Raw genomic sequence first — 110,595 nt, 5'->3', positions numbered from 1 at the left:
GTCGGTCCGCATCATGCAGCAGGCCATCGAGAAGCTGCGGGCCCCGGAGGGGCAGGGCGACGTGCTGGCCCGGGGCAAGATGACCCCGCCCTCGCGCGGCGACATGAAGACCTCGATGGAGAGCCTGATCCACCACTTCAAGCTCTATACCGAGGGCTTCCGCGTGCCCGAGGGCGAGGTCTATGCCGCGGCCGAGAACCCGAAGGGGGAGTTCGGGGTCTACATGGTCTCCGACGGGACCAACAAGCCCTACCGCATCAAGCTGCGCGGGCCGGGATACCTGCACCTGCAGGCGATGGACCACATCACGCGCGGCCACCAGCTGGCCGACGTGGCGGCGATCATCGGAACGCTGGACGTGGTGTTCGGGGAGATCGACCGATAGGCGAGGGCGTCCTGGACGAGGAAGGGCGGCAGCGCCTTGGCGCCGCCGCCCGCCTCGTGCTCGGAGCATTCGATCGGGAGCATCCCGATCCCGTCATCCTCGATCCGCGGGCCGAGAAAGCATTCGCCCGAATCTCGCCAAAGCGACGTCAGGAGACTTCCGATCAAGCAGCGGGCATGACGGAACCGGACGCGACCGCGCGGATCGGACGTTTCCGGCAAAATCTGCCCCACGATCGCCGCGTCGAGCCAGAGGCCCGGCGTGTCCCGGCCGCATCGCGGACGACCTGACATGGCCGCCACCACCCTCGCCTGGGCGCTCTACGTCGTCACGCCGCTCGCGGTCCTTTTCTTCCTGACGGTGTTCCTCGTCTCGATGGGGCGCGGGTCGCATAGCGGCCGGTTCGTGCGGTTCTGCGACCGTGCGCAGCTGCCGGCCCTCGTGCTGGTCGTCACCTGCGTGATCCTCACCGTCCGATACTTCTAGCCGCGGCCGTCGCGCCCTTTCGCACGCGGCATCGTCGCGTTAAGACGCAGCCCAGACCATATGCGAGGACCCCGATGCTCCGCCGCCTCCACCCCGAACAGCCCGAAAGCTTCGCCTTCACCCCGGCCAACCAGAAATGGGCCGAGGCGCAGATCACCAAGTATCCGGAGGGGCGGCAGGCCAGCGCCGTCATCCCGCTGCTCTGGCGCGCGCAGGAGCAGGAGGGCTGGCTGACCCGTCCGGCGATGGAGCATGTCGCCCAGATGCTCGGCATGGCCTATATCCGCGTGCTGGAGGTCGCGACCTTCTACTTCATGTTCCAGCTCCAGCCGGTCGGCGCCGTCGCGCATATCCAGATCTGCGGCACAACCTCCTGCATGATCTGCGGGGCCGAGGACCTCGTCGCCGTCTGCAAGGACAAGATCGCAAAGCGCCCGCACGAGATTTCCGAGGACGGAAAGCTTTCGTGGGAGGAGGTCGAGTGCCTCGGCGCCTGCTCGAACGCGCCGATGGCCCAGATCGGCAAGGACTATTACGAAGACCTGACGCCCGAGCGCTTCGCGGAGATGCTGGACCAGTTCCGCGCGGGCGAGGTGCCGGTGCCGGGGCCGCAGAACGGGCGTTTCGCATCCGAGCCGCTGGGCGGGGTCACCTCGCTGAAGGACCATGCGGAAAACCGCGACCACGACCGCAACGCCTCCGTCGCGCTGGCCGCCGAGATCGGCGACACGATCAAGCGCATCGACGGAACCGAGGTGCCGCTCCGGACGCCGTGGCGGGCGGCGGAGCAGGCCGATCCCGATCCGGTCGCCGCTTCGCGCGACTCGCTGTTGCCGCCGACCAGCCGGCAGGACCGGCCGGGCGGCCGCGCCGCCGGCGCGGAGGAGCCGCCGCGCGACCGGGGCGATGCCAGCGACGGCATGGCCAATGTCCGCGGCTCCGACGCGACGCCGACGGGCAAGCCGGAGGAGGGCAGCGTCATCGACCGGCCCGGCGGCTATCCCGGCGGGGGCATGGAAGACAAGGGGACGGCCGTCACCGGCACCACCGATACCGACGGAGAGCCGGAGGGCACGCAGACCGCCATCGAGGCGACGGCCTCGGATGCGACGCCGGTCAAGCCTCCGTCGCTGAGCGCCCCGCGCGAGGGGGCGGGCGACGATCTGACGAGGATTCGAGGCATCGGGCCGAAGCTGGCCGAAATCTGCAACTCCCTGGGATTCTATCATTTCGACCAGATCGCCGACTGGTCGGAGGCCGAGGTCGCCTGGGTCGACCGGAACCTCGAAGGGTTCAGGGGCCGCGTGACGCGTGACGAATGGGTGAAACAAGCTAAGGTGTTGCGTGACGGGGGGGAACCCGAAGTCCCCGCCCGCCGCGACAGGGGAGAGGCGGAGTGACCGCCCGCTCCCCATGACCCATGGGGAGGCATTGAGATGCAACAACAACTTCGTCCGATCCCGGCGCGCGAGGCCGCAGCGAGCAGCTGGGGCGTCGCGGCCCTGGTCGGCGTCGCGACCTTCGCCCTTCTCCGGATCATCGGAGACTGGACCTTCCTGCAGGCGGCCTTCGCCGGCGGGGTGGTCCTGCTAGCCCTCGGCGGGGTCATCGCGGTCAGCGTCGGTCGCGTGCTGCCCGCCGACGCGCTGGACCACCGGCCCCCGACCCGCCGCATGGGCGGCGCGGAGCAGGGGCTCGCCGTCGATCTGGAGGCGATGCGCCCGCGCGACCTGAACGCGCCCTCGCCCCACAGGACAGACATCGAGCGCTCGATGATCTCGGACGCCCGGGGGCATCGCGGGCTGAGCGGCCGGTCCTTCCGCCAGCCGATCCGCGGCACGATCGAGACGGCGCCCGCGACGCTCGTCCCCGCGCCCGCGCCGATCAACGCCAGCGACCCGGGTGTCGCGCGGCCCGTGGGCGCCACCGCGAATGCGAGGCCGATGGCGCAGCCCGCGCCGCTCAACGGCCGAATCGTGGCGCCGGAGCCGCCGCTTCCCTTCGAAGGCGAAGCCCCCGGCCGGATCTCGCGGAACGAGGCCGCGCTCGCGGGGGGCGCCGCGGTGACGGTCCGTCCGACGGCCACTCACTCGGTCCAGAGCTACAACGAGCCCGGCCGCGGCGACGACACCGTCGAGGCGTCGAGCGGCACGCTGCCCGACAGTTCGCCCGCCTCCGACGACAGGTCCGCGAGGATGCCCAGCGCAGACGATCCGGCGCCGATCCCGGGGCCGCCCCCGGCCGAATCCCATCCCGCCGAGGTCGAGGGCGAGAAGCCCATGACGCTGGACGCGCCGCGCGGCGGGTCCGGCGACGACCTCAAGAAGATCCGGGGCATCGGCCCGAAGCTGGAGGACATGCTGAACGCCATCGGCTTCTGGCATTTCGACCAGATCGCAAGCTGGACCGACCGGGAGGCCGCCTGGGTCGATCAGCACCTCGAGGGCTTCAAGGGCCGGGTGACGCGGGACGACTGGGTCGCGCAGGCCCGGGCTCTGGCCGCTGAGGCGGGCTCCGCCCCGGCTGGGCGGGTCGGTGACGCCGACGCGGACTGACCGGACGCGCCGCCGGCTGCGCCTCGGCCGGTCGCGCTTGACGGCGCCCCGCGCGACCTGTTGAAGAGGGGCCGAAATGACCGGCCCCTCGGACCAAGACAGGCGCATCGCCCGAACCCAGCGCAACGTCGCGCTGACGATCCTCGGCACGTTCGCGATCTGGCTGCCGCTGCAATGGGCGGGGGCGGCCTATGGCCTGCCGCCCCGCTGGCTGGCCCTGGCCGATCTTGTCGCATTGGCCGCCCTGGCCTTCGCGCTGATTATGCTGCTGCGTGTCCGCAAGATGCGCCGCGAGAAGGAGTGAGCCAGATGCTGAAGGACCAGGACCGGATCTTCACCAACATCTACGGGATGCACGACCGGACCCTGAAGGGCGCGCAGGCGCGCGGCCATTGGGACGGCACGAAGGACCTGATCGGCCTCGGCCGCGAGAAGATCGTGGACATCATGAAGGCCAGCGGTCTGCGCGGCCGTGGTGGCGCGGGCTTCCCGACGGGGCTCAAGTGGTCCTTCATGCCCAAGGAATCGGATGGCCGGCCCGCCTATCTCGTCATCAACGCCGACGAATCCGAGCCCGGGACCTGCAAGGACCGGGAGATCATGCGCCACGACCCTCACACGCTGGTCGAGGGCGCGCTGATCGCCAGTTTCGCAATGGGCGCGCATGCCTGCTACATCTACATCCGCGGGGAATACATCCGCGAGAAGGAAGCGCTGCAGAACGCCATCGACGAAGCCTACGAGGCGGGCCTGATCGGCAAGGACGCCTGCAAGTCGGGCTGGGACTTCGACCTCTACCTGCATCACGGCGCGGGCGCCTATATCTGCGGCGAGGAGACCGCCCTGATCGAGAGCCTCGAGGGCAAGAAGGGCATGCCGCGCATGAAGCCGCCCTTCCCGGCGGGCGCGGGGCTCTATGGCTGCCCGACCACGGTGAACAACGTCGAGAGCATCGCGGTCGTCCCGACCATCCTGCGCCGCGGGGCAGAGTGGTTCGCGGGCTTCGGGCGGCCGAACAACGCAGGCACCAAGCTTTTCGCGATCTCGGGCCACGTCAACAAGCCCTGCGTCGTCGAGGAAGCCATGTCGATCACCTTCGAGGAGCTGATCGAGCGCCATTGCGGCGGCATCCGCGGCGGCTGGGACAACCTGAAGGCGGTGATCCCCGGCGGCTCGTCGGTGCCGATGATCCCCGGCAAGGAAATGCGCGAGGCGATCATGGATTTCGACTACCTGCGCGAGCAGAAGTCGGGCCTCGGCACGGCGGCGGTCATCGTGATGGACAACTCCACCGATGTCATCAAGGCGATCTGGCGGCTCTCGGCCTTCTACAAGCACGAGTCCTGCGGCCAGTGCACGCCCTGTCGGGAAGGGACCGGCTGGATGATGCGCGTCATGGATCGGCTGGTGAAGGGCGAGGCCGAGGTGGAGGAGATCGACATGCTGCTCGACGTCACCAAGCAGGTCGAGGGCCACACGATCTGCGCCCTGGGTGACGCGGCGGCCTGGCCGATCCAGGGCCTGATCCGGCATTTCCGGGGCGAGATCGAGGATCGCATAAAGCACAAGCGCTCGGTCCGTCCGGCCGTGGCCGCGCAGTGAGAGCCTTGCGGATCGCCGCGCCGCTCGTGGCGCTTCTGGCGATGAGCGGCGCCCTCGCCGCCCAGTCGCCGGGCGCGATCCCGCTGGACCCGTCACTTGCCGAAGGCGGGGCCCGACCGCGCGACCTGCTGCGGCTGCTGTTCGAGCCCTATGCCCACGCCATCGCCTCCCTCGGGATATGGTCGCTGCTGACGATCGCGCTGATTCCGCTTTCGATCGCGGGCAAGGCGCGGGCGCTCAGCGACAGCGGGCATCCGGTGCGCGACTATGCCGACCCGATGTATCGCCGCCATCGGGCGCTGCAGAACTCGATGGAGATCACCGGCCCGTTCCTCGCTGCGACGCTCGCCGCGATCCTCGCCGGGGCCGCGCCCTTCTGGGTGAATCTGCTGGTCTCCGTCTTCGTGCTGGCCCGCATCGCCACCGCAGTCGTCCATGTCGCGACCGAGAACCAGGGACTGCGCTCCGCGACCTGGGCGGTCGGCATGCTCTGCCTCGCGGTCTTGGCGGTGATGGCCGTGATCGCGGCCTTCACGCTGTGAGGCTCGCCGCGATCCTGTTGCTGACCGCGCTGCCCGCCGCCGCGCAGGAGCTTCGACCGATCCCCGGCTATTTCGTCGAGGCGGCGATGCAGACCTCGACGGCGAATGTCCTCGCCGTCCATTGCGGCCGGCTCTCGGTCGATCCCGTGGCTGCGGCGCAGCTGTCCGACCGGGTTCTGTCGCGCCTGAACGAGGAAGGGATCACGCCCCGCATCCTTGCCGAGGAGACGGAGGACCCGACCGCGGCCATCGCCGCGCTGCAGGACGCCTTCGTCGCCAAACACGGGCTGGCCGACGGCGCGCCCGAGGAGGCCGTCTGCGCCGCAGGGCTGGCCGAGATCGCCGAGGGGACGGGCATCGGGGCGCTGCTGGTGGAGGTCGAGGAATGAGGATCGCGGTGCTGGCGGCCCTTGTGGCGCTGACGGGGTGCGGCGGGATCGCCTCGGGCGACAGCGGGCTGTTTGCCGGCCGGTCGCTGCGCGGCTCGACCGAGGAGGTCGGGGGCATCCACTTCCGCTCGCGCGTGACTTCCGAGGCCGAGGACCGGCGCAGCTTCACCGTCTCGACCCGCAATGCGGCGCGCGCTCTGCCACAGGCGGTGGAGGCCGGGCGCGTCGAGGCGGTGCGCTATTGCCTGACGCGCTATGGCGGCTCCGATATCGCCTGGACCCAGGGGCCCGACCGCCCGCCGGAGCAGATCGTGCTGGCGGACGGCGCGCTGGTGCTGAGCGGGCGCTGCCTCGCCCGGTGAGGCGGCCGCTATTGAATGACGCGCGTCGCGGGCCGACCTAGGGGGTAACGCCTTCGGAGACCTGCCATGCCCGTCCGACTCGCCCTTGCCCTGCCGCTTCTCGCCACCCCCGCCTTCGCCGGGCTGGAGCAGGAGCCGCGCATCACCGAGGGGCTGATCACCGTCGGCATCGCCTACGAGATCAGCGAGGTCTGCCCCTCGATCGACGGCCGCAAGATTCGCGGGCTGCGCTATCTGCTGGCGCTAAAGGCGGCGGCGCGGGAGCTGGGCTACAGCGCGGCCGAGATCGACGCCTTCGTCGACGACGACGCCGCCAAGGACCGGCTGGAGGCCGTCGCCCGCCAGCGGCTGGCCGCGAAGGGCGCGACCGAGGGCGACGTCGCGGCCCATTGCCGCGTGGGCGAGGCGGAACTGGCCGCCGACAGCCAGATCGGGCGGCTCCTGTCGAAGTGACGGCAGCCCGGGGGGCGGGCAGGGCGCTCTGCCCCCGCTCGTTACGTCCGCTTCCCCGGCATGTTGGGGGACCATCAAAAGAGGGGGCGCGCGGCAACCTCGGCCAGGACGCGATCGCCGGTCTGCGGCGAACCCGCTTCTGGTCATGGACGTTGAGGAGGTTTAAACCCGTGCCCGAACGCCGAGACCGGAGCTTCCCATGAGCGACCTGAAGAAAATCGTGATCGACGGCAACGAGATCGAAGTGCCCGCCGCGATGACCCTCATCCAGGCCTGCGAGGAGGCCGGGATCGAGATTCCCCGCTTCTGCTATCACGAGCGGCTGTCGATCGCGGGCAATTGCCGGATGTGCCTCGTCGAGGTCGTGGGCGGGCCGCCGAAGCCCGCCGCCTCCTGCGCGATGCAGGTCAAGGACCTGCGCCCGGGGCCGGAAGGCCAGCCGCCGCAGGTCCGCACCAACTCGCCCATGGTCAAGAAGGCCCGCGAAGGGGTGATGGAGTTCCTGCTCATCAACCACCCGCTCGACTGCCCGATCTGCGACCAGGGTGGGGAATGCGACCTGCAGGACCAGGCGATGGCCTATGGCGTCGACTTCTCGCGCTACCGCGAGCCGAAGCGCGCCGCCGTCGACCTCGACCTCGGGCCGCTGGTCGAGACGCACATGACGCGCTGCATCTCCTGCACGCGCTGCGTGCGCTTCACGACCGAGGTGGCCGGCATCACCCAGATGGGCCAGACCGGGCGCGGCGAGGACAGCGAGATTACCTCCTATCTGGGCGAAACGCTGAAATCGAACCTGCAGGGCAACATCATCGACCTCTGCCCGGTCGGCGCGCTGGTCTCGAAGCCCTATGCCTTCACCGCGCGTCCGTGGGAGCTGGGCAAGACCGAGACGATCGACGTGATGGACGCGCTCGGGTCCTCGATCCGGGTCGACACCAAGGGGCGCGAGGTCATGCGCATCATGCCGCGCAACCACGACGGCACCAACGAGGAATGGATCAGCGACAAGACCCGCTTCGTCTGGGACGGGCTGCGGCGCCAGCGTCTGGACCGACCCTATATCCGCGAGAACGGCAAGCTGCGCCCCGCCACCTGGCCCGAGGCACTGTCGGCGGCTGCCTCCGCGATGAGGGACCGGAAGGTTGCCGGGTTGGTCGGCGACCTCGTATCGACCGAGGCGGCCTACGCGCTGAAGTCGCTGATGGACGCGATGGGCGGCGTGACCGAGTGCCGGACCGACGGCGCGAAGCTGCCCGCCGGCGACCGGGCCGGCTATGCCGGCACGGCGGCGGTCGAGGATATCGACACGGCGCGCTCCATCCTGCTGGTGGGCACCGACCCCTCGGTGGAGGCGCCCGTCCTGAACGCGCGCATCCGCAAGGCCTGGCTGCGCGGCGCGTCGGTCGGCCTGATCGGCAAGGCGGTCGATCTGACCTATGACTATACCCATGTGGGCACCGGGCCCGCCGCCTTTGCGGAGATCGAGAAGAGCGGCTTCGAGGCCGGCAAGGACGGCCCCGCGCTGGTGATCGTCGGCATGGGCGCGCTGTGCCGGGACGATGGGGCGGATGTCCTGAAGGTGGCGCGGGCCGCCGCCGAGACGTCGAATGCAGGCCTTCTGATCCTGCACACGGCGGCCGCCCGCGTCGGCGCGATGGATGTCGCCGCGACCTGCGAGGGCGGGATCGCCGAGGCGCTGTCGGCGGAGGTGATCTACAACCTCGGGGCCGACGAGATCGAGATTCCCGCAGGCCCCTTCGTGATCTACCAGGGCAGCCACGGGGATCGCGGCGCGCATCGCGCCGACCTGATCCTGCCGGGTGCCGCCTGGACCGAGGAGCAGGGGCTGTTCGTCAACACCGAGGGCCGGCCGCAGCTGGCGCTGCGCGCGGGCTTCGCGCCGGGCGAGGCCAAGGAAAACTGGGCGATCCTGCGCGCGCTCTCGGCCGAGGTCGGCTATCAGTTGCCCTTCGACAGCCTGGCGCAGCTGCGCCGCGCGATGGTCGAGGCCGCGCCGCAGCTGGGCGAGATCGACCAGGTGTCGGTCAACACGCCCGCGCCCCGCGGCGAGACCCCGGCGCTCGGATCCGGCGATTTCGATCTGGCGGTGCGGGAGTTCTACCTGACAAACCCGATCGCGCGGGCCTCGCAGCTGATGGGCGAGCTCGCTGCCCTGGCGAAGGGACGCGAGCCGCAGCCCATCGCCGCCGAGTGAGGAGAGCCCTGGCCTGGGCCGCGGCTCTGGCCTGCGCGGCCTGTCAGGCCGAGGAGCTGCCGGAGATCAGCGTCTTCCGCCCCGACTATCTCGGGGTGGAGACGCGGCTTCTGGATCCGCGGCTGGTGAACCTGATCGCGCGCATGGACGGGGCCCGCGACGGGCAGGACGTGACCGACTATGCGCGCTGCGCCGCCGCCCAGTACGCGCTGATCCGCGGCTTCGGTTTCGCGCGTCATGTCCGCACATCGTTGGCGGAACGGGGTGGCGTTTGGAGTGCAGATGCGGTTTACACCGTGTCGCCGGACCTCCCTCGGGGGGTGAGAACGATCGACGCGGAAGTGGTGGTCGAGGACTGCCGCAACCGGGGCATCCCCACGATCTGAGGGATGCCGAACCCATGAGGCAATGACATGCTGGTAACCTTCCTTGAGACCCCTGCCGGCATCGGTGTCCTGATCCTGGCGCAGGTGATGGCTGTCGTGGCCTTCGTCATGATCTCGCTGCTGTTCCTGGTATATGGCGACCGCAAGATCTGGGCCGCGGTGCAGATGCGCCGGGGGCCCAACGTCGTGGGCGTGTTCGGCCTGTTCCAGACCGTGGCCGACGCTCTGAAATACGTCGTCAAGGAGATCGTGATCCCGGCGGGCGCCGACCGCGCCGTGTTCCTGCTGGCGCCGCTGATCAGCTTCGTCCTGGCGATGATCGCCTGGGCGGTGATCCCCTTCGGCGAGACCTGGGTGCTGGCAGACATCAACGTCGCCATCCTGTATGTCTTCGCGGTGTCCTCGCTGGAGGTCTATGGCGTCATCATGGGCGGCTGGGCGTCGAACTCGAAATACCCGTTCCTGGGCAGCCTCAGGTCGGCGGCCCAGATGATCTCCTACGAGGTGTCGATCGGCCTCATCATCATCGGGGTGATCCTCTCGACCGGCTCGCTGAACTTCGGCGACATCGTCCGGGCGCAGGACACGGGCTGGGGCTTCTTCGGCTGGTACTGGCTGCCGCATTTCCCGATGGTGTTCCTGTTCTTCATCTCCTGCCTGGCCGAGACGAACCGCGCCCCCTTCGACCTGCCCGAGGCCGAGTCGGAACTGGTGGCGGGCTATCAGGTGGAATATTCCTCGACGCCCTTCCTGCTGTTCATGGCGGGCGAATACATCGCCATCTTCCTGATGTGCGCGCTCATCTCGCTGTTGTTCTTCGGCGGCTGGCTGTCGCCCATCCCGTTCCTGCCGGACGGGCCGCTCTGGATGGTGGCCAAAATGGCGTTCTTCTTCTTCCTCTTCGCGATGGTGAAGGCCATCGTGCCCCGCTACCGCTACGACCAGCTGATGCGGCTGGGCTGGAAGGTGTTCCTGCCCTTCTCGCTGGCCTGGGTCGTGATCGTCGCCTTCCTCGCCAGGTTCGAGGTGCTGGGCGGCTTCTGGGCCCGCTGGCCCGAGGTCGTGGCCGTGGTGAACTGATCCCGGCCCGCGCGACCAACATTTGGATGATCGGAGACGACCGATGACCACCACCGACACGCAGATCGACTGGAAACGGTCGGCCAAGTATTTCCTGCTCTTCGACATGTGGAGCGGCATGAAGCTGGGGCTGAAGTACTTCTTCGCCCCGAAGGCCACGCTCAACTACCCGCACGAGAAGGGGCCGCTCAGCCCCCGCTTCCGGGGCGAGCACGCGCTGCGCCGATACCCCAACGGCGAGGAGCGCTGCATCGCCTGCAAGCTCTGCGAGGCAATCTGCCCCGCGCAGGCCATCACCATCGACGCCGAGCCGCGCGAGGACGGGTCCCGCCGCACGACGCGCTACGACATCGACATGACGAAGTGCATCTATTGCGGCTTCTGCCAGGAAGCCTGCCCGGTCGACGCCATCGTGGAAGGCCCGAACTTCGAGTTCGCGACCGAGACCCGGGAGGAGCTGCTCTACGACAAGGACAAGCTGCTCGCGAACGGCGAGCGCTGGGAGGCGCTGATCGCCAAGAACCTCGAGCTGGACGCGCCGTACCGATGACCGACAACCCCTTCGCCGCCTGGACCAGGCAGATGCAGGACATGGCCAAGGCCATGAATCCCGCGCTGGAGAACTTCACCCCGCAGGGCTTCGAGAAGCTCTGGCCGACGATGCCCGGCGACCTGGTCGAGCAGTTCGCCGGCAAGGGGATGAACCCCGAAGGGCTGGACGCGAAGACCAAGATGCTGCTGACCCTCGGCGGGCTGACCATCCTCGGCGCGCAGGCCGAGGCGCAGATCCGCATGACCGTCCGGCAGGCGGTGGCGCAGGGCGCGACAAAGCAGGAGGTGGCCGAGACCATCGGCCTGATGGGCCTGTTCGGCGGCCTGCCCGCGATGAACAAGGCGATGTCCCTCGCCAACGAAGTCCTGGAGGACAAGGAATGAGCGTGCTGACCTTCGCCTTCTACCTGTTCGCGATCCTGACGATCACCGGCGGGCTGATGACGGTCCTCGCCCGCAACCCGGTCCATTCGGTGCTGTGGCTGATCCTCACCTTCCTGTCGACGGCGGGCCTGTTCGTGCTGATCGGGGCGGAGTTCGTCGCGATGCTGCTGGTCATCGTCTATGTCGGCGCGGTCGCGGTGCTGTTCCTCTTCGTCGTGATGATGCTCGACGTCGACTTCGCCGAGCTCAAAGCCGAGATGGCGCGCTACGTGCCTCTGGGCGGGCTGATCGGCGTCGTGCTGCTGATGCAGCTCGTCATCGCCTACGGTGTCTGGGACGTGGCCGAGGGCGTGGTGATCGCCGAGGGGCTGGAGACGATCCCGGTCCCGCCGCAGTTGAACACGGCGGCGCTGGGCCTCGTGCTCTACGACCAGTATTTCCTGATGTTCCAGCTTTCGGGCCTGATCCTTCTGGTCGCGATGATCGGCGCCATCGCCCTGACGCTGCGCCACCGCAAGGATGTGAAGCGCCAGAACGTGCTGCACCAGATGTGGCGCGATCCGGCCCGCGCGATGGAGGTGCACGACGTCAAGCCGGGGCAGGGGCTCTGACGTGCGGCTCGCCGCCCTTCTCTTGCTCGCCACCACGGCCCCCGGCCTCGCGCTCGACCTGTCGCAATGCCGCCGCATCACCAACCCCTCCTACGGGGGCGAGGCGCGGCACCAGGCGATGGCGGGGGACTGGGCGTCCTGGATCGAGTGGTGGAGCCAGGGGGGCGTCTATACCGACCTCAAGGTCGCCGATTGCGGCGACCAGCGGCTGATGACAGCGCGCATGCGCGAGGAAAACATCAAGGACCGCCGCTTCGACCGGCGGACGGCGTCGATGAGGGCCTTCGAGACCTATGCGGGCCGCGCGCCCGCCTTCTACGACCTGAACGACCTCGCCGCCGCGATGGACCGCGTGGCCGAGGACGTGCGGGTCGAGCCGATGCTTCGGGAGGTCTGCGCCTGCGCGGCGCTGCACCCGGATGCGCGCGGGGGGCTGGACGCCTTCGCGCTGGAGTGACAGAGGGCGGGGCGAGAGGCCCTGCGACCAAGACGGGGCGAAGGCCCGAGAGGACGACCGGATGATCGGACTGGAACACTACCTAACCGTGGCGGCGGCGCTGTTCGTCATCGGGATCTTCGGCATCTTCCTGAACCGGAAGAACGTCATCGTCATCCTGATGTCGATCGAGCTGATGCTGCTTGCCGTGAACATCAACTTCGTCGCCTTCTCCGGCTTCCTCGGCGACCTGACGGGACAGGTCTTCACCCTGTTCGTGCTGACCGTCGCCGCCGCCGAGGCCGCCATCGGCCTTGCCATCCTGGTCTGCTTCTTCCGCAACAAGGGCACGATCGACGTCGAAGACGTCAGCGTGATGAAGGGGTAACGACCGATGGAAACCATCCTCCTCCTCGCCCCGCTCGTCGGCTCGATCATTTGCGGCTTCGGCTGGAAGTTCATCGGCGAGCAGGCCGCCATGGTCACGGCCACGGGTCTGCTGATCCTGTCGGCGCTGCTGTCGTGGTGGGTGTTCCTCGCCCATGACGGCGTGACCGAGACGATTCCGCTGCTGACCTGGATCGAGTCGGGCAGCCTGTTCACCGAATGGGCGATCCGCATGGACCGGCTGACGGCGACCATGCTGATCGTCATCACCACGGTCTCGGCGCTCGTCCACGTCTACAGCTTCGGCTACATGGACCACGACCCGCAATGGCGCGAGGGCGAGGTCTACAAGCCGCGATTCTTCGCCTACCTGTCGTTCTTCACCTTCGCGATGCTGGCGCTGGTGACGGCGGACAACCTGCTGCAACTGTTCTTCGGCTGGGAGGGCGTCGGCGTCGCCTCCTACCTGCTGATCGGGTTCTACTGGCGCAAGCCGAGCGCGGGCGCCGCCGCGATGAAGGCCTTCATCGCCAACCGCGTCGGCGACTTCGGCTTCCTGCTGGGCATCTTCGCGATCTTCTACGTCACCGACACGATCCAGCTTCAGACGATCTTCGAGATGGCGCCCGAGATCGCCCTGACCGAGCTGCACTTCCTCTGGACCGACTGGAACGCGGCGGAGCTGATCGCCTTCCTTCTGTTCATCGGCGCGATGGGCAAGTCGGCGCAGCTCGGCCTGCATGTCTGGCTGCCCGACGCGATGGAGGGCCCGACTCCGGTCTCGGCCCTGATCCACGCGGCGACCATGGTGACGGCGGGCGTCTTCCTCGTCTGCCGCATGTCCCCGATCATGGAGTTCGCCCCGGCCGCCATGGGCTTCGTCGTCGTCATCGGCGCGGCCTCGGCCTTCGTCGCCGCGACGATCGGGCTGGTGCAGACCGACATCAAGCGCGTCATCGCCTATTCGACCATGTCGCAGCTGGGTTACATGTTCGTGGCAGCCGGGCTCGGCGCCTATTCCGTCGCGATGTTCCACCTGCTGACCCACGCCTTCTTCAAGGCGATGCTGTTCCTCGGCGCGGGCTCGGTGATCCATGCGATGCATCACGAGCAGGACATGCGGAACTATGGCGGGCTGAGGGACAAGATCCCCTATACCTTCTGGGCGATGATGATCGGCACGCTGGCGATCACCGGCGTCGGCATCCCGCTGCTTTACGTGGGCTTCCCCATCGGCTTCGCGGGCTTCGTGTCCAAGGACGCGATCATCGAGGTCGCCTATGTCGGATCGACCGGCGCGTTCTGGATCCTCGTCGCCGCGGCCACGCTGACCAGCTTCTATTCCTGGCGCCTGATGTTCCTGACCTTCTACGGCAAGCCGCGGGGCGACAGGCACACCCACGAGCATGCGCATGAAAGCCCGGCGGTCATGACCGTGCCGCTCGCCGTGCTGGCCGTCGGCTCCGTGCTGGCGGGGATGGTGTTCTACGGACCCTATTTCGGCAGCCAGGAGAAGGTCGACCATTTCTTCGGCATCACCCACGAGGCGCCGACGGATCACGCGCAGGTCGCCCTCGGCGCCGCCCATGCCGCCACCCTGGTGGAGGTGCCGCACGAGCGCAGCCAGGTGCCGGGCGAGGGCGCGATCTTCATCGGCCCCGAGAACCACATCATCCACGAAGCCCATCTGGTGCCCTACTGGGTGAAGCTGTCGCCCTTCATCGCGATGCTGCTGGGGTTCGGCACGGCCTGGCTGTTCTACATCCGCAACCCCTCGCTTCCCGGGCAGTGGGCGCGCAACGGCAGCACGGCCTACGCCTTCCTGCTCAACAAGTGGTATTTCGACGAGATCTACGACCAGGTCTTCGTCCGCCCGGCCAAGTGGCTCGGCCGCTTCCTGTGGAAGAAGGGCGACGGCACCGTGATCGACGGGTCGATCAACGGGCTGGCCATGGGGCTCGTGCCCTTCGCGACGAAATGGCTGAACCGCGCGCAGTCGGGATACATCTTCACCTATGCCTTCGCGATGGTGATCGGGATCGTGGTGCTGATCACCTGGACGACCATCGCGGCGGGGAACTGAGCCATGGCGAACCTTCTCTCCATCGTCACCTTCACCCCGCTGATCGCGGCGCTGATCCTTGCGCTGTTCCTGCGCGGCGAGGACGAGGCCGCGCAGCGCAACGCCAAGTGGCTGGCGCTGGGCGCGACCACCTTCACGTTCCTCGTGTCGCTGCTGGTGCTGTTCGGCTTCAACCCGCAGGACACCGGCTTCCAGTTCGTGGAAGAGCGGGAATGGCTGCTGGGCCTCAACTACAAGATGGGCGTGGACGGCATCTCGATCACCTTCGTGATGCTGACGACCTTCCTGATGCCGCTGGTCATCGCCTCGGCCTGGGACGTGACGCACAAGGTCAAGGACTACATGGTCGCGTTCCTCGTGCTGGAATCGCTGATGATCGGCGTGTTCTGCGCGCTGGACCTGATCCTGTTCTACATCTTCTTCGAGGCGGGCCTGATCCCGATGTTCCTGATCATCGGGATCTGGGGCGGCAAGGACCGGATCTACGCCTCGTTCAAGTTCTTCCTCTATACGCTGCTCGGCTCGGTGCTGATGCTTGTCGCGATGATCGCGATGTATCTCGACGCCGGTACGACCGACATCCCGACGCTGCTCGCGCATGACTTCAGCTATGCGCCGCTCGACGTGCTGGGCTTCACCGTCGTCGGGGGCGCGCAGACGCTCATGTGGCTGGCCTTCTTCGCGAGCTTCGCGGTGAAGATGCCGATGTGGCCGGTCCATACCTGGCTGCCCGACGCGCACGTGCAGGCGCCGACGGCCGGATCGGTCGTGCTGGCCGCGATCCTGCTGAAGATGGGCGGCTACGGTTTCCTGCGCTTCTCGCTGCCGATGTTTCCCGTGGGGTCGGAGCTGCTGGGCCCGCTGGTCCTGTGGCTGTCGGCCATCGCCATCGTCTACGCCTCGCTCGTCGCGCTGATGCAGGAGGACATGAAGAAGCTGATCGCCTATTCCTCGGTCGCCCATATGGGCTTCGTGACGATGGGCATCTTCGCGGCCAACCAGCAGGGGGTCGACGGCGCGATCTTCCAGATGATCAGCCACGGCTTCATCTCCGGCGCGCTGTTCCTGATCGTGGGCGTGATCTACGACCGGATGCATACCCGCGACATCGACGCCTATGGCGGCCTCGTGAACCGGATGCCGGCCTACGCCTTCGTCTTCATGCTGTTCACGATGGCCAATGTCGGCCTGCCCGGCACCTCCGGCTTCGTGGGCGAGTTCCTGACCCTGCTGGGCGTCTTCCAGGTCAACACCTGGGTCGCGCTGGTCGCCTGCACGGGCGTGATCCTGTCGGCTGGCTATGCGCTGTGGCTCTACCGCCGGGTCGTCTTCGGCGACCTCATCAAGGAGAGCCTGCGCTCGATCACCGACATGAGCGCGCGCGAGAAGGCGATCTTCGCACCGCTCGTGGCCTTCACGATCCTGCTGGGCGTCTATCCGTCGCTTCTGACCGACATCATCGGCCCCTCCGTCGCGGAGCTGGTCGCCGAGTACGACATCGCCACCGCCGATCTGATCCTCGACCACGCGGTCGCGGACGCGGACCATTGAGGGCCGAGACATGACCGCCATCGATCTCTCCATCATCCTGCCCGAGATGCTGCTCGCCATCTACGCGATGGGCGCGCTGCTGGGCGCGGTCTACACGACGAAGGACGCGCTGGCGAAGCCGCTGGTCTGGCTGACCGCCGCGGTCTTCGTGCTCACCGCCGCCTGGATCGGGCTTTCGGACGAGGCGGGCCTCGGCTTCTCGGGCATGATCGTGAAGGACGGCTTCTCGCGCTTCGCGCAGGTGACGATCCTGCTCTCGGCGGCGGTCGTCCTGGTGATGAGCGTCGACTACTTGGACCGCACCGGGCTGATGAAGTTCGAGTATCCGATCCTCATCACCCTGGCTGTCATCGGCATGATGGTGATGGTCTCGTCGGGCAACCTGCTGACCCTCTACATGGGGCTCGAGCTGCAGTCGCTGTCGCTCTATGTCGCCGCGTCGATGCGGCGCGATCACGTCAAATCGACCGAGGCGGGGCTCAAGTACTTCGTCCTCGGCGCGCTCAGCTCCGGCCTGCTGCTCTACGGCATCTCGCTGACCTACGGCTATACCGGCACGACCGAGTTCGCGGGCGTGATCGCCGCCGCGTCGGACGGGCAGCTTGCGCTCGGGCTGCTGTTCGGGCTCGTCTTCCTGATCTCGGGCCTGGCCTTCAAGGTCTCGGCCGCGCCGTTCCACATGTGGACGCCCGACGTCTATGAGGGGTCGCCCACGCCGGTCACGACCTTCATGGCGACGGCGCCCAAGGTCGCCGCGATGGCCATGTTCGCCCGCGTCACCCATGACGCCTTCGGCGGCGCGGTCGCCGACTGGCAGCAGATCGTGGCGCTTCTGTCGGTGCTCAGCATGTTCGTCGGCGCCATCGCCGCGATCGGCCAGCGCGACATCAAGCGGCTGATGGCCTATTCCTCGGTCGCGCACATGGGATACGCGCTGATGGGCCTCGCCGCCGGCACGGCGGGCGGGGTGCAGGCGATGCTGCTCTACATGGCGATCTACGTCGTGATGAGCATCGGGACCTTCGCCTTCATCCTGTCGATGACCCGCGACGGGATGGAGACGACGGACATCCGGTCGCTGAACCAGCTTTCAGACAGGCATCCGGGGAAGGCGCTGGCCCTTCTGATCCTGATGTTCAGCCTCGCGGGGATTCCGCCGATGCTGGGCTTCTTCGCCAAGCTCGCCGTGCTGCAGGCCGCGGTCGATGCGGGGCTGGTCTGGCTGGCGCTGCTGGGCATGATCGCCTCGGTCATCGGCGCCTACTACTACCTGCGGATCGTCTACTTCATGTATTTCGGCAAGACCGAGGCTCCGGTCGACGGCGACATGCCGATGGTGCCGTGGGTCGCGCTGGTTGCCTCGGCGGTGATCATGCTGGTGGGCATCGTCAACCTGTTCGGGCTGGAAGGCGCCGCCCTGGCCGCCGCCGTGACGCTGGTGAACTGAGTGGCGGGCTGGCCCGCGGGCATCGACCGGATCGTCCTCGAAAGCACCGACAGCACCTCCGCCGAGGCGGCCCGTCGGGCGCCCGGGGCGCCGACCTGGATCATGGCGCATCGCCAGACCGCCGCGCGCGGACGGCGCGGGCGGGCCTGGACCATGCCCGAAGGCAACTTCGCCGCCTCGCTGACCTGGCGCCCCGGCGGCACGCCCGCCGCGCAGGCGTTGCGCAGCTTCGTGGCCTCGCTTGCGCTGCATGACGCGCTGTCGGGCATGGGCGTGGCGGGGCTGGCGCTCAAATGGCCGAACGACGTCTTGCTGGAGGGCGGCAAGCTCGCCGGCATCCTGCTGGAGGGCGCGGGCGACCGGCTGATCCTCGGCATCGGCATCAACCTGATCGCCGCGCCCGGCGCGTCCGAGGTCGAGCCGGGCGCGACGCGCCCTGTCTCGCTGCTCGAGGCGACGGGCCTGCGGATCACGCCCGAGGCGATGCTCGACGCACTGGCTCCCGCCTTCGCCGCGCGCGAGGCGGAGTTCGCGACCTGGGGCTTCGCCCCGATCCGCACCGCCTGGATGCGCCGGGCCGCGCGGCTGGGCGAGACGGTCACCGCGCGGACCATGGCCGAGACGACCCGTGGCACCTTCGAGGACGTGGACGCGGAGGGGCGCCTCGTCCTGCGCACCGAAGGCGGCCTGCGCCGCATTCCGGCGGCCGACATCTTCTTCGAAGCCGTCCCCGAGACCCGAGAGGGCGCGTGATGCTTCTGACCATCGACTGCGGCAACACCAACACGGTCTTCGGGATCTGGGACGGCGCGCGCTTCGTCGCCTCCTGGCGCCGGGCGACCAACCATCAGAGCACCGCGGACGAGTACTACGCCTGGCTGCGGACCTCGATGAGCCTGCGCGGCCTCGATGTGGCGATCACCGAATGCATCGTCTCCTCGACCGTGCCGCGCGTCGTCTTCAACCTGCGCGTCCTCTGTGACCGCTACTTCGACACCCGGCCCCTGGTGGTGGGCAAGCCTGACTGCGCCCTGCCGGTCCCGCCCCGGGTCGATGCGGGGACGACGGTCGGCCCGGACCGGCTGGTCAACACCGCCGGAGCCCATGACCGCCATGGCGGCGACCTGATCGTGGTCGATTTCGGGACCGCCACGACCTTCGACGTGGTCGACACCGACGGCGCCTATGTCGGCGGGGTGATCGCGCCGGGCGTGAACCTCTCGCTCGAGGCGCTGCACATGGCCGCAGCCGCGCTGCCCCATGTCGACATCACCCAGCCGCAGCGCGTCGTGGGCACCAATACCGTCGCCTGCATGCAGTCGGGCATCTTCTGGGGCTATGTCGGCCTGATCAAGGAAATCGCCGCCCGCATCCGGGCGGAGCGCGACCGGCCGATGCGGGTGATCGCCACCGGCGGGCTCGCCCCGTTGTTCCAGCAGGCCGAAAGCCTATTTGACACCTTCGAAGACGATTTGACGATGCACGGCCTCACCGTGATCCATCGCTACAACAAGGACCATTGAGATGGCACGCGACAGGCTCATCTATCTGCCCCTGGGCGGGGCAGGCGAAATCGGCATGAACGCCTATGTCTACGGCTACGGCCCCGAGGGGCGGGAGCGGTTGATCCTCGTCGATCTGGGCATCGCCTTCCCGGACATGGACAGCACGCCCGGCGTCGATGTGATCATGCCCGACATCTCCTGGCTGACCGACAAGCTGGACCGGCTCGAGGCGGTGTTCGTCACCCATGCGCATGAGGACCATGTCGGCGGGGTGGGCCATCTGAGCCCGCAGCTGAAGACTCCGATCCACTGCCGCAAGTTCACCGCGAACCTCGCCCGCCGCAAGCTGGCCGAGAAGGGGCAGGACGTGTCCCTGGTCAAGACCGTCGGGACCTGGCCCGCGCAGGTCGATGCCGGACCGTTCAAGGTGGGCTTCCTGCCCGTCTCGCATTCGATCCCCGAGAGCGCGGCGCTGGTGATCGACACGCCGGCGGGGCGGATCATCCATTCGGGCGACTTCAAGATCGACCGTTCGCCGGTCGTCGGAGAGGCGTTCGACGACACGCTCTGGGCCGAGGTGGCGAAGGGCGGCGTGCGTGCACTGATCTGCGATTCGACCAATGTGTTCTCGAAGCATCCCGGGCGCTCCGAGGCGGAGGTGAAGCCGAACCTCGTGCCGCTGGTCCAACAGGCCAGGGGCATGTTCGTCGCGACGACCTTCGCATCCAACGTCGCGCGGCTGCAGTCGCTCGCCAAGGCCGGCGAGGCGGCGGGCCGCTCGATCTGCCTGATGGGCCGCGCGATGCGCCGCATGACCGAGGCCGCCGTCGAGGAGGGCATCCTGACCGACTTCCCGAAGACGATCTCGCCCGAGGACGCGGCGAACGTCCCGCGCGAGAACCTGATGCTGATCGTCACGGGCAGCCAGGGGGAACGGCGCGCCGCCTCGGCCCAGCTCAGCCGCGGCAAGTATTTCGGGATGGAGCTGAAGGAGGGCGACACCTTCCTCTTCTCGTCCAAGACGATCCCCGGCAACGAGCGGGATGTCGCCATCATCATGAACAACCTCTCCGAGCTCGGGGTGGACGTGGTGACGGACGAGGACGGGCTCTATCACGTCTCGGGCCACGCCAACCGCCCCGACCTGGAATACGTCCACAAGCTGGTCGACCCGCAGATCGTGATTCCGATGCACGGGGAGCATCGCCACCTGCGGGAGCACGCGAAGCTGGCCGACACGTTGGGACGCACGGGCGTGCTGGCCCCGAACGGAACGATGGTGAACCTCGCCGGAAACAAGCCCGAGGTGGTCGAGCATGTCGAGACCGGACGGACCTATCTGGATGGCTCGGCGCTGGTCGGGCAGTTCGACGGCGTCGTGCGTGACCGCATCCGGATGGCGCTGAACGGCCATGCGGTCGTGGCCGTGATGGTCGATGACGACGACGAGGTGCTGGAAGACACCTGGGTCGACCTGCGCGGCCTGCCCGACCTGCCGGACGGAGCGGCGCTCGCCGACCAGATGGAAGAGTATCTGGCCCGCCAGCTCGCCCGCATCGACACCCGCACGGCGGGCGATGACGAGAAGCTGGAGGACCTGATCGTCAAGGGCGTCCGCAAGGTCGCGCAGGACGAGGTCGGCAAGCGGCCCGAGGTGACGGTGCTGATCACCCGCCTCTCGGCCGAATGAGCGGATCGTTCCCTCAACGTTCCGTGCCCACCCGCCGCGAATAAGATTTGTCCAAGAGGCGTGCGGTCGGGGCATAATTGTGTCATGGCTGACCTGTCGGCGTGCCGCGTTTGGTTCGCCGACCGATGCATCCGGCCGTGTTCGGACGGATGCGGTGCGCTGAACGAGTTACCTTGTGCGGGGGAGGCGATGGGCCTCCCCCGTTTCATTCGGCGGCGACCGACCCGACTGCCTCGACCCTGACCGCCGAGAACTTGAACTCCGGGATCTTGCCGAACGGATCCAGCGCCGGGTTCGTCAGCAGGTTCGCCGCCGCCTCGACATAGGCGAAGGGCAGGAAGACCATGTCTGGCGCCACAGCCCGGTCGGCCCGCGCGAGCAGCGTGACGCTGCCCCGCCGCGTCGTCAGCCGGACCGTCCCGCCCGCGCGCACGCCCAGCGACCGCAGGGTCGCCGGGTGGAGCGAGCAGTTCGCCTCTGGCTCGACCGCATCCAGAACCGTCGCACGCCGGGTCATGGAGCCGGTGTGCCAATGCTCCAGCTGCCGCCCCGTGGTGAGGATCATCGGGTAATCCGCGTCCGGCACCTCGTCCGGCGGCACGACCTCGGCGGGGGTGAATCGCGCCCGGCCCTCGGCACGCGGAAAGCCCTCGGCGAAGACGATGGACTGGCCCGGATCGGTCGGCGACAGCGAGGGGTAGGTGACGGCGCTCTCGGTCTCCAGCCGCTCCCAGGTGATGTTGTCGAGGGACGGCATCACCTGCTTCATCTCGGCGAAGACCTCGCGCGGATGGGCGTAGCGCCAGTCGAGCCCGCAGCGCCGGGCGAGTTCAGTCACGATCCACCAGTCCTCGCGCGCCTCGCCAGGCGGCGGGACGGCGGGGCGGCCCATCTGGACCTGCCGGTTGGTGTTGGTGACGGTGCCCGCCTTCTCGGCGAAGGCCGAGGCAGGCAGGATCACGTCGGCATAGTTGGCCGTCTCCGTCAGGAAGATGTCCTGCACGACGAGATGGTCCAGCTTCGCCAGCGCCGCGCGCGCATGGTCGAGATCCGGGTCCGACATGGCCGGATTCTCGCCCAGGATGTACATCGCCTTGATGTCGCCGGTGTGGACCGCGCCCAGGATCTCGGTCACGGTCAGGCCCTTCTCGGGCAGGATCTCTCCGCCGAAGCCGCCTTCGTCGGCCCAGAGAGCCGCATATTGCTGGCGCACGTCCTCGGACAGCACCGAGGCATAATCAGGCAGGAACATCGGGATCAGCCCTGCGTCGGAGGCGCCCTGCACGTTGTTCTGTCCGCGCAAGGGGTGCAGGCCGGAGCCGGGCCGCCCGACCTGTCCGCACATCAGCGCAAGCGAGATGAGGCAGCGCGAATTGTCGGTCCCGTGGACATGCTGGCTGACCCCCATCCCCCAGAAGATCATCGCCGCCTTGGCGCCCGCGAAGGCGCGGGCGACGGTGCGGATCGTCCCGGCGTCGATGCCGGTCAGCTCTGCCGTGGTCTCGGGGGCGAAGCCGGCGAGGTGGGCCTTCTGCGCCTCCCAGTTCTCGGTCATGGCCTCGATATACTGGCGGTCCGTCAGCCCCTCCTCGGCGATGACGTGCATGATCGAGTTGAGCAGCGCCACGTCCGCACCCGGCCGGAACTGGAGCATGTGGGCCGCGTGCCGCTTCAGCGCCTGCCCGCGCGGGTCCATGACGATGAGCTGGCCGCCCCGCTTGGCGAACTGTTTGAAAAAGGTCGCGGCGACCGGGTGGTTCTCGACCGGGTTGGCGCCGATGACGATGGCGAGGTCGGCGTTCTCGATCTCGTTGAAGGTCGCGGTCACGGCGCCGCTGCCCACGTTCTCAAGCAGGGCCGCCACCGACGAAGCGTGGCAGAGCCGGGTGCAGTGGTCGACATTGTTGTGCCCGAAGCCCTGCCGGATGAACTTCTGGAACAGATACGCTTCCTCGTTGGAGCATTTGGCCGAGCCGAAGCCCGCCACCTCGCGCCCGCGGCCCTTCAGCCCGGCGGCCGCAGCGTCCAGCGCCTCGTCCCATGTCGCCTTGCGGAAATGGCTCGTGAGGTCCCCCGGGTCGACGTTCAGCCCCTTCGGCGGCGCGTCGTCCCGGCGGATCAGGGGCACCGTCAGGCGGTGCGGGTGATGGATGTAGTCGAAGCCGAAGCGGCCCTTGACGCAGAGCCGTCCCTCGTTCGCCGGCCCGTTGATCCCGTCGACCTTCACCACGCGGTCGCCGCGCGACTTCATCGAGACCTGACAGCCGACGCCGCAGAAGGGACAGATCGATGTCGTCTCGCGGTCCCAGGCGGTGCTGTCGCCGACCTGGTCCGCGTCGACCATCGTCGCCTCCATCAGCGCGCCGGTCGGGCAGGCCTGGACGCATTCGCCGCAGGCGACGCAGGTCGACTCGCCCATCGGGTCGTCGAAATCGAAGACCGGCCAGGCGTCGTGGCCGCGTCCGGCCATGCCGATGACGTCGTTGACCTGCACCTCGCGGCAGGCCCGCACGCAGAGCCCGCACTGGATGCAGGCGTCGAGGTTGACCCGCATCGCGACATGGCTGTCGTCGAGCAGCGGGATGCGGTCGGCGTCCATCGTCGGCAGGCGGCTCGCCATCACGCCGCTGGCCTCGGCCATGTCCCACAGGTGGGACGATCTGTCATGCGCGGCCGGCCGCTCCGGCTGGTCGGCGAGCAGCATCTCAATGACCATGTCGCGCGACGCCTTGGCCCGCCTGCTGTCGGTCCGCACGACCATTCCGTCCAACGGCTCCCGGATGCAGGAGGCGGCGAGCACCCGTTCGCCCTCGATCTCGACCATGCAGGCGCGGCAGTTCCCGTCGGGCCGGTAGCCGGGCGCGGGTTTGTGGCAAAGGTGAGGGATCACCAGGCCGTGACCGTTCGCGATTTCCCAGATGGTCTGGCCGGGCTCGGCCCGGACGGTCTCGCCGTCGAGCGTGAAGGTGATGGTGTCGGTCATGGCCGCTCCGCTGGTCTGCCCGCCGCAGGGTAGGGCGCCCACGCCGTCGCCGAAAGGCGCTTCGCGACGGCTGGGCGGCGCAAAGCGACGCGGGGGGAGGGCCGCACGGCCCGGGACGGAACCGCGGAAACGGGCAGAATTAACCCTACGGACGCCACGTTTTAACCAAATAGCATTGTCACTTCTCGGGCAACAAAGGCTGTCCGGCAAGACGGCGAAGACCGAGGATCGTGGCTATGGTTAGCGCTGATATGGGTGATGGGACCTCTGTGGACGACAGCAGCGACGAGCTCGCGCCCGGCACCGAACTGCTGCACGGGCAGTACAGGATCGTCAGCTTTCTGAACGCGGGGGGCTTCGGCATCACCTACCGGGCGGTCGACAGCCTGGACCGGCCGGTCGTCATCAAGGAGTGCTTTCCGGGCGCCTTCTGCCGCCGGTCGCGCGCCATCGTCCAGCCCCGCTCCCGCGCGCATGCCAACGAGTTCGACGGCATCGTCCGCCTGTTCGTCGAGGAGGCGCGCAGCCTCTCGAAGCTGCAGCACCCGAACATCGTGGGCGTCCACCAGGTCTTCGAGGAGAACGACACCGCCTACATGGCGCTCGACTTCGTCGAGGGGCGCGACCTGCTCGACATCCTCGAGGATCCGAACAGCGACCTGCCGCCGGACCAGATCGTGTCGATCCTCGACGACATGCTGGACGCGATCCGCTTCGTCCACGCGCAGGGCATGCTGCACCGCGACATCTCGCCGGACAACATCCTGATCGATGCGACGGGCAAGCCGGTGCTGATCGATTTCGGCGCCGCCCGCCAGCAGGCGCAGAAGCAGAGCCGCGTCCTCTCGGCGATGCGCGTCGTCAAGGACGGCTACTCGCCGCAGGAGTTCTACATCACCGGGTCCGAGCAGGGGCCGTTCAGCGACCTCTATGCGATGGGCGCCTCGTTCTACCACCTGATCTCGCGCGAAGTGCCGCCCGACAGCCAGCGCCGCCTGACCGCCATCGCCACCGGCGATCCGGACCCCTACGTGCCGCTGCTCGGCCGCTTCCCCGACTACGACCAGAGCGTCCTCGCCTCGATCGACAAGGCGCTGTCGATCCTGCCGCGCGACCGGATGCAGTCCGCCGGCGAATGGCTGGCCGCGATGAGCGGGCAGGCGGCCCCGCCGCAGCCCGCACCCGCGCGGAAGCCGGTCGCCGCCAACGCGCCCGAGGCGCCGAAGAAGGGGAAGGGATTGCTCTTTGCCGGGGTCGCCGTCGTCGCGGTGGCCGCCGGTCTTGGCTATGTGCTGACGCAGGGGGGCAACAACGTTCCGGCGCCGGGCCAGCCGGCCGCCGAGATCGCTGCCGCTCCGGTCGAGAGCGTGCCGATGGTCGCCGCGCCCCAGCGGATCGACGAGACCTCCTTCGCGGTCGCCTCCTCGGGCGGGAACGGTGCGCCGGCCCTCGCCACGACGGCGCCCGCCGCGCCGGCCGATCCCGTCGCCGCAGCCGAACCGTCGCTGTCGCGCCCCGAGATTTCCGAGACCGCGCCGGTCGTGGACGAGACGCCGCCGGCCGCGCTGGCCGCGGCGCCCGCAATCGACACTGCGCCGGCGGCCCCGGCCTTCGAGGAAAGCACGCCCGAGCCCGCACCCCAGGTGCTGGCCCCGGACCTGTCGCCCCGCCCGGTCATCCGGCCGCCGGAGGCCGCCTATGCGCTGCTGCCCGATCCGCAGCCGACGCCCGCAGCCGCCGCCGATCCCGACGGCGCCACGGTCCTCTCTGCCCCGCGCAGGTCTGCCCCGGCCGAGCAGATCCAGACCGCCGCCCTGCCGCAGGAGCCCGCCCCCGGCCCGAGGGGCTGGGACGGCCTGCAGCAGGTCTCGGCCGAGCTGCCCGGCGCAGAGATCCTGCCCGAGCCGGAGCCCGCGCGCGCCGTGGAAGGCAACTGGACGCTGGCGCTGCCCTTCGCGGACCTGCGCGTTGACGAGCAGGGCCGGTCCTGGGTGCTGAGCGTGGACGGCGCCCCCGTCGCGGACCGTGCCGCCTTCGACTCGCTGGTCGCGCGCGGCTACGACCTTGCCACGGTCGAGTCGGTCGACGTGACCATGGGCATCGGCCCCAGGGGCCAGGCCGAGAGCCTGGTCCAGACCACCACCCTGGCCCCGGTCTACGACATGACGATGGCCGGCGGGATGAAATTCCGGGCCCGCCGCGGGCCGGACGGCTGGATCACGCGGGTCGTCACCGTGCCCGAGGGCAGCGGCGGCGACCTTCAGGTCGGCGACGTGCTGATCGGCTCGATGGATACCGGCCTGCCCTTCTCGGGCCCGACCAGCGTCGCCGACAAGATCGAGCAAGCCGCCGGGAAGGGTGTCGAGAGCCTCAACTTCGCCGTCACACGCGACGGTTCCACCTGGGTCGCCTCGCTGGCGGTCCCCAGGCTCGACTGACCGCCGACGGGCCCGCACAGAAAGGACCAGACTGATGAAATTCCTTCGCAACCTCTTTGGCAAGAACCCGGACTCCCCGGCGCCGCAGACCGCGGCTCCGAAGTCCGCGGCCGCCTCCGGACCGGCCCGTCCGGCCCCGCAGAAGCCCGCCCAGCCCGCCGCCGCGGCGCGGGCGGCGGTGCCGCCGTCGATCAAGACCTCTCAGGACGACCCGCTGGCGACGACCCAGATCCTGCAGAACCTCGCCGAACGTCTGAAGGAGCCGGCCGCCACCGGCATCTGGGACATCGAGGAGCCCGCCCCCGCGCCAAAGGCCGCGGCCCCCTCCGCGCCGGTCATGCCCGGCGCCCCGACCAGCCCGGCCGGGCCGCTGTCGGAGATGGTCACCCGCTCTCCCGCCCGCAGCGCCCGCCGCAACAAGACCCGCCTGATCGGCTTCGACACCTCCGAAGGCAGCGTCGTCGACCTGTTCGGCGACGAGGAGGAGGACTCCGCGAAGGCGTTGGCCGAGATCCCCGCGGCCCCGACGGCCCCGGCCGTGACCTTCCCCGTGGGCTGGGTGCTGGTGACCCAGGGGCCGGGCCGCGGGCATGCCTTTCCGCTGAGCTCGGGCATGTCGTCGATCGGCCGCGGCGAGGACCAGACCGTGCGGCTCGACTTCGGCGATGCCGCGATCTCGCGTAGCGGCCATGCCGCCATCGTCTACGACGCCGACGCCCGCAGCTTCCTGCTGGGCCAGGGCGGCAAGTCCAACATCGTGCGCCTGAACGGCAAGCCGGTGATCTCGAACGAGACGCTCAGGGATGGCGACGACATCAAGATCGGCGAGACGGTCCTGAGGCTGAAGACGCTGTGCGGTCCCGACTTCGACTGGGCCGACACCGATAGCGAAGAGGACGACGATGATGTGGCGATCGCCTGAGCCGCGCTACGACGTCGCCTCCGCGATCGCCCAGGGCGGTCGGGACTATCAGGAGGACGCGATCACGACGGACTTCCCCTTCGGCATGGACAGCGGCGTCGCCGTCCTGGCCGACGGGATGGGCGGCCACGCCGCAGGGGACGTCGCCTCCAAGATCGTCGTCACCCAAGTCTATAGCGAGTTGAAGTTCCAGTCGGCGAATTTCGCCGCTTTCGAGAAGGACATCCCCGCCTTCATGCGCAGGGCGGCCAAGGGCGCCAATGGCTGCGTCCGCGACCACGTCCGGCTGAACCCCGGCACCCGCGGCATGGGGGCGACGCTGGTCAGCCTCGTGCTGGTCGAGAACCGCATGTACTGGATGTCGATCGGGGACAGCCCGCTCTACCTGCTGCGCGACGGCACGCTGCGCCAGCTCAACGAGGACCATTCGCTCGCGCCGCAGATCGACTACATGGTCGAGCAGGGGCTGATCTCCGCCGAGGCGGCCAGGAACCATCCCGACCGCAACTGCCTCACCTCGGTCATCCTGGGCGGCAAGGTCGCGCGGGCCGACTGCCCGACGGACCCGTTCGAGCTCAAGCTGGGCGACGTGGTCGTGGTCTCGTCGGACGGGCTGCAATATCTCGAAGAGCCGAAGATCCAGAAGATCCTGCACAAGTATCGGCGCCGCAAGGCCGCCGAGATCGCGGGCTACCTGCTCGAGGCGCTGGACGACCTGGCCGACCCGGATCAGGACAACATCAGCTTCTCGGTGATAAAGCTGAACCACATGAAGCCGGTCATCCGCAAGATCGTGGCCAAGCCCACCGGCCTGATCGAGACCCACAGCGCCCCCGCCACCCGCGTCGCGGCCCTGCCCGATGCCGGGGGCGCCGGCCTCGACGGCGACGATCCGGCCGAGGCCGATCCCGATGCGGCCGCCGCCGAGGCGGAGCGGCAGGCCGAGCTTGTCGCCCGGATCAGGGAGGCGGTCCGCGCCGAGATCCTGGCCGAGCTGAAGGCCGAGGCGGGGGCCGCGGCCGCGAAGACCGCCGCGGCGGAGCGGCCCGCGGCCGAAGACGGGGCCTCGCCCCTCGGCGCGGCGACCGAGCCGTTCATCGGCCCGCTGCGCGAGGCTCCGGTCCGGTCCGGTCCGACCTCGGACGCGGGCGGGGCCGGCCCCGAAACCGGCGAGGCGGCGGACCAGGACGAGATCGAACGGGAGCAGCCGCGCGCGGCCAGTGGAGGAAGAGCATGAACGCTGTCGTCACCGAAACGCTCAGCGGCCTGGACCGCGCGCTGGCCTCGGGCCTGCTGCCGGCCAAGACCGCGGATCTGGCCCGGTCGCTGCGCGCGCGTCTGGCGGCGCCGGTCCGCGTGACGGTGATGGGCTTGCCCGACACGGGCAAGTCGCGGGTCGTGGACCTGCTGGCGGGCGCGCCGATCGTGCCGGAAGGCATCCGCCTGCCGGCGATGCGGCTCCGGCGCGGCGAACAGGAGCTGACCCGCATCACCCGCCCCGACGGCTCGACAGAGACGCAGGAGGGACTCGACGCCATCTGGGCCGCCGGGCGCCGGGCCGTGATGGTCGAGATGGAGGCGCCGCTGCCCGCCCTCAACCGCATCACCCTGATGGAGATCGGCATCGGCCTCGGCCGGATCGAGCAGGCCCGCGCCTGCGCCTGGGCGGCCAGGCACAGCGAGCTGATCATCTGGTGCACCCGCGACTTCGGCGCGCCGGAACAGGCGGCCTGGTCGACGATGCCCGACGCGATCCGCGACCAGGCGATCCTGCTGCGCCCGAAGATCGACCTCTCGCCCAACCCGGCCGCCGCGCTCGACCGCGCGCACCGGCTGGCGCAGGACGATTTCGAGCGGGTGCTGGCCATCGACACGCCCCGGGCGCTGGCCGCGCGGGCGGGCGGCAAGGTCGACAAGGCCGAATTCAAGGCGTCCGGAGGGCAGCCCCTGATCTCGGCGGTGCTGAAGGTCATGGACCGGACGCGGCAGGGATATCTCGACCGCGCGGACCTGCTGCTCGCGCGCCATCCGGAGGCGGTCGAAGCCGGGCCCGCCATCGCCGGCGCGACGCCGGTGGCCCCCGCGCCGAAGCAGGTCCCGCCCGCCGCCGCGCCCGCCGCCTCGTCCGATCCGGTCGCCAGGCTGCTCTCTTCGGTCGTGGCGCAGGTCGAGGACAGGCCGAAGCAGGCGGCCGGGCTCTCGCCCAGCTCCCGCAGCGTGCTGGAGGACGCGATCTCGCGGCTGATCGCCGCCGGGACCGAACTGTCCAAGACCGAGGGCAGGAATCGCCGCAGCGCGGTGCTGGACCGCTCCGTGGAGGAAATCTCCTGGCTGGAGGCGGTGCTCGCCGAGGCGCAGGAGGAGGATCCGACGCTGGCCGATGCCTACGAGGACGCGCAGGCGGCGCTGGACCTCGTCCAGCTCATCCAGATCGAGAACGGCCCACAGGCCGCCGACGATGCGGCGGTGCTGATGCTGCAGCTCAGGCGCCGCCTCGATCGCGGGCTTGTCGTGGCAGCATGACGGTGGGGCAGGGCACGATGAACCCGCAATTCACCCATTAACCGTCATTCTTTCGACAATCGGCTCCCGTCAGATCGGGGGTGAGGGCCGTGGCAAGGCGGCCGAGGTATCAAGTGAGGATCATGCGATGGAGATGTCCCAAGTCGATCGAGCCGGGGCGATCCCGGCCCGCAGGCCGGAGGTGGCGGCTTCTGTGTTGTCGAAGGGTCAGGACGCCCTGCGCGGGCTTGCGGAGGATATCGCCGGGCTGCGCGAAATCCTTTGCGACGTGGAGGCCATCGGCGGCCCCGACATGGCCAGGAAGCTGCGCGTCCTGATGCACGAGCTCGACACGTTCGAGCCGGCGGTGACGATGATCGGGCAGATCAAGTCGGGCAAGACGACCCTGGTCAACGCCATGGCCGGACAGCCCGACCTGCTGCCTTCCGATGTCAACCCCTGGACCTCGGTGGTGACCTCGCTGCACCTGAACGTGCCCCGCGCCAGCGACGACCCGCGTGCGAGCTTCCGGCTGTTCGATGCCGACGAGTGGGACAACCTCGTGCGCAACGGCGGCCGCATCGGCGAGCTGTCGGCCCGCGCGGGCGCCGACAAGGAGGTCGAGAAGCTCCGCCGGCAGATCGCGCGGATGCACGAGAAGACCCGCGAGCGGCTGGGCAAGAAGTTCGAGATGATGCTGGGCCAGCAGCACGATTACGGCAGCTTCGACGACGGGCTGATCCAGCGCTACGTCTGCATGGGCGACGATTTCGACCCCGACCAGAAGCCCGACGGGCAGGGCCAGTTCGCCGACATCACCCGCTCGGCGGACCTGTGGCTCGACGCGCCGGGCCTGCCGATGCCGCTGTGCATCCGCGACACGCCGGGCGTGAACGACACCTTCATGATGCGCGAGCAGATCACGATCCGCGCGCTGCGCGATTCGAAGACCTGCGTCGTGGTCCTGTCGGCGCATCAGGCGCTGTCCTCCACGGACATGGGCCTCATCCGCCTGATCTCCAACATGAAGTCGCGCCAGGTCGTGGTATTCGTCAACCGCATCGACGAGCTGTCGAACCCCTCGGCCCAGGTGCCCGAGATCCGCTCCTCGCTGGTCGAGACGCTGTCGCGGGGCGGGATGCAGGTGCCCGACATCGTCTTCGGCTCGGCCTACTGGGCGACGGCGGTGCTGAAGAACGAGATCGACGGCATGATCACCGCCTCGGCCGAGGCGCTGCGCGGCTACGCGACCGAGGCGCTGGGCCCCGAGGCCGCGGGCATGACCGTGCCCGAGATGGTGTGGTCGCTGTCGGGCATGCCCTCGCTCTACGAGGCGATCGGCGTGCGCATCGCCGACGGGGTCGGGTTGCAGACGATCATCGCCAGCCGCCGCCGCGCCGCCAACTACGTCGCCGCGCTGCGCGCCTCCTCGGCGATGGTGTCGCTCAAGGGCGGGTCGGGGCCGGTGCAGAAGATGCCGGCCGCCGAGGTGGAGGGCATGCTGGCCGACATCCACGACGAGATGCTCGTCGATCTGAACGCCCGCCTGGACGAGGCCTTCCGGCGCTTCGCTGCGCGGGTCGATCAGGTCCATGTCCGCTTCGTCGACCGGGCGCTCGAGTCGCTGATCCATCACCTAGAGACCAAGGGCGAGAAGGAGATCTGGAACTACTCGCCCGACGGGCTCCGGATGCTGATGCGCTCCTCCTATCAGGTGCTGCGCAAGAACGTGATGTCGGCCTGCGAAAGCGTCTATTCCCGCGCCGGGGACGAGCTGACCGACGCCTATGCCCGGATCTTCGACGTCGAGGCCGAGAACTTCCGCGTCGAGTCGCCGGTCGTCCCCGAGACGCCGCAGCCGATGGCGCTGGCGCGCACCATCGCGCTGGACCTCAAGACATCTTGGTGGAAGAGCTGGTGGGGCAAGCGCCGCGGCTACCGCGCCTTCGCGGAGGGCTTCCGCGAGCTGATCGCCGCCGAGACCCAGCCCATCGTGGCCGAGCTGACCGCGCATCAGACCGAAGAGATCCGCGCCGTCGCCATGGGCCGGCTCAGGACCTTCCTCGAGGAGCAGCGCGACGTGCTGGCCGACATGTCGGCGAAGTCCCAGGTCTCCATCGAGGAGCTCAACGGCCTGTTCGGCGTGAGCCAGCAGAAGGAACGCGAGATGCTGTTCGAGATGCTGTTCGAGGAACTGGAGATCGACGACCCCATGCCGGACGAGGCCGGGCGGCCCGGCGCAGAAGGAGACGCGGCATGAGCGACCTTTCGCATACCCCCACCCCTGGCGGGGACGACACGTTCGAATTCGTGCCGTCGTCCGGTCCGCGCAAGCCGCGCCTGGCGATCATGGGCGAATTCTCGGCCGGCAAGTCCACGCTTTCCAACCTGCTTTTGGGGTCCAAGCCCCTGCCGGAGAAGGTCACCGCGACGCGCCTCTCGCCCGTCTGGCTGAGTCATGGGCAGGCGGCGCCGGTCGCGCATTTCGTGGATCAGGACCGTGCGCCAGAGAAGGTCACCGGCTTCGAAGGGCTGGACGTGAACGCGGTCCGCTACGTCTCGATGTCGATCCAGAGCACGATCCTCGAGCATTGCGACCTGATCGACTTCCCCGGCATCTCGGACCCCAACATGGACAGCGAGGTCTGGGAGAGGATGCTGCCCGAGGTTGATATCGTCCTCTGGTGCACGCACGCGACGCAGGCCTGGCGCCAGTCCGAGGATGCGGCCTGGGCGCTGGTCCCGGAGGACGTGCAGGCCCGCTCGATGCTGCTGGTCACGCGCTTCGACAAGCTGACCACCGACCGCGACCGCAGGCGGGTGATGGCGCGGCTCGACGCCGAGACGGAGGGCCTGTTCGCGGGCGTCTACCCGCTCTCGCTGCTCGATGCGCTGACCGCGGCCGAGGACGGCGACCCCGAGGGCTGGGAGGCGAGCGGCGCGCGCCGCTTCTCCGAGGACCTGCATGTCGCGCTGGCCGCGCTGGATCCGTCGGTGCCGACCCCGTCGGCCGCGCCCGACCCCGCCCCCGTGCCCGAACCGGAGCAGGCGGCGCCGTCGGCGCGCCGCGTCTCGCGCCGGATCGTCCCGCGCCGCATCCGCGTCGCGCTGGGCGGGCGGAGGGAGCGTCCTTCGGCCTGAGCCCCGCGCGCAGCCCTGTCTTCCCCTCTCAGGCGGCATCGGCTAGACCGTTGTGCGCCAAGGTGTGGACAGGGTAGGGATCTTCATGAGCGCGGATGCCCTCAAGGTTTTGACCGAGAGCCACGCGGCCTGCCGCGCGGCTCTCTTTGCCGATCTGGCCACCTCTATGGTCCTGCTGGTGGAAAGCCGCGCGACAATGCATCGCGAGGCGCAGCAGGAGCTGGCGCTGCGCGGCGGGGAGCTGCTGTCGGTGATGGACCGGAGCGCACCCGACACCGACCTCGCCGTCTCGGTCACCGTCGACGAGGTCGCCGTCTTCCTGCGCGTGCCCGACGCGCCGACGGACGTGCTCTGCTGTCTCTGCGCGCCCGAGGTCGACCTTGGCGCCTTCGCCGCAGACGCCCGGGCTTGCCTGAACGCCCTGGCCGGTGCGGCCGGATGAACGATTCGGAGGAGTTCGACGCCAGGGTCGCCAAGCTGCACCAGCCCGACCGGATGGTGGGCGATGCCCGCGTGCTCGCCCGCGCGGAGGAAGGGGCGGGCGGCGTCGCTCGCGCCGTGCTGACCGCGGTCGACGAGACGATCCTTCCCGCCGAGCTGACCTTCGCCTCCGAGGCGGGCGAGACGCTGACGCTGTCCGCCGCCGCCCGCCGGCTGCGCGCGGTCACCGCGGCCTCGGACGATCTCTCGCCTGAGGAGGTCGCCGGCCGAGAGCTGGAGCCGGAGGAGGAAGACGGGCTGCACGCGGCGCTCGACCTGCTCGTCCGCTTCGCGCGGGGCGCCTCGGGGACGGTCGTCGTCTCGGAGCGGCGCGGCGAGGAGAACGCCATGCGCGGCGTCTCGGCGCTGCGCCTCATCGGGATGCTGCCGCCCGATGCGGGGCCCGTGACGGCCGCCGTCCCGCCAGCGCCCGCCGGGGATGGCGGCGGCGGAGCCCGGGACTTCCTTGCCGCGTCGGAAGGCCGCCTTCGGGCCTCGATGACCCGCTCGCCATCCGGGGAGGTGACCTCCGGGGGCGCCGAGGAACTGGCGGCGACACTGGCTCAGCTGCTCGACGGCGCGGGATCCGACGACGAACCTGCGCTGCAGCTCTGGGCGCAGCAGTCCGGCACCCCTGCGGGGCCGGCCTTCGGACGGGCTCTCTGGGCCGACGGCACCGTCCTCGCGATGGCCTTCGACGCAGCAGACGTGGCGCCTTTGGTCGCCGCGTTCCAGGGCTCGATCAACGACTGATAGCGTTATCAAAGGCTTGGATCGAAACCGGTTCGGCCGAATGCGGCGCCGAAGCGGCAACACCCCCCCGACTGCACGACAATTGCCGCGAATTCTATCCTTTCGCGCCCTAGCTCCACCGCGTTCCGACGGCAGCGTCCGCTCCATAGCGTCGTCCCCCGGCGCCGGAGCCTGGTCCCTCAGAAGCGGACCTGAGTAACACGCAAAGGAAGTTAGAAATGAAGAGCATCCGCTCCCTCACGACCACCAGTGCTCTGCGCGGGCTCGCACTCGCGGGCGTCCTGGCCGTGCCCGGCATGGCGCAAGCAGAGAACGTCAACCTGATCTCCGCGGACGGCACCGTCGACATCGTCGGTGAGTTCGTCGGGTTCGAGGACAACGTCTACGTGATCCGCACCGCCTTGGGTGAACTGCGCCTGTCCGCCGAGCGGGTGCGCTGTGAGGGCGCGGCCTGCCCGAGCTTCGAGACCGCCGTTCAGGCGAACGTCGTGATGGCCGGGGACGAAACCGTCGGCATTGGCATGATGCCGCTGCTGCTGGAGGGCTTCGCCGGCGTGCTCGACGCCGACATGGCCGCGTTCAAGGAGGGCTCGAACCTGACGGCCGAGCTGGTGGGCGAGCAGGGCTTCGGGGACGCGCTCGGCTCCTACCTCGTGACCTCCGGCGTGTCCGACGACGCCTTCGACGCGCTGCTCTCGAAGACCGCGTCGATCGGCATGGCCGCGCGCCGGATCCAGCCCGTCGAGGCCCGCGCCCTGCGCGACGCCGGCGCCGGCAACATGATCGACCCCGAGCAGGAGCACATCGTCGCCGTCGACTCGATCGTCGTCATCGTGAACCCCGAGAACGGGATCGACAAGCTGACCATGGCGCAGGTCGGCCAGATCTATTCCGGCCAGATCACCAACTGGAGCCAGGTCGGCGGCCGCAACATGCCGATCACCGTCATCGGCCGCCAGGAAGAGACGGGCACCTCGGCCATCTTCTACCGCGCCGTTCTGGGCGAGACCGACCGCTGGCAGTTCGCCGACAACATCGTCGTCGCCCGCGACAACAACGAAGCCGCCGCCATGGTCAACGAGGATCCGGGCGCCATCGGCTTCGTCGGCTATGCCTTCCAGCGCGGCGCCAAGCCGATCAGCCTGGTCAACGCCTGCGGCCTGACCATGTCGCCCAACGCCTTCTCGGCCCGCACCGAGGAATACGAGCTGCAGCGCCGCCTGTATCTTTACAACCGTCAGGACGTCGATTCCGAGACGCAGGAGTTCCTCGACTTCGTGACCTCGTCGGATGCCGACGCGCTGATCCGCAAGGCCGGCTTCATCGACCTCGGCGTGGCCAGCCAGGAGCAGCCGCTCGACGGCGACCGCGCCCGCTCTCTGCTCGACCCCAATGTCGACGCCTACGAAGGCAACGTGATGCGCGAGATGCTCGGCACGATGATCGACTATGAGCGCCTGTCGACGACCTTCCGCTTCCGCACCGGCTCCTCGAAGCTGGACGAGCGCGGCACGATCGACATGGACCGCCTGATCACCCATCTCGAGCAGGCCCCCGAAGGCTCGCGGGTCATGCTGGTCGGCTTCACCGATGATGTCGGCGCCTTCGACAGCAACCGCGAACTGTCCGAATCGCGGGCGCAGCAGGTTCTGGCCGAGATCGAGCAGCGCGCGGGCGACCGTCTCGCGGGGATCGAGCTGACCTCTCGCGGCTTCGGCGAAGTGGCGCCGACGGCGTGCAACGCCGAGGACCGTGGCCGGGCCATCAACCGCCGCGTGGAGGTGTGGATGCAAGCCGCGCGCTGAGCCCGCGCGTTCCGGACGGCGCAGGTCCATCGCGACACGCGCGCCGCCAGCTTTCGAGATAATCCACCCCTTCCAAGACGAGAGGACACCAAAGTGATCCCCCGCTTCAACTACACGGCCAGGCTAACCGCCGCGTCCGCCCTGGCCCTCACCCTCGCCGCCGCCTCGCCGGTCCTGGCGCAGAGCTCTGCCATCGACATGTCCGGCTGGGCCAAGGTCGACAAGATCCCGAAGACCGAGGCGACGGTCGTCCAGGTCCCGGTCGAGATCAAGCAGAACGGCCCCGAGCGCATCGACTTCGCCGGCAAGCTGCGGATGCTGACCCAGCGGATCCCCGCCTCGGCCTGCAACGCCGCCGCCGGGATCGGCGGGAAGGTCGCCAAGGGCTATCTCTCGGCCTCCATCGGCGAGATCGACCGCATCATGAACGCGCTCGAATACGGTGACGTGTTCATCTCGATCAAGACCCCCGAGACCGACCGCCGCGTCCTGAGCCGCATCGGCGAGATGAACGAGGTCTGGAAGCCGGTCCGCCAGGAGGTGCTGCCGATCGCCGATCACCGCGTCCAGTCGGCGACCGTCGAGCAGATTGCGACGACGACCCAGTCGGCGCCCGAGATGCTGCGCCTGACCCAGGCGCTGGTCGGCGACCTGATCGGCGAATATGCCGACCCGTCCCGCCTGCTGGCGACCGACGCGGTCGGGCTCGACATCATGGGGCGTCAGCGGATGATGCCGCAGCTCATCTCCAAGTCGGCCTGCATGATCGCCGAGGGCCTCCATACCGAGACGGCCCAGGACGAGCTCGCCTCGGCGATGGACCTCTTCGAGCTGTCGCTCCAGGCGCTGACCTTCGGCATGCCCGAGGCCGGCGTCCGGCCCCCGGCGAACGACGCGATCCGCAACGGCCTGCAGGACGTGATGGCCCGCTGGAACGAGATCCGTCCGACCATCGACCTGCTGCGCCAGACCGGCTCGCTGTCGACTGCCGAGCGGGAGGTCGTCTACGACGAGATGAACACCCTCACCGCGATGCTGAACGAGGTCTCTCGCATCTACGCCGAGGCGAGCACCCAGACGCTCTGACCCCTGTCGGGGCGCCGGTTCCGGTGCCCTGGCCGAACCGATCGCGCGCCCGCCGGCCCCCCGGCGGGCGCGCCGCCGTTCCGCGCGGCCCGCGTCACTTCCGCGCGAAGAGCCCGTACCACAGCCGGTCGGGCAGGATCTGACCGCCCCGGAAGAGCCAGGAGAAGAGCGTCGGGAAGCTGCGCTTGAAACGTTCGGAGCACATCAGCTCGAACATGTGGCGCGCGGCCTCCTCCGCGGTCATCAGGAAGGGCATGTCGAAGTCGTTCTTGGCGGTCAGCCGGGTCTCGATGAAGCCGGGATTGGCGATCTGCACCTTGACGCCGGTATGGCGCAGGTCGGCATGCATGCCTTCGGCCAGCCACATCACTCCGGCCTTCGAGGCGCCGTAGCCCGTCGCCCCCGGTAGGCCCCGGAAGCCCGAGAGCGATCCGGTCAGCACGACATGCCCCCGGTCGCGCGCCACCATGTCGCCGATTACCGCGCCCACGACCCGGGCGCAGCCGGTGAAGTTGATGTCGCACATCGCCTCGACCTGTTCGGCGTTCCAGTCCTGCGCCCTCTGCGGCCAGTAGACGCCGGCGAGGTAGACGAGCCCGTCGATCTCGCCGGCCTGCCGCGCGGCCTCCGCCACGCTCTCGCTCGAGGCGACGTCGACCGGCACGACCGATACGGGCCCCGGCAGCTCGTCGGCCAGGGCCTGCAGCCGGTCGGCCGAGCGGGCGCTCAACACCAACTCGCAGCCCGCCGCCGAAAGCTGGCGCGCCAGCGCCGCGCCCAGCCCCTCCGAGGCGCCCACCAGCCAGTATCGCTTTCCGCGCCAGTCACGCATACGCTCTCTCCTCGTCGATCTCGCGGCCCGCCGTGGCCAGCAAGGCCAGCGCGAGCGCCTTCAGCCCCAGGGGCAGGCCCGCATAGAGCAGGGTCAGGGTGTCCAGGGCGCCGGCGCCGTTCGCTGCGCCCGGAACGAAGCCCGCGGCATCCAGCACCGGGAACAGCGCGATGGCGGCCACGGCCAGCGTCGCCTTGTTGACGAAGGACCAGAGCCCGAACCCGTCGGCGGCCCCGGGCGAGATCGCCTCCAGCCGCCGGGCGAAGATCGCGGGCAGCAGCGTCAGGTCGGCGCCGACCGCGGCCCCCGAGGCGACGCAGATCGCGGCGAAGGCGGCGACGTCGCCCGCGCCCAGAGTCAGCGCCCAGGCGAAGACTGCGATGGCCAGCACCATCGCCGCCATCAGCGCCCGCCGCGCCCCCCAGCGCCGCGCGGCCCGGCCCCAGAGGGGGGCCGCGGCGGCCGCGGACAGGAAGAAGAGCAGCAGAAGCGGCCCGGCAGCGGAGGGGGCCTCCAGCCGGTCCTCGACGAAGAACAGGAACAGGGTCGATGTCACCGCCACCGGCGTGGCGTTCGCCAGCGCGACCAGCAGCAGGCGGCGCGCGGGCCCGTCCGACAGCACCTCGCGCAGGCCCCCCGCCGGCGCCTCGCCCCGCGCGGTCCATTCCGGCCCCATCGCCCAGAGCGCCGCGCCCGTGCCGAGGACGAACAGCCCGGCATAGAGCGCGAAGGGCGCGCCCGTCCCGGCCAGGATCGCGGGCAGGGCGGCGGCAAGGCAGACCCCCGACAAGGCGCCGGTCTCGCGCCAGGCGGCGAGGCGGACATGCCCGTCGCCCATCGCGGTGGCCTTGGCGACGCCCTGCGCGTAGAAGCAGATCGTCAGGAAGCTGAAGCCCGAGAACAGCCCCGCCAGCGTCAGCGCGAACCACCAGACCGGCGGCAGCGGCGGAGGCACGGCGAAGAGCCCGACCATCGACACGGCCATCAGCGCCCCCGCGCCCCAGCACATCGCGGCCCGTCGCCTGCGGGTGACGGCCGAGAGGCGGCCAAGCAGCGGGTCCTGCACCACGTCGACGAGGCGCAGCAGGAACAGCGCGACCGATAGCTGCGCCAGTGTCACGCCATGGCTGTCGACGTAGAACTTGGGCGCGTGGATATAGATCGGCAGGCCCGCGGCGGCGAGCACGGCGGCGAACCCCGCATGCCGTGCGAGTCCGGTCGCAGGGTCAGCCACGGAGCGCCGTTTCCGTCGAAGGGAATTGCCGGGCTCTTGCAAGAGACTGGTCCCTCACCGGCTGACCTCGCTTCGCGGCGGCGCGGGGCGGGGGCGGTAGGTCGCGCCCTTCCACCAGAGCTTCAGCGCCTGCCAGTGGATCAGCCCCAGAACCCGCCGAGAGCCGAAGGGCCGCCGCAGCGCCGCACCGAGCAGCGCGCGGGAGGTCAGCGGCTTGCGCGGGCCCGTCAGCGTCGCGATGAGGCGGCCGCCCTCGTGCAGATACTCGATCCAGATCCCGATCCGGTCCTCGGCGATGTCGAAGCGGAAGCGGTAGTTCCCCTCGACCGGCTGGAACGGCGAGACGTGGAAGATCTTCGCGGCCTCCAGCGTCATGTCGCGGCGGATCGGCGCGAAGTCGGGCGCGTGGCAGAGATAGGAATGGCGGTCGCCGAAGGTGTTCGAGACCTCCGCGATCACGATCCGCAGCGCGTCCTCCCGGTCGTGGCAGAGCCAGAAGCTGACGGGGTTGAAGACATGGCCCAGCACGCGCGGCTGCGCCAGCAGCAGCACCCGTCCGTCGGCGCAGCCGATACCATGGTCGCGCAGCACCTCCCGGACCCAGGCCGCGCCGCGCCCCGCGCCCGGCGGTCCGCCGTGATCGGCGTCGCGCAGGCCCACGAGACCCCCTGCATTCCGCGCGAAGAGCCGGGGGAAGGGGACGTCCGCCTCGGGCTCGACCAGGACGTAGTCGATCCCGTAGCGGAAGGCGTTCCGGACGCCTTCCCCGTCGCGCCCGTGATAGGTCCGGGCCGGGATGTGCTGCGGCGCGGTCATGCGGCGGCGACGCCCAGCGCGTCGCGCCGCTCCATCGCGTCGACCACGTCGAAGGCGGACCGGATGCCGTCCTCGTGGAAGCCGCTATGCATCCAGGCCCCGCAGAACCATGTCCCGCGTGTGCCGTTCATCCGGCGCACGCCCTCGACCGCGTCCATCATCGCCAGGTCGTAGAGAGGGTGGCGATAGGTGATTTCGTCGAAGATCGCCTCCTCGGGGATCGGCATCTGCGGGTTCAGCGACACGAAGAGGGGGTCGTCCTGAGGAATCGGCTGCAGCCGGTTCATCCAGTAGGTCAGCCCCAGCTGATCGGGGCGGGCGCCCGCGGGCTCGTTGTAGTTCCAGGAGGCCCAGCACTTGCGCCGGCGCGGCATCAGCGCTGCGTGGTTGTGGGTCACGGCATGGTTCGACTGGTAGCGGATGCGGGACAGCAACGCGCGCTCGGCCGGGCTCGGGTCGGTCAGCAGCCGCAGGCTGTCGTCGGCATGGGTGGCCAGCACGATCTCGTCGAACTCCTCCCATGCGCCACCGCGGAGCGCCAGTTCCGGTCCGCCCGGCCCGCGCCGGATGCCGCGTACCCCCGCGCCCAGCCGGATGTCGACGCCGACCCGGCGCAGCCGCGCCTCGAGCCGGGAAACATAGGCGGTCGAGCCGCCCGCGACGGTGAACCAGTCGTGCTGCCCGGTATTGGCCAGCAGGTGGTGGTTGGCGAAGAACCGCACCATCGCCGCGGCCGGGAACTCCATCACGTTCTGCGAGGGCGTCGACCAGATCGCGCCCGAGATCGGGCCCAGATACCAGTCCCGGAAGCTGCGGCCGAGCCCGAGACTGTCGAGGAACTGGCGCAGCGACAGCGTGGTATCGTTCGCCTCGTTCGCGGCGCGGCCGTTCCACCGCAGGATGTCGCGGACCATGCGCAGGAAGGGCGGATTGGCGAGGTTGCGGCGCTGCGCGAACATCGTGTCGAGCGTCTGCGTGGAGTACTCGACCCGGCCGCCGGCCAGCGAGGCGGCGAAGGACATGTCGCTGTCGGCGATCGGCACGTCCAACTCCTCGAAGAGGGCGAGGAGCCGCGGGTAGTTCACCTTGTTGAAGACGATGAAGCCGGTATCGACCGGCTGATCGCCGCGCTTGCCGGCGAGGATCGTGCGGGCATGTCCGCCCAGCCGTGGCTCGGCCTCGATCAGGGTGACGGCGTGACTGCGGGAGAGGGAATGGGCCGCGGCCATGCCGCTGATCCCGCCTCCGACGACCGCGATGCGGCGGGGGACGGGCGAAGAAGGGTCTAGAGGCACCGGTGAGACTGTCCGTTCGATTGAGATTTGTTTATCTTACGACATCCGCCCTTCCTTGGATCACATCGCAGGACGGGGCCAGTCCCGCCGCGCGCTTCCGCGGCCGGTTCCGCCCGGTTTTTCGCCTTTCCCGGTGATCCGGTCCGCGGCGATGGACGTAAAAAGGCTGTGATTGGACAACACGGGCTTTTCGACTAGGCTTCGCGGGGTTGCCGGCCTGTCCCGGCATCTCGCTTGATCGGAGACGCCCGTGTCGGTCGACACAAAGGACGAGGGATATTGGGCGGAGCGACTTGTCGCGGTCGGCCGCGACCAGGACCGCGACGCCTTCGCGGAGCTGTTCCAGCGCTATGCCCCTCGGGTGAAGGCGTTTTTGATCCGGACCGGGCTGACCCCCGGGCTGGCGGAGGATTGCATGCAGGACGTGATGGTCACGCTCTGGCGGAAAGCGCATCTCTACGATCCGACGCGGGCGACCGTGTCGACCTGGCTGTTCACGATCGCCCGGAACCGCAAGATCGACATGATCCGCAAGGTCCGCCGCCCCGAGCCCGAGGACCTGCCCTGGGGCCCGGAGCCGGAGCCGGCGCAGGCCGAGGCACTCGCCTTGCGCGAGGACAGCCGCCGGCTGGCCGAGGCCGTGGCCCAGCTTCCGCCCAAGCAGCGCGACCTGATCGAGCGCGCCTTCTTCGGCGACCTGTCGCACAGCGAGATCGCCGCCGAGACCGGTCTGCCCCTGGGCACGATCAAATCCCGCATTAGGTTGGCGATAGACCGGCTAAGGCATGCGATGGAAACGGATATGCCACGGCCGGCAGGGGGATCGGGGCGATGACCGAGGGACAGTTCAACATGCGACGCAACGTCGAGCATCCCATCGGGGACGAATTCCTGATCGGCTATGCCGCGGGTCTTCTGCCCGAGGCCTACGACCTGATGGTCGCCACCGCCGTCTCGCTCGACGACGACGCCCGCGCGCGGCTCGAAGGGTTCGAGGCGATGGGCGGCGCGCTTTTGCAGGAGGTCGAGGTCGCGCCGCTGCGCGACGACAGCTTCGACGCGGTGATGGCGCGGATCAACGGCGCCGGCCGGGCCGATACGGTCCATGGCGACGTCAAGACGCCGCGCCCGAACGCCGTGCTGCCGCAACCGCTGCGCGAGGCGCTGGGCGGCGACGTCGACACGTTGCGCTGGCGCGGCGTGGGCATGGGCGTCAAGCAGATCGTCCTGGCCGATTCGGACGGGGAGGCGACGGCGCGTCTGCTATCGATCCCCGGCGGGCAGGCGATGCCCGATCACGGCCATGTCGGAACCGAGATCACGCTGGTCCTGAAGGGCGCCTTCCTCGACGGCGACCGGCGCTATGCCCGCGGCGACGTGGAGGTGGCCGACGACGCGGTCGAGCACATGCCCGTCGCCGATATCGGAGAGGACTGCATCTGCCTCGTCGTCACCGATGCGCCGCTGCGCTTCAACAAGCTGATCCCGCGGATCGCGCAGAGGTTCCTCAACATCTGACGCGCCTTTACCAAGGGGGGCGGCGTGACCAGTCTCCGACTGGCTGGTCTTCACGTCCTTCCGGGCGCTGTTCGTCGCGACGCCGGGGCCCAACGCAGTCGACTGCATCCTCACGGCCTGGTCGTTCGGCTTCGTCCGCGCGCTGGCTTGCGTCACGGGCATCCTGACGCTGGCCGCGCCGGGGGTGGCGGCGTGCTTCAAGCCCTCGGCATGGCGCTGGCGCTGGTCTGAGCCTACCGGAGCGACAGGTCGATGTTGAAGTCGGAGCGCACGCCGCTGTCCCCGTCACTGCCCATGTGATAGACGCGGACCGTGTAGGTTCCGGTCTCGGGCAGGGGCACGGTGACGGCGCTCCCCTCCTGCGCTCCGATATAGATCGCGACGTCGTCGCTGCCCGGGGGCAGGACGTTGAAATAGACCGTGCCGAAGCCCTCGGTCTTCGTCACCGTCAGTTCGACGGACATCTTCTGCCCGGCCTCGGCGCCGAGGCGGAAATCCTTGTAGTCGCGTCCCGTCACGTTGCCGCTCAGCATGGTTCCGGTCCTGCCCGAGGCGAAGCGGACCTCCGTGACGGACTGGGCGAGCGCGGCTCCCGCGAGCGGGAAGAGCGCGAGGGCGAGGATCAGGGCGCGCATGGGAACCTCCGGGCGATCGCCCGAAGCATAGCATTCCGCCCAGCGCCCCGTCTATTCCGTAGCGGCACCAGACCCAAAGAGGGGCACCGTCGAGATCGCCATCTTCGCCGACCCCTCGGTCAGCTCGGCGGCGTGGACCAGGTAGATCAGCGTCCGGTTCGCCTCATCGAAGATGCGCTTGACGCGCAGGGACTTCAGGATGATCGACCGGCTTTCGCTGAAGACGTTCTCTCCGCCCTCGCCGCGGTCGATGTCGCCGATGGTGATGGGCCCGGTCTGGCGGCAGGCGATCGAGGCGTTGGACGGGTCCTCGAACCAGTTGCCCTGGCTCAGCCGGTCGATCAGCGAGCGCTCGAAATAGGCGACATGGCAGGTCACGCCCTCGACCTTCGGGTCGGCGATGGCCTCGATGATGATGTCGTTGCCGACCCAGTCGACGCCGACCTCGCCGACCTGATCGGCGGCGGCGGGCATGGAGAAGAGGGCGGCGGCGAGGGCGATCGGACGGATCATCGGAGGGCTCCTGTCGCGAAGGGAGGTGGCGGGCCGGGCGGCCGCGGGGGACGGATTGACCCCGCCGTCTTGTCATGCGCAAGGCGGGCCATGTCCAGCCTGTCGTCCCCGCCCCCGGCCCGCGCCCTGATCGTGCAGGGCTTCGCCGCCTTCGCCCTCGCCGGGGCGCTGCAGGCGCTCTATGGCCCGTCGGTGCCTGCGCTGTCGCGCCTGCACGAGATCCTGCCGTCGCAGGCGGGGGGCATCGTCGGCGCCCATGCCGCGGGCGGGCTGGCGGGGCTGATGCTCAACATGGTCTGGGCCGGGATCACCGGGCGGCGCGCGCTGCTGCTGGTGGCGGCGGGCGCGGTGACCATGGCGGCGGCGCCGGTCTGGGCGCTGGCGCTGGTGGGCGCGGCGCTCATCGGCGCGGGCAACGCGCTGAACTCGGCGGTCTACAACCGCCGCTTCCTGGAGGAGCTCGACGCCCGCGGGCCGCGGATGCTGGGCCTGCTCAACGCGCTGTTCGGGGTGGGCGCGGTGGCGGGGCCGCTGGTCTTCGTGGCCCTGGGCGGGTCCATCGCCCTGGCCTACGGCCTGCTGGGCGCGATGACGCTGGGGCTCGCGCTGCTGGTGTCCCGGGGCGCCGCCCCTGCCGCCGTGCCACGCCCGCGCCTCGGCGCGGTGCTTCGGCGGCCGGGCCTGCTGGCGCTGGGAGGCATCGCCATCGGGGTGGAGCTGTCGCTGGCCGGCCTCGGCCCCGCCGCGCTAGTCGCGGGCGGGATGACCGAGACGCGCGCGGCGCTCTGGGCGGCGGCGTTCTTCTCGGTCTTCCTCGCCGCGCGGGTCGCGCTCTGGTGGCTGGCCGACCGGATCGCGCCGCTGCGCCTGCTGGCGGCGTCCTTCGCGATGGCGGGCCTCGCCTGCGGCGCGGCGGCTCTGGGCGCCGAGGGGCCGGCCTTCGCCGTCGCGGGCGGGGCGGTGGCGCTGTTCTTCCCGGCCTATTTCGTCGCCGCCACCCGCCGCCTCGGCGGGGGCGAGCGCATGACGGCGCTGATCGTCGCAGCCGCCTATCTCGGCGCGACGCTGGTGCCGGCGGCGATGTCGACGCTGCTGGCGCAAATCGGCATCGGCTGGCTCTTCGCGGTGACGGCGCCGCTGGCGCTGGTGGCGGCGGGGGCGACGCTGCTGACACGGGCGCAGGACTGACCCGGGCTGACTTGGCGTCAGCGGGCGCCGGCCTAGCTTTCGACGGGCACAACCCGAGGGGAGACAGGGCCATGACCCGCATGACCGCCAAGGACTTCGACCAGGAGCTGCTGGACCTCTACGACTTCTACGCCCACGGCAGGATCACCAAGCGCGAGTTCCTAGACCGCGCCTCGAAATGGGCGGTCGGCGGCGTCACTGCCATTGCGCTGCTGAACACGCTCAGCCCGAACTACGCGCTGGCGCAGCAGGTGGCCCAGGACGATCCCGACATTTCGGGCGAGGACATCACCTACGCCTCGCCGAACGGCCATGGCGAGGTGAACGGCTACCTCGTGCGCCCGGCGGCGACCGAGGCCCCGCCCGCCGCCGTGCTGGTCGTCCACGAGAACCGGGGCCTGAACCCCTATATCCGCGATGTCGCGCGCCGCGTCGCCAAGGCCGGCTTCATCGCATTGGCGCCGGACGGGCTGACCTCGGTCGGCGGCTATCCGGGCAACGACGACGAGGGGAGGGAGCTTCAGCGCCAGGTGGACGGCGAGAAGCTGATGAACGACTTCTTCGCGGGCTACGAATATCTCGCCGGGCTGGAGGGGACCAACGGCAAGGTGGGTGCGACGGGCTTCTGCTACGGCGGCGGCGTCGTGAACGCGCTGGCGGTCGCCTATCCGGAGCTGTCGGCGGGCGTGCCCTTCTACGGGCGCCAGGCGGCGGCGGCGGACGTGCCGAAGATCCGGGCGCCGCTCCTGTTCCAGTACGCCGCGCTCGACAGCCGCATCAACGCCGGCTGGCCCGAGATGCAGCGCGCGCTGGAGGAGAACGACAAGATCTACAAGGCCAACATCTGGCCAGACGTGAACCACGGCTTCCATAACGACACCACGCCCCGCTACGACCCCGAAGCCGCCGAGGCCGCGTGGGAGGACACGATCGCCTGGTTCCGCGTGTATCTGGCCTGACCACTGGCGCGCGCGCCCGACACCGGCTAGGGCGCGCGCCATGCCCGACGTCTCCACCCCCTACGCGCCGCCCGCGGGCCCGATCCCCGTCGTCCATGAGGACGACCACCTGATCGTCGTCGACAAGCCGCACGGCCTGCTCTCGGTCCCCGGGCGCGGCGACCATCTCGCCGACTGCCTGCTGTCCCGGCTTCAGGAGATCCGCCCCGAGGTGCTGCTCTGCCACCGGCTGGACCGGGACACCTCGGGCATCATGGTTTTCGCCCTGACGAAGGAGGCCCAGCGCAGGATGGGCCGCCTGTTCGAGACCAAGCGCGTCCGCAAACGCTACGTCGCCCGCGTCTGGGGCGAGGTGGCCGAGGCGAAGGGCACCGTCGACCTGCCGCTGATCGTCGACTGGCCCAACCGCCCGCTGCAGCATGTGAACTGGGAGCGGGGGAAGCCGTCGGTGACGGACTGGACGCGGGTCGCGGTCGAGGATGGCACGACGCGCATGCGCCTGATGCCGCGCACGGGCCGCAGCCACCAGCTGCGCGTCCACATGCGCGAGCTGGGCCATCCGATCCTCGGCGACCCGTTCTACGCGGAAGGCCTGGCGCGGGACTTCCCGCGCATGATGCTCCATGCCGAGGGGCTCAAGTTCGAGCACCCTGCCGACGGAAAGGTCATGCGGCTCGAGGCGCCCTGTCCGTTCTGAGCCGCTGGGCGCGGACGCCTGTCCGTCCCGCCCGCGCGGCTCCGGAACGCCCGTCCCGATCTCGTCTGCATCCCGTTCCCCCCGGCGCGCAAATCGCTACATTGCGCGCGAAGGCAAATCCCAGGAGGCATCCGATGGCCCTGCGCATCAACCAGACCGTTCCCGACTTCGAGGCCGAGACCAGCGAGGGTCCGATCAGGTTCCACGACTGGATCGGCGACAGCTGGGCGATCCTGTTCAGCCACCCGAAGGACTTCACCCCCGTCTGCACCACCGAGTTCGGTGCCGTCGCGCAGCTCGCCGACGAATGGGCCAAGCGCGGCACGAAGGTCATCGGCATCTCCGTCGACAACGCCGAGAGCCACCGCAAGTGGAAGAGCGACATCCAGACCTTCGGCGGGGCCGAGGCGACCTTCCCGATCATCGCCGACGAGGGGCTGGAGATCTCGAAAGCCTACGACATGCTGCCCGCCGACGCCTACCTGCCGGACGGGCGCACGCCCAACGACACGGCGACGGTGCGTGCGGTCTTCATCATCGGGCCGGACAAGCAGCTGAAGCTCGCCATGACCTATCCGATGAACGTCGGCCGCAACTTCGCGGAGATCCTGCGCGCGCTGGATGCGCTGCAGATGGCGTCGAAGCATGGCGTCGCGGCGCCCGCAAACTGGGAGCAGGGGCGCGACGTCGTCATCCCCGCGACCGTCTCCGACGCGGACGCGAAGGCGAAGTTCGGGGAGTTCAAGACCCACTTCCCCTACCTGCGGATGACGAAGGACCCGTCGGCCTGACCGCCGCCTCTCCCTATCTCGCGCCCGGCTTCTACGACGACGCGCTGGCGGCCGGGCGCCACCGCGCGATCGTCGGCGGCCGCTGGGACGAGACGGGGCGCGCGCAGATGGCGTTGCTGCGGGACGAGGGGCTTCTGCCGCATCACCTCCTGCTCGACATCGGCGCGGGGGCGCTGCGGCTCGGCTGCCGGGCCGTTCCGTTCCTCGCGCCCGGCAATTACTGGGCGACGGATGCCTCGCGGGCGCTGATGCTGCGGGGCAGGGCAGAGGAGCTGGCCGATCCGGCGGCGCTGGACGAGTCGCGTCTCGTCGAGGACGGCGCCTTCGGCTATCCCGGCGTGCCGGACGGCATCGACTACGCGATCGCCTTCGCGGTCTTCCCGCACCTGCCGCCCGACGCGCTGCCCGCCGCGCTCGCCCGCGCCCATGCCGCCTTCCCGCGCCTGCGCGCGTTCCTCTTCACCGTGTTCCTCGCGCCCGAGGGTGCGGACAGCTGGCGCCAGCCCGACGGCGTCGTCACCCATGCGGCGCGTGCCCCCCGGCACCTGCCCGAGGCGGAGGTGCTTCGGATTGTGCGTGAAGCCGGGTTCGAGGCGCGGCGGCGCGACGACCTCCTGCCGCGCGGGCAGATCTGCATGGTCGCCACACCGATCCGCTGAAACGGGACCCATGAACGAAACGAGCCGCCCGAAGGGCGGCCCGTTGCATCCTGCGCTGGTCGGGGACGTGCCCCGGGCGTCAGCCCTGGCGGGCCTTGAACCGACGCTGGGTCTTGTTGATGACGTAGACCCGGCCCTTGCGGCGCACGACGCGGCAGTCGCGGTGCCGGTTCTTCAGCGACCGGAGGGAATTGCGAACCTTCATGGCTGCTCTCCTTTTGCCTGCGGGGCGTGCGCCCCGTGGGTTGAACCTTGTCCCCTGGGGGACGGTGACTGTCTGGCCCGCCCGGCGGGCGGGGGTGGTGGGCGATACTGGGATCGAACCAGTGACCCCTTCGATGTCAACGAAGTGCTCTACCGCTGAGCTAATCGCCCCTTCGCTTGCGGCAGTTCCGGGAAGACCCCGGCACGGCCCCGCGCGTTGGTGGGCGGTGGATAGTGTCTTTCATTGGGGCACGCAAGGCCCTTTCACCTGCGAACGTCGCGCCCTATTTCTGCCTGACAGGGAGAGGTCCGAACCCATGCCCAAAGCTCCGTTCCGCCTGCACCGGCCCCGTGCCGTCACCGCGCCCGTGGTGGTGGCCTCGCCCCATTCGGGGCGTTCCTATGGCTGGGATTTCATGTCCCGGACGGTGCTCGACAGCGAATGGATCCGGTCGTCCGAGGACGCCTATGTCGACCTGCTGCTCGAGCGGGTCCCGGGGCTGGGCGTGCCGCTTCTGGCCGCCGAGGTGCCGCGTGCCATGCTCGACCTCAACCGCTCCCCGGAGGAGCTGGACCCCGCCGTCATCAGCGACGTGCCCCGCGGCGCCACCAACCCGCGGGTCAGCAGCGGGCTCGGCGTGATCCCGCGCGTCGTGGCGCAGGGCCGCGCCATCTATCACGGCAAGATCAGCCGCGCCGAGGCGCAGGAGCGGATCGAGACCCTCTGGCAACCCTATCACGCGCAGCTCGACGCGCTTCTCTCGGAGGCGCAGGCAGGTTTCGGCCGCGTCCTGCTGATCGACTGCCATTCCATGCCGCACGAGGCCATCGAGGGCGTCGGCGGCGCGAAGGGCACGCCCGAGATCGTGCTGGGCGACCGGTTTGGCGCCTCGGCCGATGCGGCGCTCGTGGACGAGGTCGAGGCGATCTTCACCGATCTCGGCTTCCGCGTCGCGCGCAACGCGCCCTTCGCCGGGGCCTACACGATGCAGGCCTATGGCAAGCCCGCCCGGGGCCGCCACGCGATCCAGGTGGAGATCGACCGCGCGCTCTACATGGACGAGGCGCGGGTCAGGCCGAACGCCCGGTTCGAGAGCATGCGCAACCTGATGACCGAGGCGATGTCCCGCATCTGCGCCGCCATGGGCCAGGCCCGCGAGGTTGCGGCGGAATAGGCGCGGGCGAATCGAGGTGGTATCGTCCGCCCATAACGTTGGGAGGACCTCATGCTCGACCTTGGAAACCGCGAATCGATCTATCAGCCGAAGCAGGAGGGGCTGAAGTTTCCCTCCATGCCGAGTTTCGACAATGTCGAGGCGGAGCGCAGGCACCTGAAGGAACGCCTCGTCGGCGCCTGCCGCGCCTTCGCGCTGCAGGGCTTCGACTACGGCTTCGCCGGGCACCTGACCGTCCGCGACCCGGAGCGGCCGGACCTCTACTGGACCAACCCGATGGCGGTGCATTTCCGGCAGGTCCGGATGTCGAACCTGATCCTGGTCGACCACAAGGGCCACGTGGTCGAAGGCGACTACGCCGTGAACCAGGCCGGATTCGTCCTGCACGGTGCGGTGCACGAGGATCACCCCGACATCGTTGCCATGTGCCACGCGCACACGGTCTACGGCACGGCCTATGCTGCGCTGGCCCGGCCGTTGCCGCCGGTCACGCAGGACGCCTGCGCCTTCTTCGAGGACCACGCCGTCATCTCGGAGGAGGGCGGCAAGGTCGCCGTCGAGGAGATGGCGGGCGGCAACGTCTCGGCCGCATTCAAGGGCGTGAAGGCCGCGATCCACCAGAACCACGGGCTGCTGACCGCCTCGCGCCACTCCATCGAATCCTGCGCCTTCTGGTTCATCGCGCTGGAGCGCTGCTGCCAGCAGCAGCTCGCTCTGGACGCGTCGGGCCACACACCGACGCTCGTGCCCGAGGACAAGGCTCGCTATTCGCGGGAGCATGTGGGGTCCGACTATATCGGCTGGCTGCACTTCCAGCCGATCTGGGATGACCTGGTGCGGACGCAGCCGGACATGTTCGACTGACCGTCTCGACGGTGCCCTCCGTCCGGATCGGAGGGAGGGCATCGTGCCGCCGGTCGATAGCCAAGGGCTCGACGACGTCTTCGCCGGAGAGAAAAGGGCCGGGATCGGTCGCGGTAGGGCCGAGGCCCCCGGCACGGTCGACGGAAGGCTGATCCGCGACGGCACCCCCATGCGCACAGCGAGCCCTGGGGCTACGCGGAGCAAATGCTGACGGCGGCGGACGCGAAGGCGATCCGGAGGCGGGACCGGGAAGCCGACGCTACCTGAGCGCCCGCCCCTTCACGATCGCCTCCACCCCGAACCGCGCGCGGATTGCGTCCGTCGCCCGCTCCGCCGCAGCCCGCCTGGCGGCGGCCGGGTCGAGCAGGTCGCCCGCCCGGTCCGCCTGCGCCTCGGGCACGAGGTCCGACAACCCGCAGCCGATCAGCCTAGTCTGGCCCAGCCGGTCGAGCCCGTCCATCAGCCCGCGCGCCTCGCGGTAGATGCGGTCGGCCATCTGCGTGGGGTCGGGCAGGGCGTGCCGCCGGGTCACGATCTGGAAGTCGGCGCGCTTGAGCTTCAGCGTCACCACGCGCCCCGCCACCCCCTTGGCCTTGGCGCGGGCCGAGACCTGCTCGGCCAGGCGCCAGAGGTGTCCATCCAGCACGTCGGGGTCCTGCGTGTTCTCGGAGAAGGTCGTCTCCTTCGAGATCGACTTCACGGGTCGGTTCGCCGAGACGCGCCGCCGGTCCTCGCCGCGGGCGAGGTGCCAGAGCCGGTCGCCCATCGACCCGAAGCGCGTGTTCAGGTCGCCCCGGTCCCAGCGGCGCAGGTCGCGGATGGTCCGGATGCCCGCCTTGCGCAGCGACTCCTGCCCGACGGCGCCGACGCCCCAGATGATCCCCACCGGCTTGTCGGCGAGGAAGCTGTCCGTCTCCCCCCGCCCGATCACCGCAAAGCCCTGCGGCTTGTCGAGGTCCGAGGCGATCTTGGCCAGGAACTTGTTGTGCGACAGCCCGATGGAGCCGGTGATCCCCAGCTCCGCCTTCATCCGCCGCACCAGCCGCGCCAGCATCACGGCAGGCGGGGCACCGTGCAGGCGGGCGGTGCCGGTCAGGTCGAGGAAGGCCTCGTCCAGCGACAGGGGCTCGATGGCGGGGGTCAGCTCCTCCATCATCGCGCGGACCTGCTTCGAGACCTCGGCATAGAGGTCCATCCGCCCCTTCAGCACCACCGCCTCGGGGCAGAGCTGCAGTGCCTTGAACATCGGCATGGCCGACCGCACGCCCTTGATTCGGGCGATGTAGCAGCAGGTCGTCACCACGCCCCGCCGTCCGCCGCCGACGATGACCGGCTTGTCGGCCAGCTCCGGCCGGTCGCGCTTCTCGACCGAGGCGTAGAAGGCGTCGCAATCCATGTGGGCGATGGTGAGCTCGGTCAGCTCCGGATGGGCCACGACCCGGGGGCCGCCGCAGGCGGGGCAGCGGGCGCCGGTCTCGAAGACCGTGAGGCAGGTGCGGCAGAGGGCGGGCATGGCCCGATGAGCATACGCCTCCGCGTCCCCGGGGGGAACGGGGCGGGAACCTGACCGGGGGTGCCGCGCGTTTGCCGGGTGTCACCCGCAAACCAGACATCCGGAGGGCCCCATGGCCGACCGCAACGACACCAAGCCCGACCGCCCCTTCGGCCCCGATACGGCCGAGACCCCCCATATCGACCTGCGGACCGGCGAGCGGGCGCGGCCCGTCCCCGAGACCCCGGAGGCCGAGACGGAGCCGATGCCCATGCGCGAGGTCGCGGCGGACGAGGTCGTCTCCGGCGAGCGACACAGCCCGACCCTTCCGAAGCCGGGCCGGGGGCAGGACCACAGGGCCGACCATTCCGTGACGCCGCCCTCGGGCTCGACCCACGCGGCGGTCGAAACGCCGGAGTCCGGGCGTTCGACCAAGGCGCTGATCGGCGTCGTGGTGGCGGTCATCGTGATTCTCGCCCTGTTCTTCCTGATCCCGGGGGCCGCGGATGCGATGCAGGCGGCGGCAGTGTCGTGAGCCAGCCGGAAACCCCTCGCCCCTCGACCGGCACCCAGACCAAGTCGGGTACGGCCAAGGGTCCTGTTCCGGGCCACGACGTCATGAAGGAAGAGGTGCGTCCGACGCGCGGCTTCCCGGCCGGCGTGGCCATCGCTGTGGTGGCCCTGATCCTCGTCGGGACGCTGATCTTCGCGCTGATCTACGCCCCGCAGGCGCCCGATCTGAGCCCGGACGACACCGTGGTCATCGTTCCCCCGGCCGACGGCTGAGCTTGCCCCTGCGTCAGGCCTGACCGATAACGTCCCCGGGGGCCGAAGCTGGGGACGGTGACGTGACTATCGAACAGGAGCTCCTGAGCTTCCTCGGGGCGAACGCGGTGCTGATCGCCCTCGCGATCTTTGTCGTGCTCTGCGTCATGCTGGGCGTGCGGATCGTGCCGCAATCCGAGAAATACGTGGTCGAGCGGTTCGGCCGGCTGAAGTCGGTCCTGGGCCCGGGCATCAACCTGATCGTGCCCTTCCTCGACCGGGTGGCGCACAAGGTCTCGATCCTCGAACGTCAGCTTCCGAACGCCAGCCAGGACGCGATCACCCGCGACAACGTGCTGGTGCAGGTCGAGACCAGCGTCTTCTACCGCATCCTTCAGCCCGAACGTACCGTCTACCGCATCCGCGACGTTGACGGCGCCATCGCCACCACGGTCGCGGGTATCGTGCGGGCCGAGATCGGGATGATGGAACTGGACGAGGTGCAGTCGAACCGCGCCGAGGTGATCCACAAGATCAAGACCCAGGTCGCGGATGCGGTCGACGACTGGGGAATCGAGGTGACGCGGGCCGAGATCCTCGACGTGAACCTCGACAAGCAGACCCGCGACGCGATGCTCCAGCAGCTCAACGCCGAGCGGGCGCGCCGCGCACAGGTCATGGAGGCCGAGGGCAAGAAGCGCGCCGTCGAGCTGGCCGCAGATGCCGAGCTCTATGCCGCCGAGCAGACCGCCAAGGCGCGCCGCATCGCCGCCGATGCCGAGGCCTACGCGACGCAGGTCGTGGCCCAGGCCATCGCCGAGAACGGGCTGGAGGCGGCGCAGTACCAGGTCGCGCTGAAGCAGGTCGAGGCGCTGACGATCCTCGGCCGGGGCGAGGGCAACCGCACGATCCTCCTTCCCGCCGCGGCGATGGACGCCTTCGGCAAGGCGTTCGACATGCTCAAGGGCCGCTCGTGACCACCTGGTGGGTCTGGGCGCTGGCTGCCCTGCTGCTGGCGGCGGTCGAGCTCTTCGCGCCGAGCTACCTGGCGCTCGGCTTCGCCATGGGGGCAGGGATCGTGGCGCTGGGGCTTCTGACCGGCGTGCTGGGCGTGGTGGTCGGGTTGACCGGCGGCTATGGCGCGGGGCTATTGCTGATTCTCTTCGCAGTGCTGTCGCTGGGCGCATGGATGGCGCTGCGCCGGGTGTTCGGCCCGCCGGACAGCACGACGCAAAGCTTCGAGGACGACGTGAACGATTGACGCAGGACGGACCCGTTCGGGGCCTTCGTTCGTTGAGAGGACAACTGTTCCTCAGGCACGGAGGTCATCATGGCCAGCGTCGAACATGACAAGAACAAGCGAAAAGCGCCGACCGGCTCCAACAGCCGCTTCGTCCTCATGGCCGTCGTCGTCGTGGCTCTGGTGGTCGGGGTGCTCTGGATCATCTACGAGATCACGGATCCCGATCCGATGGCACTCGGCCGCGGGGTCCTCAGCGATGCCAATCCCACGATCGTAACGGATCCCGCGAGCGGCGGAGATGGCGTGCAGGCGCCGCTCACCGTCGAGGCGCAGGGGGCCACACGGACCGAACTAACCACGACCCCACCAGACACGACGCCTGACTGATTCCCGCCGCCCCGGCGACGCGCCCCGCCGGGGCGTGTCCTTCCCCTCACGACAAGGAGTAACCGAATGGTTTCCGAACCACGCGACGCCCCCGTTCCGAACCGGTCGAAGCGCAACTATTACATCGGCCTCGTCGTCGCGATCGTGATCGGCGGGCTCATCGCCCTGTTCGTCCTGCCGAACCTCTACATGATGACCGACGAAGGTCCTGCGGTGGACGACGACTTCCAGATTACGGTGCCCGATGCGGGTGACGGGCTGGAGCGGGTGAATCCGACCGACTGACCCGCCGCGGCGGGCCTAGCCCTCGACCCGCTGCCGCTGCAACTTCAGCGGCTCGGTCCGCATCAGCCGCAGCACATGCGCCATGAACGGCTTGGCCGCATCCTCCGACCGCACCGCGCCATAAAGCCGCCGCGTCAGCCCGCCCTCGGTCAGGGGGCGGGTCACGTAGTCGGAATTGTACCGCACCTCGCGCACGACCCAGTCCGGCAGGACCGCCACCCCCCGGTTCGAGGCGACGAGCAGCAGGATCACCGCCGTCAGCTCCACCTGACGGATCGCGGCGGGCTCCACCCCTGCGGGGGTCAGCAGCTGCGAGAACACGTCCAGCCGGGACCGGTCGACCGGATAGGTGATGAGGGTCTGGCCGACGAAGTCCCGTGCCTCGATGAAGGGCCTGTCGGCCAGCGGATGCGCAGAGGAGGCGAGGAAGACCGGCTCGTAGTCGAAGAGCGGCGCGAACTCGACGCCGGGCAGCGCCTCGGGGTCGGAGGAGACAACGAGGTCGACCTCCTCCTTCTGCAGCGCGGGAAGGGCCTGGAACTGCAGGCCGGGCCGGATGTCGACATCGACCTCGGGCCAGGCGCGGCGGAACTGCTCCAATACCGGGAAGAGCCACTCGAAGCAGGCGTGGCACTCGATCGCGATGTGCAGCCGCCCCGTCCGCCCCGCCTTCAGCCCCGAGAAATCCGCCTCGACCGCCTCGACCTGCGGCAGCACCTGCTCGGCGAGCCGCAGAAGGCGCTGGCCCGCGGGCGAGAGCGTCATCGGCTTGGAACGCCGGATGAACAGCTCCACCCCGATCTGCGCCTCGAGATTCTTCACCTGATGGCTCAGCGCCGACTGCGTGATGTTCAGCCGGTCCGCGGCACGGGCCAGCCCGCCGCATTCGACGATGGCCTTGATCGTGCGCAGGTGCCGGAACTCGATGTTCAGCCGCATGCGGGCCTCATGTCGATGTTGAACAATATGAGGCTGTCTCACGGAAGCGGCCTGAGGCACAAGAGGGCAGTTCAACCAGGAGCGCGCCATGCCCACGCCGTCCGTCAGCTTCGAGTTCTTCCCGCCGAAGACGCTTCAGGCGTCCTTCCGGCTCTGGGACTGCGCGCGGACGCTGGCGCCGCTGGCCCCCGACTGGGTCTCGGTGACCTACGGCGCGGGCGGCACCACGCGCGATCTTACGCGTGAGGCGGTCGCCGCGCTGGGGCAGGAATTCGGCCTGCGCGTCGCCGGCCACCTGACCTGCGTCGAGGCCAGCCGGGAAGAGACGCTCGAGACGGCGCGCGGCTTCCGCAAGGCGGGGGTCGAGGACATCGTCGCGCTCCGGGGCGACCCGCCGAAGGGGTCGGACGGGTTCGTCGCGCATCCCGAGGGCTTCGCCTCCTCGGTGGAGCTGATCGAGGCGCTGGCTGCCGAGGGCTTCCGCGTCCGCGTCGGCTGCTATCCCGACACCCACCCCGAGGCGGCCTCGGCCGATGCCGACATCGCCTGGCTCAAGCGCAAGATCGACGCGGGCGCCTGCGAGGCGATCACCCAGTTCTTCTTCGACGCCGAGACCTTCCTGCGCTTCCGCGACCGCTGCGCCGCCGCGGGCATCGACGCGCCGATCGTGCCGGGCCTGCTGCCGATCGAGGACTGGACCAAGGCGTCGAAATTCGCCCGCGCCTGCGGTGCCGTCATTCCCGACGACCTCGCCGCCGCCTTCGAGACCGCGCTCCGCGACGACCGCGCCGATCTTCTGGCCGTGGCCCATGCGTCCGAGCTGGCTGACACGCTGGTCGGCGAGGGCGTCGAGCACCTGCATTTCTATACGCTCAACCGGCCGGAGCTGACGCGCGATGTCTGCCATGCGCTCGGCCTCACCTCCCGCGCTGCGCTGAGCCGGGTGGCCTGAGCCGCGACACGCGGCTATAGCCGTCCGGCGCGCGACGTCGGAGGGGCCATGTTCGCAGAGACGGAAGACGACCTCGCCACGCGCGAGCAGCTGCTGGCGATGTCCGGGCTGGAGTTCATCCAGGCCATGCGCGACGGCCGCCTGCCGCAGCCGCCCATCGCCCGCACGCTGAACTACCGCCTGACCGAGGCGGAACCGGGGCGGGTCGTGTTCCGGGGCACCCCGCTCTTCGACCATCTCAATCCGCTCGGCACAGTGCATGGCGGCTGGTACGGGACGCTTCTGGACAGCGCGATGGCCTGCGCCGTCCAGACCACGCTGGCCCGGGGCACGGCCTACACGACGCTGGAATACAGGGTGAACGTGATCCGGGCGATTCCGCCGGGGTCCGAGATCGTCTGCGAAGGCACCGTCCAGCATGCAGGCCGCTCCACCGGGGTGGCGAATGGCGAGATCCGGGGGGCCGAGGACGGCAGGCTCTACGCGACCGGCTCGACCACCTGCCTCGTGCTCACCCGGTAAGGCGCCGATGGACCGGATCAGGGACAGTTTCGCGCGTCAGGGGCTGATGGCCACGCTCGGCGCCCGGCTGGTCGAGGTCGCGCCGGGTCGGGTGCGGATCGAGGCCGAGGTGACGCCGGCCACCGCCCAGCAGCACGGGTTCGGCCATGCCGGCCTGACCTTCGCGCTGGCCGATTCGGCGGCGGGCTATGCCGCGCTGACCACGATGGAGGAGGGGCAGGAGGTCGTGACCTCCGAGTTCCGCATCTCGCTGCTGGCGCCCGCGCGCGGGCTGCTCGTGGCCGAGGGACGCGTCATCCGGCCGGGGCGGCGGCTGATCGCCATCGCTGCGGATGTGCATGGCGACGACGGGGCGCATGTGGCGACCGCGCTGGGCACCATGGTGCCTGTCCGCGCGGGATAGCCGAGACCGGCACCGATCACGCGTTCAGCGCGGGTCCCGCAGCCAGCCCTCCGCGAAGGCGATTCGGGCCACCCCTGCCAGCCGCGCGGTCCGCTCCAGCGCCGCCTCCAGCCGTGCGATCCGTCCGGCGCCGAAGCGCGCTCCCCGCTCTGGCCAGAGCGCGCGGACGGCGAGCCGATCCGCGTCGCGCTCGGCCTTCATGTCGATGCGGCCGACGAGGCGGTCGCCTTCCAGCAGCGGGAAGACGTAGTAGCCGTAGCGGCGCTGCGCCTCGGGCACGAAGATCTCGATCCGGTAGTGGAAGCCGAACAGCCGCTCGGCCCGCTTGCGGTCGCGAAGGGCCGGGTCGAAGGGCGAGAGGACGCGCATCCGGCGCGGCGCCTCGGGTGGGACCTCGTCCAGCGCGTCGGGGCGCATCCAGACGCGCCGGACCCGTCCGTCGGCGCAGGCGATCTCGGCCGGCACGATCTCGCCGCGCCGCGCGGCGCCGTCGCACCAGTGCCGTGCCTCGGCGGGCGTGACCAGTTCCCAGAAGGCAGCCAGCTCGCCCGGGGTGGCGAAGCCCAGCCGGTCGAGCGCCGCGCCGCAGGCCCAGTCGATCACCTCGTCGTCGGGCACGAAGGCGTTCAGATATTCCGGGGGCACGACGTTCTCGGTCAGGTCGTATACCTTGCGGAAATGCTGCCTCCGCACCACCGTCAGCCGCCCGCAGCGCCAGAGATATTCGAGCGCCGCCTTGGACGGGTGCCACTCCCACCACCCGCCCGAGCCACGCGCCTCGTCCGCGCCGACATCCGAGGACGAACAGGGCCCGTCCCGCGCGATCCGCTCCAGCACCTCGTCCAGCTTGCCCTCATGCGTATCGTGCCAGTGGCGCCAGCGCGTGTTGTCGGGATCGGCGTAGCGCGCGAACTTCAGCCTCCAGTAGGGGAAGAAGCGCATCGGCAGGATGCTGGCATCGTGGGTCCAGTGCTCGAACAGGCCCCGGTCGCGGTCGTGCAATGTGGCGAGCGCGGGCGCGCGATAGGCGGTGCGGCGGGCATGCAGGATCATGTGCTGCGCGCGGGCGACGGTGGCGATCGAATCGAGCTGGACGAAGCCCAGCCGGTCGATCACCCCCGCCAAGTCGGCGCCGCGCCCGGGACCGGAGGGCGGCTCGGCCAGCCCGTGGCGGGCGAGGAAAAGCGCGCGCGCCGCGCGGTTGTCGAGGCGGCGCGGCGCCGTCATCCCTCCCGGTCCAGCGCGACCGCGATCTGCGCCTCCGAAAGCCCATGGTCGCGGGCCGCGTCCTCGGCCGAGATGTAGCCGCGCCGCAGATCGCGGGCGACGAGCGCCGGGTCGCGCTCCTCCGCCGGGCCGTAGCCTGCGCCGCCGGGGAAGGCCATGACGACGCGCGCGCCCGGGGGCACCGACTGGCGGCCCTTGCCGCGCATCGGCGTCCCGTCGTCCAGCGCGATGGTCGTCGGCGCCCCGGGCCTGCCGCCGCGCCGCCCGCGTGCCGGATGGTCGACGCGGTCGAGCATCGCCTGGATGTCGAACGCATAGCCGTCGCGCGCGCCGACCTCCATGTGCTGGCCGAGGCCCCCGCGCGTCGCCCCGGCCCCGCCGGAGCCCTCGCGCAGCTCCTTCCGCCAGATGATGACGGGGCCGGCATGTTCGGTCGCCTCGATGGGCATGGTCATCACGCCTGAAGGGAAGGCCGTCGCGTTCAGCCCGTCGAGCCCGGGCCGCGCGCCCGAGCCCCCGGAATTGAAGGTCAGCACCTCGGAGCGGCGTCCCTGCGTTCCCGGCAGGGGGCGCAGCGAGACCTGGAAGTTGCACAGGCACCCCGCGCCCTCGGCGGGCACCACGCCGGGGACGATACGGTCGAAGGCGTCGAAGACGACGTCGGGGACGAAATGCCCGACGATGTGGCGCAGGGCGACCGGCGCGGGATGGGTCGCGTTGACGATGGTGCCTTCGGGCGCGGTCACTTCGAATGGCGCGAGCGAGGCCGCATTGTTCGGGATCTCGGGCGCGATGGCGACCTTCAGCGCGTAGCAGGCATAGGCCTTGGTATAGACCATCGGACAGTTGATGCCCTTCGGGTCGACGCCCGAGGTGCCCGCGAAATCGGTGAGGATCCGGTCCTCCTCGACCGTGATGCGGCAGCGGAGCGTGATCGGCTTGTCGAACCCGTCGACGGTCATCTCGCCCTCGGCCGAGGTGCGGGGCAGGGCGGCAATCCGCTCCAGCGTGGCGCGGCGGGAATTGTCGAGGATGAAGGCCGCGATGCCGGTCAGGTCGTCCAGCCCGAACTCCTCCATCATCTGGGTCAGGCGGCGGTGGCCGATCTCGTTGCAGGCGGCCAGCGCGTAGAGGTCGCCGACCAGCTGGTCGGGCTCCCGCACGTTGCCGCGCACGATGCGGATCAGCGTCTCGTCGACGCGGCCCCGGTCGGCGAAACGCATGATCGGCAGGTAGAGCCCTTCCTCGTAGACGGAATTGCCGTCGGCGCCGAAGCCGCGCCCGCCGATATCGACGACATGGGCGGTGCAGGCGAAGAAGCCGACGAGCTGGCCCTTGTGGAAGGACGGCGTGACCATCGTGATGTCGTGCAGATGGCCAGTGCCCATCCACGGATCGTTGGTCAGGTAGACGTCGCCCTCGGCCATCGGGCCGATCTCGCGGATGAAGTGCGCGACGGCGTCTGCCATCGCGTTGACATGGCCGGGTGTGCCGGTGACGGCCTGCGCCAGCATGCGTCCTTCGGCATCGTAGACCCCGGCGGACAGATCCCCCGCCTCGCGGACGGAGGTGCTGAAGGCAGTGCGGACGAGGGCCTGCGCCTGCTCCTCCACGACCGAGATGAGGCGGTTCCACATGACCTGATGGGCGACGTCGGATGGCATGGGTCAGTCCTTCGCGATGAGGTCGATGCAGCCATCCGCGCGGCAGATCGCGTCGCGGCTGGCGGGGACGACGATGGTGGTCTCGTCCTCGGTGACGAGGGCGGGGCCGCGCGCGCGGGTGCCCGGCGGCATGGAGGCGCGGGGGATCACGGCGGCGTCCATCCGGGCGGCACGGGCGGGGTCGAACAGGGTGCGGGTGCCGGTGGGGCGGGCCTCCCCGGTCATGCCGGTATCCTCGACGGGGGTGGCGGCGGGGCGTTCGGTCGTCGCGTTGACCGACCAGACGGTGATCTCGATCTCCATCCCCGCGACGGTGCGGCCGAAGAGCTTGGTGTAATCGGCCTCGAACAGTTCCTTGAAGGTCGCGGCATCGGGGTCGGCGGCCTGCTCCGGCGTCAGGGCCACCGGAATCTCCCAGCCCTGGCCGGAATAGCGCATGTAGACCTTGGCTTCCGCCGCGATCGGGGCCGTCGCGTCGCAGGTCCGCACGAAGCCGGTGGCCTGCGTCTCCAGCTCCGCCAGCAGGGTGCGGATCGCGTCCGCGTCGAAGGCGCCCAGCCGCATGTAGACCGAGCGCGTCGCCTCGAAGCTGAAGGGCGCGCGCAGGAAGCCGATGGCGCTGCCCACGCCCGCCCCGGGCGGGACGAGGCAGCGCGAGATGCCCAGCTTCTCGCAGAGCCGCCCGGCATGGAGCGGGGCCGCGCCGCCGAAGGCGATCATGGTGTAGTCCGACAGTTCCTCCCCGTTCTCGACGGCGTGGACGCGGGCGGCGTTGGCCATGGTCTCGTCCACCACCTCGGCCACGCCGAAGGCGGCCTCGGAGGCGTCCATGCCCAGCGTCTCGCCGACATGGGCGACGAGCGCCGTCTCGGAGGCATCGGAGTGGAGCGGGATCGACCCGCCCGCGAAATTGTCGGGGTCGAGCTTGCCGAGGATCAGGTCGGCGTCGGTGACGCCGGGCCGGGTGCCGCCGCGCCCGTAGCAGGCGGGCCCGGGCTCCGACCCGGCGCTCTCGGGGCCGACGCGGATCTGGCGCATCGCATCGACCGAGGCCAGCGAGCCGCCGCCCGCCCCGATCTCGACCATATCGATGACCGGGATCGAGATCGGCATGCCCGAGCCCTTCTTGAAGCGGTAGCTGCGCGCCACCTCGAAGACGCGGGCCGTCTTGGGCGCGCCGTCCTTGATGAGGCAGATCTTCGCTGTCGTCCCGCCCATGTCGAAGCTGAGCACCTTGGTCAGCCCGTGCCGCGCCGCGATGTCTGCGGCGAAGACCGCGCCGCCGGCGGGTCCGGATTCGACCAGCCGGACCGGGAAGGCGGCGGCGTCGGCCAGCGACATGATCCCGCCGCCGGAATGCATCAGGAAGATCGGGCAGGTCGCCCCGGCCTCGGCCATCCGCGCCTCCAGCCGGCCGAGATAGGAGGCCATGAGCGGCTTGACGTAGGCATTGGCGACGACGGTGTTGAAGCGCTCGTATTCGCGCATCTGCGGCGAGACCTCGGAGGAGATCGAGACCGAGGCGCCCGGCATCCGCTCGGCCAGCACGTCGCGGACGAGCCGTTCATGCGCGGGGTCGAGATAGGAATGGATCAGCCCCACCGCGACGCTCTCGGCACCCGTCTCCGCGACGCGATCCACCACCGCCTCGACGGCGGCGCGGTCGAGCGGGATCAGCGTCTCGCCGCGGGCGTTCACCCGCTCCGGCACGGTGAAGCGCATCTCGCGCGGCAGGAGCGGCTCGGGCAGCTTCAGGTTCAGGTCGTATTGCTCGAACCGGCTTTCGGTACGCATCTCGATCACGTCCCGGAAGCCCTCGGTCGTGATCAGCGCCGTCTTCGCGCCACGCCGCTCGATCAGGGCGTTGGTGGCGAGCGTCGTGCCGTGGATGACCTGCCCGATCCGGTCCGGCGCGATTCCAGCCTTGGCGCAGACCCGGGCCATCCCGTCGAGGATCGCGTCCTCGGGCGCGGCATAGGTCGTGAGCACCTTGGTCGAGACGAGCTCGCCGCCGAACTCCAGCACGACGTCGGTGAAGGTGCCCCCGATATCGACGCCCAGGCGGATCGACGGGTCTGACATGGCGGGCCTCCGGTTGCTGCGCCGTCACTGAGCCCGAGGGCGCGGGGGATCGCAAATCGATTTATTCGTGCGGGGCAATCAGGATTCCTTATCCTTCGCGATCCCGGCCGCCAGTTCCGCCGCGCGCGAGACGAAGCGGGGCGCGCGGGCGGGATCGTAGCGGGCCTCGAAGATCAGCGGCGCGGGGTGCCAGTCGCAGGGCAGGGCGACGAGCGTGCCGCGCGCGAGATCGTCGCGCACCAGCGCCTCGGGCAGAAGGGCGGCGCCCATCCCGTCCTGCGCCATGGCGGCGGCGGCCGTCAGCGCGCTGGAATGGGCCAGGCGCGCGGCAGGCAGGCCGCGCCGCTCGGCCTCTGCCGCGAGGCTGCGGACGGCCTCGGTGTCGCGCGCATGGGTCAGGACATGGCCCGTGAAGAGACGGTCCAGCGCGTCGCCCTGCGGCAGCCCCGCGGCCAGGGCGGGCGTGGCGACCCAGAGATAGGGGCAGGCGCCCAGCGGCACGGCGCCCGGGGCGTCCGGCCCGAAGGGACCGTTGGCCAGCACGAGGTCGAGGCGCCCTTCGGCGAGGCCACGCAGCACCTGCGAGGACAGGTCCACCTCCAGCTCGATCCGCAGCGACGGGTAGAGGCCGCGCAGGGCGCGCAGATAGGGGCGCAGCCAGGTGCAGGCGACCAGTTCGGTGACGCCGAGGCGCAGGCGCTCCTCGATGAGGTCGCGGCGATCGGCCTGCTCCAGCAGGGCCTCGGCGGCACGCAGGACGGCGCGGGCGCGCTCCAGCAGGGCGGCGCCCGCTTCGGTCAGGCGCACGGAGCCTGCGTCCCGGTGCAGAAGCCGCGTGTCGAGCAGCGCTTCCAGCGCCGCGATGCGGGCGGATATGTTGGGCTGCGTGGTGCCCAGCACCGAGGCGGCGGCGCGAAAGCTGCCCGTGTCGACGACCTGGGCGAAGGCCTCGAGCTGCTTGAGCGTGATGCGGTTCCTTATCACAAACCGGTCCCCTGATCGCCTCGACTGATCGACCCCTGACCCGCCTGCGCAGGCCCCGCAAGCCCCGCCGCCATTGCCCCACGGGGCCGCCGCCGCTAGACGGGCGCGATCCCGAAACCGCCCCGGAGCCCGCGCCCCATGTCCAACCAACAGCTCGAAGCCGCGATCGAAGCCGCCTGGGAGGCCCGCGACACGATCACGCCCCAGACCACCGGCGAGGCGCGCGAGGCCATCGAACATACCCTCGACGCGCTCGACACCGGCGCCCTGCGCGTCGCCGAGCGGTCCGAGACCGGCGACTGGCACGTCAACCAATGGGCGAAGAAGGCGGTGCTGCTGGGCTTCCGCCTCAAGGACATGGAGCTTCAGTCCGGCGGCCCGCAGGACGGGTCCTGGTGGGACAAGGTCGACAGCAAGTTCAACGGCTGGAACGCCGCCCGCTGGGAGCAGGCGCGCTTCCGCGCGGTGCCGAACTGCATCGTGCGCCGCTCGGCCTATATCGCGCCGGGCGTGGTGCTGATGCCGTCCTTCGTGAACCTGGGCGCCTATGTCGACACCGGGACCATGGTCGATACCTGGGCCACCGTCGGATCCTGTGCGCAGATCGGCAAGAACGTCCACCTGTCGGGCGGCGTCGGCATCGGCGGGGTGCTGGAGCCGATGCAGGCCGGCCCCACGATCATCGAGGACAACTGCTTCATCGGGGCGCGTTCCGAGGTGGTCGAGGGCTGCATCGTCCGCGAAGGCTCGGTGCTGGGCATGGGGGTCTTCATCGGCAAGTCGACGAAGATCGTGAACCGCATCACCGGCGAGATCACCTATGGCGAGGTGCCGCCCTATTCGGTGGTCGTGGCGGGCTCGATGCCCGGCAACGGCACGATGGGGAACGGGCTGGCGGCGCCAAACCTCTACTGCGCGGTGATCGTCAAGCAGGTGGACGAGAGGACGCGCTCGAAGACCTCGATCAACGAGCTTCTGCGCGACTGACGGGGGGCGGAGGGGCGGGGGCATCGAACCCCCGCCCCTCCGGGCCTTCGGCCGCGCATTGCGCCGGGGGGAGGCTCTGGCGGGCGGAGGTTGGAGGGGGCTCCGCCCCCGTCGGCCTGCGGCCGACTACCCCGAGGTATTTGGGGCGAGATGAGGGGGCGGGATCGGCCGGCCGGGTGGTCGTTCGGCGGCCTCCAAAGGCGGGCGCGGACGGGCCGGCCGAGAGGTCGCCTTCGGCCGGGATGCCGAGGGCGCGTTCCGTGCCGGGCCCGGACAATTCCGGGCCGAGGCGGCCGGGGAATGGTCGGGGGGCGAGCCGTCTGCGGTCTCCCGATGGTCGGGAGACCGGCGGGTCAGAGCCGCGACAGGATCAACCCGCCCGCGATCATCAGCAGGGCCAGCACGCGCGTCGGCGTGATCGGGTGGACCGGCGCGGCGAAGGCCCCGATCGCGTCCATCACCAGCGCCGCCGAGAGCTGCCCCAGCAGCAGCGCCGCAAAGGCCGTCAGGATGCCGATGGTCGGCACCGACCAGAGCATCGCCCAGACCACCGACGCCCCCAGCAGCCCGCCTGCCAGCAGGAGCGGCGGCTGCCGGACCGAGGCGGCCAGCGCGCCGCCCTGGCCGAAGGCGAAGGTCAGCGCCAGCAGCGCGGCGAAGCCCACGCCGAAGGACACGCAGGCCGCCGCGACCCCGCCGCCGATGGCGCGGCCGAGGGCCGCATTGAGCGGCGCCTGCACGCCGAACCCGATGCCGACGGCGAAGACGACGAGGACGGGGATCAGGATGGCGGATGAGACGGCAGGCATGGGCAGGTTCCTCCGGGTGGCGCGGAAGGGCTGGCCGATCCCGGCGGTCGCGTCAATCGCGTCGGTGTCAAGGGGAGGTTCCCTTCCCTTTCGCTGGCGGCGCGGGCATGTAAGCGTCGATCGCAACCATTGGCCGGAGTCCCCAATGTCCCATACCGTCCGCCTGTCCGAGCTCGGCCTCACGCTGCCCGACGCGCCGATGCCCGCCGCCAACTACGTGCCGACGGTGCGCTCGGGCGACCTGCTCTTCGTTTCGGGCCAGATCAGCGCCGATGCGGGCGGGATGAAGGTTGGCAAGCTCGGCGCCGACGCCACGCTGGAACAGGGGGTCGAGGCGGCCCGGCTCTGCGCGCTGAGCCTGCTGGCGCAGGTCAAGGCGGCCTGCGGCGGCGATCTCGACCGGCTGGAGCAGGTCGTGAAGCTGACCGGCTTCGTGAACTCGACCCCCGAGTTCGACCAGCAGCCCAAGATCATCAACGGCGCCTCCGATCTGCTGGCGGATGTGCTGGGCGACGCGGGCAAGCATTCCCGCTCGGCCGTCTCGGCGGCATCCCTGCCGTTCGGCGTGATGGTCGAGATCGAGGGCATCTTCCGCGTCCGATGATCCCGCTGCCCGTCTTTTTCCTCGCGGGCCATATCGCCCATCGGGGGCTGCACGACCGGGCCGCCGGGCGTCCCGAGAACTCGCTGGCGGCGTTCCGCGCCGCCGTCGGGATCGGCGTGGCGATCGAGCTCGACGTGCAGCCGTCGAAGGACGGCGAGGCGATGGCCTTCCACGACTACGACCTCGCGCGGCTGACGGGCCGCGAGGGGGCGGTCGACGACCTGAGCGCCGCGGCGCTGGGCGAGACGCCGCTTCTGGGCGGGGACGAGGGCGTGCCGACGCTCCGCGCGGCGCTGGCCGCCGTCGCGGGGCGGGTGCCGGTGCTGATCGAGGTCAAGGACCGCGACGGCGACATGGGCCCGCGCGTCGGCCCGCTGGAGGATGCAGTGATCGACGCGCTCGACGGCTACGAGGGCGACGTGGCGGTGATGTCCTTCAACCCGCATTCGGTCGCCCGCATGGCCGACCGCGCGCCGCACCTGCCGCGTGGGCTGACGACCTCGGCCTTCGAGGCCCGGCACTGGCCGGAGCTGTCGGACGCGACCCGCGCCCGGCTGGCCGCGATCCCGGACCTGGACCGCGTCGGCGGCGCCTTCATCAGCCATCAGGCCGATGCGCTGCAGATGCCGCGGGTGGCCGAGATCAAGGCCTCCGGGCTGCCGGTGCTGTGCTGGACGATCCGCTCCAGGGCGCAGGAAGCGATGGCGCGCCGCATCGCGGATGCGGTCACCTTCGAGGGCTACTTGCCCTGACCGGCCGGGGACCCACCTAACCGTCCATGACCGCCACAGCCCCCGACACCTCCGTCGAGATCCACGTCCTCGGCGGGCTCGATCAGATCGCGCCCGAGGACTGGGACGCCTGCGCCTGCCCCGAAGCGGCGGATGGCGGGCCGCCCCACGATCCCTTCACCACCTACCGCTTCCTGCGCGCGCTGGAGGACAGCCATTCCGTCGGCCCGCGCACCGGATGGCAGCCGCAATACCTGACCGCGCGGGCGGGGGGCGAGGTCATTGCCGTGGCGCCGCTCTATGCCAAGGGGCACAGCCAGGGCGAATACATCTTCGACCACAGCTGGGCCCATGCCTGGGAGAGGGCGGGCGGCGACTACTACCCGAAGCTGCAGCTCGCCGTGCCGTTCACCCCTGCCACGGGCCGCCGCTTCCTCGTGCGTCCGGGATGGGAGGCGGTCGGGATGCAGGCCCTGGTCCAGGCGGCGGTCCAGGTGACCGAGCAGAACGGTCTCTCGTCGCTGCACGTCACCTTCTGCACCGAGGCCGAGCGTCGGGCCGGCGCCGCCCTCGGCCTGATGGAACGGTCGAGCCAGCAGTTTCACTGGTTCAACCGCGGGTACGCCGATTTCGACGCCTTCCTCGCCGACCTCTCGTCGCGCAAGCGCAAGAACATCCGCAAGGAGCGGCGGGAGGCCCAGGGCTTCGGCGGCGAGATCCGCGCCTATACCGGCGACGCGTTGCGGCCCGACCACTGGGACGCGTTCTGGCGGTTCTACCAGGACACGGGCCGGCGCAAATGGGGCCAGCCCTACCTGACGCGGGCCTTCTTCGACCTGCTGCAGGAGAGGATGCGCGACGACGTCCTGCTTGTCCTGGCCGAGCGCGACGGGAAGCCGGTGGCGGGCGCGCTGAACTTCATCGGGCGCGACGTGCTCTATGGCCGTTACTGGGGCTGCACCGAGCATCACTCCAACCTGCATTTCGAGTTGTGCTACTACCAGGCCATCGACCACGCCATCGCGCGCGGGCTGTCCCGGGTCGAGGCGGGGGCGCAGGGCCAGCACAAGCTGGCGCGCGGCTATCTGCCGGTGACCTGTCATTCGCTGCACCATATCCCGAACGAGAGCTTCCGCGCCGCGGTGGCGCAGTTCCTCGAGGCCGAGGCCGCCGCCATCGAGGAGGATATCGAGGTGCTGACGGCCTATGGCCCCTTCAGGCGCGGCCAGCAGGAGGAACAGGAATGACCCCCGACGGATGGACGGAACACGACGGCGGGCTGGAGCGGGACTTCGCCTTCGCCGACTTCGCCGAAGCCTGGGGCTTCATGTCGCGCGTGGCGTTGCTGGCCGAGAAGGCGGATCACCACCCGGAGTGGTCGAACGTCTGGAACAAGGTGTCGATCCGGCTCACGACGCATGATGCGGGCGGGCTGACGGACAAGGACCGGGCGCTCGCCTCCGCCATCAACGGGCTGACCTGACCCTCACCGGCGGCGCCCGGCCCGGGCCTGGCCGACCTCCGCCGGCTGATCGGCCCCGTCCCGCGCGATCCAGGTGTCGCCCGGCTTCTCGAAGGCGGCGCGGCGGGTCGGCCGGAAGACGGTCTCGCCCTCGGCGGCTGTCCATTGCTCCACATCGACGGCGCGGCCCTCGACCGTCAGCAGGTTGAAGTCGTTCGGCTCGCCGCGCACCCGCGTCGACAGGCCGGTCCCGGCCTGCACGAACAGCACGCCCGACGCGTCGGCGAAGGGTCGCGCGTGCCAGGTGTGCAGATGCCCGGACAGGACGATGTCGGCGCCGCATTTGCCCAGCTTGCGCAAGGCATCCCCGGCGCCGCGCATCAGCCGCTTCTCGACATCGGGCCCGTGTTCAAGCGGGTGATGCAGCATCGCGACATGCATCCGCTGCCCGGCGTCGTCTTCGAAGGCATCGCAGACCCGGCGCACGGTATGCCGCCCGATCCGCCCGCGCTGCCAGGAGAAGCGGTTGACCGTGTTGACGCCGATGATGGCGACCTCGGGGTCGGTCCAGCTCGGCTCCAGCTCGCGGTCGATGTAGTGCCGGTAACGCTTCCAGGGCCGGAACATCCGCACGAACAGGTTGTCGAGCGGCGTGTCGTGATTGCCCGGCACGGCGATATGCGGCGGCTCAAGCAGGGAAAGGAAGGCGCGGGCGGCGCGGTACTGGCCCAGCCGCGCGCGCTGCGTGAAATCGCCGGAGATGGCGACGATGTCCGGCGCGATCTGGTTGATCGTGTCGATCAGCGGACGCAGCAGTTCCGGCCGGTCCCGCCCGAAATGCAGGTCGGAGACGTGGAGGATCCGGCGCATCAGGACGCGCGCTCCGGCGATGGCGGGGCGGCCACGCGCAGCGGCGTGTCGAGCATGCGGAACTCGAAGGGCGAGGTCAGCTTTTCCCGCTCGCCGTCGCGGGCGACCAGCCTGCGCTTCGCCTTGGTATGGATGTCGATCGCGGTGCCGCTGTGATACTCGAAATCGCGGCCGCGCTTCATCGTGCCCCAGGCCAGCCGCAGCGCCATGGTCAGCAGGCCCCAGCGACCCGAATCCGGCGCGAGGAACAGCGCGAAGCGCCCCGCCCGGACGTCCTCGGGCCCGTCGAGCCCCAGCAGCTCCAGCTGGTAGGCACTGCGCGCCACGAAGGCAAGCGGGCTGCGCCGCGCGACCTCCTTGCCGTCGACCGCAACGCGGAGCGATAGCGGGCGATGGAAGCGCATCAGCGTCGTCAGCACCGACCAGTGCGCCGCGAGTCGCGACCGGCCCCAGCGCTTGTAGGTCCCCTCCCGCTCGGCGAGGATCGCTGGATAGAGGCCGAGGCTCGCGTTGTTGAGAAAGATCCGGCCGTTCACATGGCCGATGGCGATCTCGCGCTCGGCGCCCGAGGCGATCAGGTCCAGCGCGGCGCCCGGCTCCTCCGGCAGATCGAGGCTGCGGGCGAAGAAGTTGAAGGTGCCGTTGGGGATCACGCCCAGCCGCTTCCCGGCGCGATGCGCGACTCCGGCGACCGCGCAGATCGTGCCGTCGCCGCCCGCCGCGACCAGCGTCCCGAACCCGTCCCGCGCGGCCCGTTCCGCGACCTCGGTCGGATCCTGCTTGCGCCGCGTCTCGCGCAGCACGACACGCCCGCCGAGCCGCTCAACCGCGGCCTCGATCTCGGCCCGGCGGGCGGCGCCGCCCTTGCCTGACCCGGGGTTCAGCACGATGCAGATGTCCGGCGTGCGGGAGACGGGCTCTCCGCTCATGGTCAGGGGGTGTCGGCTCATCTCGGGCTCCGGGCTGCGGCAGGAGGCCAACGCACGCCCCGCCCGTCCGGTTCGACTCACCGTCCGTCATTCTTCGCAGGCCCCGCGACGGAAGGCCGTCCCGGGGTGCGGCCCCGGCTACGCTCCGACAGCGCGCGAGACCATCCCGAACAGGTCGCGCGGATCGTCGGGATCGGCCAGCATGTCGAGCAGGGTGAAATGCCCCGTCCGCTGCATCTCGCCGTGGATATGGCGCAGCGCGCTGAAATCCTCGGTCGCGAAGCCGACCGAATCGAACAGCGTGATCTGGCTGGCCGAGGTCCGGCCCGGCGCCTCGCCGGCGAAGACGCGCCAGAGTTCGGTCACCGGATGATCCTCGGGCAGTTGCTGGATCTCCCCTTCGATCCGGGTCTGGGGCGGGTACTCGACGAAGATGTCGGAGCGCAGCAGGATGTCGCGATGCAGCTCGGTCTTGCCGGGACAGTCCCCGCCGATGGCATTGAGGTGCACGCCGGCGCCGACCATGTTGTCGGTGAGGATCGTCGCCTGCCGTTTGTCGGCGGTGCAGGTCGTGACGATTTGCGCGCCCTCGATCGCCTCCTCGGCGGAGCCGCAGGGCACGACCCGCAGCCCCGTGCCGCGCAGGTTCCGCTCCGCCTTGGCGGTCGCGGCGGGATCGACGTCCCAGAGTCGCACCTCCTCGATGCCGAGGCAGTGGTGGAAACCCAGCGCCTGGAACTCGCATTGCGCGCCGTTGCCGATCATCGCCATCACCCGCGCGCCTTTAGGGGCCAGATGGCGGGCGGCGGTGACCGACATGGCCGCCGTGCGCAGGGCCGTCAGCACCGTCATCTCGGACAGCATGACCGGATAGCCGGTATCGACCCGGGCCAGCACGCCAAAGGCCGTCACGGTCTGGAAGCCCCGCGCCATGTTGGCCGGATGGCCGTTGACGTACTTGAAGCCGTAGAACTCCCCGTCGGAGGTCGGCATCAGCTCGATCACGCCCTCTTCGGAATGGGAGGGCACGCGCGCGACCTTGTCGAAGCTGTCCCAGCGCAGGAAGTCGGCCTCGATCCGGTCGGCGATGGCGGCGATGGTCTCGGCCACGCCCGCCTCGTTCACGATGCGCATCATGTCGGCGACCGAGACGAACGGAACCATGGCGAGGCGGGAGGGGGCGGGGGCTTGGCAGGTCACAGGCGGCTCCGAGTCGGACGGTCGAGGACCGTCTTGCCGAAAAGGGACGAGACGAGGTCCACCATCAGCGTGGCGGTGCGGCCGCGGTCGTCAAGGAAGGGGTTCAGCTCGGCCAGGTCCAGCGAGGTGACGAGGCCGGAATCGTGCAGAAGCTCCATCGCCAGATGCGCCTCGCGGAAGGTGGCGCCGCCGGGGACGGTGGTGCCGACAGCGGGCGCGATGGCCGGGTCGAGGAAGTCGACGTCGAGGCTGACATGCAGCGCGCCATCCGCTGCGGCCACGCGGTCGAGGAAGGCGCGGAGCGGCGCGGCGATCCCGTGCTCGTCGACATGGCGCATGTCTGCGGTCTCGATCCCCGTCTCGTTCAGGGCGCTGCGCTCGTATCCGTCGACGGAGCGCAGGCCGATCATGCAGATGTTCGCGGGATCGACAGTGGCGGCGGGCGCCGGGAAATACGGCGTGAACTCGGACCGTCCGGTGAAGTAGCTGACCGGCGTGCCGTGGAGGTTGCCGCTGTCGGTGCTCTCCAGCGTGTGGATGTCGCTATGGGCGTCGAGCCAGAGCACGAAGAGCGGGCGCCCGGCGCGCGCGGCCATCGCCGGAACCGTGCCCGCCGCCATCAGGTGATCGCCGCCGAGGAAGATCGGCAGGCGGTCCCGCGCCACCTCGACCGACTGGAGGGCCGCGACCCAGCCCGCCGCCTCTGCCAGGTCGTGGATCGCCGGATTGGCGGCCGGGCCGGTTTCGCGGGGCGTGGCACTGAGGTTGCCGCGGTCGCGCACGTCATGGCCCAGCGCGATGAGCGCCCGGTCCAGCCCCGCGGTGCGCAGCGCGTCCGGCCCCATGACGCAGCCGCGCCGCCCGGCGCCGCATTGCATGGGCACGCCAATGAGGTCGATCTGATGGGTCATGTCGGGCTCCTGCATCTGTTGCCCGGAAGATCGGGGCTTCACCTGGCAGGCGCGAGCGGGATAAGCGGTCGAAACGGGCGGCGGATCGCCCGATTTGGTCAACAGGATTGCGCAGGATGGACGATCTGGACGGGCGTCTTCTGGCTGCCCTGGCGGCGGACGGGCGGGCCTCGGTCTCGGCGCTCGCGGCCGAACTCGGCGTGACGCGCGCGACGGTGCGGGCGCGCATGGCGCGGCTGACCGAGGCCGGGGAGATCCTGGGCTTCCGCGCCGTCCTGCGCGGCGACCTGGCCGACCGCCCCGTCCGCGGCGTCGTGTCGATCGAGGTCGAGGGCACCGGCGCGCCGCGCATCACCCGTTCCCTGCTGGCCCTGCCCGAGGTGATCGCGGTCCACTCCACCCACGGCCGCTGGGATCTCGTGGCCGAACTGGGTGCGGACACGCTGGAGGCGCTCGACGCCGCGCTGGGCCGCATTCGCCGCATCGACGGGGTGAGCCGGTCGGAGACCAGCCTCTATCTCTCGACGCGGCGGCGTTAGAGGCGTTTGCCGTCCGGTCCCTGCCGGGGCGGGGGAGGGGGCTCTGCCCCCGCTCGCTCCGCTCGCCCCCCCCGGCATATTTGCGGAGCATCGAAAGCGGGGGCCGGGTTCACCCGCAACTCCCGGTTGGCGGATCGGCCTTGGGTCGGGTGCCGAAGGGCCTGGCAGGCGGCTCGGGCCAGGCCGGGGGCAGGTCGTCGAAGAGGCCGCCCTCGGCTTGGCCCCAGTCGCGCATCCAGCGCAGCGGCGGGGCGATCTCGCCGCCGGGCCGCCAGTCGAAATAGCCGCGCGCGCCGGGGGCGGGGATCGGCTCGCAGGGCACGGGGTCGCGCAGCACGAGGCCCATGCGCCCGCCGAACCAGGGGCTGTCGGAGGCGCTGACGATGCCCGTGACCTCGACCGCGCCGAGGATGGCGCGGCGCGGCAGGGCGTCGGGCCGGGGCACGGCGACGCCGTCCCGCCCCATGCGCCAGACCGCCCAGTCGTATTCCGCCCTCGTCATGCCCGACGCCGCGTGCAGGGCAATGCGGCCGGGGGTCATGCCCCCGGCGGCGATCGAGAAGGCGGACCGGTTCTCGATGTCCTTCCCGGCGTGAAGGATTGCCCAGGCCCAGGGCTGGCGCACGGACAGGGCCCGGGACGGGAGCGGCATGGGCCTACTCGGCGGGCGAGGCCGCCGCGCCGGGCCGGGCGGGCGGCACGAAGGGCTCCGGCGCCTTGCCGGTCCAGGCGGTCCGGTCGATATCGAGATCCGCGAACCTGTCGGGGTCGAAGACGGGCCGCTCCACCCCGGCGGCCAGTTGCGCGCGGAAGTCGTCGAGGATGCGCTTGGCGGTCGGGAACAGCATCATCAGCGCCAGCAGGTTCACCACCGCCAGGATGCCCATCATCGGGTCCGAGAACGAGAACACCGCCATCGCGTTCGGCGCCACCGCGCCGAGGAACACGATGCCCATGATCGCCAACCGCAGCACCTGGACCGCGATCTTCCGGTCGGTCAGCACCGACAGCGCGTTTTCGCCCAGGTAGTAGTTGTAGATGATCGAGCTGAAGGCGAAGAGCAGGATGGCGATCGTCAGGACATAGCTCGTCCAGCCGCCGAGATGCGAGGCCAGCGACTGCTGCGTCAGCACCACGCCGTCGATCTCGTTGCCCGGCACGTAGACGTCGCCCAGCAGGATCACCAGCGCCGTCGCCGTGCAGATCAGGATCGTGTCGATGAAGACGGACAGCGACTGGGTTATGCCCTGGCTGATGGGGTGGCGCACGGCGGCCGTGGCCGCGACGTTCGGGGCCGAGCCGAGCCCCGCCTCGTTCGAGAACAGCCCGCGCCGCAAGCCCTGCGCCAGCGCCGCGCCCATGCCGCCGCCGACCGCCTCGCGCAGGCCGAAGGCGTTGGCGACGATGTCCCACAGCACGGCGGGGACCGAGAAGAGGTTGAGGACGATGATGATCGCCGCCAGCGCGAGGTAGCCCACCGCCATCACCGGCACGATCTTGTCGGCCACCTTGGCGATCCGGTGGATGCCGCCGAAGACGATGAGCCCGGTGCCGACGGTCAGCACGATGCCGGTGATCACCCGGTCGATGCCGAAGCTGTCGGCCGCGGCCCCGGCGACGGTGTTGCCCTGGAAGGCGTTGAAGCCGATCGCGAAGGACGCGATGAGGCAGATCGCGTAGAGCACGGCGAGCCAGCGGTATTCCTCGCCCAGGCCGTGGATGATGGAACGGGCGGGGCCGCCCCGGAACTCTCCGGTGTCGGGGTCGCGGCGCTTGTAGAGCTGCGCCAGGGACGACTCGATCAGGCTCGTCGCCATGCCGATCAGCGCGATGGCCCACATCCAGAAGACGGCGCCCGGGCCGCCGAGCGAGATCGCCACCGCCACGCCCGCGATGTTGCCCCCGCCGACGCGCCCGCCGACCGAGATCAGAAGCGCCTCGCGCGCCGAGATCGCGTTCGGATCGGCGCCCGGATCGTTGGGGCGGAGAACGCGGAACATGCGCCTGAAGAACCGGAACTGGACGAAGCCGGTCGTCACGGTAAAGAACACGCCGATCACGACGAGGAACGGGACGAGTGCCCAGCCCCAGGTCAAATCGTTGATCAGGTTGAAGATCGCGTCGAGAAAGCCCATGGCAGACCCTTCCCTTCCGGAGGTTGCGGGTCCTTCAGGCTAGGCAGCCGGCCGACACCTGGGCAAGGGGGCGGCCGCTCCTGTTTCCGGATGGCCGCCGATCTGCCCGATAATTGCGCGGCCCCGCGCGCGACCTCCGCAGTCGGCGCGGCGCGCGCGGGGCTGCCCTTCTACAGCTCCTTCAGGAGCGACTCGCCGGCCGAGACGTCGCAGACGCCCGGGCTCTCCTCGACATGGATCGCCTTGACCGTCCCGTCCTCGACCAGCATGGCATAGCGCCGGGAGCGGCCGATCAGCCCTGCGGGCGGCGCGTCGAAGGACAGTCCGATCGCCTTGGTGAAGGACCCGTCCGCATCGGCCAGCATGTGGATCCCGGCCTCGGTCGCGCCGGTCGTCTCGCCCCAGGCCTTCATCACGAAGGGGTCGTTGACCGAGACGCAGACGATGGTGTCGACGCCCTTGGCCGCGAACTTGTCCTTGGTGCGGATGAAGCTCGGCACGTGGGCCGCCGAGCAGGTCGGCGTGTAGGCGCCGGGCACGGCGAAGATCGCGATGGTCTTGCCGTCGGTCAGCTCGGACAGCGACACCGCCTCCGGCCCTTCGCCGCCCAGTCGGATCAGGTCGGCCTCCGGCAGCCGGTCGCCCGTGGTGATGGTCATGTCGCGTCCCTCGCGTTTGAACTCTCTCCCGGAGCGTTATAGCTGGCCGCAGGGGCAGGGCCAGGGAGCAGCGTCATGGATCACATCGCCGTCGTCGGTGCGGGCCAGGCCGGGGCCGTGGCGGTCGAGACCCTGCGCAAGGCGGGCCATGCCGGGCGCCTGACGCTGTGGGGCGACGAGCCGCATCTCCCTTACCAGCGCCCGCCGCTGTCGAAGGCCTACCTGCTGGGCGAGATGGAGCGCGAGCGGCTGCATCTGCGCCCGCGCGCCTTCTACGACGAACTGGGCGTGGAGCTGCATCTGGGCGCGCGGGTGACTGCGCTGGACCCTGGCGCGCGGACCCTGACCCATGCCGGCGGGACCGAAAGCTGGGATGCGATGATCCTCGCCACCGGCTCTGCCGCGAACCGACTGCCGGCGCGCTGCACCGCCGGATTGCCGGGCGTGCACACGATCCGGACGCTCGCCGATATCGACGCGCTCGCCCCCGAGATGGTGGCGGGCCGCCGGATGCTGGTCGTCGGCGGCGGCTATATCGGGCTGGAGGCGGCGGCGGTGGCCCGCAAGATCGGGCTGGAGGTCACGCTGGTCGAGCTGGGCGTCCGCCTGCTGTCCCGCGTCGCCTGCGAGGACACGGCGGACTGGTTCCGCAAGCTCCACCGCGATCACGGGGTCGACCTGCGCGAGGGGGTCGGGCTCGACACGCTGCTGGGCGAGGGCCGGATCGAGGGCGCGCGGCTCACCGACGGAAGCGAGATCGCGGTCGATCTCGTCCTCGCAGGGATCGGGGCGCATGCCGTCACCGATCTGGCCGAGGGGGCGGGGATCGCCTGTGCGAACGGGATCCTGGTGGACGAGCTGGGCCGCACCTCCGTTCCGGGCGTCTGGGCCGCAGGCGATTGCGCGTCCTTCCCCTTCGGCGGCGCCCATGTCAGGCTCGAAAGCGTCCCGCACGCCATCGACCATGCGGAGGCCGTGGCGCGCAACCTGCTGGGGGCGGGGCAGCCCTATGTCGCGAAGCCGTGGTTCTGGTCGGACCAGTATGAGGTGAAGCTCCAGATCGCGGGGCTGAACACGGGCTTCGACCGGGTCGTCGCCCGCGACGACGCGGGCCGGTCGCACTGGTACTACGCGGGCGACCGGCTGCTTGCGGTCGATGCGATGAACGACCCGCGCGCCTACATGGTCGGCAAGCGCCTGATCGAGGCCGGGCGCTCGCCCGATCCGGCGGCGGTGGCCGACGCAGGCGTCCCGATCAAGAGCCTGATGGCGTGAGGCGGCGATGAGGATCGTCGGGGGCCGCTGGCGTGGCCGCCGCCTGGCCACGGTCGGCAAGGGCGACGCGGCCGCGCGCCTGCGGCCGACCTCCGACCGGGTGCGCGAGGCGATCTTCAACCTGATCCAGAACGGCGGCCACGCGGCCGCGCTGGACGGCACGCGCGTGCTCGACGTCTTCGCGGGCACCGGTGCGCTGGGGCTCGAGGCGCTGAGCCGGGGCGCCGCCGAGGCGACCTTCCTCGAGCAGGGCCGGCCGGCGCTGAACCTCCTGCGCGAGAACATCGCCCTGCTGGAGGCGCCGGCCCGCATCGTCGCCCGAGACGCCCGCCGTCCCGGCCCCGGCACGCCGCACGACCTGGTCCTGCTCGACCCGCCCTACGGCCGCGCCTTGGGCGAGGCCGCGATGACCGCGCTTCTGGCGGCGGGCTGGGTCGCCCCCGGCGCTCTGATCGTCTGGGAGGAGTCGGCCCCGCCCGTCCTGCCGGAGGGACTCGTCTGTCTCGACACCCGCACCTATGGCGGGACGGTCGTTACACTGGCTGGAAGATCCTGACCTATCGCCCAAAAATTGCCCTACTCCTTCGGCAGATCGTCCTCACAGCGCCCCCGACTCGCGCGCCAGGAAAAAGGAGGTCGTCCCGTCGATGTCGCAGCTCGAGCCCGTGATCTGGCAAGTCTCCTCACCGGTACCGCGTGCCCCGGCAACCGATCGTGAACTGCGCCAGGCCTTCCGCACCGCGTCCGTCCAGGCCGAGGTGCAACGAGAGCGGGGCAGGCGCGAGCGGCTGTACACGCTCGGGATTGCCACGGCGGTGTGCTGCGGGCTGATGCTGAACGCCCCTACGATCGCCCTGGGCGTCGAGATCGGCCTCGCGACGGTGCGGGGGCTCGGCGGGTTCCTCTGACGCAGGGGGAGGGTGCCGCCCTCCCTTGCCTGGCGATTCGAGGTGTGGGACTTGCGGTCCCATGACCGATCTCTCCGATCTTGCGGCGCCGCCCGATCCCCGGGCCCTGCTCGCCTCCGTCTTCGGCTTCGACGCCTTCCGTCCCGGTCAGGCCGAGATCGTGGCGGCGGTCATGCAGGGCCGCGACGTGCTGGCGATCATGCCGACGGGCGGCGGCAAGTCGCTCTGCTTCCAGCTTCCCGCGCTCTGCCGCGAAGGTCTCACGGTGGTCATCTCGCCGCTGATCGCGCTGATGCGCGACCAGGTCCGCAGCCTGCAGGAGGCGGGGGTGGCGGCGGGCGCCCTGACCTCGGGCAATACCGAGGAAGAGACCGAGGAGGTCTGGCGGGCCATCGAGGACGGTCGGCTGAAGCTTCTCTACATCGCGCCGGAGCGGCTGGCCTCGACCGGCACCGAGCGGATGCTGAAGCGCGCGAACTGCACCCTCATCGCCGTAGACGAGGCGCATTGCGTCAGCCAGTGGGGTCACGACTTCCGCCCCGACTACCTGCGGATCGGCGCGCTCCGCCAGACGCTCGGCGTGCCGCTCGCCGCCTTCACCGCGACCGCCGATGCCGAGACCCGCGAGGAGATCGCGCGCCGCCTGTTCGACGGCACGCCCGAGATCTTCCTGCACGGCTTCGACCGGCCGAACCTGGCGCTCGCCTTCGAACCGAAGAACCAGCCCCGCCGCCAGATCCTGTCCTTCGCCGCCGCCCGGCGCGGCCAGTCGGGCATCGTCTACTGCGGCACGCGGTCCAAGACGGAGGGTCTGGCGAAGGCCCTCCGCGACGAGGGCCATGCCGCCTGCCACTATCACGCGGGGATGGAGGCCGAGGATCGCCGCGCCGTCGAGACCCGCTTCCAGCGCGAGGACGGGCTGATCGTCGTCGCCACCGTCGCGTTCGGCATGGGCATCGACAAGCCCGACATCCGCTGGGTCGCCCATGCCGACCTGCCCAAGTCGGTCGAAAGCTACTACCAGGAGATCGGCCGCGCCGGCCGCGACGGCGCCCCCGCCGACACGCTGACGCTGTTCGGCGCCGACGACATCCGCTTCCGCCGCCAGCAGATCGACGAGGGACTGGCCCCGCCCGAGATGAAGGCCGCGGATCACGGCCGGCTCAACGCGCTGCTGGGCCTGGCCGAGGCGCAGGTCTGCCGCCGCGTCTCGCTGCTGGCCTTCTTCGGCGAGCAGACCGCGCCCTGCGGCAATTGCGACCTCTGCGCCGCCCCGCCGGAGCTGTTCGACGGCACGACCGAGGTGCGCATGGCGCTGTCGGCCATGCTGCGCACCGACGAACGCTTCGGCACCGGCCACCTGATCGACGTGCTGACCGCGACGGAGACCGACAAGACCCGCCGCTTCGGGCATGAGAGCCTGCCGACCTGGGGCGTGGGTCGCGACACGCCGAAGCACCAGTGGCAGGCCGTGTTCCGGCAGATGATGGGGCTCGATCTCGTCCGCCCGGACCCGGAACGCCACGGCGCCCTGCGCTTCATGGAGGGCGCGCGCCCCGTCCTGCGCGGCGAGGCGCAGGTGACGCTGCGCCGCGACACCATCAGGCGGGCGGAGCGACGCCCCGCCGTCAGGCAGCTGGTCGGCGAGGAGGACGCGCCGCTGCTCTCCGCGCTGAAGGCCAAGCGCCGCGCCCTGGCCGAGGCGCAGGGGGTGCCTGCCTATGTCGTCTTCACCGACCGCACCCTGATCGAGATGGCCGAAACGCGGCCCGCCACGCTGGACGAGATGGCCCGCATCTCCGGCGTCGGCGCGACCAAGCTGGAACGCTACGGCGCGACCTTCCTCGCCGTCGTCACCGGCGAGATGCCGGACGAGGTCCATCCCGCCCGTCGCAAGCTGGCCGGGCGCGGCGAGGGGGCGATCTACGACCGCCTGCTCGCCGTTCAGGCCGATCTCGCGCGGGGGGAGGATGGCACCGACAAGCCGATGACCTGCTCCTCGTCGCAACTGGCCAAGGTCGCCCGCGCCCCGGCCGACCGCGCCGCGCTGGACCGCATCCTCGGCGCGCGCCATGCCGACCGCTTCGCCGACGCCTTCCTCGAGGTGCTTCGGGAGGCCTGAACGGCTTGCGCGCGCGGCCGCGGCGGCTAGTTTGCCCGCGATAGGAGACCGCACCCATGCTCACCGTCATCTCGCCCGCCAAGTCGCTCGACCCGACGCCGGTGGACCTGCCCGCCACGGAGCCTCGCTTCCCCGAGGACACGGCGAAGCTCGTCACCCGGGCAAAGCGGCTGACGCTCAGGGAACTGCGGGCGCTGATGTCGATCTCCGAGGATCTCGCGCGGCTCAACCGCGACCGTTACCGCGACTGGGAGACCGCCGCGGAAAAGCCCGCGCTCTTCCTCTTTGCCGGGGACACCTATGCAGGGCTCGACAGCCGCAGCCTGTCCGAGGACGCGCTGCGCCACGCTCAAGGGAGCTTGCGCATCCTGTCGGGGCTCTATGGCCTGCTGCGCCCGCTCGACGCCATCAGGCCCTACCGGCTGGAGATGGGCAGCCGGCTGAACACCCTCCGGGGCCGCGACCTCTACGCCTTCTGGGGCGACCGCATCGCGAAGGCGCTGAACGCGGACGCGGAGGCGGCAGGCACCAGCCTGCTGCTCAACTGCGCAAGCCAGGAATATTTCGGCGCCGTCGCGCCGAAGGCGCTGAAGCTCAGGGTCATCGCGCCGACCTTCCTGGAGGACAGGCCCGGCGGCCCGAAGATCGTCAGCTTCGCCGCCAAGCGGGCTCGCGGCGCCATGGCCCGCTTCGTGGCCGAGCACCGCCTGACCGACCCGGCGGACCTGCGCGCCTTCACCGCCGGCGGCTACGAATGGCAGGACAGCCCCGAGGACGCTCCGGTCTTCCTGCGCCGCGCCGAACAGCGAAGCGCGGCCTGAGCCTTTCGATGCTCCGCAAAAATGCCCGCCGGAGGCGGATGCCAGCCCCGCGCGATTCCGGCGGAGCAGCGTCGCGCCACCCGCCACGGGCAAGAATTCTTCAGGAACTTTCCGCCGGCCCGAACCATCCGCTCAGGATCCGGCCGTAGATCGCCTTGAGCTGGCCGATCTGTTCGACCCGGACCCGCTCGTCGACGGCGTGCATCCGGTGGCCGACGAGGCCGAACTCGACCACCGGGCAGTGATCCTTGACGAAGCGCGCGTCCGACGTGCCGCCGGAGGTGGACAGGACCGGCAGGCGGCCCGTCTCGGCCTCCACCGCGGCGGAGACGAGGTCCGAGAGCGGCCCCGGCGGGGTCAGGAAGCTTTCGCCCGAGATCTTCACCTCGACGCCGACCCCGATGCCTGCCGCATCGGAGACCCGCGCCGCCTCGCCACGCAGCCAGTCGGTCAGCGAGGCGCCGGAATGGCTGTCGTTGAAGCGGATGTTGACCGTCGCGCGCCCCTCGGCGGGGATCACGTTGGTCGCGCCGTTCCCGACATCCATCGTGACCACGGCCAGCGTCGAGGGGTCGAAATGCTCCGTCCCCTCGTCCAGCACGGCCTCCGACAGGTCCGCCATCAGCCGGGCCATGGCGGGCAGGGGGTTCTTGGCGCGGTGCGGATAGGCGGAATGGCCCTGCACGCCCCGGAAGGTGAACCAGGCCGACATCGAGCCGCGGCGGCCGATCTTCATCATCTCGCCCATGTGCTCCGGGCAGGTCGGCTCGCCGACGAGGCAGGCATCCATGCGCTCGCCTTCCGCCGCCATCCAGTCGAGCAGGGCGCGGGTGCCATCGACCGACGCCCCCTCCTCGTCGCCCGTGATGGCCAGGATCACGGCCCCGTCGGGCGGCGTTTCGGTCACGAAGTCGATGGCGGCGGCGGCGAAGGCCGCGACGCCCGACTTCATGTCGGTCGCCCCGCGCCCGTAGAGCCATCCCTCCGCGATCTCGCCGCCGAAGGGGTCCCGCGTCCAGTCGGACCGCGCGCCGATCGGCACGACGTCGGTATGGCCGTTGAAGCCGAGGCTGCGCCCCCCCTTCGCGCCCCAGCGGGCGTAGAGGTTCGGCACGCCGCCCCGGTCGACCCGGGTGCAGGCAAAGCCCGCCGCCGACAGCACCTCCGCCAGCAGGACGAGCGCGCCGCCCTCCTCGGGCGTGACCGAGGGACAGCGGACCAGCGCCTGCGTCAGCGCGATGGGATCGGTGCTCATGCCTCGTCCTCCCGCAGGATGGTGGTCTGCGCGACGATGACGGCGTTCTCGGAGAGGGCCCGGGCCATCAGCGCGGCCTCTTCCTCGTCGATGTCGTGGCCCTCGGCCTCGCGCTCTTCCCTCGTGCCGTAGCCGGTGACCTCCAGCACATTCATGTCGGCAGATTTCAGCACGGCGACGGTCTCCCGCACCGCCTCCTCCTCGTCGACCCCGGAGGCATAGCACATGAGCGCCGCGCCCGAGGCGCCCTCGGGCAGCCCGTCCCCGGCCTTGCGGCCGATCTCGACGAGAAGGGTGAAGACGTGGTGCGGGCGCTTGGGCTTCTGGGACATGCGCCCGGGTGTGTGTCGCGCGCGGGGCGCTGTCAACATCGACCGGCCCCAGGCGTGAGAAGGGCGCCGCCCGGTCAGGCGACGCCCCTCGTGCGGCGGGTCTGGGCGGGCGTCAGGCGGAGCGGCCGCGGATCGCCCGGACGAGGAAGATGAGGATGCAGGCGCCGATGATGCCGACGATCATCTGCGCGATCCAGGTTCCCGAGGCGCTGAAGCCGAGCAGCCCGAGCAGGAAGTTCGCGATGATCGCGCCGACGATCCCGAGGATGATGTTCAGGAACAGCCCCGTGTCGGCCTTCATGATCATGCTCGCGATCCAGCCGGCGAGACCGCCGACGATGATCGCGGCGAACCAGCCCAATCCTTCCATGATGTGTCTCCTCGATAGCGCGGTGGATGATGCGGTGGATGTGCTGGTGACAAACGCGCGATCCGGGGTGGGGGTTCCCCGGCCTCGACAGCGGGTGGGATCGGACCCATCTATCCGCCCATGCAGGGCAATCAGCGCACCACGCTCGGCCTGTCCAAGGCGCAGCGCGACAACATGGCCGCCTATGACGCGCTGCCCGCGCCGCTGCGCGCCTGGCTGGCGGAGGCCCGGCTGCCCTGGTCGCCCGCCTCGGCGCGGCGGGCCTGGCGGAGGGCGCTGCTGCGGAATTTCGGGCGGACGAAGGCGGCACTGGCCGAGATGGACCGGCTGGAGGACGCCCGGCTCGCCCAGGACGCGCTGACCGTGGAGCGGGCGCAGGACGGGCTGGCGCCGCCGCCGGAGCGGCGGTGAGCGCCGCGCGTCACTCCCGGAAGGCGCGGTTGAAGTAATCGGACAGCGGCTTGATCAGATAGGCCAGCGGCGTCCGGTCCTCGGTTCGGATGAAGGCCTCGACCGGCATGCCGGGCAGCAGGACCTCGCCTTGCAGCCGTTCGATCTCGCCGTCGTTCGGAAGCACCTCGGCCTGATAGTAGGGGATGCCGGTCGCTTCGTCGACGAAGGCGTCGGGCGAGACGCGGATGACCGAGCCGAACAGTTCCGGCGTGGTGTTCGCGTCGAAGCTGGACATGCGCAGCGTCACCGGCTGGCCCGGATAGACCGAATCGATGTGGATCGGGTCGACCCGGGTCTGGATCACCAGCGGCCGGTCCTGCGGCACGAGAAACAGCACCGGCTCGGCCGGGCGGATGACCGAGCGGGGGGCGAAGACGGTCAGGCCGTAGACCACGCCCGCGACGGGGGCCGTGATCTCCATCCGGCTGAGCCGTTCTTCGATCGAGCGGAGCTGCTCGGCCAGCTCGACCTCGCGGAACTGGAGATCGCGGAGCTGGCTGATCGCCTCCTCGCGCAGGCGGTTGCCGAGCTTGATCACCTCCAGGTCGATTTCGGTGGCGCGGCCCTCCAGCTCGGCGACGGCTGCCTCGAATTCTCCGACCTGGCCCAGCAGGCGCGCCTCCTCGCGGCGCAGGCCCAGCACGCGGGGGGCCTGGGCCAGTCCGCGGTCGAGCAGGCTCTGCTGGGCGTCGAGCTCCTCGCGGAGGAATTCGAGCTGCAGCGCCAGCGCCTCGGACTGGGCCTCGATGCCGTCGACCTGGTTGCCGATCTGCTCCTTCCGGCGCAGCAGCTGCTCCGCCTCGCGCTCGTAGGTCTCGCGCCGGGCCTCGAAGAGGCGCTGCTGGCCCTCGACCGCGGCAGCGGTGTCGGCGTCGGTCGCGGCGGCCTGCAGCAGCTCCTCGGGGAAGTCCAGCGTGTCGAGCCCGTCGCGTTCCGCCTCGAGCCGGGCGGAGCGGGCGATGAGCTCGTTGAGCTGGTCGCGCAGGATCTGCGCCTCGGAGTTCTGCAGCGTGCGGTCCAGCGTCAGCAGGGTCTGCCCCGCCTCGACCACGTCGCCCTCGCGCACCTCGATCGAGGCGACGACGCCCCCATCGGGATGCTGGACGACCTGGCGGTTGCTCTCGACGGCGATCTGGCCCGACGAGATGATCGCGCCCGAGATGTTCGCCATCACCGCCCAGGAGCCGAAGCCGCCGAGCAGGATGGCAAGCGCCAGAACGCCGATCACCAGCTGGCGCCGCGCGCTCCATGAGCGGGCGGCGACCTGGGCGGGACGCTCGGCCTTGGCGGCCTGGGCTGCGGGCAGCCTGGCGGTGGCCGCGCGGACGGGAAGCTGCTTGTTCACGACACGCCTCCGGCGGTGGGGGAGCGGGTGATCTCGGCGTGGTTCTTGACCATCTTCTGAAGCACCTCCTCGCGCGGGCCGAAGGCAGTGCGGACGCCTTGGTCGATCATCAGCAGAAGCTCGCATTCCTGGATCGCGGCTGGGCGGTGGGCGATGATGATGACGGACTTGCCCTCATCCTTCATGCCGCGGATCGCGCGGTTCAGCGCCATCGTCCCCTCGTTGTCGAGGTTGGAGTTCGGCTCGTCCAGGACCAGGATCACCGGGTCGCCATACATGGCGCGCGCCAGGCCGATGCGCTGGATCTGTCCGCCCGAGAGCCGTCCGCCCACGGCCGAGACCGGCGTGTCGTAGCCCGCCGGCTGGTCCAGGATCATCTCATGCGCGGCGGCCTTCTTGGCGGCGTCGACGATACGCGCGGGGTCGGCGTCGGGCTGCAGCCGGGCGATGTTCTCGGCGATGGTGCCGTCGAACAGGCTGACCGTTTGCGGCAGGTAGCCGATATAGCCACCCAGCACGTCGGGGTCGTACTGGTCCAGCGTTGCGTTATCGAGCCGCATCTTCCCGCCCGCCGGCTGCCAGACCCCGCAGATCGCCTTGGCGAGCGAGGTCTTGCCGGCCCCGGACGGGCCGATCACCCCCATCGCCTGGCCGGGCTTGAGCGTGAAGGAGATCGCGCGGAGGCTCGCCTGCTGCGCGCCGGGCGGCACGACGGTGACGTTCTCGGCCACAAGCAGCGCGCGGGGGCGGGGCAGCGGTGTGCGCGGCGTCTCGGGGGCGACGGTCTCAAGTAGCTCCAGCACGCCTTGGCGCCCGCGGCGGGCGGCGGCAACCATCTGCCATTGGCCGATCACCATCTCGATCGGCGCGAGCGCCCGGCCCATGAGGATCGAGCCCGCGATCATCGCGCCCGCCGTCATCTCGTTCTGCAGCACGAGATAGGCGCCGAGGCCCAGCATCGCCGATTGCAGGAAGAGGCGCAGCGTCTTGGTCGTGACGGTGAACATGCCCGAGCGGTCGGAATGGGACATCGACTGCCGGAGCGAATTGCCCCGCGCCGTCATCCATCGCTCGAAGGCCGCGCCGCGCATGCCGAGCGACTGAACGAGTTCGGCCTCGGAGGCGAGCTGCTGGGCCGTCAGTTCCGCCCGGGCGGTGGCCTGATTGGCCTCGGCCATCGGGCCGGAGGTCGTCATCTGGTTGAGGATCGCGATGAAGATCAGGACGGCCCCGCCCGCCACGGCCAGCCAGCCGAGCCAGGGGTGGAAGATGAAGATCGCCGCGATGAAGAGCGGCGTCCACGGGATGTCGAACAGCGCGAGGAAGACCGGAGAGGCCATCAGCCGCTGCACCGCCTCGACGTCGCGCAGCGGGTTGCGGGTGCCCGCGCCTCCCGGCATCAAGGCGGCGCGGCGCAGATGCGCCTGGAACACGCGGCCATCGAGCGCCGACTGGAACCGCGCGCCGACCCGGGCCATCACCCGGCCGCGGATGTGGTCGAAGATGCCCATCATCAGGAACAGGAAGGTCACCAGCACCGACAGCGCCAGCAGCGTCTCTTCCGACCTGGAGCCCAGCACGCGGTCGTAGACCTGAAGCATGTAGATCGGCCCGGTTAGCATCAGCGCGTTGACGACCATCGAGAACACGAAGACCATGACCAGAAGGCCGGTCGACCGGCGCCGGATCTCGGTCAGTTCCGGCTGGCCGAGATCCGGCCTGGCTGTCTGCGGTCGTCTCATTCCCGTCCCTCGCCTTTCGCGATTCGTATCCGGCCCCTTCGGAGCGGCGCCTGCCTTGATCCCGCGCGCGGGGACCTCGTTCGCCGTGCCCGGGCCGATGCCCCGCCCGCGGACGGGTCCAAAAGCCATAGCACGGGTCCAAGACCCGCCGAAACGGGGATCATGCCTTGGCGGACAGTCCTAGCACGGCTTCGTTACTCATTCCCTTCCGAAAACCGTCCCCAGCACGTCCATCAGGATGCGCTCCGCCAGGTCCGGCTCGCTCTGAGGCTGTGGCTGCGGGGCCGGACGGGGGGCCTGGGCCTGCGGCTGGGGGGCGGGGCGCGCCTCGCGGGCCACGTCGATCATCGGCAGCGGCGTGACCGGCGTGCCCTCGTGCACGCGGGTCATGGTCTCGTGCCAGATCTCGGCGGGAAGGCCGCCGCCGGTGACGCCCGTCAGCGGCGTGTTGTCGTCATAGCCCATCCAGACCCCCGCGACGTAGTCGCCGGTGAAGCCCACGAACCACGCGTCCCGCGCCGCCTGCGTCGTGCCGGTCTTGCCGGCGACCGGCCGGCCCTCCAGCCTGGCGCGGGTGCCGGTGCCGGCCTCGACCGCGCGGCTCATCATGTAGACGAGCTGGCGCGCGGCGTCTTCCTGGATGACCCGCTCGCCCAGGCCGCTGTCGTGGTCGAGAAGCGGCGTCTGCTCGCCCCGCAGCGTCAGCGAGGACAACCCGTAGGGCGTGACGCTGGTGCCGCCGTTGAGGATGCCGGCATAGGCGCCGGTCATCTCGAGCAGGGTGGCCTCGCTGACGCCCAGCGCCAGGGCGGGGCCGTCGGCCATCTCGCGGTCGAGGCCGAAATCGGCGGCGACCTTGCGGACGATGTCACGGCCGACGTTCTCGGACAGGCGGACGGCGGCGGTGTTGAGCGAGCGGGCCAGCGCCTCGGTCAGGGTGACCTCGCCGAAGAACTCCCGCGAGTAGTTCTCGGGCGAGTAGATGCCCGACCCGGGAACCTGGATCGAGAGCGGTCCGTCGAACACCGTCGAATCGTAGCGCCAGCCGAGGTCGAGCGCCGCGGCATAGACGAAGGGCTTGAAGGCCGACCCGGTCTGGCGCACCGCCTGGGTCGCCCGGTTGAACTGCCCCGCGCCGCGGGTGTTGCGGCCGCCGACCATGGCGCGCACGGCGCCGTCGGCGCTCATCACGACGATGGCGGCCTGCGCCTCGGAGCCGTCGCGCACCTGGGTCTCGAAGACGTGGGCCAGCGCCTCTTCGGCGGCGCGCTGGATATCCTTGTCCAGCGTCGTCCGCATGATGACGTCCTCGGTCGTGTCGCTGGTCAGGAAGTCGGGCCCGGTCTCCATCACCCAGTCGGCGAAATAGCCGCCGGTGTCCTGCCCGGCGGCGGGCGACAGGGTGGCGGGGTTGGCCAGCGCCTGCTGATACTCCGCACTGCTCAGGTAGCCCTGGTCGTGCATCAGCCCCAGCACGACAGCGCCGCGGTCCTGCGCCCGCTCCAGATTGGCCGTCGGCGCGTAGAAGCTGGGGGCGGGCAGCAGGCCCGAGAGCATGGCCGCCTGCTGGGGATCGAGCCGCGCGACCGAGGTCCCGAAATAGCGCTGCGAGGCGGCCGCGAAGCCGCGCGCGCCGGCGCCCAGATAGGCGCGGTTGAGGTAGATGGCGAGGATCTCGTCCTTGGTGAACTTGAGCTCCAGCGCCAGCGCGTAGGGGATCTCCTTGACCTTGCGCCAGACTGTGCCGCGGCGGCAATCGGCCTCGAACTCGGCCTCGGTCATGCCGGTCGCGGGCGTCCAGTCGGTCCCGAGGCACAGCAGCTTGGCGACCTGCTGCGTGATCGTCGAGCCGCCGGAGCCCGAGAACGGCCCCCGCCCGGCCTGGATGTTGGTGCGCATCGCGCCGGCGATGCCGCGCGGGTCGACGCCGGGATGCCAGTAGAAGCGCTTGTCCTCGCTGGCCACGACGGCGTTGACGAGGTGTTCGGACACGCCCTCGGTCGTGACCAGCCCGCCGAAATTGTCGCCCCGCCAGGCGAAGACCTCGCCGGACCGGTCGGTCAGCGTGACCGAGCCGCGGGCGCGGCCGTCGGCGAGCGACGCCATGTCGGGGATGCGGGCGTAGTTGTAGGCGACGGCGCCGGCGACGATCAGGGCGACGACGACCGCCCCGCGCCAGGCCACGGCCCAGAAGACGCGCAGAAGGACGGCGAAGGGCCAGAGCAGCCAGCCCAGCAGGCCGCGACGCCGGGGCGCGCGCGGCTTCTCCGCAGCCTTCGGCTTCGGCTTTCGCTTCGGCTCCGCCAGAGCGGAGCGCCGCCGCTCGGCGACGAGCCGGCCCTTGCCGGAACGGGTCGGTGTCTTTGCCATCTGCTCGTTCCCTGACATGGACCCCGGGGACGGGTCGCGCGCATGTCGACGCAAGATAGGCACGACCGAGTCGGATGTGGAGCGCATCCGGGGCGAAACCTTCGCAAATGCAGCATTTCGGCACTGCCTAAATTACGTGCAATGCCTCCGATTTGTGCAAGAAATATGCAAAACCGCCCATTCCCCACCTGTCGCGCGGGGTGGCGGACGTTGCGTGAGGCTCTCGGGCTTCGTGATGTGCCCCCGTCCGGGCCGCCGTCGAGGGGGCCGAGAGAGAAGGGGAACCGCGTGAAACTCATCATCGCAGCGATCAAGCCGTTCAAGCTCGAGGAGGTGCGCGAAGCGCTCACCGCCCTCGGCGTGCGCGGCATGATGGTCACGGAGATCAAGGGCTTCGGCAGCCAGTCGGGCCACACGGAAATCTACCGCGGCGCGGAATACGCCGTCAACTTCGTGCCGAAGGTGAAGCTCGAGATCGTCGTCTCGTCGGCCATGGCCGACCAGGTCGTCGAGACGATCGCCTCGACGGCCAAGACCGACAAGATCGGCGACGGCAAGATCTTCGTTCTCGACGTGCAGCAGGCGGTGCGGGTGCGCACGGGCGAGCTGAACGACGACGCGATCTGACTACGGGTCCAGGGGAAAAAGTATGAACCACACCAAGACATTCGCCCTCGGGCTCGCGCTTGCCGCGCTGCCGCTGACGGGCTTCGCGCAGGAGACGGCCGTCGTCGTCGAGGAGGTCGAGGCGGTCGCGCCGGGCTTCGACGAGATCGGTCCCTACATCATGACGACGCTGCTGTTCCTCGTCGGCGGCTTCCTCGTCTTCTGGATGGCGGCGGGCTTCGCCATGCTCGAGGCGGGGCTCGTGCGGTCGAAGAACGTGACGACGCAGCTGACCAAGAACATCGCGCTCTTCTCGATCGCGGCGATCATGTACTGGCTGGTCGGCTTCAACCTGATGTATCCGGGCGACGGCTGGTGGATGGCGGGCTATGTCGGCCCGTTCTTCTCGATCACCTCGCTGGAGCCGGTGGGCCTTGCCGCCGACGCCGCCGCGCTGGACTATGCCTCGGTCGCGTCGGACTTCTTCTTCCAGCTGATGTTCTGCGCGACCACCGCGTCGATCGTCTCGGGCACCCTGGCCGAGCGCATCAAGCTCTGGCCGTTCCTGATCTTCGTGGTCGTGCTGACGGGCTTCATCTACCCGATCGAGGCCTCGTGGCAGTGGGGCGGCGGCTGGCTGTCCGAAGCCGGGTTCTCGGACTTCGCCGGCTCGACCCTGGTCCACGCGGCGGGCGGCTTCGCGGCGCTGGCGGGTGCCATCGTGCTGGGCCCGCGCCTCGGCAAGTATGCGAAGGACGGCAAGGTCGTGCCGATGCCGGGCTCGAACCTCGCGCTCGCCACGCTGGGCACGTTCATCCTGTGGCTGGGCTGGTTCGGCTTCAACGGCGGCTCGCAGCTGGCTGCGGGCACCGTCGGCGACATCACCGATGTCGGCCGGATCTTCGCCAACACCAACATGGCGGCCGCTTCGGGTGCCGTCGCGGCGCTGATCCTGACGCAGATCATGTACGGCAAGGTCGACCTGACCATGGTGCTGAACGGCGCGCTGGCGGGCCTCGTCTCGATCACCGCCGGGCCGCTCGACCCGTCGCTGTTCGGGGCGCTGTGGATCGGCGCAGTTGGCGGCGTGATCGTGGTCTTCACGGTTCCGATGCTGGACAAGTTCAAGATCGACGACGTCGTCGGCGCCATCCCGGTCCACCTGATCGCCGGCTTCTGGGGGACGCTGGTGGTTCCGGTCTACACCGCCGACGCCTCCTTCGGGACGCAGATCCTCGGCTTCGTCGCGATCGGCGCCTTCGTCTTCATCACCTCGCTGATCGTCTGGTTCATCCTGAAGGCGACGATGGGGATCCGTGTCTCCGAAGAGGCCGAGATCAACGGGCTCGACGTGTCGGAACTTGGCATGGAGGCCTATCCGGAATTCTCCAAGGGCTGACCTCCCTCCCTCACTTCTTGGAGAGAACGACCCCCGGGCGCAGGCTGCGCCCGGGGGTTTCGCGTCTTCGGCGGAGGGGTGATCCGCGGGTGACCGACGGGTGATCCGCGTCGGACGTCGGAGCGGACGGTGCGTCGAAGGGGTTGCGCGCGCGGGTGCTCCGCGTTCGGGACCGGGGACGGGGTTTCCGCGCTGCGGCGTCGACGGTCAGGCCATGTCGCGCGCGACGACGCCGGTCAGGCAGCCCACGGCGCCCGCGGCCTTGCGAAGCTCGAAGCAGGGCGTCTCGCGCACGTCGACGCCATGACCCTCGTAGAAGGCGCGCATCGCGTCGTTGCCCGCCGGCATCAGCACCCGGCGCGGCCCCAGCGCCACGACGTTGAGCCCGCGATTGGCCTGCACCGTGTCCTCGTCCGGCAGGAAGGCGACGCGGTGGCCGCGTTCGCGCAGCAGCGCGACGGCGCGGTGCGGGGTGCGGCGTGGCCAGGCGATGGCGAGGTTGCGGTCGAGGACGCGCAGCATCCCCATCAGGTGCATCGTGCCGAAGGGCATGTCGACCGTGACGGCCTCGATCCCGATCTCGGCCAGGGTCGCGGTGATCTGGCGCGCAGCCTCGGCGTTGGTGCGCAGGCCGAGGCCGACGAGGCAGGTCCGCGCGTCGACCCAGATCAGGTCGGCGCCCTCGAAGGTGGCGGTGCCGGTCAGGGTCCGCAGGATCGGGACGCCCGCGGCGGCGAGCGCGGCGGCGACCGCCACCTCCTCGCCGGCGCGCACGGTCGAGGCGGGGCGGGCGAGGATCGCACCCTCGGGCGTCATCACGAAGGTGTCGGCGCAGAACATGCGGTTGGGCGTGGGATCGGGCGTGTCGGCGACCGACAGGACCTCCACCCCCTCGTCGCGGTAGGCCTGGGCCAGGGCGTCATGCTCGGCCTCGGCGCGGCCCACGTCCACGGCTTCGAGATATTGCGCGGCGTCGACATCCTCGGCGGCGAGTTCCGCGCCCGGGCGGCGCAGCAGCACCGCGCGCAGGCGGCGCCATTCGCTGTCGATCCCGCCCCGCCAGATCGTCCCCATCTCCTGCCGGTGGCTGTCGAGCCGCGCCGACCAGCCGTCGCCGCCATATGCCGCCGTCCCGAAGCCGTCGAGTTTCGCCATGGTCCTCTCCCGTTTTTTGCGCAAGGTCGCGCGCGGCATGCGCGAGCGCAAACGAAAAACGCCCGCGATCCGGGGGATGCGGGCGTTCCTGCGGGGTAAGGGGGACGTCAGACGGAGCGCTCGATCCAGTCCTTCAGCGCGGCCTTGGGCGCGGCGCCGATCTTCTGGTCGACGGCCTCGCCGCCCTTGAACATGAACAGGGCCGGGATGCCCCGCACGCCCATCATGCCGGGCGATTGCGGGTTCTCGTCCACGTTGACCTTCACGATCTTGACCTTGCCCGCATATTCCTCGGACAGTTCCTCCAGCGCCGGGCCGATCTGCTTGCAGGGGCCGCACCATTCCGCCCAGAAGTCGACGATGACCGGGATGTCGGACTGCTTGACCACCTCGTCGAAGGTGGCGTCGGTGGCGGCTACGGTGGCCATGGCGGATCTCCTGGCTGACTGGGGTGGAGACCCTAGCTAGGGGTCGGGCCGCGTTGCGTCAATGGCGTTCCAGGCGGCCGTCACGGCCTCGTGCGGCAGCGGCATGAGCCTCCGGGCCCGCGTCCAGAGGATCGCGAGTTCGACGGTGCGGTCGGGCCAGATGGCCTGTGCGGCGGCATTGTAGGCGCCCATCTGCGCCAGGATGCCCGCGGGAACCCCGGCGGGATCGTCGGGCACCTGGGCGTTCGACTTGAAGTCGACGATGAGGGCGTGGCCCGGGGTCAGGACGATGCGGTCGATCGTGCCGGTCACGCCCGGATGCGTTCCGTCGGCGGGCAGGGCGAAGGGCACCTCGGCCAGCGTGTCGGGCGCGAAGACATGGGCCAGCGCCGGGTCGTCGAGCACGGCGATGGCCTCGGCGGCGGCCTCTGCGTCCTGCGTCAGGCGGGCGGCGGCGGCGGCCCGGTCGGCGGGGGGCAGCGCGGGCAGATGCTCCAGCAGCAGGTGGATCGCGGTGCCGCGCGCCATGGCCGCCTCGGTGTCGAGCCCTTCGCCGGGCAGCGCCTTGGCGCCCGGCAGGGCCGAGGGCGCGACGGGCTTGGGCGACAGCCGGGGCCGGGCGACGGGGACATGGCACCAGTCGGGGAGGGCCGGGACCCGCGCGGCGCCCGGGTCCGCGGCGGCGGGGACGGGCGACCAGTCGCCGGATTGCAGGCGGAGGCCGTTGCCATGGGGCTGGGCGCCGAGAGCCGTCATCCCGGCCTCGACGGCCTTCCACCAGCTGTCCCCGGGCGCGTCCCCGACCTCGCCGGCGGCGGCGACGATCAGCCAGCTTTCGGCGCGGGTCAGCGCGACGTAGAGCAGGCGGTCGCGTTCTTCGGTCTCGGCGCGGGCTCGGGCCTCGGCCAGCGCGGTCAGCGCGGGGGCGCGGCCCGCCTTGGGGGGCAGCCAGACCGGCGTCCCGTCGGGCAGGGCGCAGACGCCGTCGATGGGCTGGGACTTGCGCTTCTGCGTCTCGGGCAGGATGACGACCGGCGCCTCCAGCCCCTTGGCGCCATGGACGGACATGACCCGGATCGCGCTGCTGCCCGGCTGGCGTTTCAGGTCCACGTCGGCGGCCTGGAGCCAGCCGAGGAAGCCCGCGAGGCTGGGCACCTCGAGCTGCTCGTAGGCGAGGGCCTGTCCCAGAAGGGCGTCGATCGCCTCCTCCCGTTCGGGCCCGAGGCGGGCGATCAGGCGGCGGCGGCCGTCGTGGCGGATGAGGACGCGCTGCAGGATCTCGTAGGGGCGCAGGATGTCGGCCACCGACAGGACCGCGTCGAAGAGCGTGGTGTCGTGGCGCGAATCCCGCAGCACGTCCCAGAGCGGCCGCTTGCGGCCATGAGCCAGGGCGAAGAGCTCCGCCTCGGTAAGGCCCGCGAGCGGGGAGCGCAGGACGGCGGCGAGGCTGAGGTCGTCGCCGGGCGAGGCGGCCCAGGTCAGGAGCGCGACCAGGTCGCGCACGGCGAGGTCGTCGCCGAGCTTCAGCCGGTCGGCCCCGGCGAGGTCGAGGCCCCGCGCCTTGCAGGCGGCGATGACGTGGTAGAACAGCGCGCTCCGGCGTTGCAGGAGGATCAGGATGTCGCCGGCCCGAACGGCGCGGCGCCGGCCCTTGTGGACGATGGGGGTGCGCGCGGCGATCATGCCGTGGATCTCGTCGGCGATGCGGCGGGCGAGCTGCACGTCGGCGTCGTTCGCCGCGGGCTTGTCCACCGGGTCGAACCACTTGCGGTCGGAGTTGTCCGGCTTCTCCTTCGGGATCGGCGCCCAGAGGTCGACGCGGCCCGGAAGGTCGGGGTGGAAGGCGATGTGCTCGGGCGTCTCGCCCAGCCCGGACTCCCGGTCGAAGACGGCATCGACGAGGCCGAGGATCGTCCCCGAGGACCGGAAGGAATGCAGCAGCGCGTGGTCCCGGAGCACCGCCGCCTCGGGCGGGAGGATGCGCGCGAACTCGGCCCGCATCCGGTCGAAGGCGCCGGGATCGGCGCCCTGGAAGGAATAGATCGACTGCTTGCGGTCGCCGACCACGAAGATCGTGCGGACCGTATCGGGGCGCGCGCCATGGCCCGCGCCGAACTCGGTGGCGAGGGCGCGGATCACGTCCCATTGCGCGGGCGCGGTGTCCTGCGCCTCGTCCACGAGGATGTGGTCGAGCCCGCCGTCGAGCTTGAACAGCACCCATTGCGCCATCGCCCCGGTCGAGAGCAGGTGGCGCGCCCGCCCGATCTGGTCGTCGAAGTCGAGCCAGCCGCGCGCCTGCTTGGCGGCCTCCAGCCGGGCGGCGAAGGCGGGGGCGAAGGCGTGGAGGGCTTCCGCGTAGTCGAGCGACTGGAGCGCGGCGAGGCGCTGGCGGGCGTCGGCGGCGCGCTCGGCCATGTCCGCGAAGAGGTCGGGCAGGGGGCCGTGGTCGCCCTCCTGGACGGCTTTCGGCCAGCGGCCGGTGCTGCGCGGCTCGCCCTTGGCGGTGAGCAGCAGCCCGGTCAGCATGTCCCAGCGGTCCTCGGGCGCGGCCTGCACGGCGGTCCTGAGGCCCGCGACGAGGTCGCTCAGCGTCTTGCCTGGGGCGCTTTCGGCATCGCCGAGGAAGCTTTCGACCATGTCGAGCATGTCGGCGCCGGTGACGCGGTCGCGGATCGTCTCGGGCGTGTCGTCGTCCAATCCCAGCGCGGCGCGCAGGGCGGGTGCGTCGAGGGGCGGCTGCCCGGGCGTCCAGTGCCTTGCCACGGCGGCGAGGAAGGCGCTGGGCTCGGCGTCCGACAGGCGCGCGGCCATGGCGTCGACCAGCCGGGCCTCTGCGCCGTCCGCCATGCGGTCGAGGATCTCGGCATGGAGCCGCGTGGCCGCCGCGTCGTCCATTTCCTGGAAATGGGGCGAGACGCCCGCTTCGAGCGGGAAGCGGCGCAGGAGCGAGGCGCAGAAGGCGTGGATGGTCTGGATCTTCAGCCCGCCGGGCGCCTCGATGGCGCGGGCGAAGAGGGTGCGGGCGTGGCGCATCTGCGCGCTGGTCACCTCGCCGGGCCGCACGCCGAGGTCGTAGAGCCGGGCGCGCAGCGCCTCGTCCGGGATCATCGCCCAGTCGCCGAGCTGCTTGTAGAGCCGGTTCTGCATCTCGCCCGCCGCCGCCTTGGTGAAGGTCAGGCAGAGGATGCGCTCGGGCGCGGTGCCCTGCAGCAGCAGCCAGGCGACGCGCTGGGTCAGCACCCGGGTCTTGCCGGAGCCCGCGTTGGCGGCCAGCCAGACCGAGCCCGAGGGATCGGCGGCGGCGATCTGGGCGCGGGTCGCCTCGTCGGTCATGGGGCGACGGGCTCCGGCGGGGCGGGCTGGGTGTCGTCCCATTCGCCGAAGCGGGCGAGGTGGTCGTAGTCGCTGGCGAAGGAGATCACGTCGGGGGCGAGGCGCGCGACATAGGGGCGGCCCGCGCGGTAGGCGCCGATCAGGTCCACGAGCCCTGCGCGGGTCTCGGACAGAAGGGCGTCGTCGACCGGCAAGGCGACCTCGTGATACTTCGATCCGATCTGGAGATAGGCGACCTCCTCGACGCGGCGGGGGCCGAGCGCCGGGAAGGCGCCGTCGGCGACCATCACCGCCTCGAGCAGCAGCTGCTTGGCGAAATGCTCGATCTGGTTCCCGGTCGGCGGGGTGCCGGTCTTGTAGTCGTAGATCGCGACGCCGCCGTCCCGCTCGTCCAGGCGGTCGGCCATGGCGGTCAGCGTGAAGCCGAGCGCCGGGAGGGTGAGCGCGCCCTTCGCCTCGATGCCGGAGGGGCGGCCCTTGGCCCGGCGCGTCCGCTCAGCCACCAGCAGGTCGTCGATGACCCGGTCGAACTTGCCCAGCCAGATGTGGCGGATCGCGGGCCAGGGCGATTCGTCCTGCAGCGCCTGTTCGAGCGTGGCGCGAAGCTGATGGGCGGCGTCCTCGGGCAGGGCGTCGGGAAGCAGCTTCGAGAACCGCTCCATCGCCGTGTGGACCACGGTGCCGCGCAGGCGGGCGTCGGGCGACTGGCGCAGCGGGTTCGCGGCACGCAGCCCGAGGACGTGGCGGGCGTAGATCGCGTAGGGGTCGCGGATCAGGGTCTCGATGGCCGTCACGGACAGGCGGTCGGGCTGGGCCGCGGCCGGAACGACGGGCGCCGGGCGGCGGGCCGGGGGGACCTGCGCCGCGGGCGCGTCGAGCGCGGCGGCGAGGCGCAGCCAGTGGGCGCCGCGCGCCTCCATGGCATCGCGCGCGGCCTGCCCCGTCTCGCCGATGCCGCGAAGCAGCCCCTCGATCCGGTTGAGCCAGCGCGAGGGCACGGTCTCGGCCTCGGCGTCGCGGGCGGCGCGGGTGAACCAGATCTCCGGTCCCGCGGCGGCGAGTTGGAAGTCGTGGGCCGAGAGGCCCGTCACCCGCTCGGGCACGCGCAGCCCGGCGGCGACGCGCATCGAGCGGTTGAGCCAGGGCTCCGCCCCCTGGTGGTCGGGCCAGATGCCGTCGGTCAGCCCGCCCAGGATGACGAGATCGGCGCTGCGCACCCGCGCCTCCAGCGCCCCCCAGATCATCACGTCGGGATGGGGCGCGAAGCTTTCCCGGACCTCCTCGCCCGAGAGGCAGGCGTGGAGGATGCGGCCGTATTCGGCCGCCGTCATGGCGCGGTCGGCCGTCTCGGGCGCGGCCTGCGCCAGGTCGGTCAGCACGCGCAGCGCAAGCCGCCCGGCCTCGCCCGCCCAGGGGTCGCCGCCGCCCTCCGGCCCGTCGGCAAGGCGCTGGATCAGGTCGAGATGCGCGGCGAGGCGGCGGGCGAGGGGCGTCTCGCCCGGCTGGGCGGCGATCGTGTCGAGCAGCCCGCAGAGCCAGGCGGTCCAGGCCGGATCGGCCCCGGCCTCCGCGCCCCAGGCGGCGACGCGGGCGCTGTCGGGGAAGGGGCAGGGGCCGTCGCGCAGAAGCCGTGTCTCCAGCCGACGGGCCTGGACGAGATGGGCGTTGCGGTCCCGGCCGGCGGTCAGCGGATGGGCGAGCAGGATGGCCAGCGCCTCGGCCTCGACCCGGCGGCCCAGCATCGTGGCGAGATGCAGGACCAGCCGCCCGGGCGTCGACTGGACCAGCGGGCGCCCGGCGGAATCGTCGGGCTCGATCCCCCAGCGGTCGAGCTGGGCCGCGACCTGGCGCGAGAGGATCCGGTCGGGGGTGATGAGCGCCGCGCGCCGCCCCTCGGCCAGCGCGGCGCGCAGGCCCAGCGCGATGGCGGCGGCCTCGGCCCGGGGGCTTGGCGCGGCGACGAGGGTGATCCCGGCGCAGGCCCCGTCGAGGTCGGTCAGCTCCGGCCCCTCCGCGCGCCAGGCGTCGGTGACGGGGGCGGGCCGCAGCGCGAGCGAGATCAGGCGGTTGCGCGCTGGGGCGGCGGGACGCTCGGCGCTCCATTTCGGGCAGTCGTCGCGCGGGATCCCGTGTGCCGCGAGCAGGGCTGCATGGCGGAACTGCGGGTGGTCCTGCGGCCCGTGCGGCGGCTCGGGCGCGGTCAGCAGCCCCTCCCAGGCGTGGCCCGGCATGTCGGTGTCGAGCCCGGGCAGGATCACGGCGCCCTGTGGCAGGGCGAGGACCCCGTCGATCAGCCTCCGGGTCGGCGCGCGCGAGGCGGTCGAGCCCGCGATGAGCACCGGGTCCGCCGGGGGCGCCTCCTGCCAGGCGGCCAGCAGCCGCTCCAGCGCCTCGTTCTGCAGGTCGACGGGCGTCGGGATGCCCTCGCTTTCGGCCCAGCGGGTGACGATCTGCAGGAACCGGAGGTTGCGTTGCCAGTGCTCGGACAGGGAGCTCACGTCGAGATCGTCTAGCGTCGCGGCCTCCATCCCCTCCTCGTGGATCTCGTCCATCAGGGTCATCAGCGTCCCGGCGAGGTCGAAGGCGGCGTCTGGAGGCGAGAGGCCGGGCTGCGCCTCGAGCAGGGCGCGGACGAGCCGGGTGAGGCGCAGGCGCAGGGCGAGCGGGCGGATCGGCTGCGTCGTCACCGCGCCGGGCGGCAGCAGCGCGTCGAGCTGCGAGACGAGGCCGATGCGCGGCAGCAGGGTCGGACCGGTCTCGGCCAGGGCGGCGCGGATGCGGGTCGCCATGCGGTTGGTGTTGGTCAGCAGCGTGACCCGGGCCATCGCCTCGGGCGCGGGGTCGAGCCTTGCGCGCAGGCCGTGCGCGACGGCGCGGGCGAAGTCGACGCCGACCGGCTCGTGCCAGAGGCCGCGGATCGGTCCCCTCACGCGGTCTGTCCGAGCATGGCCTCGGCCAGCGCGATCCCGTCCGGCGTGCCGACATCGGCCCAGTGGCCCGGGTGGACGCAGCCCGAAAGCCGCCCCTCGGCCAGCATCGCGAACCACAACTCGCGGAGCGAGAAGACGGTGTCCGGGAAGGCGGCGAGCCCCTCGGTCTTCACAATCCCGGCGCCGGTATAGACAAGCCCCTCGCGGTCCCGGACGAGGCGCCCGTCCCCGCCCAGCGCGAAGGAGCCGCCGGCCTGTCCCAGGGCGCGGGACCGGGGCACCATGAGCAGGAGACCGTCCATCGCCTCGGGCCGCCAATGGGCGAGCAGCGTGTCGCGGGCGCGCGGGCCGGTCCAGACCGCATCGGCGTTCATCGTCAGCACGGGGCCAGTGCCGAGCAGGGGGAGCGCGTTCCGCAGGCCGCCGCCGGTCTCGAGCAGGACCTCCTCGCGGAGCGTCGCCACGCCGGGGCGGCCCGCGAGATGCGACTCCAGCTGGGCGGCGCGGTGATGGGTGTTGACGACCAGCGGGCCGGGGCCCGCGACCTGGTCGAGCGCATGCTCGATCAGCGGGCGGCCCGCGACCTCGACCAGCGCCTTGGGGCGGGTATCGGTCAGGGGCTGCATCCGGGTGCCCTTGCCGGCGGCGAAGATCATGGCGGCGATCACGGGTCGGCCCTTTCGCGCCCGGCCATCGCGCCCGCGCGGGCGCGGATCGCGTCGAGCCGGTCGGGGCTGGGCGGGGGCAGCGCCCGGGCCACCTCGCGCAGGCCCGAGAGCGCGGGATGCGCCAGGTCCGACAGGAGCGCGGCCCAGGTCGCCGGGATGAAGTCGGGATAGCGCGTCTTGCCGTCGCGCAGGCAGAGCCGCGCGAAGACGCCGAGGATGCGCAGGCAGCGCTGGGCCGAGCAGATGGCGATGCCCGCCGCGATCTCGTCCGGGTCGCGGCCGGTCGCGGCCTGCCAGGCGCCCAGCGCGGCCTGCCGTGCCTCGGGCGAGACGGCACGGCGCGGGTCGTGGATCAGCGAGGCGAGGTCGTAGTCACGAGGGCCCCGCATCGCGTCCTGGAAGTCGAGCATCCCGACCCGCGCCACGCCCGCGCGGCGCGGCAGCCAGAGCAGGTTGTCGGCGTGGTAGTCGCGGTGGACCAGCGTGTCGGAGGTCACGGCGGGATGGGCCAGCGCCTCGGCCATCGCGGCCTTGAGCGCGTCGCGATGGGGCGCGGCCTCGGGGGCGTACCAGTCGATGGCGAGCGCGGCAAGCTCCGGCATCCGGTCGGTATAGCGCGGCAGGTCCGGTGGCGGCGTGGCCTGCATCTCGGCCAGGGCCTCGGCGGCGGTCGCGTAGAGCAACGGCTCGGAGCCGGGGTCGGCGGCGGTGGCGCGCGCATAGGTGTCGTCGCCGAGGTCTTCCAGCAGCAGCAGGCCCCGGCGCGTGTCGCGGGCGAGGATGCCGGGGACCGAAAGCCCGCGCGCCGCCAGCTCGGCGGCGACGGCGAGGAAGGGGCGGACGTCCTGCTCGGCATCGGGGGGCGCGTCCATCAGGATGGCGCGCTCGGGCTCCCGGAGAAGGCGGACATAGCTGCGGCGCGAGGCGTCGCCCGCCAGCGGCACGCGCGTGGCGTCCTGCCAGCCGGCGAGGGCGAGGAAGGTCTCGATGGCGCCGCTGCGGTCCTTCATGCGGGCACCCCGGCCAGGGCCGCGCGCAGCCGGTCGGCGGTCGGGCCGCTGCCCTCCAGCGTCAAGCAGCGGGCGTCCGGGCCGTCATGGGCGAGCCGCAGCGTCACCGCATGGGCGGGTCGATCGGCGCCCAGCCGGTCGGGCCATTCGATCAGGCAGAGCGCGTCGTCGAAGGCCTCGGCCAGGCCCAGCTCCAGCACCTCGGCCGGGTCCGAGAGGCGGTAGAGATCGGCGTGCCAGATCTCGAACGCGCCCGCCTCGTAGGTCTGAACCAGCGTGAAGGTGGGGGAGGGGACGTCCTCGGGCGGCAGGCCGTGCGCGCCCCGGATCGCCCGGATCGCGGCGCGGGCGAGCGCGGTCTTGCCCGCCCCCACGGGGCCATCGAGCAGCAGCACGTCGCCCGGCCCCAGGGCAGGGGCCAGGGCGCGGGCGAGGCGGTCGGTCGCGGCAGGGCCGGGAAGGCGGAGCGTCGGCATGTCCCGTCAAGTGACAGCCCCCCGGTGTCGGTGCAAGACCCGCGCGGGCCGCCGGCTGCGGGCCGCGGCGCGGCGGGCACGGTCGGCCCCGCCGCCGGGCGAGCACGGGGACCCGCGGCAGGGCGGCCCGGGGCCAGGCGTCCCGCGCGACGCCTATTCCGCGGGCATGGCGAGGGGGGTGCGACCGGCCTGCTGCACCGAGGCGGGGCCGAAGCCGAGCGTGAGCCCGCCGCCGCGCCGGGGCACGATCCGCATCGCGAGATCGGGGCCGCCGTCGCGGTGCAGCACCAGGGTCCGGTCGGCGAGATCCGCGGCGGAGCCTTCGCCGCGCGCGGCGAGGCGCAGGTCGGCCCAGGCCGCGCTGGGATGGAAGGCCGGGCGCCAGGTGCGGATCGCCTCTTCCAGCGTGTCGGGCGGGGCGGCGCCCGGCAGCATCCGGCGAGCCGCCGGATTGTCGGCGATGCGGCGCCCGTCGGCGCCGAACACGATCAGCGCGTCGTCGCAGGCCGCCAGCGCGCCGACCAGCGCCTCGCGCTCGCCCTGATGGGCGCGGTCGGCGGAGACGCCCTCGGAGATGTCCTCGAGCATCAGCGCCACCGCCCCGTCGGCCTGCGGCCGTCCCGTGACGCAGTAGGTCTGGCCGGAAGGCAGGCTCCAGGTCTCCCGGTAGGTGCCGCGCGCGCCGACGCGGGCGAGGTCGCTCAGCCCGTCGCGCCAGACCTTGTAGTCGCGCGGCTCGGGCAGCTTGCGATGGTCGCGCAGGGCGTCGAAGAAATCCTCGAGCTTGGGGCGGCGCGACAGCCACATCCCGTCGAGCCCGGTCATGTCCATCAGCGCCGGGTTGAACATCGCCAGCCTGCGTTCGCGGTCGAAGATGGCGAGGCCGGTGGGCAGATGGGCGAAGGTCTTGGTCAGCGTCTGCATGAAGGTGCGCAGGCTGTCCTCGGCGGCCACGACCCCGTCGAGCGAGACGGCGTGCATGTGCCGCCGCCCGGCCGCGTCCGGGGCGCCGGCCGCGATCTCGAACCAGAGCGGCGCGCCCTCGCCATCGAGGATCTGGCGCCGGGTCCGGCCCGGCAGCGCGCCGGCCTCCGCTGGAAACAGCGCGGCAATCGGCCAGCCACGGCTGGCGTCCGGACCGATGCTGCGCCCGACGACGTCCTGGTAGGCGGCATTCGCCCAGAGGATGCTGTCCTCCGTATCGAGCACCCAGCTCGCCGTCGGGCAGGTGTCGGCGGTCCCGGTCAGCAGCGCCGCCTCCGCCTCGAGCGCGCGGAGATTGTCGAGGTCGACGCGCATCGCCGCTTCCTCGGCCTCGGCGGAGGCGACCGTGACCCGCAGCTCCGCCCCCTGCCGCATCCCGACGATCAGCAGCCGGTCGCGCCCCAGCCTGCCTTCCAGCCGGAACGAGCGGCCCTCGTCCTCGAGCGCCTCGAAGGCGCGGAAGGCGCCGTCGACGAGACGGCCGAGCGCGTCGATCAGCCCGTCCCAGGCGCGCAGGTGGTCGATCGGATCGGGCAGCAGGAAGCCGACATTGCCGGAATGGGCGACGAGGTAGCCGTCGCGGAAGACGAAGCTGCGCGGCTCCGACAGGGTGCCGAGCACGAGCGGCCGGGGGCGGGCGGCCCGCTCCCGCGTCACCCAGAGCGCGGCGGCGAGCGCCAGCGCCCCGGCCGCCGCGCCCTGGAGCAGGAAGAGAATCATGCTTGGGCCGGTCATGCCCCGCCCCCTCGGCTGATCGAGTCGGCACATCTTGCTGCCAGACTGGTTAACGGGGACTTAACGACGACGGTGCGGGGCCTGGCCGCCGGCTCACTCCAGCGGCCGGTTGGGGTCGAGCGCGCCCTGGGCGGGCGCGGCGATCGCGGCGCGGGACCAGGTGACCTCGGCGATGGCGCCGCCACGGGTCTCGCGCGCCGGACGGCCCAGCGGGGTGCCGTTGGCGAAGGACATGTGCCCTCCCGTCCGCTCCAGCAGGGTCTTGGCGATGAACAGGCCGAGCCCCATCCCGTCGTAGCCGTTCCGCCCCTCGCGGCGCCTGAGGAACGGGTCGCCCAGCCGGGTCAGGACCTCGGCCGGATAGCCGTAGCCGTCGTCGATGACCCGAATCACCACGTCCTCGGCGGACCAGCGGACATCGACCCAGACCCGTTCGCGCGCGAAATCGACCGCGTTCTGGATCATGTTGCGCAGCCCGTGGATGATCTCGGGCTTGCGCTGGATGATCGGGCCGATCCCGGCCTCTCCGCTGACGGAGGCGAAGTCGAACAGGATCACGATCCCGCGATTGGCATGGGGTTCTGCGGCCTCGCGCACGACGCTCTCGATGGGGGCGGTCATCAGATGCGTGTCGCTCTTGCCGGCGCGGCCCATCGAGCGGAGGATGTCGCGGCAGCGATCGGCCTGCTGGCGGATGAGCTCCGCGTCCTCGCGCAGCTCGGGCCGGTCGGCGAGTTCCTCGCTGAGTTCGGCCGAGACCAGCTTGATCGTGGCGAGCGGTGTGCCGAGTTCGTGCGCGGCCGCGGCGACCACCCCGCCCAGGTCGTGCAGCTTCTGCTCGCGCGCCAGCGCCGTCTGGGTGGCGAGCAACGCCGCCGACATCTCTTCGGTCTCGTGCGAGAGGCGGTAGGCGAAGCCCGACAGGAACAGTGTGCCGATGGTGATGGCGACGAGGAACCCGGTCAGATGCAGCGTCGGCAGGGCCAGAACCTCGCCCGCATCCGTCTGAAGCGGAACGAAATATCCCCCGAGCAGCGAGATCATCGCCAGCGCGATCGCGCCCAGCGCGATGGTCGCCCGCAGCCGCAGCACCGTCGCCGAGATCGTCACCGGCGCGAGGAACAGCAGCGCGAAGGGGTTGTGCAGCCCCCCCGTCAGCGCCAGCAGCGCGCCGAGCTGGATCAGGTCGAACAGCAGGAAGGCGAAGGCCTCGCGCCCGGACAGCCGGTGATTGGGCGGGTAGACCGTGATCACCACCAGATTGGCGACGATCGCGAGCCCGATCACCAGCAGGCAGAGCCCGAGCAGCAGGTGCATGCCGAGCCAGAGTTCGGCCACCACCACGGTCACGGTCTGGCCAAGCACCGCCAGCCAGCGCAGGTTGACCAGCGTATTGAGCCGGACGCGCGGCTCGCGCGTCTCGGGAGGCAGCAGGGTTCGGGTCGACTGGAGGGGCATGAGACCTAACTATCGGCCAAGGAACGAAGGCGGCCATCCGATTTGCAGACCCGGCCGTATCACGTCCCAAAGGAAAGGGCCGCATGACAATGGTCGATGACATTTCGGAGAGTGGGCCGGAGATCGGGCCCGACAAGACCCTGCTGCTCGTCGACGACGACGAGCCTTTCCTGCGCCGGCTGGAGCGGGCGATGCAGAAGCGCGGCTTCGAGGTCGAGGCCGCCTCCTCGGTCGCCGAGGGCATCGCCAAGGCCTCGGCGCGGCCTTCCGCCTACGCGGTGGTGGATTTGCGCTTGGAGGACGGCAACGGGCTGGACGTGGTGGAGCGCCTGCGCGAGAAACGCCCCGACAGCAAGATCGTGGTCCTGACAGGCTATGGGGCCATCGCGACGGCTGTTGCCGCGGTCAAGATCGGAGCAACCGACTACCTGTCGAAACCGGCGGACGCGAACGACATAACGAACGCGCTCCTGTGCAAGGACGACGACCTTCCGCCGCCGCCGGAGAACCCCATGAGCGCGGATCGGGTCCGATGGGAGCACATCCAGAGGGTCTATGAGCTATGCGACAGAAACGTATCGGAAACCGCGCGCCGGCTGAACATGCACCGCAGGACGCTGCAGCGCATCCTCGCCAAGCGAAGCCCGCGCTGAGGGCGCTTGTGCTCTGCGCGCCGCTGGCGCTGGCGGCCTGCAACACGACGCCGCCCTCGGCGCCCACGGGCCTGACGATGACCGGCACCGGCAACGGCATCGCCGTCGCCCAGCCGAACGACGGGCGCGCCATCGCCTTCGGGTCGAGCCAGCAGGGCACGCTCGACACGATCCGCGAGATCATCGGGGTCCAGCCGCGCCAGATCCCCTGCGGGGTCGAGACGCGCGACGCCTTCATCACGCCGCAGGGCATGGTGACGATCTTCGAGGGCGGCAAGTTCGTCGGCTGGCGCCGGATCACGACCACCGGGGGCGCGCGCTGCCACTGATCCGGGCGATCCCGGCGGCGCTGGCCCTGGCGGGCTGCGTGGCGTCAGAGGCGCCGGCGCCCGTGTCGGCCCCGGGGCTGCGCCTCGTGCCGGCGCCGGCGGGGCTGGACGTCGCCGGCTCCGGCGGGCGTGAGATCGGCTTCGGCCGCGACCGGGCGGGCGCGCTTGCCTCGGTCGCGCGGGTCGAGGGAGCGTCGCCGCGCGCGGTGGCGTGCCCGGCGCCCGGCCTGGACGCCTTTCGCACCGAGGGTGGGCTGGTGCTGGTCTTCACCGGGACGAGCTTTGTCGGATGGGCGCAGGATGGGGCGCGCGCCGGGCGAGGTTGCTAGGGCTGCGGGACCGGACGGTCCGGTTGCGGCCGCGGTTACCCGAGGCTGCGCGCGACCCAGACGCCGAAGGCGGCGGTGGCGCCGGTCAGCACCGCGCCCCAGCTCGTGTCGACGGCGACCATCGTCCAGTCCCAGCCCTTCAGCGTCGCCTTGTTGGTGAATTCGTAGGTGCCGTAGGCCAGCGCGCCCAGAATCGTGCCGTTCAGCGCGGCGAGGCCGATCGAGTCGGCCCGCAGCGCCGGGATCGACACCAGATAGACCAGCCCGCCGACATAGAAGAGGTAGAAGACCGCCGCCGGCGCCAGGTCGATGGGCGAGCGGAGCATGTCGCCGACGAATCGCTCGAAGAGCGGCTTCATCACCAGCGTCAGCATGATCGCGTCGACGATCAGGAAGAACGCGACGGATGCGCCGTAGAGGGTGAGAAGTTGCATGGACCGGCTCCGGGTAGGGTTCTTCTTCTACGGGGAGCGGGGCCGGTTGGATGACCCGGCAGCGGCGCGTCAGGCGCCCCAGCCGTATTGCGTACGCGCGGGCTGCGTCCTGAGCCAGGCGAGGAAGCGCCGCAGCGCGTCCGAGGAGGCGCCGGGCCGGGTGACGATGTGATAGCCGACCCGCCCGAGGTCCAGCTCGCGCAGGACGGCGAGGCGGCCGGTCTCCAGGTCCGGCTGGATCAGGGTCGCGTTCTGCAGGCCGAGCCCCATCCCCGCGCGCAGCGCCGACAGGACCATGCCGGTGGTGGCGAGCATGTAGGTCCGAAGCCCCGCCTCGGGGATGCCGAGCGCGCGGGCGAGATGCGGCGCCTCGGCGCGGTTCTCGCCCATCAGCCAGGTCTGCCGGGCGAGCGTCTCCAGATCGGTCTCGCGGAAGCGCGCCGCGAGGTCGGGCGAGGCGACGACGACGAAGCCGCCGGTCAGGAGCGGCTCGGCCTCGAGCCCCGGCCAGTCGCCCTCGCCGTAACGGATCGCCATGTCGAAGCCTTCGCGCCGGAGATCGGTGACGTCCGGGGTCGGCGCGATGGTCACGCTGACATCGGGATGGGCCGCCCAGAAGGCCGAGAGCCGGGGCATCAGCCAATGCTCGGCGAAGGTCGGGGTGGTCGTGACCGCGATCGGCCTGGCACGGCCGCGATCGGCGAGGTCGCGGCAGGCTGCGATCAGCACGTCGAAGCCGTCCGACAGCCCGCGCGCGAGCAGCGCGCCCTCGGGCGTGGGCTCCATCCCCCGGCCGGAGCGGACCAGCAGCGGCAGGCCGAAGAAGGTCTCCAGCGTGCGGACATGGCCGGCGATGGCGGCATGGGTGACGTTCAGCTCCCGCGCCGCGGCCGAGAGCGAGCCGCAGCGCACCGCCGCCTCGAAGGCGCGCAGGGCGGTCAGCGAGGGGAGGTCGCGCCAGTCGGTCATGCCTGTAACCTAGGCTAACAGGTGTGAATAATTCCAGAGTGGATCGCGGTGCCGTTCGGGCGCATGTGCGGGCCCAGTAGAACCCCGATTCCCCTATGGTGACTTCCCATGCTGACCACCTTCGCCGACTTCCTCCTCGGTGTCGCCCTGTCCCGCCGCCCGTCCTCCGGCAGCGCGCATCTGCGCTCCCCGTCGCGCGCCCATGGCGCCGAGCGCGCCGCGACGCTGGGCTGGATGTCGCGCGTCGGCACCTGGTGAACTGCCCTGCGTCCTGCCCGCGGCCCTTGCGGCCCCGGGCGTGGCGCGTCGGCGCCCGCGATGCGGCGGGCAGGGGCCTGAAGCGGCCCTGCGGCGCGGGAATCGCGCCGCGCCGGAGGGTCACTCGATCCTGACGTCGAGCGCGACCGGGTAGTGGTCCGACGGGAAGGCCCCCTCGAACCGTCCGCGCAGGACCTGCGGCCCTGACACCGGCGCGACCCCCGGCCCGAGGCCGATGTGATCGATGGCGCCGAACAGGTTCAGCCCGCGGTCGAAATGCACCGTGGCCCCGGGCACGGGCGGAAAGGCGAGGCCGGCCTCCTCCAGGATCGCCAGGGTGGGGCTGCCCGCGCGGGCGTTGAGGTCGCCGGTCAGCACGACGCGCGCGCCCTCCGCGATGCGGTCGGCGGCGAAATCCGCGACCAGCCCGGCCGAGCGGCGGCGGTTCTCCCACGAGCCCCAGTCGAAATGGACGTTGATCACCGTCAGCGCCGCGCCGCCCTGCCGGTCCCGCAGCCGGGCCCAGGAGGCGAAGGAGGGCGGGGCGCCGTCGAAGCCGCGCGCATAGATCGCGGCCGGCGTCTCGGAGAAGAAGAACCAGCCCTGATCCTCCACCGTGAAGCGGTCGCGCCGATAGAGGATCGGCTGGGTCGAGGGGAACGCCGCCGGATCGCCCGTGGCCGCCGCCGCGAAGCCTGGGTTGCGCGCAAGCAGCCAGTCGAGCGCGAGGTTCTCGCGGCTCATCGAGCCGCCGGCGAAGCTCTCCATCTCCTGGAAGGCCACGATGTCGGCGCCGAGCGCCTTGAAGGCGGCGTCGAGCGCCCCGCGCCGCCTCTCCCAGCCTGCGCGGGACCAGCGCCCGCCCTCCGCGGTCAGGTCGATATAGTGCACGTTATGGGATGCAAGCCGGAGCCCGCCCGCGGCGACGGGCGTCCCCGCCGCCTCGCCGCCGAGGCGCAGATGCTGCACTCCCGTGACGCAGGCGGCCAGGAGCGCGAGGAGCCCGAGGGCGAGCAGGATCGGTCGCAGCAGGCGCATCATTTCGCTGCCGCCCCGCGTTGCCGGCGAACTGGCAGGGCCCGGCTGCGGACCGGGACAGCGCCGGGCGCGCGCGGGGTCATGGCGCGGGCACGCGGAGGACGAGGCCGTCGGGCCTCGGCCTGACCTCCGGGGTGCCGGTCCCGTCGACCAGCGCGGCCTCGTAGAGCGGCTGCAACTGCCATCCCGGCATCTCGACGATCAGCGTCCCTCCGGCGGCGAGGTCGGCGGCGGCACGCGCCTCCAACGTCAGCGATCCACTTCCGGCTGCGAGCCAGTCGGCAGGCGTGGCCTCGGCGAAGAGCGGGGCGAGCGGCAGGGTGTTGCCCCGCCAGGTCAGATGCGCGGCCGCGAGCAGGGCCCGCGCCTTCTCCATCGCCTCGGGCTCGGAGACGAGGCCGTCGCCATCGGCATCGACGCGCGCGGCGAAGGCGGGACCCTCGTCGGTGCCGGGCAGGAGGGTGAGCCGGATTCTCACCGCGTCCGGCGCCAGGATCAGCACCGCCTGCCGGAGCGTCTCGGCATGGGGATGGGCGCTGGCGACCAGCGGCAGGAGCGCCGTGGCGAGCGCCAGGAGCGCGGCGCGGATCGTCCGGTGGCGGCTCTGGCGACCGGTCGGCAGGCTGCGTGGCCGGAGGCGAGGCCGGACCGGTTCGTCCGGTTGCGCCGCGGCACCCGTTGCGCGGGCGGCGGCTCGCCGACCCCGAACGGTGGAGCGGCGCCGGACACGGATCCCGGGGGCAGGGAGGGACGGAGGCATCGCGGCTCTTTCCGGGAAGGGTCGGGGCTGCCGCGATGATGCGCCGGGGTCGTGGCGGGATGCAATGCGGCAGGGCCTGGCGCGGGCTCCGCCGGTTCGTGTGGAGGGGGCGTGCGGTGAGCCCGGTTCGGCGGGGCGCGCAATGGCCGGCCGAACGGGAACCGGGGAAATGAATGCCGCGCCCGTCATGGCTTCGTCGCGACGCCCATGTAGAGGATCGCCTTCGACGGCAGCCGCCCGAAGACCGGGTCGCCGCGGCGGTTCACGCCACGGGGGCCGAGGCCGGTCTCGGGGCCGGGGCGGAGGCCCGCGGCCTCCATCGCGGCGCGGAGCTCGGCCGGGGTGATGAACATCGCGGGATCGTGGGTGCCCTTCGGCAGCAGGCGCAGGACGTCCTCGGCCATGGTCACGACCGCGAGCCGCGACAGCGGGTTGCGGTTGATCGTGTCGTAGAGGAACAGGCCGCCCGGCTTCAGCACCCGGGCGATCTCGCGCAGGGTCCGGCGCAGGTCCGAAACGTGTTCGAGAACGTCCACGCAGGCCACCGCGTCGAAGCTGGCATCGGCATAGGGCAGCGCCTCGCCCACGCCCGCGTCGTAGCGGATCTTTCGTCCCTCCCGCTCGGCATGGGCGCGGGCGGCGGCGATGGCGTCCCGCGCGGGGTCGATGCCGGTGACGCGGGCGCCGCGATCGTCCAGCGCTTCGGCGAGGAAGCCGCCGGCGCAGCCGAGGTCCAGCACCTCCTTCCCCTGCCAGTCGATGAAGCCGTCGAACCACGACAGCCGCCCCGGCACCATGTTCCGGAGCGCGCGCACCCAGCGGATGTCGTCGGACCACCAGTCGGCGGCGACCGCGTCGTAGATGGTCAGGTCGTTGCGGGCACGGTCGGGCACGGCGCAGTTCCTTCTTCGATCCGACACCAGAGCTATGGCGCGGGACGACCCTATCGACCCGGAAAGGGCCGCGCCCTGCTTCACCTTTTCGGGACTTCGATTACTCGATGAAGCCGTCCGACGGTTCAGCCCGGCCGTGGCCGCCGTCACGGGGCCGTGACTTGCCAGGCCGCCGCATCCGGGCGATCCTCCGAACCGGTTCGTTCACTTCACCACGGAGAGACGCGATGACCCGGCGTGCATCAAACCTGCGCCTGCTGGCGCTGATCCTGGCCATCGGAGCCGGGCTGCTGCTGGAGGCCAGGGCCGACGACACCCCGGACCTGGCCGACCACGACCGCTTCGAGACGGCCGAGATCGGCTGAGCTCAGAACCCCGCGGCGGTGACCCTGAGATCGGCGAAGACCATCTGCAGGATGATGATGCCGAGGATGAAGATCAGCGGCGCGAGGTCCAGCCCGCCGGTGGCGGGCAGCACGCTGCGGATGCGGGAATAGACCGGCTCCAGGATGCGGTTGAGCCCGTCCCAGAGCTGGGCGACGATCGGCTGGTGCAGGTTCAGCACGCCGAAGGTGATGAGCCACGACATCACGATATGCGCGACGGCGAACCACCACGCCACGTTCAGAAGAAGAAGGACGATGTCGATCAGGGTGCTCATGCGGGTCTCCGGCTGGTCAGGGGTCAGTTAGGCAGGGGCTCGCCGTCCTGCAAGCATGCGGTTCGATGTGCTCCTGTCAGGGCGACGCGCCGTCGTTCTTGACGGCGCCGCACTGCGGCATCAGGTGCGGGGCATGTATCCCTTCCTTCGCCTCGCCTTGCAGACCTGGCGCCTGCGCCGCGCACCCCGGATAGCGCCGACCGACACCCATGTCAGTCATCACCTCTGCTGGCCCTGGGACCTCGACGGCTACCTGGAGCTCAACAACGGGCGGACGCTGACGCTCTACGACCTGGGTCGGTTCGGCGCGGGGGCGCGGATGGGGCTGATTGGCATGCTGCAGGAGCGGCGCTGGGGGATGGCGGTGGCCGGGGCCTCGGTGCGCTACCGCAGGCGGGTGACGGCTTTCCAGCGGATCGAAATGCGGACCCGGCTGGTGGGCTGGGACGACCGATTCATCTATATCGTGCAGTCGATGTGGGTGAAGGGCACCTGCACCAGCGAGGCCCTGCTGCGCACCGCCGTCACCTCGCGCGCCGGGACCGTGCCCGCCAACGACGTGGCCGCGGCGCTGGGCTGGCGCGGGGATGCGCCCGAGATCCCGGCCTGGGTACGGGCCTGGATCGAGGCGGAGGGCACGCGGCCCTGGCCGCCGCCGCTCGTGCCCGAGGGGCAGGTGCCCCCGGCGGTCGCGACCCGCGCAAAGGGCTGACCCGGCCGG

Annotated in this window: 115 protein-coding genes and 1 tRNA gene (1 of these 116 running past the window's edge); 72 read left to right on the top strand and 44 right to left on the bottom strand. The window is 70.7% G+C overall.

All coding sequences use genetic code 11. The features are described from left to right. The 24 genes from DR046_RS02505 to DR046_RS02395 all read left to right on the top strand — a co-directional run. On the top strand, window positions 1-385 hold the end of the coding sequence (locus DR046_RS02505) for an NADH-quinone oxidoreductase subunit D (RefSeq protein WP_370815531.1). Its footprint begins 851 nt before the window's first position; the window shows 385 of its 1,236 coding nt (coding positions 852-1,236); its start codon lies off the left edge, out of view; it ends in the stop codon at window positions 383-385. A gap of 291 nt (window positions 386-676) precedes the next feature. Then, a complete protein-coding gene (locus DR046_RS02500; RefSeq protein WP_115379579.1) occupies window positions 677-871 on the top strand; it encodes a hypothetical protein in 195 nt (64 codons plus the stop codon). A 74-nt stretch (window positions 872-945) separates the two neighbouring features. Then, on the top strand, window positions 946-2,271 hold the full coding sequence (locus DR046_RS02495; protein WP_115379577.1) for an NADH-quinone oxidoreductase subunit E: 1,326 nt from the start codon (window positions 946-948) through the stop codon (window positions 2,269-2,271). A gap of 36 nt (window positions 2,272-2,307) precedes the next feature. Next, complete coding sequence (locus DR046_RS23925) at window positions 2,308-3,426, top strand: helix-hairpin-helix domain-containing protein (RefSeq protein WP_209313535.1); 1,119 nt, start codon at window positions 2,308-2,310, stop codon at window positions 3,424-3,426. A gap of 76 nt (window positions 3,427-3,502) precedes the next feature. Next, a complete protein-coding gene (locus tag DR046_RS02485) occupies window positions 3,503-3,730 on the top strand; it encodes a DUF5337 family protein (protein WP_115379575.1) in 228 nt (75 codons plus the stop codon). Window positions 3,731-3,735: 5 nt separating this feature from the next. Then, window positions 3,736-5,028, top strand: a complete 1,293-nt coding sequence (gene nuoF, locus DR046_RS02480) for an NADH-quinone oxidoreductase subunit NuoF (RefSeq protein WP_115379573.1) — start codon at window positions 3,736-3,738, stop codon at window positions 5,026-5,028. Beyond that, window positions 5,025-5,570, top strand: coding sequence for an MAPEG family protein (locus DR046_RS02475; RefSeq protein WP_167766840.1), 546 nt, complete (start codon window positions 5,025-5,027; stop codon window positions 5,568-5,570). The genes nuoF and DR046_RS02475 overlap by 4 nt, the downstream gene beginning before the upstream one ends. Then, window positions 5,567-5,959, top strand: coding sequence for a DUF5333 family protein (locus tag DR046_RS02470; RefSeq protein WP_115379569.1), 393 nt, complete (start codon window positions 5,567-5,569; stop codon window positions 5,957-5,959). Before DR046_RS02475 ends, DR046_RS02470 begins: the two co-directional genes overlap by 4 nt. Continuing rightward, window positions 5,956-6,321 (top strand): hypothetical protein, encoded by a 366-nt coding sequence (locus tag DR046_RS02465; RefSeq protein ID WP_115379567.1) that lies wholly within the window; start codon window positions 5,956-5,958, stop codon window positions 6,319-6,321. Before DR046_RS02470 ends, DR046_RS02465 begins: the two co-directional genes overlap by 4 nt. A 66-nt stretch (window positions 6,322-6,387) precedes the next feature. After that, window positions 6,388-6,774 (top strand): DUF5333 domain-containing protein, encoded by a 387-nt coding sequence (locus tag DR046_RS02460; protein WP_115379565.1) that lies wholly within the window; start codon window positions 6,388-6,390, stop codon window positions 6,772-6,774. A gap of 199 nt (window positions 6,775-6,973) precedes the next feature. Then, window positions 6,974-8,992, top strand: a complete 2,019-nt coding sequence (gene nuoG / locus DR046_RS02455; protein WP_115379563.1) for an NADH-quinone oxidoreductase subunit NuoG — start codon at window positions 6,974-6,976, stop codon at window positions 8,990-8,992. Continuing rightward, the gene (locus DR046_RS02450; protein WP_370815526.1) at window positions 8,989-9,378 is read left to right on the top strand and encodes a YNQ4 family lipoprotein; all 390 of its coding nucleotides are present in this window, start codon (window positions 8,989-8,991) and stop codon (window positions 9,376-9,378) included. Before nuoG ends, DR046_RS02450 begins: the two co-directional genes overlap by 4 nt. A 30-nt stretch (window positions 9,379-9,408) precedes the next feature. After that, window positions 9,409-10,458 (top strand): NADH-quinone oxidoreductase subunit NuoH, encoded by a 1,050-nt coding sequence (gene nuoH, locus DR046_RS02445; protein WP_370815552.1) that lies wholly within the window; start codon window positions 9,409-9,411, stop codon window positions 10,456-10,458. Between the two features lie 43 nt (window positions 10,459-10,501). Continuing rightward, window positions 10,502-11,008: an NADH-quinone oxidoreductase subunit NuoI gene (gene nuoI / locus DR046_RS02440; protein ID WP_115379559.1), complete on the top strand. Its 507-nt coding sequence runs from the start codon at window positions 10,502-10,504 to the stop codon at window positions 11,006-11,008. After that, window positions 11,005-11,394: a carboxymuconolactone decarboxylase family protein gene (locus tag DR046_RS02435; RefSeq protein ID WP_115379557.1), complete on the top strand. Its 390-nt coding sequence runs from the start codon at window positions 11,005-11,007 to the stop codon at window positions 11,392-11,394. The genes nuoI and DR046_RS02435 overlap by 4 nt, the downstream gene beginning before the upstream one ends. Window positions 11,395-11,396: 2 nt before the next feature. After that, a complete protein-coding gene (locus DR046_RS02430) occupies window positions 11,397-12,005 on the top strand; it encodes an NADH-quinone oxidoreductase subunit J (protein ID WP_370815550.1) in 609 nt (202 codons plus the stop codon). 1 nt (window position 12,006) lies between these two features. Continuing rightward, window positions 12,007-12,462, top strand: a complete 456-nt coding sequence (locus DR046_RS02425) for a hypothetical protein (RefSeq protein WP_115379553.1) — start codon at window positions 12,007-12,009, stop codon at window positions 12,460-12,462. A gap of 61 nt (window positions 12,463-12,523) precedes the next feature. Then, window positions 12,524-12,829 (top strand): NADH-quinone oxidoreductase subunit NuoK, encoded by a 306-nt coding sequence (nuoK, locus tag DR046_RS02420; RefSeq protein WP_115379551.1) that lies wholly within the window; start codon window positions 12,524-12,526, stop codon window positions 12,827-12,829. Between the two features lie 6 nt (window positions 12,830-12,835). Continuing rightward, entirely contained in the window at window positions 12,836-14,911 is a 2,076-nt protein-coding gene (gene nuoL, locus DR046_RS02415) for an NADH-quinone oxidoreductase subunit L (RefSeq protein ID WP_115379549.1), read from the top strand. Window positions 14,912-14,914: 3 nt separating this feature from the next. Further along, window positions 14,915-16,462 carry an NADH-quinone oxidoreductase subunit M gene (locus tag DR046_RS02410; protein WP_115379547.1) on the top strand — a complete coding sequence of 516 codons (1,548 nt, stop codon included), beginning with the start codon at window positions 14,915-14,917 and terminating at the stop codon, window positions 16,460-16,462. 10 nt (window positions 16,463-16,472) lie between these two features. Next, the gene (gene nuoN, locus DR046_RS02405) at window positions 16,473-17,909 is read left to right on the top strand and encodes an NADH-quinone oxidoreductase subunit NuoN (protein ID WP_209313534.1); all 1,437 of its coding nucleotides are present in this window, start codon (window positions 16,473-16,475) and stop codon (window positions 17,907-17,909) included. Further along, on the top strand, window positions 17,910-18,662 hold the full coding sequence (locus DR046_RS23920) for a biotin--[acetyl-CoA-carboxylase] ligase (RefSeq protein WP_209313533.1): 753 nt from the start codon (window positions 17,910-17,912) through the stop codon (window positions 18,660-18,662). Continuing rightward, a complete protein-coding gene (locus DR046_RS02400) occupies window positions 18,662-19,432 on the top strand; it encodes a type III pantothenate kinase (protein WP_115379545.1) in 771 nt (256 codons plus the stop codon). The genes DR046_RS23920 and DR046_RS02400 overlap by 1 nt, the downstream gene beginning before the upstream one ends. A 1-nt stretch (window position 19,433) precedes the next feature. Next, on the top strand, window positions 19,434-21,104 hold the full coding sequence (locus DR046_RS02395) for a ribonuclease J (protein ID WP_115379543.1): 1,671 nt from the start codon (window positions 19,434-19,436) through the stop codon (window positions 21,102-21,104). 205 nt (window positions 21,105-21,309) lie between these two features. Here DR046_RS02395 and fdhF read toward each other — a convergent pair whose 3' ends face one another. Continuing rightward, window positions 21,310-24,087 carry a formate dehydrogenase subunit alpha gene (gene fdhF, locus DR046_RS02390; RefSeq protein WP_115379541.1) on the bottom strand — a complete coding sequence of 926 codons (2,778 nt, stop codon included), beginning with the start codon at window positions 24,085-24,087 and terminating at the stop codon, window positions 21,310-21,312. Between the two features lie 269 nt (window positions 24,088-24,356). Here fdhF and DR046_RS02385 point away from each other — a divergent pair, with 269 nt between their 5' ends. From DR046_RS02385 to DR046_RS02340, 10 genes are all read left to right on the top strand, one after another. Further along, complete coding sequence (locus tag DR046_RS02385) at window positions 24,357-26,525, top strand: serine/threonine-protein kinase (protein WP_245190762.1); 2,169 nt, start codon at window positions 24,357-24,359, stop codon at window positions 26,523-26,525. A gap of 34 nt (window positions 26,526-26,559) precedes the next feature. Beyond that, the gene (locus DR046_RS02380; RefSeq protein WP_209313532.1) at window positions 26,560-27,447 is read left to right on the top strand and encodes an FHA domain-containing protein; all 888 of its coding nucleotides are present in this window, start codon (window positions 26,560-26,562) and stop codon (window positions 27,445-27,447) included. Next, the gene (locus tag DR046_RS02375) at window positions 27,431-28,684 is read left to right on the top strand and encodes a PP2C family protein-serine/threonine phosphatase (protein ID WP_115379537.1); all 1,254 of its coding nucleotides are present in this window, start codon (window positions 27,431-27,433) and stop codon (window positions 28,682-28,684) included. The genes DR046_RS02380 and DR046_RS02375 overlap by 17 nt, the downstream gene beginning before the upstream one ends. Then, complete coding sequence (locus DR046_RS02370) at window positions 28,681-29,970, top strand: hypothetical protein (protein WP_115379535.1); 1,290 nt, start codon at window positions 28,681-28,683, stop codon at window positions 29,968-29,970. The genes DR046_RS02375 and DR046_RS02370 overlap by 4 nt, the downstream gene beginning before the upstream one ends. A gap of 127 nt (window positions 29,971-30,097) precedes the next feature. Further along, a complete protein-coding gene (locus tag DR046_RS02365) occupies window positions 30,098-32,209 on the top strand; it encodes a dynamin family protein (protein ID WP_115379533.1) in 2,112 nt (703 codons plus the stop codon). Next, window positions 32,206-33,090, top strand: coding sequence for a dynamin family protein (locus DR046_RS02360; RefSeq protein ID WP_115379531.1), 885 nt, complete (start codon window positions 32,206-32,208; stop codon window positions 33,088-33,090). Before DR046_RS02365 ends, DR046_RS02360 begins: the two co-directional genes overlap by 4 nt. An 85-nt stretch (window positions 33,091-33,175) precedes the next feature. After that, window positions 33,176-33,532, top strand: coding sequence for a hypothetical protein (locus tag DR046_RS02355; RefSeq protein ID WP_115379530.1), 357 nt, complete (start codon window positions 33,176-33,178; stop codon window positions 33,530-33,532). Next, window positions 33,529-34,323, top strand: a complete 795-nt coding sequence (locus DR046_RS23195) for a hypothetical protein (RefSeq protein ID WP_135227241.1) — start codon at window positions 33,529-33,531, stop codon at window positions 34,321-34,323. The genes DR046_RS02355 and DR046_RS23195 overlap by 4 nt, the downstream gene beginning before the upstream one ends. Before the next feature lie 218 nt (window positions 34,324-34,541). After that, window positions 34,542-36,128 (top strand): phosphate ABC transporter substrate-binding/OmpA family protein, encoded by a 1,587-nt coding sequence (locus DR046_RS02345; protein WP_115379525.1) that lies wholly within the window; start codon window positions 34,542-34,544, stop codon window positions 36,126-36,128. Between the two features lie 93 nt (window positions 36,129-36,221). Beyond that, entirely contained in the window at window positions 36,222-37,214 is a 993-nt protein-coding gene (locus tag DR046_RS02340; protein ID WP_115379523.1) for a type IV pili methyl-accepting chemotaxis transducer N-terminal domain-containing protein, read from the top strand. 94 nt (window positions 37,215-37,308) lie between these two features. Here the strand turns inward: DR046_RS02340 and DR046_RS02335 are convergent, their stop codons facing one another. From DR046_RS02335 to DR046_RS02320, 4 genes are read right to left on the bottom strand one after another with little or no spacing between them, the layout of a single operon-like run. Further along, the gene (locus tag DR046_RS02335; protein ID WP_115379521.1) at window positions 37,309-38,046 is read right to left on the bottom strand and encodes an SDR family NAD(P)-dependent oxidoreductase; all 738 of its coding nucleotides are present in this window, start codon (window positions 38,044-38,046) and stop codon (window positions 37,309-37,311) included. After that, window positions 38,039-39,280 (bottom strand): MFS transporter, encoded by a 1,242-nt coding sequence (locus DR046_RS02330; protein WP_115379519.1) that lies wholly within the window; start codon window positions 39,278-39,280, stop codon window positions 38,039-38,041. Before DR046_RS02330 ends, DR046_RS02335 begins: the two co-directional genes overlap by 8 nt. Before the next feature lie 54 nt (window positions 39,281-39,334). Beyond that, entirely contained in the window at window positions 39,335-40,096 is a 762-nt protein-coding gene (locus tag DR046_RS02325; RefSeq protein WP_115379517.1) for a DUF1365 domain-containing protein, read from the bottom strand. Beyond that, on the bottom strand, window positions 40,093-41,391 hold the full coding sequence (locus tag DR046_RS02320) for an NAD(P)/FAD-dependent oxidoreductase (protein ID WP_280652818.1): 1,299 nt from the start codon (window positions 41,389-41,391) through the stop codon (window positions 40,093-40,095). Before DR046_RS02320 ends, DR046_RS02325 begins: the two co-directional genes overlap by 4 nt. Before the next feature lie 250 nt (window positions 41,392-41,641). On the opposite strand from DR046_RS02320, the gene DR046_RS02315 reads away from it, so the two are divergent. Next, window positions 41,642-42,226 (top strand): sigma-70 family RNA polymerase sigma factor, encoded by a 585-nt coding sequence (locus DR046_RS02315; protein WP_115379513.1) that lies wholly within the window; start codon window positions 41,642-41,644, stop codon window positions 42,224-42,226. After that, the gene (locus DR046_RS02310; RefSeq protein WP_245190760.1) at window positions 42,223-42,909 is read left to right on the top strand and encodes a ChrR family anti-sigma-E factor; all 687 of its coding nucleotides are present in this window, start codon (window positions 42,223-42,225) and stop codon (window positions 42,907-42,909) included. The genes DR046_RS02315 and DR046_RS02310 overlap by 4 nt, the downstream gene beginning before the upstream one ends. Window positions 42,910-43,142: 233 nt before the next feature. Here DR046_RS02310 and DR046_RS02305 read toward each other — a convergent pair whose 3' ends face one another. Both DR046_RS02305 and DR046_RS02300 read right to left on the bottom strand, forming a co-directional pair. Continuing rightward, a complete protein-coding gene (locus DR046_RS02305; RefSeq protein ID WP_115379511.1) occupies window positions 43,143-43,544 on the bottom strand; it encodes a hypothetical protein in 402 nt (133 codons plus the stop codon). A gap of 51 nt (window positions 43,545-43,595) precedes the next feature. After that, window positions 43,596-44,057 carry a CreA family protein gene (locus DR046_RS02300; protein ID WP_115379509.1) on the bottom strand — a complete coding sequence of 154 codons (462 nt, stop codon included), beginning with the start codon at window positions 44,055-44,057 and terminating at the stop codon, window positions 43,596-43,598. Between the two features lie 90 nt (window positions 44,058-44,147). On the opposite strand from DR046_RS02300, the gene DR046_RS02295 reads away from it, so the two are divergent. The 5 genes from DR046_RS02295 to DR046_RS02275 all read left to right on the top strand — a co-directional run bounded on the left by DR046_RS02295 (window position 44,148) and on the right by DR046_RS02275 (window position 48,351). After that, complete coding sequence (locus DR046_RS02295; protein ID WP_115379507.1) at window positions 44,148-45,245, top strand: MFS transporter; 1,098 nt, start codon at window positions 44,148-44,150, stop codon at window positions 45,243-45,245. 71 nt (window positions 45,246-45,316) lie between these two features. Beyond that, complete coding sequence (yghX, locus tag DR046_RS02290; RefSeq protein WP_115379505.1) at window positions 45,317-46,204, top strand: YghX family hydrolase; 888 nt, start codon at window positions 45,317-45,319, stop codon at window positions 46,202-46,204. A gap of 40 nt (window positions 46,205-46,244) precedes the next feature. Then, window positions 46,245-46,901 (top strand): RluA family pseudouridine synthase, encoded by a 657-nt coding sequence (locus DR046_RS02285; RefSeq protein WP_115379503.1) that lies wholly within the window; start codon window positions 46,245-46,247, stop codon window positions 46,899-46,901. 134 nt (window positions 46,902-47,035) lie between these two features. Continuing rightward, window positions 47,036-47,692, top strand: coding sequence for a peroxiredoxin (locus DR046_RS02280; protein ID WP_115379500.1), 657 nt, complete (start codon window positions 47,036-47,038; stop codon window positions 47,690-47,692). A gap of 107 nt (window positions 47,693-47,799) precedes the next feature. Further along, on the top strand, window positions 47,800-48,351 hold the full coding sequence (locus DR046_RS02275; RefSeq protein WP_245190759.1) for a class I SAM-dependent methyltransferase: 552 nt from the start codon (window positions 47,800-47,802) through the stop codon (window positions 48,349-48,351). 79 nt (window positions 48,352-48,430) lie between these two features. On the opposite strand, the gene ykgO is transcribed toward DR046_RS02275, so the two are convergent. Both ykgO and DR046_RS02265 read right to left on the bottom strand, forming a co-directional pair. Further along, on the bottom strand, window positions 48,431-48,556 hold the full coding sequence (gene ykgO, locus DR046_RS02270; RefSeq protein ID WP_005850168.1) for a type B 50S ribosomal protein L36: 126 nt from the start codon (window positions 48,554-48,556) through the stop codon (window positions 48,431-48,433). A 95-nt stretch (window positions 48,557-48,651) separates the two neighbouring features. Continuing rightward, window positions 48,652-48,726: transfer RNA gene (locus DR046_RS02265), tRNA-Val, on the bottom strand. 146 nt (window positions 48,727-48,872) lie between these two features. Here DR046_RS02265 and DR046_RS02260 point away from each other — a divergent pair. Both DR046_RS02260 and DR046_RS02255 read left to right on the top strand, forming a co-directional pair. After that, window positions 48,873-49,730 carry an N-formylglutamate amidohydrolase gene (locus tag DR046_RS02260; protein WP_115379498.1) on the top strand — a complete coding sequence of 286 codons (858 nt, stop codon included), beginning with the start codon at window positions 48,873-48,875 and terminating at the stop codon, window positions 49,728-49,730. Between the two features lie 51 nt (window positions 49,731-49,781). Next, window positions 49,782-50,594 (top strand): class II aldolase/adducin family protein, encoded by an 813-nt coding sequence (locus tag DR046_RS02255; RefSeq protein WP_115379496.1) that lies wholly within the window; start codon window positions 49,782-49,784, stop codon window positions 50,592-50,594. A 259-nt stretch (window positions 50,595-50,853) separates the two neighbouring features. Here DR046_RS02255 and DR046_RS02250 read toward each other — a convergent pair whose 3' ends face one another. Beyond that, window positions 50,854-52,107 (bottom strand): DNA polymerase IV, encoded by a 1,254-nt coding sequence (locus tag DR046_RS02250; RefSeq protein WP_115379494.1) that lies wholly within the window; start codon window positions 52,105-52,107, stop codon window positions 50,854-50,856. A gap of 112 nt (window positions 52,108-52,219) precedes the next feature. Between DR046_RS02250 and DR046_RS02245 the strand changes: the two genes are divergently transcribed. The 6 genes from DR046_RS02245 (at window position 52,220) to DR046_RS02225 (ending at window position 54,766) form a co-directional block, all read left to right on the top strand. Further along, a complete protein-coding gene (locus DR046_RS02245; RefSeq protein WP_115379492.1) occupies window positions 52,220-52,621 on the top strand; it encodes a hypothetical protein in 402 nt (133 codons plus the stop codon). After that, a complete protein-coding gene (locus DR046_RS23190; RefSeq protein WP_135227240.1) occupies window positions 52,618-52,872 on the top strand; it encodes a hypothetical protein in 255 nt (84 codons plus the stop codon). Before DR046_RS02245 ends, DR046_RS23190 begins: the two co-directional genes overlap by 4 nt. A 62-nt stretch (window positions 52,873-52,934) precedes the next feature. Next, window positions 52,935-53,828 (top strand): SPFH domain-containing protein, encoded by an 894-nt coding sequence (locus DR046_RS02240; protein WP_209313531.1) that lies wholly within the window; start codon window positions 52,935-52,937, stop codon window positions 53,826-53,828. After that, entirely contained in the window at window positions 53,825-54,112 is a 288-nt protein-coding gene (locus DR046_RS02235) for a hypothetical protein (protein WP_115379490.1), read from the top strand. The genes DR046_RS02240 and DR046_RS02235 overlap by 4 nt, the downstream gene beginning before the upstream one ends. 69 nt (window positions 54,113-54,181) lie before the next feature. After that, window positions 54,182-54,481: a hypothetical protein gene (locus tag DR046_RS02230; protein WP_115379488.1), complete on the top strand. Its 300-nt coding sequence runs from the start codon at window positions 54,182-54,184 to the stop codon at window positions 54,479-54,481. 66 nt (window positions 54,482-54,547) lie between these two features. Next, window positions 54,548-54,766 (top strand): hypothetical protein, encoded by a 219-nt coding sequence (locus DR046_RS02225; protein ID WP_115379486.1) that lies wholly within the window; start codon window positions 54,548-54,550, stop codon window positions 54,764-54,766. Between the two features lie 15 nt (window positions 54,767-54,781). Here the strand turns inward: DR046_RS02225 and DR046_RS02220 are convergent, their stop codons facing one another. Then, window positions 54,782-55,699 carry a LysR family transcriptional regulator gene (locus DR046_RS02220; protein ID WP_115379745.1) on the bottom strand — a complete coding sequence of 306 codons (918 nt, stop codon included), beginning with the start codon at window positions 55,697-55,699 and terminating at the stop codon, window positions 54,782-54,784. Window positions 55,700-55,793: 94 nt separating this feature from the next. On the opposite strand from DR046_RS02220, the gene metF reads away from it, so the two are divergent. Genes metF through DR046_RS02205 form a run of 3 tightly spaced genes read left to right on the top strand, consistent with a single transcriptional unit; the run spans window position 55,794 to window position 57,582 of the window. Further along, window positions 55,794-56,657, top strand: coding sequence for a methylenetetrahydrofolate reductase [NAD(P)H] (metF, locus tag DR046_RS02215; RefSeq protein WP_115379484.1), 864 nt, complete (start codon window positions 55,794-55,796; stop codon window positions 56,655-56,657). Between the two features lie 48 nt (window positions 56,658-56,705). Beyond that, complete coding sequence (locus DR046_RS02210) at window positions 56,706-57,179, top strand: PaaI family thioesterase (protein WP_115379482.1); 474 nt, start codon at window positions 56,706-56,708, stop codon at window positions 57,177-57,179. A gap of 7 nt (window positions 57,180-57,186) precedes the next feature. Further along, window positions 57,187-57,582 carry a PaaI family thioesterase gene (locus tag DR046_RS02205; protein ID WP_115379480.1) on the top strand — a complete coding sequence of 132 codons (396 nt, stop codon included), beginning with the start codon at window positions 57,187-57,189 and terminating at the stop codon, window positions 57,580-57,582. Between the two features lie 24 nt (window positions 57,583-57,606). On the opposite strand, the gene DR046_RS02200 is transcribed toward DR046_RS02205, so the two are convergent. From DR046_RS02200 to DR046_RS02185, 4 genes are all read right to left on the bottom strand, one after another. Beyond that, entirely contained in the window at window positions 57,607-58,809 is a 1,203-nt protein-coding gene (locus DR046_RS02200; RefSeq protein ID WP_115379478.1) for a winged helix-turn-helix domain-containing protein, read from the bottom strand. Continuing rightward, window positions 58,806-60,473 carry a hydantoinase B/oxoprolinase family protein gene (locus DR046_RS02195; RefSeq protein ID WP_115379476.1) on the bottom strand — a complete coding sequence of 556 codons (1,668 nt, stop codon included), beginning with the start codon at window positions 60,471-60,473 and terminating at the stop codon, window positions 58,806-58,808. Before DR046_RS02195 ends, DR046_RS02200 begins: the two co-directional genes overlap by 4 nt. A 3-nt stretch (window positions 60,474-60,476) precedes the next feature. After that, entirely contained in the window at window positions 60,477-62,555 is a 2,079-nt protein-coding gene (locus DR046_RS02190) for a hydantoinase/oxoprolinase family protein (RefSeq protein WP_115379474.1), read from the bottom strand. A gap of 78 nt (window positions 62,556-62,633) precedes the next feature. Continuing rightward, window positions 62,634-63,539: a LysR family transcriptional regulator gene (locus tag DR046_RS02185; RefSeq protein WP_245190758.1), complete on the bottom strand. Its 906-nt coding sequence runs from the start codon at window positions 63,537-63,539 to the stop codon at window positions 62,634-62,636. Between the two features lie 138 nt (window positions 63,540-63,677). Between DR046_RS02185 and dapD the strand changes: the two genes are divergently transcribed. Beyond that, window positions 63,678-64,526, top strand: a complete 849-nt coding sequence (gene dapD, locus DR046_RS02180; RefSeq protein WP_115379470.1) for a 2,3,4,5-tetrahydropyridine-2,6-dicarboxylate N-succinyltransferase — start codon at window positions 63,678-63,680, stop codon at window positions 64,524-64,526. 353 nt (window positions 64,527-64,879) lie between these two features. Here dapD and DR046_RS02175 read toward each other — a convergent pair whose 3' ends face one another. Continuing rightward, the gene (locus DR046_RS02175) at window positions 64,880-65,335 is read right to left on the bottom strand and encodes a DMT family transporter (protein WP_115379468.1); all 456 of its coding nucleotides are present in this window, start codon (window positions 65,333-65,335) and stop codon (window positions 64,880-64,882) included. Between the two features lie 145 nt (window positions 65,336-65,480). Between DR046_RS02175 and DR046_RS02170 the strand changes: the two genes are divergently transcribed. The 4 genes from DR046_RS02170 to DR046_RS02155 are packed head-to-tail and all read left to right on the top strand — an operon-like array spanning window position 65,481 to window position 68,153. Further along, the gene (locus DR046_RS02170) at window positions 65,481-65,939 is read left to right on the top strand and encodes a RidA family protein (protein ID WP_115379466.1); all 459 of its coding nucleotides are present in this window, start codon (window positions 65,481-65,483) and stop codon (window positions 65,937-65,939) included. Then, the gene (locus DR046_RS02165; protein ID WP_115379464.1) at window positions 65,936-66,691 is read left to right on the top strand and encodes a glycerophosphodiester phosphodiesterase family protein; all 756 of its coding nucleotides are present in this window, start codon (window positions 65,936-65,938) and stop codon (window positions 66,689-66,691) included. Before DR046_RS02170 ends, DR046_RS02165 begins: the two co-directional genes overlap by 4 nt. Window positions 66,692-66,717: 26 nt before the next feature. Beyond that, entirely contained in the window at window positions 66,718-67,917 is a 1,200-nt protein-coding gene (locus DR046_RS02160) for a GNAT family N-acetyltransferase (RefSeq protein ID WP_115379462.1), read from the top strand. Beyond that, window positions 67,914-68,153, top strand: a complete 240-nt coding sequence (locus DR046_RS02155) for a 4a-hydroxytetrahydrobiopterin dehydratase (RefSeq protein WP_115379460.1) — start codon at window positions 67,914-67,916, stop codon at window positions 68,151-68,153. Before DR046_RS02160 ends, DR046_RS02155 begins: the two co-directional genes overlap by 4 nt. A gap of 3 nt (window positions 68,154-68,156) precedes the next feature. On the opposite strand, the gene DR046_RS02150 is transcribed toward DR046_RS02155, so the two are convergent. From DR046_RS02150 to rocF, 4 genes are all read right to left on the bottom strand, one after another. After that, the gene (locus DR046_RS02150) at window positions 68,157-69,002 is read right to left on the bottom strand and encodes a metallophosphoesterase family protein (RefSeq protein ID WP_115379458.1); all 846 of its coding nucleotides are present in this window, start codon (window positions 69,000-69,002) and stop codon (window positions 68,157-68,159) included. After that, window positions 69,002-69,952 (bottom strand): diacylglycerol/lipid kinase family protein, encoded by a 951-nt coding sequence (locus DR046_RS02145; protein ID WP_115379456.1) that lies wholly within the window; start codon window positions 69,950-69,952, stop codon window positions 69,002-69,004. The genes DR046_RS02150 and DR046_RS02145 overlap by 1 nt, the downstream gene beginning before the upstream one ends. A gap of 117 nt (window positions 69,953-70,069) precedes the next feature. Continuing rightward, window positions 70,070-71,095 (bottom strand): ornithine cyclodeaminase, encoded by a 1,026-nt coding sequence (ocd, locus tag DR046_RS02140; RefSeq protein ID WP_115379743.1) that lies wholly within the window; start codon window positions 71,093-71,095, stop codon window positions 70,070-70,072. Window positions 71,096-71,127: 32 nt separating this feature from the next. Then, the gene (gene rocF, locus DR046_RS02135; RefSeq protein ID WP_115379454.1) at window positions 71,128-72,042 is read right to left on the bottom strand and encodes an arginase; all 915 of its coding nucleotides are present in this window, start codon (window positions 72,040-72,042) and stop codon (window positions 71,128-71,130) included. 116 nt (window positions 72,043-72,158) lie between these two features. On the opposite strand from rocF, the gene DR046_RS02130 reads away from it, so the two are divergent. Next, a complete protein-coding gene (locus DR046_RS02130) occupies window positions 72,159-72,581 on the top strand; it encodes an Lrp/AsnC family transcriptional regulator (protein WP_115379452.1) in 423 nt (140 codons plus the stop codon). A gap of 109 nt (window positions 72,582-72,690) precedes the next feature. On the opposite strand, the gene DR046_RS02125 is transcribed toward DR046_RS02130, so the two are convergent. From DR046_RS02125 to DR046_RS02115, 3 genes are all read right to left on the bottom strand, one after another. After that, window positions 72,691-73,233, bottom strand: coding sequence for an ASCH domain-containing protein (locus DR046_RS02125; RefSeq protein ID WP_209313530.1), 543 nt, complete (start codon window positions 73,231-73,233; stop codon window positions 72,691-72,693). A gap of 4 nt (window positions 73,234-73,237) precedes the next feature. Continuing rightward, entirely contained in the window at window positions 73,238-74,716 is a 1,479-nt protein-coding gene (locus DR046_RS02120) for an alanine/glycine:cation symporter family protein (RefSeq protein ID WP_115379450.1), read from the bottom strand. Window positions 74,717-74,886: 170 nt separating this feature from the next. Further along, the gene (locus DR046_RS02115) at window positions 74,887-75,375 is read right to left on the bottom strand and encodes a peroxiredoxin (protein WP_115379448.1); all 489 of its coding nucleotides are present in this window, start codon (window positions 75,373-75,375) and stop codon (window positions 74,887-74,889) included. 75 nt (window positions 75,376-75,450) lie between these two features. Here DR046_RS02115 and DR046_RS02110 point away from each other — a divergent pair, with 75 nt between their 5' ends. The 5 genes from DR046_RS02110 (at window position 75,451) to yaaA (ending at window position 80,501) form a co-directional block, all read left to right on the top strand. Continuing rightward, the gene (locus DR046_RS02110; RefSeq protein WP_115379446.1) at window positions 75,451-76,650 is read left to right on the top strand and encodes an NAD(P)/FAD-dependent oxidoreductase; all 1,200 of its coding nucleotides are present in this window, start codon (window positions 75,451-75,453) and stop codon (window positions 76,648-76,650) included. A 7-nt stretch (window positions 76,651-76,657) separates the two neighbouring features. Continuing rightward, the gene (gene rsmD / locus DR046_RS02105) at window positions 76,658-77,206 is read left to right on the top strand and encodes a 16S rRNA (guanine(966)-N(2))-methyltransferase RsmD (RefSeq protein ID WP_115379444.1); all 549 of its coding nucleotides are present in this window, start codon (window positions 76,658-76,660) and stop codon (window positions 77,204-77,206) included. A gap of 91 nt (window positions 77,207-77,297) precedes the next feature. Next, on the top strand, window positions 77,298-77,558 hold the full coding sequence (locus DR046_RS02100) for a hypothetical protein (RefSeq protein WP_115379442.1): 261 nt from the start codon (window positions 77,298-77,300) through the stop codon (window positions 77,556-77,558). Between the two features lie 61 nt (window positions 77,559-77,619). Further along, window positions 77,620-79,680: a DNA helicase RecQ gene (gene recQ, locus DR046_RS02095; RefSeq protein WP_115379440.1), complete on the top strand. Its 2,061-nt coding sequence runs from the start codon at window positions 77,620-77,622 to the stop codon at window positions 79,678-79,680. 56 nt (window positions 79,681-79,736) lie between these two features. Further along, window positions 79,737-80,501, top strand: a complete 765-nt coding sequence (gene yaaA / locus DR046_RS02090; RefSeq protein WP_115379438.1) for a peroxide stress protein YaaA — start codon at window positions 79,737-79,739, stop codon at window positions 80,499-80,501. A gap of 100 nt (window positions 80,502-80,601) precedes the next feature. Here the strand turns inward: yaaA and dapE are convergent, their stop codons facing one another. From dapE to DR046_RS02075, 3 genes are all read right to left on the bottom strand, one after another. Continuing rightward, on the bottom strand, window positions 80,602-81,756 hold the full coding sequence (dapE, locus tag DR046_RS02085; protein ID WP_115379436.1) for a succinyl-diaminopimelate desuccinylase: 1,155 nt from the start codon (window positions 81,754-81,756) through the stop codon (window positions 80,602-80,604). Further along, window positions 81,753-82,088, bottom strand: a complete 336-nt coding sequence (locus DR046_RS02080) for a DUF8846 family protein (RefSeq protein ID WP_115379434.1) — start codon at window positions 82,086-82,088, stop codon at window positions 81,753-81,755. Before DR046_RS02080 ends, dapE begins: the two co-directional genes overlap by 4 nt. A gap of 112 nt (window positions 82,089-82,200) precedes the next feature. Continuing rightward, window positions 82,201-82,458: a GlsB/YeaQ/YmgE family stress response membrane protein gene (locus tag DR046_RS02075; protein WP_115379432.1), complete on the bottom strand. Its 258-nt coding sequence runs from the start codon at window positions 82,456-82,458 to the stop codon at window positions 82,201-82,203. Between the two features lie 120 nt (window positions 82,459-82,578). Between DR046_RS02075 and DR046_RS02070 the strand changes: the two genes are divergently transcribed. Further along, entirely contained in the window at window positions 82,579-82,869 is a 291-nt protein-coding gene (locus tag DR046_RS02070) for a DUF6525 family protein (RefSeq protein WP_115379430.1), read from the top strand. Window positions 82,870-82,879: 10 nt separating this feature from the next. Here DR046_RS02070 and DR046_RS02065 read toward each other — a convergent pair whose 3' ends face one another. The 3 genes from DR046_RS02065 to DR046_RS02055 form a co-directional block, all read right to left on the bottom strand. Next, complete coding sequence (locus DR046_RS02065) at window positions 82,880-84,217, bottom strand: HlyD family type I secretion periplasmic adaptor subunit (RefSeq protein WP_115379741.1); 1,338 nt, start codon at window positions 84,215-84,217, stop codon at window positions 82,880-82,882. Window positions 84,218-84,252: 35 nt separating this feature from the next. Next, window positions 84,253-85,998 carry a type I secretion system permease/ATPase gene (locus tag DR046_RS02060; RefSeq protein WP_115379429.1) on the bottom strand — a complete coding sequence of 582 codons (1,746 nt, stop codon included), beginning with the start codon at window positions 85,996-85,998 and terminating at the stop codon, window positions 84,253-84,255. A gap of 198 nt (window positions 85,999-86,196) precedes the next feature. After that, window positions 86,197-88,368, bottom strand: coding sequence for a transglycosylase domain-containing protein (locus DR046_RS02055; protein ID WP_115379427.1), 2,172 nt, complete (start codon window positions 88,366-88,368; stop codon window positions 86,197-86,199). Window positions 88,369-88,656: 288 nt separating this feature from the next. On the opposite strand from DR046_RS02055, the gene DR046_RS02050 reads away from it, so the two are divergent. Then, on the top strand, window positions 88,657-88,995 hold the full coding sequence (locus DR046_RS02050) for a P-II family nitrogen regulator (protein WP_115379425.1): 339 nt from the start codon (window positions 88,657-88,659) through the stop codon (window positions 88,993-88,995). Window positions 88,996-89,017: 22 nt separating this feature from the next. Next, window positions 89,018-90,373, top strand: coding sequence for an ammonium transporter AmtB (locus tag DR046_RS02045; protein WP_115379423.1), 1,356 nt, complete (start codon window positions 89,018-89,020; stop codon window positions 90,371-90,373). Between the two features lie 207 nt (window positions 90,374-90,580). Here DR046_RS02045 and DR046_RS02040 read toward each other — a convergent pair whose 3' ends face one another. The 9 genes from DR046_RS02040 to regB form a co-directional block, all read right to left on the bottom strand. Then, the gene (locus DR046_RS02040) at window positions 90,581-91,528 is read right to left on the bottom strand and encodes a dimethylarginine dimethylaminohydrolase family protein (protein ID WP_115379421.1); all 948 of its coding nucleotides are present in this window, start codon (window positions 91,526-91,528) and stop codon (window positions 90,581-90,583) included. Window positions 91,529-91,635: 107 nt separating this feature from the next. Further along, the gene (gene trxA / locus DR046_RS02035; protein WP_115379419.1) at window positions 91,636-91,956 is read right to left on the bottom strand and encodes a thioredoxin; all 321 of its coding nucleotides are present in this window, start codon (window positions 91,954-91,956) and stop codon (window positions 91,636-91,638) included. Between the two features lie 36 nt (window positions 91,957-91,992). Then, window positions 91,993-95,289, bottom strand: coding sequence for a double-strand break repair helicase AddA (gene addA / locus DR046_RS02030; RefSeq protein ID WP_115379417.1), 3,297 nt, complete (start codon window positions 95,287-95,289; stop codon window positions 91,993-91,995). Further along, window positions 95,286-98,219 (bottom strand): double-strand break repair protein AddB, encoded by a 2,934-nt coding sequence (gene addB / locus DR046_RS02025; RefSeq protein WP_115379415.1) that lies wholly within the window; start codon window positions 98,217-98,219, stop codon window positions 95,286-95,288. Before addB ends, addA begins: the two co-directional genes overlap by 4 nt. Further along, window positions 98,216-98,875, bottom strand: coding sequence for a nucleotidyltransferase family protein (locus tag DR046_RS02020; protein ID WP_115379739.1), 660 nt, complete (start codon window positions 98,873-98,875; stop codon window positions 98,216-98,218). The genes addB and DR046_RS02020 overlap by 4 nt, the downstream gene beginning before the upstream one ends. Before the next feature lie 8 nt (window positions 98,876-98,883). Next, window positions 98,884-99,897 (bottom strand): aminoglycoside phosphotransferase family protein, encoded by a 1,014-nt coding sequence (locus DR046_RS02015; RefSeq protein WP_115379413.1) that lies wholly within the window; start codon window positions 99,895-99,897, stop codon window positions 98,884-98,886. Next, window positions 99,894-100,373 carry a tRNA (adenosine(37)-N6)-threonylcarbamoyltransferase complex ATPase subunit type 1 TsaE gene (tsaE, locus tag DR046_RS02010; protein WP_115379411.1) on the bottom strand — a complete coding sequence of 160 codons (480 nt, stop codon included), beginning with the start codon at window positions 100,371-100,373 and terminating at the stop codon, window positions 99,894-99,896. Before tsaE ends, DR046_RS02015 begins: the two co-directional genes overlap by 4 nt. Before the next feature lie 153 nt (window positions 100,374-100,526). Next, window positions 100,527-102,092 carry a PAS domain-containing protein gene (locus DR046_RS02005; RefSeq protein ID WP_115379409.1) on the bottom strand — a complete coding sequence of 522 codons (1,566 nt, stop codon included), beginning with the start codon at window positions 102,090-102,092 and terminating at the stop codon, window positions 100,527-100,529. 93 nt (window positions 102,093-102,185) lie between these two features. Further along, window positions 102,186-103,550, bottom strand: a complete 1,365-nt coding sequence (gene regB / locus DR046_RS02000; RefSeq protein ID WP_115379407.1) for a sensor histidine kinase RegB — start codon at window positions 103,548-103,550, stop codon at window positions 102,186-102,188. A gap of 89 nt (window positions 103,551-103,639) precedes the next feature. Here regB and DR046_RS01995 point away from each other — a divergent pair, with 89 nt between their 5' ends. From DR046_RS01995 to DR046_RS01985, 3 genes are all read left to right on the top strand, one after another. Next, the gene (locus DR046_RS01995) at window positions 103,640-104,203 is read left to right on the top strand and encodes an ActR/PrrA/RegA family redox response regulator transcription factor (RefSeq protein ID WP_115379737.1); all 564 of its coding nucleotides are present in this window, start codon (window positions 103,640-103,642) and stop codon (window positions 104,201-104,203) included. An 8-nt stretch (window positions 104,204-104,211) separates the two neighbouring features. Further along, window positions 104,212-104,532: a hypothetical protein gene (locus DR046_RS01990; protein ID WP_115379405.1), complete on the top strand. Its 321-nt coding sequence runs from the start codon at window positions 104,212-104,214 to the stop codon at window positions 104,530-104,532. 62 nt (window positions 104,533-104,594) lie between these two features. Continuing rightward, complete coding sequence (locus DR046_RS01985; protein WP_115379403.1) at window positions 104,595-104,861, top strand: hypothetical protein; 267 nt, start codon at window positions 104,595-104,597, stop codon at window positions 104,859-104,861. Window positions 104,862-104,896: 35 nt separating this feature from the next. Here the strand turns inward: DR046_RS01985 and DR046_RS01980 are convergent, their stop codons facing one another. Both DR046_RS01980 and DR046_RS01975 read right to left on the bottom strand, forming a co-directional pair. Beyond that, window positions 104,897-105,295 carry a DUF2177 family protein gene (locus tag DR046_RS01980; RefSeq protein WP_115379401.1) on the bottom strand — a complete coding sequence of 133 codons (399 nt, stop codon included), beginning with the start codon at window positions 105,293-105,295 and terminating at the stop codon, window positions 104,897-104,899. A gap of 69 nt (window positions 105,296-105,364) precedes the next feature. Next, window positions 105,365-106,264, bottom strand: a complete 900-nt coding sequence (locus DR046_RS01975) for a LysR substrate-binding domain-containing protein (RefSeq protein ID WP_115379399.1) — start codon at window positions 106,262-106,264, stop codon at window positions 105,365-105,367. A 108-nt stretch (window positions 106,265-106,372) separates the two neighbouring features. Here DR046_RS01975 and DR046_RS23475 point away from each other — a divergent pair, with 108 nt between their 5' ends. Continuing rightward, complete coding sequence (locus tag DR046_RS23475) at window positions 106,373-106,522, top strand: hypothetical protein (protein ID WP_167766839.1); 150 nt, start codon at window positions 106,373-106,375, stop codon at window positions 106,520-106,522. A gap of 120 nt (window positions 106,523-106,642) precedes the next feature. Here DR046_RS23475 and DR046_RS01970 read toward each other — a convergent pair whose 3' ends face one another. The 3 genes from DR046_RS01970 to ubiG all read right to left on the bottom strand — a co-directional run bounded on the left by DR046_RS01970 (window position 106,643) and on the right by ubiG (window position 109,213). Continuing rightward, a complete protein-coding gene (locus DR046_RS01970; protein WP_115379735.1) occupies window positions 106,643-107,560 on the bottom strand; it encodes an endonuclease/exonuclease/phosphatase family protein in 918 nt (305 codons plus the stop codon). A 79-nt stretch (window positions 107,561-107,639) separates the two neighbouring features. Next, window positions 107,640-108,320: a hypothetical protein gene (locus tag DR046_RS01965; protein ID WP_115379397.1), complete on the bottom strand. Its 681-nt coding sequence runs from the start codon at window positions 108,318-108,320 to the stop codon at window positions 107,640-107,642. Between the two features lie 185 nt (window positions 108,321-108,505). Beyond that, window positions 108,506-109,213 carry a bifunctional 2-polyprenyl-6-hydroxyphenol methylase/3-demethylubiquinol 3-O-methyltransferase UbiG gene (gene ubiG, locus DR046_RS01960; RefSeq protein ID WP_115379395.1) on the bottom strand — a complete coding sequence of 236 codons (708 nt, stop codon included), beginning with the start codon at window positions 109,211-109,213 and terminating at the stop codon, window positions 108,506-108,508. Between the two features lie 227 nt (window positions 109,214-109,440). On the opposite strand from ubiG, the gene DR046_RS23470 reads away from it, so the two are divergent. After that, window positions 109,441-109,578, top strand: coding sequence for a hypothetical protein (locus DR046_RS23470; RefSeq protein WP_167766837.1), 138 nt, complete (start codon window positions 109,441-109,443; stop codon window positions 109,576-109,578). Between the two features lie 2 nt (window positions 109,579-109,580). Here DR046_RS23470 and DR046_RS01955 read toward each other — a convergent pair whose 3' ends face one another. Continuing rightward, window positions 109,581-109,874, bottom strand: a complete 294-nt coding sequence (locus DR046_RS01955) for a YggT family protein (RefSeq protein ID WP_115379393.1) — start codon at window positions 109,872-109,874, stop codon at window positions 109,581-109,583. A 133-nt stretch (window positions 109,875-110,007) separates the two neighbouring features. Between DR046_RS01955 and DR046_RS01950 the strand changes: the two genes are divergently transcribed. Continuing rightward, window positions 110,008-110,586 carry a thioesterase family protein gene (locus DR046_RS01950; RefSeq protein ID WP_115379733.1) on the top strand — a complete coding sequence of 193 codons (579 nt, stop codon included), beginning with the start codon at window positions 110,008-110,010 and terminating at the stop codon, window positions 110,584-110,586. The last annotated feature ends 9 nt before the right edge of the window (window positions 110,587-110,595 follow it).

This window comes from Jannaschia formosa, assembly GCF_003340555.1.
Lineage (GTDB): Bacteria > Pseudomonadota > Alphaproteobacteria > Rhodobacterales > Rhodobacteraceae > Jannaschia > Jannaschia formosa.
This window is presented reverse-complemented; position numbering and strand designations above follow the sequence as displayed.

Coding starts and splice junctions, on each gene's coding strand:
- DR046_RS02020 (WP_115379739.1), bottom strand. CDS start 98,875: ATGATCTTCGCCGCCGGCAAGGGCACCCGGATGCAGCCCCTGACCGAT.
- nuoL (WP_115379549.1), top strand. CDS start 12,836: ATGGAAACCATCCTCCTCCTCGCCCCGCTCGTCGGCTCGATCATTTGC.
- tsaE (WP_115379411.1), bottom strand. CDS start 100,373: ATGCCGACGCTCCGCCTTCCCGGCCCTGCCGCGACCGACCGCCTCGCC.
- DR046_RS02435 (WP_115379557.1), top strand. CDS start 11,005: ATGACCGACAACCCCTTCGCCGCCTGGACCAGGCAGATGCAGGACATG.
- nuoI (WP_115379559.1), top strand. CDS start 10,502: ATGACCACCACCGACACGCAGATCGACTGGAAACGGTCGGCCAAGTAT.
- DR046_RS02300 (WP_115379509.1), bottom strand. CDS start 44,057: ATGATCCGTCCGATCGCCCTCGCCGCCGCCCTCTTCTCCATGCCCGCC.
- DR046_RS01995 (WP_115379737.1), top strand. CDS start 103,640: ATGGTCGATGACATTTCGGAGAGTGGGCCGGAGATCGGGCCCGACAAG.
- DR046_RS01980 (WP_115379401.1), bottom strand. CDS start 105,295: ATGCAACTTCTCACCCTCTACGGCGCATCCGTCGCGTTCTTCCTGATC.
- DR046_RS02310 (WP_245190760.1), top strand. CDS start 42,223: ATGACCGAGGGACAGTTCAACATGCGACGCAACGTCGAGCATCCCATC.
- DR046_RS02355 (WP_115379530.1), top strand. CDS start 33,176: ATGAGCGCGGATGCCCTCAAGGTTTTGACCGAGAGCCACGCGGCCTGC.
- DR046_RS02395 (WP_115379543.1), top strand. CDS start 19,434: ATGGCACGCGACAGGCTCATCTATCTGCCCCTGGGCGGGGCAGGCGAA.
- rocF (WP_115379454.1), bottom strand. CDS start 72,042: ATGACCCATCAGATCGACCTCATTGGCGTGCCCATGCAATGCGGCGCC.
- DR046_RS02100 (WP_115379442.1), top strand. CDS start 77,298: ATGTCGCAGCTCGAGCCCGTGATCTGGCAAGTCTCCTCACCGGTACCG.
- DR046_RS02115 (WP_115379448.1), bottom strand. CDS start 75,375: ATGACCATCACCACGGGCGACCGGCTGCCGGAGGCCGACCTGATCCGA.
- DR046_RS02040 (WP_115379421.1), bottom strand. CDS start 91,528: ATGGCGAAACTCGACGGCTTCGGGACGGCGGCATATGGCGGCGACGGC.
- DR046_RS23925 (WP_209313535.1), top strand. CDS start 2,308: ATGCAACAACAACTTCGTCCGATCCCGGCGCGCGAGGCCGCAGCGAGC.
- DR046_RS02465 (WP_115379567.1), top strand. CDS start 5,956: ATGAGGATCGCGGTGCTGGCGGCCCTTGTGGCGCTGACGGGGTGCGGC.
- DR046_RS02370 (WP_115379535.1), top strand. CDS start 28,681: ATGAACGCTGTCGTCACCGAAACGCTCAGCGGCCTGGACCGCGCGCTG.
- DR046_RS02175 (WP_115379468.1), bottom strand. CDS start 65,335: ATGCCTGCCGTCTCATCCGCCATCCTGATCCCCGTCCTCGTCGTCTTC.
- DR046_RS02285 (WP_115379503.1), top strand. CDS start 46,245: ATGCCCGACGTCTCCACCCCCTACGCGCCGCCCGCGGGCCCGATCCCC.
- DR046_RS02145 (WP_115379456.1), bottom strand. CDS start 69,952: ATGAGCCGACACCCCCTGACCATGAGCGGAGAGCCCGTCTCCCGCACG.
- DR046_RS02325 (WP_115379517.1), bottom strand. CDS start 40,096: ATGACCGCGCCGCAGCACATCCCGGCCCGGACCTATCACGGGCGCGAC.
- DR046_RS02055 (WP_115379427.1), bottom strand. CDS start 88,368: ATGGCAAAGACACCGACCCGTTCCGGCAAGGGCCGGCTCGTCGCCGAG.
- DR046_RS01970 (WP_115379735.1), bottom strand. CDS start 107,560: ATGCGCCTGCTGCGACCGATCCTGCTCGCCCTCGGGCTCCTCGCGCTC.
- DR046_RS02170 (WP_115379466.1), top strand. CDS start 65,481: ATGTCCCATACCGTCCGCCTGTCCGAGCTCGGCCTCACGCTGCCCGAC.
- rsmD (WP_115379444.1), top strand. CDS start 76,658: ATGAGGATCGTCGGGGGCCGCTGGCGTGGCCGCCGCCTGGCCACGGTC.
- DR046_RS01975 (WP_115379399.1), bottom strand. CDS start 106,264: ATGACCGACTGGCGCGACCTCCCCTCGCTGACCGCCCTGCGCGCCTTC.
- DR046_RS02485 (WP_115379575.1), top strand. CDS start 3,503: ATGACCGGCCCCTCGGACCAAGACAGGCGCATCGCCCGAACCCAGCGC.
- DR046_RS02210 (WP_115379482.1), top strand. CDS start 56,706: ATGTTCGCAGAGACGGAAGACGACCTCGCCACGCGCGAGCAGCTGCTG.
- DR046_RS23475 (WP_167766839.1), top strand. CDS start 106,373: ATGCTGACCACCTTCGCCGACTTCCTCCTCGGTGTCGCCCTGTCCCGC.
- DR046_RS02060 (WP_115379429.1), bottom strand. CDS start 85,998: ATGAGACGACCGCAGACAGCCAGGCCGGATCTCGGCCAGCCGGAACTG.
- yghX (WP_115379505.1), top strand. CDS start 45,317: ATGACCCGCATGACCGCCAAGGACTTCGACCAGGAGCTGCTGGACCTC.
- DR046_RS02375 (WP_115379537.1), top strand. CDS start 27,431: ATGTGGCGATCGCCTGAGCCGCGCTACGACGTCGCCTCCGCGATCGCC.
- trxA (WP_115379419.1), bottom strand. CDS start 91,956: ATGGCCACCGTAGCCGCCACCGACGCCACCTTCGACGAGGTGGTCAAG.
- DR046_RS02400 (WP_115379545.1), top strand. CDS start 18,662: ATGCTTCTGACCATCGACTGCGGCAACACCAACACGGTCTTCGGGATC.
- DR046_RS02345 (WP_115379525.1), top strand. CDS start 34,542: ATGAAGAGCATCCGCTCCCTCACGACCACCAGTGCTCTGCGCGGGCTC.
- DR046_RS02125 (WP_209313530.1), bottom strand. CDS start 73,233: ATGCCGCTCCCGTCCCGGGCCCTGTCCGTGCGCCAGCCCTGGGCCTGG.
- addA (WP_115379417.1), bottom strand. CDS start 95,289: ATGACCGACGAGGCGACCCGCGCCCAGATCGCCGCCGCCGATCCCTCG.
- DR046_RS02070 (WP_115379430.1), top strand. CDS start 82,579: ATGCAGGGCAATCAGCGCACCACGCTCGGCCTGTCCAAGGCGCAGCGC.
- DR046_RS02280 (WP_115379500.1), top strand. CDS start 47,036: ATGGCCCTGCGCATCAACCAGACCGTTCCCGACTTCGAGGCCGAGACC.
- DR046_RS02160 (WP_115379462.1), top strand. CDS start 66,718: ATGACCGCCACAGCCCCCGACACCTCCGTCGAGATCCACGTCCTCGGC.
- fdhF (WP_115379541.1), bottom strand. CDS start 24,087: ATGACCGACACCATCACCTTCACGCTCGACGGCGAGACCGTCCGGGCC.
- DR046_RS02165 (WP_115379464.1), top strand. CDS start 65,936: ATGATCCCGCTGCCCGTCTTTTTCCTCGCGGGCCATATCGCCCATCGG.
- DR046_RS01950 (WP_115379733.1), top strand. CDS start 110,008: ATGTATCCCTTCCTTCGCCTCGCCTTGCAGACCTGGCGCCTGCGCCGC.
- DR046_RS02295 (WP_115379507.1), top strand. CDS start 44,148: ATGTCCAGCCTGTCGTCCCCGCCCCCGGCCCGCGCCCTGATCGTGCAG.
- nuoK (WP_115379551.1), top strand. CDS start 12,524: ATGATCGGACTGGAACACTACCTAACCGTGGCGGCGGCGCTGTTCGTC.
- DR046_RS02500 (WP_115379579.1), top strand. CDS start 677: ATGGCCGCCACCACCCTCGCCTGGGCGCTCTACGTCGTCACGCCGCTC.
- DR046_RS02495 (WP_115379577.1), top strand. CDS start 946: ATGCTCCGCCGCCTCCACCCCGAACAGCCCGAAAGCTTCGCCTTCACC.
- DR046_RS02305 (WP_115379511.1), bottom strand. CDS start 43,544: ATGCGCGCCCTGATCCTCGCCCTCGCGCTCTTCCCGCTCGCGGGAGCC.
- DR046_RS02015 (WP_115379413.1), bottom strand. CDS start 99,897: ATGAAGGACCGCAGCGGCGCCATCGAGACCTTCCTCGCCCTCGCCGGC.
- DR046_RS02245 (WP_115379492.1), top strand. CDS start 52,220: ATGGCCGACCGCAACGACACCAAGCCCGACCGCCCCTTCGGCCCCGAT.
- DR046_RS01965 (WP_115379397.1), bottom strand. CDS start 108,320: ATGCCTCCGTCCCTCCCTGCCCCCGGGATCCGTGTCCGGCGCCGCTCC.
- DR046_RS02195 (WP_115379476.1), bottom strand. CDS start 60,473: ATGCCATCCGACGTCGCCCATCAGGTCATGTGGAACCGCCTCATCTCG.
- DR046_RS02230 (WP_115379488.1), top strand. CDS start 54,182: ATGGCCAGCGTCGAACATGACAAGAACAAGCGAAAAGCGCCGACCGGC.
- DR046_RS02275 (WP_245190759.1), top strand. CDS start 47,800: ATGGCGTTGCTGCGGGACGAGGGGCTTCTGCCGCATCACCTCCTGCTC.
- DR046_RS02365 (WP_115379533.1), top strand. CDS start 30,098: ATGGAGATGTCCCAAGTCGATCGAGCCGGGGCGATCCCGGCCCGCAGG.
- DR046_RS02250 (WP_115379494.1), bottom strand. CDS start 52,107: ATGCCCGCCCTCTGCCGCACCTGCCTCACGGTCTTCGAGACCGGCGCC.
- DR046_RS02335 (WP_115379521.1), bottom strand. CDS start 38,046: ATGCGTGACTGGCGCGGAAAGCGATACTGGCTGGTGGGCGCCTCGGAG.
- DR046_RS02155 (WP_115379460.1), top strand. CDS start 67,914: ATGACCCCCGACGGATGGACGGAACACGACGGCGGGCTGGAGCGGGAC.
- recQ (WP_115379440.1), top strand. CDS start 77,620: ATGACCGATCTCTCCGATCTTGCGGCGCCGCCCGATCCCCGGGCCCTG.
- dapD (WP_115379470.1), top strand. CDS start 63,678: ATGTCCAACCAACAGCTCGAAGCCGCGATCGAAGCCGCCTGGGAGGCC.
- DR046_RS02260 (WP_115379498.1), top strand. CDS start 48,873: ATGCCCAAAGCTCCGTTCCGCCTGCACCGGCCCCGTGCCGTCACCGCG.
- DR046_RS02205 (WP_115379480.1), top strand. CDS start 57,187: ATGGACCGGATCAGGGACAGTTTCGCGCGTCAGGGGCTGATGGCCACG.
- DR046_RS02045 (WP_115379423.1), top strand. CDS start 89,018: ATGAACCACACCAAGACATTCGCCCTCGGGCTCGCGCTTGCCGCGCTG.
- yaaA (WP_115379438.1), top strand. CDS start 79,737: ATGCTCACCGTCATCTCGCCCGCCAAGTCGCTCGACCCGACGCCGGTG.
- DR046_RS02080 (WP_115379434.1), bottom strand. CDS start 82,088: ATGTCCCAGAAGCCCAAGCGCCCGCACCACGTCTTCACCCTTCTCGTC.
- DR046_RS02460 (WP_115379565.1), top strand. CDS start 6,388: ATGCCCGTCCGACTCGCCCTTGCCCTGCCGCTTCTCGCCACCCCCGCC.
- DR046_RS02005 (WP_115379409.1), bottom strand. CDS start 102,092: ATGACCGGCCCAAGCATGATTCTCTTCCTGCTCCAGGGCGCGGCGGCC.
- ykgO (WP_005850168.1), bottom strand. CDS start 48,556: ATGAAGGTTCGCAATTCCCTCCGGTCGCTGAAGAACCGGCACCGCGAC.
- DR046_RS02150 (WP_115379458.1), bottom strand. CDS start 69,002: ATGCGCCGGATCCTCCACGTCTCCGACCTGCATTTCGGGCGGGACCGG.
- regB (WP_115379407.1), bottom strand. CDS start 103,550: ATGCCCCTCCAGTCGACCCGAACCCTGCTGCCTCCCGAGACGCGCGAG.
- metF (WP_115379484.1), top strand. CDS start 55,794: ATGCCCACGCCGTCCGTCAGCTTCGAGTTCTTCCCGCCGAAGACGCTT.
- nuoF (WP_115379573.1), top strand. CDS start 3,736: ATGCTGAAGGACCAGGACCGGATCTTCACCAACATCTACGGGATGCAC.
- DR046_RS02200 (WP_115379478.1), bottom strand. CDS start 58,809: ATGACGGCGCCGCGCCGCCTCGACAACCGCGCGGCGCGCGCGCTTTTC.
- dapE (WP_115379436.1), bottom strand. CDS start 81,756: ATGAGCACCGATCCCATCGCGCTGACGCAGGCGCTGGTCCGCTGTCCC.
- DR046_RS02075 (WP_115379432.1), bottom strand. CDS start 82,458: ATGGAAGGATTGGGCTGGTTCGCCGCGATCATCGTCGGCGGTCTCGCC.
- DR046_RS01955 (WP_115379393.1), bottom strand. CDS start 109,874: ATGAGCACCCTGATCGACATCGTCCTTCTTCTTCTGAACGTGGCGTGG.
- DR046_RS02360 (WP_115379531.1), top strand. CDS start 32,206: ATGAGCGACCTTTCGCATACCCCCACCCCTGGCGGGGACGACACGTTC.
- nuoG (WP_115379563.1), top strand. CDS start 6,974: ATGAGCGACCTGAAGAAAATCGTGATCGACGGCAACGAGATCGAAGTG.
- DR046_RS23470 (WP_167766837.1), top strand. CDS start 109,441: ATGACCCGGCGTGCATCAAACCTGCGCCTGCTGGCGCTGATCCTGGCC.
- DR046_RS02255 (WP_115379496.1), top strand. CDS start 49,782: ATGCTCGACCTTGGAAACCGCGAATCGATCTATCAGCCGAAGCAGGAG.
- DR046_RS23195 (WP_135227241.1), top strand. CDS start 33,529: ATGAACGATTCGGAGGAGTTCGACGCCAGGGTCGCCAAGCTGCACCAG.
- DR046_RS02130 (WP_115379452.1), top strand. CDS start 72,159: ATGGACGATCTGGACGGGCGTCTTCTGGCTGCCCTGGCGGCGGACGGG.
- DR046_RS02190 (WP_115379474.1), bottom strand. CDS start 62,555: ATGTCAGACCCGTCGATCCGCCTGGGCGTCGATATCGGGGGCACCTTC.
- DR046_RS02110 (WP_115379446.1), top strand. CDS start 75,451: ATGGATCACATCGCCGTCGTCGGTGCGGGCCAGGCCGGGGCCGTGGCG.
- nuoN (WP_209313534.1), top strand. CDS start 16,473: ATGACCGCCATCGATCTCTCCATCATCCTGCCCGAGATGCTGCTCGCC.
- DR046_RS02225 (WP_115379486.1), top strand. CDS start 54,548: ATGGTTTCCGAACCACGCGACGCCCCCGTTCCGAACCGGTCGAAGCGC.
- DR046_RS02410 (WP_115379547.1), top strand. CDS start 14,915: ATGGCGAACCTTCTCTCCATCGTCACCTTCACCCCGCTGATCGCGGCG.
- DR046_RS02120 (WP_115379450.1), bottom strand. CDS start 74,716: ATGGGCTTTCTCGACGCGATCTTCAACCTGATCAACGATTTGACCTGG.
- ocd (WP_115379743.1), bottom strand. CDS start 71,095: ATGGTTCCGTTCGTCTCGGTCGCCGACATGATGCGCATCGTGAACGAG.
- DR046_RS02380 (WP_209313532.1), top strand. CDS start 26,560: ATGAAATTCCTTCGCAACCTCTTTGGCAAGAACCCGGACTCCCCGGCG.